We start from the raw sequence: 115,343 nt of genomic DNA, 5'->3' as shown, positions 1-115,343 counted from the left end.
GCGCCTGAGACTTCCACCGGCAGGGCCATCGCCGCCGCCATGGCGTTTGCCGCCTCGGCGTCGTTCAGACCTGATAGCACCACCGTCCGCTCCGTCTTCGGGCGCGGCGGCACACGGAAGGTGACTTCGGTGAGGAAACCCAACGTGCCGTGCGAGCCGGCAATCAGCTTGGCGAGGTCGAGGCCGGTGACATTCTTCATCACTCGGCCGCCGGCCTTGATGATCTCGCCCCTGCCGTTGACGAAGCGCACACCGAGCAGGCTGTCGCGGGCGGCACCGGCGATCAGCCGGCGCGGACCGGAAACATTGGCGGCAAAGACGCCGCCGATGGTCGGCTCGCCCGACGTGCCCATCACAGGGCGATGATCCATAGGCTCGAAGGCGAGCATCTGGCCGCTCTCCGAAAGTGCCGCCTCGACCTCGGCAAGCGGCGTGCCGGATCGGACGGTCATGACCATTTCGCCGGGGTTGTAAGCGACGATGCCGGAGATTTCGCTCGAGCGCAGCTGGTCTTCGGCGGCAACCGCATTGCCGAAGCCCGAGCGGCTGTCGCCGCCGCAAATTGCCAGCGGCCGGCCGGCTTCCGCATGGGCGCGGACGATCACTGATGCCTCTTCCTCGGTCTTCGGCATCAGATCGATCATACGGCGGGACGCCCTTCGAGCGGGAATACCTTCGACGGATTGAGGATCCAGCCGGGATCGAAGGCAGCACGCGCGCCCATCTGCTGGGCGAGGTCCGCCTCGGAATATTGGTGGCGCATCAGGTCGCGCTTCTCGATGCCGACGCCATGTTCGCCGGTGAGGCAGCCGCCGGCATCGACGCAGAGCCTCAGGATATCGTTGCCGGCGGCTTCCGCGCGGGCGGCATCCTCCGGATCATTGGCGTTGAAAAGGATCAGCGGATGCATATTGCCGTCGCCGGCATGGAAGACGTTGGCGACGCGCAGGCCGTAATGATCGACGATCTCGGCGGTCCGCTTCAGCACGTAGGAGAGCTGGCTGAGCGGCACGGTGCCGTCCATGCAGATATAGTCGGCGATGCGGCCGGTGGCGCCGAAGGCGGATTTGCGGCCCTTCCAGATCAATGCCGCCTCGGTCGCTGACTGGCATTCGCGCACGGTCTTGACAGCGTGCCGGCGGGCGATCTCGACGATGTCCTTCAGCGCGGCGTCCATCTCCGCTTCCGATCCCTCGACCTCGACGATCAGCAGCGCCCCGACATCGAGGGGGTATCCGGCATGGGCGAAGGCCTCGCAGATCTCGATCGCCGGCTTGTCCATGAATTCGATCGCAACCGGAATGATGCCGGCGGCAATGACATCGGCAACGCAGGCGCCGGCCTCCTCCGAGCTTTCGAAGCCGAAGAGCACCGGGCGCGCGCCTTCCGGCTTGGCGATCAGCCGCACCGTTGCCTCGGTGACGATGCCAAGCTGGCCTTCGTGGCCGCAGATGAGGCCGAGCAGATCGTAGCCGGCCGCATCCAGCGCCTTGCCGCCAAGCTCGATCACCGTGCCATCGACCAGCACCATCCTGACGCCGAGCAGATTATTGGTGGTGACGCCGTATTTCAGGCAATGGGCGCCGCCGGAATTCATGCCGATATTGCCGCCGATGGTGCAGGCAAGCTGAGAGCTCGGGTCAGGCGCGTAGAAAAAGCCGTCCACGGAGACGGATTCGGAAATGTTGAGATTGGTGACGCCCGCCTGAACCACGGCGACGCGGTTCGGCAGATCGATTTCGAGGATGCTGTTCATCTTCGACAGGCCGAGCACGACGGCATCCTCCTGCGGAATGGCGCCGCCGGAAAGCGAGGTGCCGGCGCCGCGTGGCACGACGGGAATGCTGTAGCGATTGCAATAGCGCATGATGGCCGAAACCTCAGCCGTGGTGCGCGGCAGGGCGACGGCGAGCGGCAGGCGGCGATAGGACACGAAGGCGTCGGTCTCGAACGGCACCAGTTCGCGCGCCTCATGCACCAGGCATTCCGGCGGCAGAAGATCGGTCAGATCGGCGACGATCTGGGCGCGGCGCGCCAGCACGTCGGCGCGCGGCTCGAGAAACGAAATGGCGTCGGACATGGCGTTCTCCCTGGCCCTGACGACGGGGAATGACAGCGGGAAGATGACAGCGGAAACCGGCTGCAAACCTCCCTCCCGCCGATAGATCGGCTTAGCACTTTCCCGAAAGTGGCGCAAATGCTAAGCACTTATGCCAAAAGGGGAAAAAGTCACGAAAACCTTATGACCAATTTGGGTGATCTCGAAATCTTTGCCAAGGTCGTTTCAACCGGAAGCATGTCGCTCGCCGGGCGGGCGCTCGGCTTTTCGCCGGCCGTCGTCTCCAAACGGATCAAACGGCTGGAGGACCGGCTCGGCACCCGGCTTCTGCAGCGCACGACGCGGCAGATCTCGCTGACGGAGGCCGGACAGGGTTTCTACGACCGCGTTCTCGGCATTCTCGCCGGGCTCGAAGAGGCGGAATTCTATATTTCCGGCCGCTCGGCGCAGATGCACGGCACGCTGAAGATCTCGGCCCCGACCTCCTTCGGGCGCATGCACATCGCGCCGCATCTGAAGGATTTCATGGAGGCGCATCCGGAGCTTGCGATCAACCTGGTGCTGACCGACGAATTCAGCGACATCGTCGGCGGCGGCTTCGATCTGGCGATCCGCATCGCCGAACTCACCGATTCGAGCCTCGTTGCCCGAAGGCTGGCGCCGGTGCGCCGGCTGCTCTGCGCGTCGCCGGATTACCTTGCAGCGCATGGCGAACCGAAGCACATCGACGAGCTGAAACACCATCGCTGCCTGCCGGCCCACAATAACGACACCTGGCGGCTGAAGGGGCCGGACGGGGCGCTGAGTCTCAGGCCGGAAGGCTTGCTGATCACCAATTCCAGCGAGGTGATCCGCGAAGCTGTCATCGCCGGTCTCGGGATCGCGCTGCGCTCCACCTGGGATATCGGCGAAGAGCTCAAGAGTGGCCGCCTGGTGCAGGTGCTGCCGGCCTATGAGAGCTCGCACAATGTCGCGCTGTCGGCGGTCTATCCCAGCCGGCAATTCCTGCCGGCCAAGGTGCGGCTGTTCATCGACTATCTGGCGGAACTTTATGGCCCCGTCCCCTATTGGGAGCGCTGATGGCGGCGCCGGATCAGCGCGCCAATCTCTCGATGACGAGGTCCAGCAGGGCGCGCAGCCGCGCCAGGCGTTTCATGTCGCGGTGATAGCCGACCCAGGTGTCGCGGCCGGGCGGCGGTTCACCGAGATCGACCAGTTCGATGGCCGCAAAGGAATCGCCGAGCGGCCGCGGCAGGACGGCGAGCCCGGCTCCATTGGCACAGAGCGCCGCCTGCACGTCGCGGCTGTTGCTGCGCATGACGATGTCGGCCCGCGGCAACAGGCGCTGCAGCCAGCCGACGTCAGGCATGTCGCCGAAAGCTTCGTCCATGGTGACGAGGCGGGTGCCCGCTCCGTCGCCGGCTTCGGGGGGCGGCGCGCCGCGGCTGATGTAAACGCCGTATTCGATATGAATGAGCTTGCGCGATATGACCTCCGCCTCCGTGAAAGGCTGGATACGGAAGACGAGGTCGGCTTCACGTCGCGACAGGCTGAGAAGCCGGCTGTCGGTCAACAATTCGACCTCCACCTTCGGATGGACTTGCGAGAATTCCGCCAGCACCGGCGAAAGCACATGCGCGCCGAACCAGTCGGATGAGGACAGCCTGAGAAAACCATCGAGCTGACGGCTGCCGCCGGCAAGAACACGCTCGACGGCGAGCGCCTCCTCCTCGATCCGTTCGGCGCCGGCGAATACGGCCGCGCCTTCATCGGTCAGGACGAAGCCATCGGTCGTGCGCTGAAAGAGCGTCTGGCCGAGAGAGGTTTCAAGGGCACGCAGCCGCCTGCCCATCGTCGGCTGCGTCAGTCCGAGGCTGCGGGCTGCTGCCCCCAGCGTACCGAACCGCGCGATCGCCAGAAACAGCTTGAGGTCGCTCCATTCCATCGTTCGCATCCGCCAAACAAAAATGCATGGACATCAGTCGTTATCTTTCATTTTCATTCGCGTTTCAATGAACCATCTTTACTCACGCCAATTGCGGTGTCGCTGCAGACGCCGCAGAGCGAACAAAGGAGCGTTCGATGTCTGTACAATCAACGATGAAAGCGTTGCGGGCGGAAGCGCCGAATTCGCCGTTGCGCATCGCCGATATTGCAAAACCGGTGCCCGGCGAAGGCCAGGTTCTGGTGCGCATCAAGGCAAGCGGCGTCAATCCGCTCGACCTTAAGATCCGGGCCGGCAATGCGGCGCATGCCCGCCATCCGCTTCCCGCCATTGTCGGTATCGATATGGCCGGTGTTGTCGAAGAGATCGGAACTGGCGTCAGCGGTTTCCGCCGCGGCGACGCGGTCTACGGCATGACCGGCGGGGTTGGCGGCATTCAGGGATCGCTTGCCGAATTTGCAGCCATCGACGCCGCACTGCTGGCGCCAAAGCCGCACAATCTGTCGATGCGCGAGGCAGCCGCCCTGCCGCTGATCTCGATCACCGCCTGGGAGGGGCTTGTCGACCGCGCCGGGGTCAAGGCCGGCCAGAGGGTTCTGGTGCTTGGCGGCGGCGGTGTCGGCCATATCGTCGCGCAGATCGCCAAGGCTGCCGGAGCCGAGGTCTACGTGGTCGACGGCGCGTCGAAAGCGGACTATCTCGCCGGCCTCGGCGCAACACCGATCGATCGTGACGTGGAAACGGTTGAAGGTTATGTCGCAAGACACACCGGCGGCAGGGGGTTCGATCTGGTCTACGACACGGTCGGCGGCCAGGGGCTCGATACGGCGTTCCGAGCCGTCAGCCAGTTCGGCCATGTCGTGAGCTGCCTTGGCTGGGGAAGCCACGCGCTGGCGCCGCTCTCCTTCAAGGCCGCCACCTATTCCGGCGTCTTCACGCTGCTGCCGCTTCTGACCGGCGATGGACGCGCCCATCACGGTGAGATCATGCGGGAGATGACAAAGCTCGCCGAAGCCGGCAAGGTGATGCCGAAGCTCGACCCGCGCCGCTTCACCCTTGCCGATACAGACGAAGCGCATCGGCTGATCGAAGACCGGCAGGCGGACGGGAAGCTCGTCATCGAGATCGACTGATTTAATCCGTCCGGAATTGCGCAAAAACAAAAGGTTAGAGCGGTTCTGCGCTTCCTTGAAAAGCTGAACCGCTCTAGCGCGCCAGATCGAGGTAGGCGCTCGCCACCATCGCGTCGATATCGAAGGGCACAGGCACGATGCAGGATTGGGCGTCGGCCTCGCCCTTAGCGATGCGTTCCAGGCAGCGGGCCTGAAGGGTGAAGCCGAGATCCATCGACTCGACAGTATTGCCGAGCGGCCGCGGGCCGGCGAGATTGGCCATGTGGCCGCTGCCCAGCACATGGAAGGAGCGGCCGTTGCTCAGATGGAAGGTCTCGACGTGATCGGCCTCATAGCGGTCGATGCCGACGACATCGGGATGGCGGCGGAAAGCCTCGACATCGATCTCATGCGGGAAATGGCCGCCATTCATCAGGATCGCGCCATCCTTGACGAGCGGCAGGTCGGCCGCCGTCACGATGCCGGCAAAACCCGTGACGGTGACGATGATATCGGCCGAGCGGATCGCCGCATCGCGCAGCGGCGTGACGAAACCATCGAGATGAGCTTCGAGCGTCGTCACCGGATCGATATCGACGACGCTGACGGTGGAAAAGGCATTGCGGAAACAGGCGGCCGTGCCCTTGCCGCAGGCGCCGTAGCCAAAGACCGTCACGCGTTTGCCGTTGGTGGAGCGGTTGGTGAAGCGCAGGTAACTTTCGAACAGGCTCTGGCCGACGGCATGCCTGTTTTCGGCGAACTGCTTGATGGGGCTGTCGTTGATGACGAGGATCGGCATGTTCAGGCGCTCGCGCAGCGGCAGCAGCCGGGTGCGGCCGGAGGTGGTTTCCTCGGTGCCGCCGCGGAGATTGGCGTAGGGTTTTTCCGCCGCGATGGCGAAAAGATCGCCGCCATTATCGAGCAGCAGATCCGGCTTTTCGGCGATCACTGCTTCGAGGCTCTGATGATGAGCGGCGGGATCGGTCGTCTGCGTGGCAAAAACCGTGATGTCTTGGGAACGCAGGAACTCGACGGTCGAAGGTTGGGTGCTGTTGAGATTGCCGGTGCAGACGAGACGCGCGCCGCCGGCGCGAAGCGTCATCAGCAGCGCCACCGTCTTCGGCTCCAGATGGATGCCGGTGCCGATCGACAGGCCCTCGAACGGATGCGTCCGCTCGAATTCGGCCGCCGTCGCCTTAAGCAGCCGGCAGCTGTTGCCGATCCAGTCGATGCGGGTTGCGCTCTTTTCCATCATCTCTTTCCTATTGGCGTGTTCGTGCTGTTTTTAGCGGAGCAACAGGCCTGCGAATATGGAAGTAATTCTGGCGAAGGGGCAGAAAATCTGCCCTTTCAGGCCGGTGTCCCGCAACGAAGCAGCCAGCTGGCCAAGGCGGCAAAGGCCGGCCGTTTCGCATCCGGCGTGCGGCAGCAGAGGCTGTAGCCCGATGGCCGGCAGATGAAGCCATAGGGCGCGACCAGATGCCCGCGCTGGAGATCGTCCTCGATCGACGCGCGTGGCGCAAGCGCGATGCCGAGCCCGGAGCGGGCAGCAGCCAGCGCCAGCAGCAGATCCTCGAATTCCTGGGCGCGGGAAAAAACGACCGGCGGCGTGCCGCTTTCGGCAAACCATTCGTCCCAGAGCTTCGGAACGTTGCGGCTGACAAGCATTGTCAGCGCGCCCATCGCCGCCGGGTCGCTCGATAGTGTCGCGGCAAGCGAAGGCGTCGCGACCGGGCCGAACTCGTCCTCCATGAACCGTAGGGCGGTAATGCCTGCGGCCGGCCGGTATTCGCCGCCCATGATCACGGCGTCCAATTCGGGGTGCATCTGCAGCGGTTCGACCACGGTCATCGGCACGATGTCGACGGTATCGCCGAGGCACGCCTGCATGTCTGCTGCGCGCGGCATCAGCCACCAGACTGCGAAGGCGGAGGGCACGCCAAGGCGGATGCGGCCCGGCACCACGCCTTCAAGCTCCGAAGCAGCGCGCTGCAGAATGTCGAAAGCCGCACTCGCGGCGGCTGCAAAAGCGCTGGCCTGCAAGGTCGGGACCAGCCTGCGGCCGTCACGCAGGAAGAGCTTGCGGCCGAAGTGATTCTCCAGCGTGTCGATCTGCTGGCGCACGGCGCCGCGCACCACATTCAGCTCTTCGGCAGCCTTCAGAATACTGCCGTGACGGCAGACGGCTTCGAAGGCGCGGACAGCATTGAGCGGTGGAAGACGCATGAGGACGACATTCACAAAATCATGGTGGATCACTAGATCTCGCCATTGAACGAAAGGCAAGTTCACGCCATATTGTACAGCTGTGCAATGTGACGCATTCGAGACAGGATGTGGCGAATTTCTTGAACCTGTCCGGCCTCGATTTCCCTATGAACGGCGATCAAATCGCGTTTCGAATTGTCCTGTGGCCTTTTGGATTGCGTAAGCTTTCCGTGATATACGTATATGAGTGATTCCTAACGACGACTGCGAAGGTGACCCGACTATTGACTCTTCTCGCCCGACTGGCCTCCGATGTGCAACTGATGTTCCGGCGTCCGCCGCGACAGCAATATGGTGCGCTCTGCTATCGGGTAAAGAAGAAGAGCGGTGAGGTCGAGGTGCTGCTGATGACGAGCCGCGACACAGGCCGCTGGGTCATTCCCAAGGGCTGGCCGATGACGCGCAAATGCGCCCATGAGGTCGCGATGCAGGAAGCCTTCGAGGAAGCCGGCGTCCGCGGCATAGTCGAAACGGAGACGCTCGGCGCCTACACCTATTCGAAGGTGTTGCGCGACGGGGTACAGGTGATCTGCAAGGTGCAGGTCTACGCGCTCGAAGTCACCGACATGGCGAAAAACTTCAAGGAGAAGGGCGAGCGCCGCATTGAATGGGTCTCGTTCGACGAGGCGGCGGCGCGCGTGCGCGAACCGGAGCTCCGCCACCTTTTCCTCGCCTTCAAACAAATGATGGCCGACAGGCTTTCGGCCAAGGCGGCAAAACAAATTCCGGCAGTGAAACAAATTCCGGCAGAATGAATCCTGCCATCTTGCGCTGCTAGGAAAGCAGCGTAGAAGCAGATTCATCCTCAGGAAATAGAATGCCGCCACGTCCCGCAGTCCTCACGAAACGAACGCTCGACAAGGACCTCGACAAGATCACCCATGCCGAGGACGCTGCGAAGCATGTTTTGCGGCGGCTGGTGCCGCCTGGTCTCGGGCTGATCTTCGTTGGTCTGGCCATGCTCTTTGCCGGCGTCTACGTGTTCGACCAGCCGGGAGCGATGCTCGTCATCGCGGCGGCGGCCCTTGCCGGTTACATGGCGATGAACATCGGCGCCAATGACGTGACGAACAATGTGGGTGCTGCCGTCGGCGCGCGCGCCATGACGATGGGCCAAGCACTCATCATCGCCGCGATTTTCGAAGTTCTTGGCGCCACGGTGGGGGGCGGCGAGGTCGTCAAGACGATTTCTGCAAACATCGTCGATGCCGTCCAGGTGCCGCCGGCAATGCTCGGCTGGATCATGATGGCGGCACTGACGGCAGCGGCCCTCTGGATCAACCTCGCAACCTGGATGAACGCACCGGTCTCCACCACCCACGCGATCGTCGGGGCGGTGATCGGCGCCGGCATCTCAGCCGTCGGGCCGGAGCCGGTGAACTGGCGGGTGATGCTGGAGATCACCGCGAGCTGGATCACCTCGCCGCTGATCGGCGGTCTGATCGCCGCCGGGTTGCTTTATCTCGTCAAGACCCTGATCGTCTATCGCGACGACAAGATCGCAGCCGCGCGGCACTGGGTGCCGGTGCTGGTGGCGGTGATGGCCGGCGTTTTCATGTCCTATATGGTGCTGCAGCTGTCGCCTATCGGTCGATTTCAGCCTTCCACCATCATACTCATCGGGATCGGCATCGGGCTGGTAAGCTGGCTTATCGCCCGGCCGCTCGTTCTCGCCCAAGCGCGGGATCTTGAAAACCGCAACAGCTCGCTGCGGACGCTGTTCCGGCTGCCGCTCATCGGCTCGGCGGCGCTGCTGTCCTTCGCGCATGGCGCCAACGACGTTTCCAACGCGGTCGGGCCGCTTTCGGCAATCGTCCATTCGGTCGGTATCGGCGGCAGCGGCGGCGTCGGGCATCCGCCGCTCTGGGTCATGCTGATCGGCGCCTTCGGCATCTCCGTCGGCCTGCTGCTCTTCGGGCCGCGCCTCATCCGCCTGGTCGGCGAGGAGATCACCAAGCTCAATCCGATGCGGGCCTATTGCGTCGCGCTGTCGACAGCCTTTACCGTCATCGTCGCCTCCTGGCTCGGCCTGCCGGTCAGCACCACGCATATCGCCGTCGGCGCCGTCTTCGGCGTCGGGTTCTTCCGCGAATGGTACACGCGCCATTCGAAGGCCCGCATCGCCTATATAAGGCGCAAGGCCGAGAGCTTCGATATCGACGAGCCGGAAGAGCCGAACATCTACGAGACGCGCCGGCGCTATCTTGTGCGCCGCTCGCATTTCATGACGATCATCGCCGCTTGGATCGTCACCGTGCCGGTTTCGGCAGCGCTTGCGGCAATGATTTATTGGGTTATGTTCGCGTTCTTCGTGTGAAACCCCGAGTTTTCGAATGCGCGCCAATTTCCGTATGCAACGGCTTTTCGTCGACGCGCCGCTTACGAGCGCCACGGTCGTGGAGGCGAATGCTGACCAGTTCAACTATCTCGCCAATGTGCTGCGGATGGAGGAAGGTGGAGAGATCCTGCTCTTCAACGGCCGCGATGGCGAGTGGAAGGCGACGCTTACCTTCCCCACGCGCAAACGCATATTTTTGACGGCAACCGAAGAGACGCGGCCACAGCCGCTGCCTTGCGACCTGCACTATCTCTTTGCGCCACTCAAGGTCGGCCGCATGGACTACCTCGTGCAGAAGGCAGTCGAAATGGGAGCCGGCCTGCTGCAGCCGGTCATGACCCAACACGTCCAGGGCAAGATCACCAATCTCGACAAGCTGCGCGCCAATGTGGTCGAAGCGGCGGAGCAATGCGGCATCCTCGGCATTCCCAATGTGGCCGAGCCGGTCAGGCTTCTCGAGCTGCTCGACCGCTGGCCGAGCGAGCGCCGCATCATCTATTGCGACGAGGGCGATGCCGGGCAAAACCCGCTGCCGGTGCTGTCGGCGATCAAGGAGAAACATCTCGCTCTGCTCGTCGGGCCGGAAGGCGGCTTTTCGGAAGAAGAACGGGCGCGGTTGCGAAGCCTTGATTTCGTTACCGCCATTCCGCTCGGACCGCGCATCCTGCGAGCCGATACGGCAGCTGTTGCGGCCCTGGCGGTGGTGCAGGCGGCGATCGGCGACTGGAAGTGACCTCGAAAACGGGTTGACATGGAAATCGGCGCTATTTTTTTGATGCGTCGTTGAAAGAATTTCACTTGCAACATAGGTGGCTTGGGTCCAAATCACCCTTCCAATTGCCCGGCCCCCTGGGCGCATTTCCGAATACAGGTATCCCGCATGGCCCGCGACACTACCGACCAGACACCGCTCTCTTCGGTCCAGGATCTGACCGATTATATCGCCGCGGGCAACAAGCCGCGGGAGCGCTTCCGGATCGGCACCGAACACGAGAAATTCGCCTTCTTTCGCGCCGACAACAGCCCGGTTCCCTATTTTGGCGATGCCAGCATTTCGGCCCTCCTGACCGGCCTGCAGAAGAAAAGCGGCTGGGAGCCGATCACCGACGGCGGCAACATCATCGGCCTTGCCGAGCAGAACGGTATGGGCGCGATCTCGATCGAGCCAGGCGGCCAGTTCGAACTCTCCGGCGCACCGCTCGAGACGATCCATGAGACCTGTCGGGAATCAAACCAGCATCTGGCGACGCTGCGCGAAATCGCCGAGCCGATGGGCATCCGCTTCCTTGGCATCGGCGGCAGTCCGAAATGGACCTATGCGGAAACCCCGCAGATGCCGAAGTCACGCTACGAGATCATGACCCGCTATATGCCGAAGGTCGGTACCCAGGGTCTCGACATGATGTACCGCACCTGCACGATCCAGGTGAATCTCGACTTCTCCTCGGAAGCCGACATGCGCAAGAAGATGCGTGTCTCGATGAAGCTGCAATCGCTGGCGACCGCGCTTTTCGCATCCTCGCCCTTTACCGAGGGCAAGCCGAACGGGCTGCTCTCCTGGCGCGGCGATATCTGGCGCGATGTCGACAACCGGCGCGCCGGCCTGCTCGATTTCACCTTCCGCGACGATTTCGGCTTCCGCGACTATGCCGAATGGGCGCTCGATGCGCCGATGTATTTCATCGTCCGCGACGGCCGCTATCACGACTGTACCCATGTCACCTTCCGCCAGTTCATGAACGGCGCATTGAAGGGCGAGGTCGCCGATCCGGCGCCGACGATGGGCGACTGGACGAACCATCTTTCGACACTCTTCCCCGACGTGCGGCTGAAGCGTTTCCTCGAAATGCGCGGCGCCGACGGCGGCCCGTGGCGGCGCATCTGTGCCTTGCCGGCCTTCTGGGTCGGCCTGCTCTACGACGATGCCGCACTCGAGGCCGCCGACGAACTGACCAAGGATTGGAGCTTTGCCGAGATCGGTGCGCTGCGCAACGCCGTTCCCGCCGAAGGGTTGAAGTCGCAATTCCGCGGACATCCGCTCTTCGACATGGCGCGCGAGGTGATCGGCATATCAAGGGTCGGCCTCAAGGCGCGGGGCAGGCTCAACCGGGAAGGCCAGGACGAGAGCATCTTCCTGGCGCCGCTCGAAGAAGTGCTCGCCAAAAAGGCGACGCTCGCCGAGGATCTGCTGTCGCTCTATCACGGCCGCTGGCAGGGCTCGGTCGAACCGGTGTTCGAGGACTATCAGTACTGAGCCTGAGCCCCTGAATTCCCTGAATCGGAATCGATTCAAGGAATATGCAGTAGCAAGCTGCGATCACGGCGCCATCGCGCGCTTCCTGGCTTCGCGCGATCTGGCCGTGCGGCGGGCGGGCCTCAGTTCCTCGATCGTCGGCAGCCACCACTCGGCGTCTTGAACTGGCGGCGTCTTCGCAGGCCAGGTGCGGACGAGTTCTTCCAACGTAGGGACCCGCCAATATCCCCAGACATGATCCTCGGTCACGCCGGCATAGAAGTCCGTAACGACGTTCGGGTCGACCAGTTCACCTGAGATGTCGGTAAAGACGACGATTCCATAGGTGGTGACCACAGGCCGGCCTATCGGCGGCAAGTCGTCGCTCTGAAGCGGGTAGCGATGACGCTTTCGTTCCGCAGAGCGGAGCTTGCTGCGCACATCCTGTTCGGTCCCCTTCCGCTCCTCGGCTCGACGTCGTCTTTCTTCCGGTTCGTTTCTGCGCGCCGCCGTCTCGATCTCCGGCCACCGGCGTTTGAGTTCCTCATAGGACCGGAAGGGAACGTGCCATAGCTTGAGATCGCCGTCCCACCGAGAGAATGGCACCTCGCGCAACTCGTCGACGACAGCCTTCGAATACGGCGTGCGGATTCGAAAGCCCGTCTTGCCAAGTTCAAGATATGGACTGTCGATGGGATCGAAGGCGAAGGCGTCGCGGCCCTTCGCATCCGCATGGGCGTCGGCTTCGGCCTCCATCTCGGCAAGCCATCGTCCGATGCGGCGGGACGCCGTCCGCCCGGGAACGAACCAGGCCTTGCGGGTATCACTCCAGCGGGCACGGGGGAAGCGTCTTCGGAATTGCTCGACCGTCATCCTGTCGTAGGGAAAGGAAATGTCGGCGCCCGGCTTCGCACCGTCTTCATTCGGTGGCGGCTCGTCGTGACCAGTGGAGGATTTGGTTTCGACCATGGAAGAAGAACGCCGGCGCGCAGGGATCGGTTTCCGGTGAGGATAGCATATAGGCCGACGGAGAGTGACGGCCGGCCGTCGTTATCGCCGCTTTCGCCTCATCAGGCTAAGTTCTTATGGCAAAAAGCCGTTTGCGCATTGCCATTTCCGGTTATAGTGGCGTTACAACGCGCACGACCGGGGGAAAGGGACTTCCATGCTGCCACTCTTCGACATGATGATGCAGGCGCAGAACGGGGCGGCGATGGAGGCGATCGCCCGACAGTTCAACCTTGCGCAGGAACAGGCGACGAAGGCGATGGCGGCGCTGATGCCGGCCTTTTCCGCCGGGTTGAAACGCAGCACCAGCAATCCCTATGATTTCGTCGGGCTGATGCAGGCGGTTTCCTCCGGCAATTACGCGCGATATTTCGAGGATATGAACCGGGCGTTCACGCCGGAGGGTATTTCCGACGGCAACAACATCCTTGCCCAACTCTTCGGCTCGAAGGAGGTTTCGCGCGCGGTCGCTGCCCAGGCGGCGCAGATGACCGGGATCGGCCAGGACATTTACAAGCGGATGCTGCCGGTGCTGGCCGATACGCTGATGGGCGGGCTCTTCAAACAGACGACCGGCCAGATGGCCTCGCCGGTCAACCCCTTCGTCAACACGCCGATGGGCGAGACCATCCAGAAATGGCTTGAGAGTACCGGCTTCGCGCCGAAGCCGGCCCCGGAGCCTAGCGTCTTCGACAATCCCTTTACGCAGGCGATGCAGCAGATGTTTTCCGTGCCGAAGCCTGCCCCAACGCAGACGCCGAACCCCTTCCTCGACAATCCTTTCGCCAAGGCCTTCCAGGAGATGATGGGCGGACTCGGCCAGCAGCCGGCGGCCACGACCAAGGCCAAGACGCCGGAGGGGCCGAAGGAAGAGGCGAAGGTCAATGCCGACAGCTATACCGAGATGCTGAACGCCATGTTCGACAGCGGGCTGGAAGTGCAGAAGAACTACCAGCGGAACCTGGAAGCGATCTTCGAAACCTATCGGCCGAAGCCTTCCTCGGAAAAGAGCGAATAGCGCACTAAAGCGCGTCGCGATCTTTCAGATTCGCTTGCCACGCTTTAGGTCCTTGGTTTCTCGCAGGTCGTTATCGCACAACCGCGACACACTTTTGCGCGACATGCTTTAGATTTTTGCGCATGTCGTTATCGCAAAACCGCGACACACTTTTGCGCGACATGCTTTCGCGCATAAAAAAACCCGGAGATGGCTTGGGAAAGCCGATCACCGGGTCAAGCGGCAGGGCTATTGGCTATCGCCCTGCGGGGAAACTTAACGCTCCTGCTCCTCGTAGGAGCGCAAGAACGACGACAGGCGCCAGCGATTGCGCGCCGAGCGCGTCAGATGTTCCGACGGGTCCTCGAAGAAGGTCGACGCCAGGAACGCGGAGGTCAGGTCGGCCCTGCTAAGGCCGATATCCCTCAGCTGAGCGTCGCTCAGATCGTGCAGCGTGTTGATCTCCATGCGATTGCGGAACCCGCGAAAGAGGGAGGTCAACGGTGCGAGGCCTGCTGCCAGACGTTGGGAAAACGTCGGGGTGAGCTTGCCGCAGTCGAGTTCTATTGTTCTGTCTGTCATCCGCATGGGACTCTCCTTTCTTTCGATTTCTTTCAGGCGCGCAACAACCCACCCCTCCCGCGAGGTCGCACGGGAAGGAGCAAGGCTGAATTGGCTCGGACAGGCACGGTGTCTGTCCTTCACTTTGCTTGATTTGCATCCCGAAGATGCCAAAGACCTATTGATCAGTCCAACGAATGTTTCTAATGATTATCATCAGCTATCTTTATGGGTGAAAACATGTCCGCGCCTCTTGATCTCGACCAATTGCAGACTTTCATCGCCATCGTCGATTCCGGCAGCTTCACCAAGGCCGCCGACAGGGTCTACAAGACCCAATCGGCCGTCTCCATGCAGATGCGCCGTCTTGAGGAGCGCATCGGCAAACAGCTGTTCATCAAAGACGGACGCGGCAATCGGCTGACGGTCGAGGGCGAAAAACTGCTCAACTATGCCCGGCGCATCATTCGCCTCAACAATGAGGCGATTGCTGCTTTCGACGACAACAGGCTGGAGGGGATGCTGCGCATCGGTACGCCGGACGATTATGCCGACCGCTACATGCCCGAAATCATCGGCCGCTTCGCCAAGACGCATCCGAATGTCGAGCTCTATATCGTCTGCGAGCCCTCGGTGGATCTGGCCGAGCGCATGCACAAGGGCGAACTCGACATCGCGCTCGTCACCCACAATCCGCGCGAGCGCATGTCAGATGTGGTGAGAACCGAGCCGCTCTGCTGGGTGGGCTCGGCCAACCATCCGATCCGTGACGACGCCCCGGTGCCGCTTGCCGTCGGCCGGCGCGATTGCCAGTGGCGCCAGCTCGCCTGCTCGGCGCTCGATGCTGTGGGACGCGAGCACCAGATCCTGTTCACCAGCTGGTCCTGCACTGTCGTTGCCGCTGCCGTGCTTGCCGGCATGGCGGTTTCGGTGATGCCGGAATCGGCGCTGCGGACAGGCATGAAGGTGCTGAGCCAGGCAGACGGTTTCCCGGCGCTGCCGCCGGTGCAGATCGGAATCATGAAGCGGCCGGGCGTTTCACTCTCGCTGATGAATGCGATCACGGCACATATCACCGCCTGCCTCGACAATATCACGCCTACTGTCGCCGACGACAGCTTGGAGGCAGACGTCAAATCCGCCCAGGCGCGCCTTTATCCGCGGCTGAAGGCGGCCAATATGGTACCAAGCTGGTAAGAGTTCAGGCGGCGCGGGGCACGATCGTGGCAAAAAGGGAGGCGCGGATGACGCGCTTCCACTGATCGAGCATGCGCCGCGCCAGCGCCTCTTCACTGACGGCGGCAAGTCGAATGACGGCGCCGATCAGGTGGCTGAACAGGTAAGTGCGCGCATACATGTCTTCGTCGCAAAGGTCGGGAGCCAATTGACGCACGGCGTCATGGAAGATGCCGGCGACGTGACCGCTATGCTCGATATTCAGCTGCAGCAGATCCTGATCGGTCTCCGTTCCCATCCAGACGCCGAGATAGACGGGATCGTTGTGGTAGGAATCGTAATACCAGTCGATGGTGGCGCAGACGCGGTCGAGCGCCTGGTCGAGTGAGCGTACGTCGCTAAACATCGCCGCGGTCTTCGCCTGGATCGCCGAGGCATGCTGATCGAAGAGCGCTTTGACGATTGCCGCCTTCTCCGGGAAATACTGGTAGACCGAACCGATCGGTACCTTGGCGGCGATGGCGAGTTCCGTCATCCGCATGGCGCTGACGCCCTTTTCGGCGATGATCTTGGCGGCGGCGGCGAGAATGAGGTCCAGCCTCTGGATGCTGCGCTCCTGCTTCGGCTTCCTGCGCAAGCCGATCCGATCCATGCTTTCCGCGCCCATGTCGTTCCCATTCTTTTTGTTCGCGGCGGAAGGCATGCGCCAAACCACCGCGTCGGGCCGATATGACATGCAGGTCTTCATCCGCAGTAAATGGAAACGTTCGCATTTTAACGGCCGGCAAAAGCGTGTGAAACGGTGCGCTACCGTACAATTCAAAGTGCTACAGCGTCCTGTGTACGCCTGAAAAAGGCACACGGCGCCGTCAAGCATATCGTGTCAGAATTTCACCGACTGCGCCGCTTTGACCCCATTCTGCCGCGCGTTGCCTGCGATCTTGGGGATGGCCCAACGTCCGGCGGCCATCTTGCCGCCGATGCCGACATGTTCCGTCGTCGGCCTGCAGCATTTCAGTTGCTGCAGATCCTGTCCTTAGATCGATCCCGATTTAAGGAATTATGTAGTAGGTGGCGGCAAATGATGGGGCGGTAGCGCGCGCCGCCTCAGCTCATCAGCATCCATCCGGCAAGCCAGATCCACATGGCGACAAGCACCAGGTAACCGGCGGCGAAGATCGGGCTGCGATAACGCAGGTCGTTGCTGGTGACATGGATGGCGGCGTGGGCGTAGCGCAGGACAACGAAAGCCCAGGCGAGGCCGAGGGAGACGAGATTGTCGGCCTCGGTGATATAGAGAAGAACGCAACAGGCGTAGAAGAGCACGGGCAGTTCGAACTGGTTGGCGAGGCAGTTCTTGACAATAAGGCTTTCGGCCGGCTCGCCACGGTTTTCGCGATAATCCGATTTCGCGATGCTGCCGACGCGGACCATCTTGGCGCGCCGCATGCCTAGAAGCGCGTAAAGACCATAGACCAGGGCCACATGGGCAAGCAGTGGCCAGAAGATTTGATAGCCGGTCATATGTTGGTCGTTTCCTTTCGGCTTCCGCTTTCGACGCGAGCATTAGCCGAAAGGGAAGCTGGATACCAGCATAGGGCAACGCCCCATCGGCACCTGCGTCGCTAAGGCACGTCGGCGCAGGTGTCCCGGCTTTTCGACATGGAGCTGGAAGGAAACGGCGCCTCAGTCCTGGCGCGAAGAGAGCCAGCGCATGACGGCGAGCCGGGCGGCGACGATGAAGCAGATGGCGAGGCTTGCGAATTTCAATCGCGTCATCCAGGGCAGCAGGTACGTTGCAAGACCTGCATACGCGCCGTTGCCGAAGGCGATGAGGCTCGAGATATTCTCGCTGTAGTCGGCGATGCCATAGATGAACGGCAGCAGGTAGACCGCCTTGCCAACGAGCGGATGCACCGATTGGCCGAACCACGAACCGACAGGACCGAGCTTGAGGAAGGCGAGGAACAGCAGCGCCGTCAGCAATGCCGGAAAGATCAGCTCCGGCCCGAAATACATGGCGCGCAGCAGCCTGGTCGCCGTCTCGTTCTCATCAAGCAGCTGCTGCATGTGGAAGACCGCCGACTCGTCGTAACCGGCGAAATAGGTATCGAGCACCGCCTGGCCGGTTTCGTGCTTGAACGGAACGACGAAGCCGAAGGTCGTCCAGGCGAGCACGGCAAGGCAGAGGGCTGCGAGCAGCGAGACGACCCAGGGAGGAATCCCGCTGCCCGCCTTCATGATCAGAGGCCGGCGCCCGGATAGTTCGGGCTCTCGCGGGTGATCGTCACGTCATGGGCGTGGCTTTCGCGAAGACCGGCACCGGAGATGCGCACGAACGTGGCCCGTTCCTGGAAATCCTTGAGGTCCTTGCCGCCGACATAACCCATGGCTGCCTTAAGACCGCCGGCGAGCTGATGGATGACGCCCGAGACCGGGCCCTTGTACGGCACCTGACCTTCGATGCCCTCAGGCACGAGCTTCAGCGTGTCGCGCACTTCCGCCTGGAAGTAACGGTCGGCCGAGCCGCGGGCCATGGCGCCGACGGAGCCCATGCCGCGATAGGCCTTGAAGGAGCGACCCTGGTAGAGATAGACCTCGCCCGGGCTCTCATCGGTACCAGCAAGCAACGAGCCGATCATGACGGCGGAAGCGCCTGCGGCGATCGCCTTGGCAAGATCGCCGGAGAACTTGATGCCGCCATCGGCGATAACAGGCACGTCCTGATCATTTGCGGCCTGAACCGCCGACATGATGGCTGCGAGCTGGGGAACGCCGACACCGGCAACGATGCGCGTCGTGCAGATCGAACCCGGACCGATGCCGACCTTGACGGCGTCCGCGCCGGCATCGATCAGCGCCCTGGTGCCGTCATAGGTGGCGACATTGCCGGCCATGATGCGCACCGAGTTGGAAAGCTTCTTGACGCGGGCAACCGCATCGAGGACGCGCTGCGAATGGCCGTGGGCGGTATCGACGACCAGAAGGTCGACGCCGGCCTCGATCAATCGCTCGGCGCGCTCGAAACCGTCGTCACCGACGCTGATCGCGGCGGCAGCGCGAAGCCTGCCCTGCGCATCCTTGGAAGCGTTCGGGTTCAGCTGCGACTTCTCGATGTCCTTGACGGTGATGAGGCCGACACAGCGGCCTTCGGTATCGACCACCAGCAGCTTCTCGATGCGATGCGAATGCAGCAGGCGCTTGGCCTCCTGCTGATCGACGTTTTCCTTGACGGTGACCAGATTGTCCTTGGTCATCAGCTCATGGATCTTCTGTTCCTGATCGGAAGCGAAGCGGACGTCGCGGTTGGTCAGGATGCCGACGAGGCGGCCGGACTTCTCCACGACAGGGATGCCGGAGATGCTGTAGGATTTCATGAGCCCGAATGCATCGGCGAGCGTCGCATCGGGGCCGATCGTCACCGGATTGACGACCATGCCGCTTTCAAACTTCTTCACTTGCCGGACCTGCTCGGCCTGTTCGATCGGCGTCAGGTTGCGATGAATGACGCCGAGGCCGCCGGCCTGGGCCATGGCGATCGCCAGGCGGCTCTCGGTGACGGTATCCATGGCGGATGAGATGATCGGGATGTTGAGTTCGAAATCCCGGGCGATACGGGTGGAGATATTCGTCTGGCCGGGCATGACCTCGGAATGTCCCGGCTGCAGCAACACGTCGTCGAAGGTAAGCGCGTCTGCGCCGGTTGCCGTTTCAATGATGCGTGCCATGGCCAAATTCCTTCGTTTAATAGAAATGCGACCCTGTCCGGAAACGAATCGTCCGCCCCGGCGGTCTGCATTGGGTTGCTTGGAAGTTGGCGAGGGCTGGTAACACGTCTATGACAGGAAGGAAATAGCAAAAAGCCCGGCATGCCCGCGCGGCTCGGCATGGGTGCCATGCGCCAGGAGCATTTCGGGAAAAACGCTAGGCGTTTTTCGTTCAGTAATTCTGTAAAAACAATATATTATAGCGGTTCAGCGCTTCCGTGAAGGCTGAACCGCTTCGGATCAGACGTCGAACTGATAGGTCTTCGGTACGAAGCGATAACCGCCATCCTGCCTCTCGACGAAGCCGACTGCCGGGAATGGCATGTGATAACCAAGGAAGGCGATCTTTTCGGTGGCGATCATCTCGAAAACCTTGCGGCGGGTGGCGGCTGCCTGCGTCTTGTCCATGTCGAAGCGCACCTCCCAATCCGGGCGCAGCAGCGACAGGATATAATGGTTGGCGGTATCGCCTGTGAGCACAAGGCGCTTGCCCTCGGATTCGACGTGGAACACCATATGGCCCGGTGAGTGGCCGGCCGCCAGCATCGCCGTTATGCCGGGTGCGACGCTATCACCGTCCTTAATAAATGTGGCCTTCTCGGCGAGCGGCACGACATTGGCGAGCACCGCCTTGTGGCCGCCCTCGGCAGGTGTGCCCTCACGTGCCTTGTCCGACCAGAAATCATATTCCGCGTGGCCGACGATATAGCGGGCATTCTTGAAGGCAGCCGCGCCGTCTTCCATCAGGCCGCCAATATGATCACCGTGCAGATGGGTGAGCGCCACCAGCGTGACGTCGTCGGCCGAATATCCCGCCGCCTTCAGGCCTTCGGCAAGTTGGCCGGCGCCGCGTGCGCGACCGCTCGCTCCGAAGCCGGTATCGATGAGGATGACATCCGAACCGGTATCGATGAGAGCTGGCGTATAGCCGTTCAGGAACTTGTCAGCGGGCAGGAAATTTGCGGAGAGCAACGCCTTGACCGTTTCGGGATCCTGATTGGTGCCGAAGGTTTCATAGGGTTTTTCTGAGATGTTGATGCCGTCGCGGACGACGGTGAACTTATAGGAACCGAGCTTGAATTGATCGATCTCAGGCAAAGGTGTGCCATCCATATTTCCATTTTCTCCAGTCGCGGCCGCTTCGGCCTTGTCTCTAAAAATTGCCGGAGCCGCAGCCAAGCCAAGGCCTGCGGCAAAAAGCGTGCGCCGCTTCATTCGCGTCGAAATTGCCATGTATCCATTCTCCCATGACGTGCAGTCTGTCGCCGCACGTTCCCGATGACATTTCCGGCCGGATTTGTTGCCCCGGCCGGGTAAACATATGTCAATGTTGATAGGCGACGTTGTCGGGCAAGCCGTCTCACGCAGACGTGAAGCAAACGTGTCATCGACCCGAATTGGAACCCGGATTCGGGGATTGGCAGAACCCGAAACTGGGACTAAACAGCACGGGCCTTCCCACCTCCCATCCGCGCCCCTCAAGGCTCCCGCCTATGAATCGCATCGTCCCGCTGATCCTTGCCGTCGCTCTTTTCATGGAACAGATGGACTCGACCGTGATTGCGACGGCGCTGCCGGCGATCGCGAGGGATCTCAATGTCGGGCCGATCACGCTGAAGCTGGCGCTGACCTCCTACATGGTGGCGCTTGCGGTGTTCATCCCGATCAGCGGCTGGATGGCCGACAGGTTCGGCGCCAAGAAGATCTTCCGCCTTGCCATCTCGGTCTTCGTCATCGGCTCGATTTTCTGCGCGATTTCGTCCAACCTCCTGGAATTCGTTTTTGCCCGCTTCCTGCAGGGCATGGGCGGCGCGATGATGACGCCGGTCGGCCGCCTCGTGCTGGTGCGCACGACGCAGCGCAGCGACCTGGTCTCGGCCATGGCGCTGCTCACCATCCCCGCACTTGTCGGCCCGCTCACCGGCCCGCCGCTCGGAGGCTTCATCACCACCTATTTCAGCTGGCACTGGATCTTTCTGATCAACGTGCCGGTCGGCATCATCGGCATCTGGCTTGCGACGATCTTTCTGCCGGAGGTGGAAGCGACGGCGCCGCCGCGGCTCGATGTCACCGGCTTCGTGCTGACCTCGCTTTCGGCCGCGGGCGTCGTCTTCGGCCTGTCGGTGGTCAGTCTGCCGGCCCTGCCCCCGATCATCGGCGTCACCGCCACCTTGATCGGCCTCATTTGCGGCGTCCTTTACGTGCGCCACGCCAAGCGGCATCCGGCGCCGATCCTCAACCTCAACCTGTTCAAGAACCCAACGTTCCGAGCCTCCACCTTGGGCGGCATGCTCTTTCGCATTTGCGTCGGCGCCATGCCCTTCCTGACGCCGCTGATGCTCCAACTCGGCTTCGGGCTGACGCCGTTTCAATCCGGCCTCATCACCTTTGCCGGCGCGATCGGGGCAATCACCACCAAGTTCATGGCGAAACGCGTCTTCGCAGCCGCCGGCTTCCGCACGACGCTTCTCGGCGCCGCCATGGTGACGACCCTGGTGACTGTCGTCACCGGCCTGTTCACGCCGTCGACGCCGCATCTCGTCATCATCGGTGTGCTGCTGCTCGGCGGCTTCTCCCGCTCCTTCATGTTCACCGGCGTCAATGCTCTTTCCTTCGCCGATATCGAAGATTCGGAAGCCAGCCAGGCGACATCGATGAGCTCGGTGATGCAGCAGGTCAGCCTGGCGCTCGGCGTTGCGGTCGCCGCCGCCATCCTGGAGAGCTCGATCTATTTCCGCGGCGAAGCGCTGCAAGTGGCCGATTTCCACCTAGCCTTCTACATCATTGCCGGACTGACAGTGATTGCGACCATTCCCTTCATCCGGATGGACCGCAATGCCGGCGCGATCGTTTCCGGCCACCGCTCGAAGGCGATGACGGCGGCAACGGTCGAAGCCGAACAGCAGGCGGTGAAATAAAGTATGTCGCGCAAAAGTGTGCAGCGGTTTTGCGACAACGGCATGCGTAAAAACAAAGACCAAAGCGCGAGGAGCAAATCTGAAAGATTGCGACGCGCTTTTGGCAGCCGCTAGTCCGGGCTTTCGCAGACGGCAGAGAGCTTGTTGCCGTCGAGATCACGGATATAGGCGGCATAGAAATGGGCATGGTAGGAGCGCAGGCCGGGCTCGCCCTCATCCACGGCGCCTGCCGCGATCGCCGCCGCATGGAAGGCATCGACATCGGCCCGCGTTTCGGCCGCCAGCGCCACCATGGCGCCATTGCCCGAGGTCGCCCGGCGGTGATTGAACGGCGTCACCACCCAAAAGCGGCAGCGCGTATCGCCCTCGGCGGAATAGCCGATTTCCTCTTCGGAAGAGCGTTGGCGGCGATAGCCGAGGGGAGATAGCACGGCATCGTAAAAATGCCCTGCGCGATAAAGGTCGTTGGTTCCGAGCGTGACGTAAAGAAGCATGGGATTAGCGGTTCAAATCATGAGAGCGCCGCGCGTCCTTTCGGACACGCAAAGGACGCGGCAACGCTTTCCATTGCTGCCTATCTTATCCTTAAATCGATCCCGATTTAAGGAATTATGCAGTCGATCGCCATCATCCGTCAGGACCGGCCCGAAGATCAAGCTTCTTCTGCTTCTGCTTCGCCTTCGGCCTTGCGCCCCTTGAACCCCTTGGCCAGCAGGAACATCTCGACCGATTCGGCGCGCGACGAGTTCGGCTTGACATGGACGACCTGGCGGAAGTTCTGCTTGAGCATGGCAAGCAGCTCACGCTCGGTACCGCCCTGAAAAGTCTTGGTGAGGAAGTGCCCGCCTTCCCCCAGCACTTCGACGGCGAAATGTGCTGCGACTTCGCAGAGATGCATGGTGCGCAGATGGTCGGTGCGGTGGTGACCGGTGGTGGGCGCTGCCATGTCCGATATCACAAGGTCGGGTGTGCCGCCGACGGCCTCCAGCAGCTTTTCCGGCGCACTGGGATCGAGGAAATCGAGCTGCAGGATCTTGACCCCCGGCAGCTGGGTCATTTCAAGGAAATCGATCGCAGCCACACGAATATCATCATCTGTCGAGCCGGTGACTTTGGCTGCGATCTGCGACCAGCTGCCGGGGGCAGCGCCGAGATCGATGATACGCCTGGCGCCGCGCAGGATATGATGTTTCTCGTCGATCTCCAGCAGCTTGAAGGCGGCCCGGGCGCGATAGCCTTCGAGCTGGGCGCGCTGCACATAGGGATCGTTGATATGGCGCTCCAGCCATTGGCGGGAGGAGGCCTTCATCTTCTTGTTTTTGACGCGCTGGCCGAGTTTGCGGCCGGTGCGGTTTCCCGCGATCGGTGCCTTGGTCATGCCTATTCCTTATTTCACGATCTCACGCGCTGGCCGCGGCGGTTGCGGTTGCGCCGCCACACGCCGTCATCGGCCATCATGTCGGTGAGCAAGCCTTCCCTCAAGCCGCGATCGGCAACGCGCATGCGCGGGCTCGGCCAGCGACGGCGGATCGCCTCGAGAATGGCGCAGCCGGCCAGCACCAGATCGGCCCGGTCAGGCCCGATGCAGGGATTGGCGGCACGGCTTGCGAAATCCCAGGAGAGGAGCTTTGCCTGCATGGCGGAGACCTCATCGTCGGACAGCCAGATGCCGTCGACCTTGCGCCGGTCATAACGCGGCAGGTCGAGATGGACGCCGGCAAGCGTCGTCACAGTGCCGGATGTGCCGATCAGGTGAAAGTCGCCGGTCTGGGCAACCTCGATCTCCGGGCAATCGAAGCTTCCAAGCATGCCTTCGACTTCACGCACCATGCCTTCGAAGGCCTCCGGCGTGACGTCGTGCCCGCCATGGCGCTCCGACAGCGTCACGACGCCGACCGGCAACGAGGTCCAGTGGGTGATGTGATTGGCAAGGCGGCTGAAGCGATTGTCGCCGATGCGGATGACAGCGATCTCCGAAGAGCCGCCGCCGATATCGAAGAGCACGACGGAGCGCGTTTCGCGACCGACCAGCGACGAGCAGCCGGAGACCGCAAGCCGCGCCTCTGTCTCCCGATCGATGATCTCGAGCTCGAGGCCGGTTTCGGCAACGACCCGGCCGAGGAAGTCCTCGCCATTGACGGCCTGGCGGCAGGCTTCGGTGGCGATCAGCCGCATGCGGCGGATCTGCCGGTTCCTGAGCTTGGAGGCGCAGATCCTCAGCGCCTCGATCGCCCGCTCCATCGCCTCGTCCGACAGACGGCCGCTTGCAGCAAGGCCTTCGCCGAGGCGCACGATGCGGGAAAAAGCGTCGACGACGCGGAATTGACCCGGACGGGTAGGCTGGGCAATGAGGAGACGGCAATTGTTGGTGCCGAGATCGAGGGCGGCGTAGAGCTCCTCCGGCCACGCATGTTCGCCGGCCGGACGATCCCCCTGATGCCCGGAATGGGAATGGCTTTCCGGGCGGGTCCTGCGGCTGGCGCTTGCGCCATTCAGTGTTTCACGCAGTTCGACCCTGAGCACCGCTTCTTCTGCGCGGCGTTCCTGCTGCGGGGCACCTGATGGCTTTGCCGGTATCAGCGGCCGGCCCTGCAGACCGCGCTTGCCGCGGTGTTTGCGGCGGTTGCGACGGCTCGGCGCTGAATCGCCATCGGCGCGGACGGCATTGCCCGCCGCTGCCGTCTGTTCCATTGCCTGGGGAAGAGGTGAACCGTCCTGCACGGCGCCATGGCCGCCACGACGGCGACGCTTGCGCTTGCGGGCCGGATTCCCGGCTGCATCTTCCATCGGGCGCGCAGGCTGTCCGGCACCGCCGGAAGGCTCATGCGAAGCGGGATGAGCCGCGTTGCGGGATTGCCCGCCACGCTTGCCCTTGCGGCGCCTGGACTTCTTGCCGTCCTTGCGCCCTGCCGCCGACGCCCCGTCAAATTGCGGCTTTGCGCCGCCTTCGGGGTCTTCCACGTTATTTTTCCACCGCGCCGCGCAAGTCCTGGGATATGCAGCAGGCGCTCATTCGATTATTGCGTTGCCGCAAGGATATCAGCGCCCGCCGAAATCGCCAAATTCTTTTTTGGACCAAGGGATTTGCAGCGGTTTCACCTTTCCGCGGCAGCACCGATTTTTTTCAAAACAGCTATTTGCAATTCCCCGGCTTTTGGTTATAAGCGCCGCACACCAGCCGACCGCCCGCCGGTTCGCTTATGCTGGGGAATAGTTCAATGGTAGAACGACGGACTCTGACTCCGTTAATCTTGGTTCGAATCCAGGTTCCCCAGCCAATTCTCTCTAAATCCCCTTAATTCCTTGATTTCCAGTCGTGCCGGATATCGTTTTGGCATCATAGGCGACCTGATGCCCAGAACTGTAGCCCACAGGTGATGCCCACGCGACCCACGTCGCGGCGTCGCCGGTGGCAGGCAAGGGCAAACTCCTTATGGCGGTCCGACACGACGTCGAGAATCTCACCCGCCGCGGCAATATCTTCTATTGGCGTGCGCGCGTCCCAAGCGCCTTCGGGCAATGCCAACCCGGCAGCCGACTTTCACTGAGCCTTCACTGTTCGGATCATAAAAAGGCTCAGGTCATCGGTCGAAAACTCAACACGCTGCTGGCCGAGCTGAAGATGAATTTGAAGGAACCGATGTCCAAGGCGCAACTCCAAAAGCTTTGCGAACACGAACGCGACATGATGCTTGAGCATCTGGAAGACGTCTCGACGGCGGCGCGGCGCTACGGCCGTCCCGCCGACATCGCAGAGCTGGAAATGGATCTCGAAAATGGCTGGGCCTATCGTCTGATGGGGATGTTCGGGCTCCGCCACCACCTGTCGTTAAAGCCCGATTGCCCCGGCTTCGCTTATCTCCGGGGACAAGGGGTGCCCGCGTCCCATATGTTTGGGATCAACTCGAACTATCTCGAAATTCTACAAGAAGCGAACTCCCGCGGTTTTCAGGAGGGCATCCGAAGATTGATGTACCTCTTCGACATCAATCCGCACCCGCTCAATGAAGAAAAGGCTATGAAGGCCTATTTTACCGGCCGGGCAGAAGCGCTCTTCGACGTCGCTGAAAGGCATCCGCTCGCCGATCGCAACCTCAGCGAACTCACTGGCGGTTCGGCTTCGAGGTCACAACCTGTCGCCGCCGAAGGTCCACCCCTAAACACCCCGCCGCTTTCGGTAGTCGAGGCTCCTACCGATGACATCGTGGCGCACCCCACGCTCGAAGCTCCGCCGATCCTGACGCTTGATCTCACTCCTTTGCCGCAAGCCGTCGCCGCCAAGGAGCCGATTGAGGAAAAGACCCGACCCGTGATCCAAGTCGCGGACTTCGAGACCGAGTGCGACCAACTCGTCAAGAACATGAAGGACGCATGGGACGACAGCACGGCACGTGATGCCCACGCTCTGGTTCGCATGTTCAAGAGCGTGCTTGAAGAGTACGGAATCGAGCACAGCGGTCAGATCAGCCAATACCATCTTGGCAAGCTGCGCCAGCACTTCAACGACATTCCGGTACGCTGGGGACAGAGCGCCAAAATGAGGGCCATGTCGGCACCCGAGCTACGGGCCGCAGGGGAGAAGCTGCGCGAGCAGGCCGAGACGGAGGGCAAGGAGCCGGCCGTCGGCTTGAGCGCTGCAACCATCCGCAAGCACTTCGGAAACCTCAACCACTTCCTTAAGCATGTGCGCGGGCACGGTTTTGAACTCGACGATTGGAGCTTCGAGGGACTGAGGCCGAAAAAGCCCAAGCTTGGCGTTATTCGTGGGCAACAGCACAAACCGTCGCCGGAAGAAGTCAAACCAATCTTCTCCTCACCGATCTACACCGGCGCACTTAACCACCAGCGTGGCCGTGGCAAGCCGGGCCCGCACGTCTTCCACGATGCAGCCTACTTCCTGCCGATTTTGCTCACCTATCTCGGCGGACGCAGGAGAGAGTTCGCGGGCCTCGCTCTGGATGACATTGCGGAAGATGATCAGGGGCTGGTCCTCATGGTGAGGACGAACCAGTTTCGACGCCTGAAGAACGAGCAGTCGAACCGCGTGCTGCCTCTTCCTGAGGAGATGATCCGCCTGGGCTTTATGGACTACTGCATCGCACTCAAAGAGTTGGGATATGAGGCTGTGTTCCCGGACCTCATTTCAGACAAGACGATGAACGATCCTGGAGACCGATTCTACGACGTGCTACTCCCGATCATGAAACGGTACCTGGGAGAGAACCTGTGGGATCGCACTCTCCATGCTTTGCGACACGGCATGGCTGATACGCTGAAGCAAGCTGGCGTGTCTCCGGAAGTTATCGACGATATTTCCGGACGCCTCAGCGAGGGAAGTGAAACGAACACCCGCTACACGAACCCCGCAGGTCTGCCATTGATGCGGAATGCTCTCAGCAAATATCCAATCATCACCTCCGGCATTGAGGCAAAGCCTATCAAATTGCTGCCGTGGATCGAGGAGCGGCTGCCGCCGCCGTGGGCGCGCGAGGCCAAGAACGAGGCGAGACGCCGGAAATAATTTCCGGCGTCCCTCTATGACTTATGCGGCCTCCCAGACCTGATTGAGGATGCGGGCTGCTAGCGCTGCCTTGTCCTGGGGAAGGAAACGCCCGTAGTGCTTGGCAACCATGTCGGCTGTGTCTTGGATTGCGTAGCTCGCCTGCTCGTAAGAGCCGGTCTGCTTCAGGATGTGGGTCGCAAGAACGTCGCGCACGTTGTGGGGACCGTGCGGCAACAGACCCTTGATGGCCCCGCGTCCTGTGTACGGGTTATATATCCCGTATCGCTGGATCGTCAGACGCCATGCCTCGTAGAAGGTCGTAACGTCGTAGGCGGCATCCGTGCTGGTCGTCTTGACGGTCTTGACGAAGAACGTACCGGGATCGGCGGCGGAGCGTAGCAGCACAGACCGATGTCGTTCGACGTAGGCGTCTATATATTCGTAAAGATCCAGGAGGTCAGGAAGCACGAGACGAAACGGCTTGTCGCCAAAGAAAGACGAGTGCGCGTTTTTGAACGCGACCGCCGGGATGAATACCTCCCAACCGCCTTCTCTGTCTCTCCAGCGGATCTCGCCCCGCTTCATCTTTTCCAGAACACGCTCCGAACGCGGCATATGGCCTTTGGGGCAGAGCATAAGCTGGCGCAAATTCTTTTGCCGCAGTCCGAGATGCAAGCCTAGCCTCAGCATTAAAAATGCGCGAACGGCTTCCGCGGCAGGCCGAGGATAACGATGTTCATCCGGCATCAGGCGGATGATCTCTTCGGTGATCTTGCGGTACTCGCCGACAGGGCTCGCTGCCTCAAGGACCGGCATGATCGGCTCGAACGGATCCCGGTGGACACGGGCGATCCGCTGGATTTCCTTTACGCGATGAGCCGCATGCTTGTGGAAGTCGTCGCAGGCACCATGCCAATCCGCATGGGCATAGTCGATTTCATTTTGCGAAACGAGACCGGCGATCGGCTGGACCCGAGCGAGAAGTTCAGGATGCTGGCGAAGCCACCCGGTGTCTTCCTTGGTGATCGCCAGAGCAATTCGCAGCATGTCGACTTCCCAAGCCGTGTAGAAGCCGCGCCGCGTTTCGCGCCATTGCAGGTACCAGTCCCAGACGCCCGGAAAGAGCAACAGGCCGAAGGTCAGTTGACGCAGCGGCACGCCATTACCTCGGACCTCCCCATCCTTGGCTGCCGCAAGGGCGCCGAACATCAGCCCGAGATGCTCGATCTTCTGAGAGGCCGTCTCCTCGCCCCAGACACCGTTTCGCTGGAAACCGACCGACGTCAGAGCCGACGTCTTGAAGCGCACCAGGTCGGCCATTTCCATGGCTAGTGCCGGCGGCGCCTCGATGACACCCGACAGCAGGTCGGGATCTTCCATCCAGGTTTCCTCATAGTTGGCGGGAACCAGAATCTTTCCATCCCGCGGCGCCCGGCCGCCATAGGATACGCCTGGAAAGCGGATTGCATATCGCTGCTTGGCGGCTGCCGCCTGAAACTTCCTGTAGTCGGTCGGGCCGCTGATGATAACCCGCCGAACCCAGTCGACGATCTCTTCGCGCTTGTGAAACGGCAGAGCGTTGAAATCCTCCGGCAGATGCCATGCGATCCGGCGCCGCTCCGAGGGTTCGATCCCGGACAGGTTGAAACCCGAAGCGGATCGAGACGGGTGCGGAAGCTTTGCCTTGAAGTAGCCGTCCGGTAGCCGATAGCGCCGCTCAATGCGGGATAGCACGTGGAAACTCTCGGTGCTGCGCGGCACACGGCGGCCTTCGATCCAGCTCAAAAGCGTATTCTTGTCCGTCAGATCGTCAGTGCCGATGATGCCGCGATAAAGCGTCCAGTAAGTTTCTCCGTGGCGCCGAAGATGCAATTGCAGTGCCTCCGCGAAGTCCGCCGGATCCTCCCAGACTTTGAACAGGGCTTCGGGAAACTCGACGTTGACGCGCGCCGACGTCACGCCGGCAGGCTTCGGCTTTGATGGCGGCTCCGGCACTTGCGGCGCCACTCGAGTAACCGCTGGCGCCGCCGCCCTCGCCCTCGACGTCTTCGCGGGTTTACGCACTTCAGGTTTCGCGGCAGCGGGAGCGAGGCGAGTATCCCGGATCCATCGAGCGATCGCATCGAGGGCAGGATCGATCCGGCGCGCGTACGCGGCGAGTTCCTTGGCATCGATGCCTGACGCCGCTGCAACGACGTCCCAGTCGGTCTTGCCGTTCATTCGAGGCGCTGACCGCCTCGCCTGAATGAGGGAGTACAGGTAGTCACTCAGTCGACGTAGCTCATCGACGCTCAGCACCGGCGCGAGGCGAAGCTGGCAAAAGGCCTTGATCTTGCCTTGAAAAGTTTTCGCAGAAAATTCGTTCATTTCCATTCACATAGCTGTTGTTACGTTTCCCGCGGATGCGGGGCACGGGGGCTATGTGATGGCGATTAATCTCTGGTAACCCACCGGGCATGAAAGCGGCGGATTCTGAAAAAATCGATTCCTCTGCAAACGGCGTTTCAAGAAGTAACGGGGGGAAACGAAGTCAATTATCAGAACGCCGTTTGCAAAAGCAGTCATCAGATGAAGCCGCCAAGAAATCATCTGGATCGGAGGTGCACCTTACGGCGGAAGGGTCGATCGTCGCGGGCGTAGCGTTCAACGAGATCGTCGAAGACCTCGTCCGCCGCTTGCTCATCAAAGCCCTGGTCGACCAGAAGCCCGATCACGGCGTCGGCTAGCTCTTCGATCCACTCGAATTGCCGCTGTTCGAGATAGCTGGTGATCGTCCAGACCAGGAGGGCTCGCGCAACGTCGTCGCGATCGGGGCGTCGTTCTGCCCGATGCCGGTCTCGGAGCCGCTGCTGCCGCGCCTTCTGCCTAGCCTTCCGCTCGTCGTCAGTCTGTCGTGCCATGTCTTCCTCCCCTCTTTTTTGGATGGCACTTCCATGGTCAGAGGACCGGCGGACCGGCGCAACCCGTTTGTCGCGGTAACGGAATCATTGTGTTTAGAATCGGCATTTCGGAGCATTGAATCGAATGAGCGCAATTTAACTCGCGTTGAGCGCACGTCGAAACGAATTACCGGCAAACCATCGGACCGAGGCTCAGCGAGCATCTGGCATGTGGCGACGTCGGCGGCCTCCCGCGAAAATTCGTGAATCGGAATATTGCGGCTTGGAATCGTTGGCCTGGGACTATCGAAACGTCAGTCGAGGTTTTGGAATCGTTCGCTCATAGGTCCGAATCGAAAGAGCGTAATTTGTTTCAGGTTGCCGGCAATTGATATCACGTCGTTTCAGTTTACGCGTGGCCGATCCGTTGATCTCATGGCCGCTGGCCGAGTATCCAACCTTCCCAGGTCGCGACGTCATCGTCGTCTGGCACTCCTTCACTGCGGCGCCGCTCGACGACGTCGATCATTCCGAACAGACCAACGACTGCATCGAACCGATCCTCACCAGTCTTGTCTATCCCAAACCCATCAGTGATCGCCGCCTCCAGCGCCGCTCCGCCGATGTGGGGGCGGTCGGCCAACCATCGGAGAAGATGGCCTCCAGCAGTACGGCGGCCAGCCTGCCGTCGCTTGCTCCACAGGGGGCGCCGCGGAATGCCAAGTTGGCTGTAGACATCTCCTGGATACGTTTCAGCAACAACAGTTGCTCCGGGCTTTGTGAGTTCAGCAAGGGTTCCGTCGAAAGGCCATAGAGCTAGCTCCGAAACGTTCGGGATAATGATCTCTCGCCAGCCGCTGATGGCTGCTTTTCCCACCTGATTGCCGCCGAGCGTCCAAAACAGTATGCAGGCATCGCCACGGTCCGCCGTCGCGCGCTCGCAACGGCGCAGAACCTCACGGCCGCTCCCGACTCCCAAGGCATCAAACAGGTGTCGACGCTGTGTCCCACCTGGCCGCATTGGATAGAAGGGACGATCGACGGCGATGTCGTTGCGATGTTCCGCGACGTCGAACCATCGCGCAAATCGCCCGGCGCCAAACGCTCGCAAGGCAGAGCGGAAGTTGGCAAGACCCAATGCTTTGCCATAAGCGGCCGGCAGGCCGATCGGGAAATCAAACCCCATCAGCAGCGCGGCGTCCGTTTCGGCACGGCTTCGAAGCCGAGGGATGATGTCCTTCGTTTCGCCGACAGGCTCTGGCACCGACAAGATCCATTTCGTCGCCTGTCGGATGGCGACGCACATCCACCGCTTTTTGCGGTCGATACTCCAATCGCAGTGAGCAATGACCGCCACAGACATCCTGACCTCCCATGTCCCCACAAGGTCTAGGAGGTGGAGGCTAGGATGTCCATCACAGCATCGCCATCAAGCGCCTGGGCGTCGAACAGCGCCCGGACCAGCCGGTCGAATGCCGCTCGGTGTTCGAAAATCACCTCGGTGGCCCTGGCCTGGGCAAACTCCAGACGCTGGTGAACCCGCTTAGCAAGATCGGCGTCTCGACTGAGGATCGCGGTCGGATCCTTGTGTTCGAGATACAGCAGCGGATAGCGACCGCCGAAACCAAGGGCCTGTTCCATATCGAGGGCGATCCGCGTGGCGCGGGCGAGATCGCTCTGCTCTGCGCCGCCGGAGCCTGCGGATACGATCTTCAGCACCATGAGTTCCGCTGCACGTCCGGCCATGAGCATGGCAAGCAGCCGCCCATACCATTCCACGGTATCGGGTGTGCCAGTCGCGAACGTCACAGCATTGTGGCCGCCGTCCTTGGCGTCGATCGTCAGACCCTTGATGGAGCCAAGACGTAAGGCGTGATGGACGACGGCATGGCCGGATTCATGGATCGCATAGCGCCACCGGACGTCGTAGGGAACAGGCGGCCGATGACCGCGAATACCCGTTTCGATATCGGCATAAGTCAGACGCCGCTGTTCACGGCGCGCCTTCAGCCTTGCCTCTCGTACGACCCGTTCGATGTCGGCGCCCGTCAGACCCATCGCCCGCGTCGCTAGACGTCGAAGCGCCTGAGCAATTGCCCCTTCCTCCTTCTGCACGTCCGGCCCCTCGATGTCGCGCTGATCGTCATCGTCAAGAACAATCTCCAGCTCGTCTGCGGGGCCACTGATCTGGCTAAACCTCGTCATGGCTGACCTCCGTCTTGAGTGTCCGATTTGGCGACGACGTCGAGATCGGCACCAAGATGATGTGCGAGGATGCCGGCGAGCGCCGGGATATCGGGGCGCGGGATGTCGATATGGGTTTCCAGCCTTCCCGACCTACGGATGGCCTCGTCGATTTCGTTCGGCCGGTTGGTCGCACCGAGGACGATGACGCCCTCGCTTTTCACCGCACCGTCGAGCAGCTCCAGGAGCTTGTTGACGCATGCATTCCAGTAGTCGGCATATTGCCGCGACGCAGAGACGCGCGTTCCGATACCGTCGATCTCGTCGATGAAAAGAATGCATGGCGCCTGGGCTCGTGCTTCGGCGAACGTGTTCGCCATCCGGTCAAGCACGGCGTTGAGGTATTCGCCCTGTAGCCAGGTCGAAACCGAGGTCACGACCAGCGGGATCCGAAGGCTGTTGCACATGGCGCGCGCAAACGTCGTCTTGCCCGTTCCCGGCGGTCCGGAGAGAAGAAGTTTGGTGCTCATGTCGGACCAGGCCAGATCGCCCGCGAGGTAATCAGCCAAATCCGTCTTAAGACCAAGCGCCCAATCTGTCGCTGCCCCGTAGCCACTCAGCGTCTCCACCAGCAGCGGCGGCCGGCCCTCTCCTGGCGTCTCACCATCTGCAGGCAAAGGCTGGATCACTTCGGCGCCGGTCGGCTGGGCTTTTGATCTGCGGTTGCCTGCCGAGGACGATGCGCTGTCGCCCTTGGCGCTGCGGTCTTGAGACGACTGCGTTGCCCGTTCACTGGGGCTTTGGGTAATCAGCCGCCGCGAGGAAGCCGTGTGACTTTTGTCCTTCTCGTTGTCCCGCTCTTCGCGATTATGGACCGCAAGCCCCACCAGCGCTTCAATACTGGACAGGATCGGTCGGCCGGGCCGGACGGCAATAGCGAGATCATCGAGCGTCAGGGCGCCCGCATCGATCACCGCGATAAGGCCGTCATGGCGCGACACAGCATCGCTACCATAGACCGCTTCCAGCAAGTCCGCGAGGAATGTGAGATTGATCCCTCCGCCGGTCAGCCGCACATCGCTCGTCAAATCAACTTGATCCGGAACGCCTTGATGGGTTTCAGCCACGGCAAGAACCGGCGAGCCCTGCGCCAAGGCCCATAGCAATTGAGCGCGCATGGCCGAACGGCTCGGGCGATAAGTCTGAGCGACCGGAATCTGCAGGAAGACACGTTTGGCTTGGCCTTCCACATACCTCCAGAGCTCGTCCACGAAGGTAAAATCGGCGGCCATGCCGACATACGGGCCGAACGGCAAGAAGGCCGTTTCTTCGACTAGGTGCGGCAATGCCCGCTCGAACCCTTCGACCGTCACCTGCACTGCGAAGACCCCGGCCGGTTGCCGAAGGAATGCGACCAGATCGCGCAACTCGACGCCGGATTCCTCCATGGCCGACGCGAGCAAAAGGACAGTCGCCATCGTTTTGATGCCAAGCACCTCACCAGCCTCGGCGACAACCCTGACAGCATAGGCGAGCGCGTCGTCGTCAGCGCCGTTCCTGGCCGGTAAGCGTCGCCTGAGCCGCGCCGGCCACACAGGCGCCGCCGACAACAGGGCGGGTCGGCCGCTCGCATCCTGCGGAGCGTCGATCAGGAAGGCAGCGAAACGATCGCGGACCCATTGCCGGTCCCGCTCAACCTCGCCCGCCAGATGGGAGGGATCGAAGGCCGGAACGTAGCGGCCGACGACAAGGCCGTCGATGATGGCGGTTGTCATCATCAGCAGACCGTTGCGGACAGCCAGCCGCCGGATCTCGCGGCGCTGAACATGGCGCAGACGCCGAAGCAGGAAAGAAGACAGACGATCCATCATTTTTCCTCCATGCTGCTTGCCGAAGAAGAGGAAACAACTTCCACAGGACCGACGCGCTGGGCAGTGGCATGACGGTCGCTAGAGACACCCCGATCGTGCCGCCTGTTTGCTTTCTCAGTGAGCCAATCGAGGACCAAGCGGCAAGCTGGATCCCCAGAACATGCGCAGCGGCCCAGCCGATCAAGGAGCATCGGCGGAACGGCTGCGGCGTCGGCATGCCCTTGCCGGGTGAAGGCGAGTGCGAGGCCGACGACCAGCGCCGGGTCATCTTGGCAAACGCGATAACGCCTGCCGGACAACGCAGCGCCAGTTCTGCCAGGACCGCGTAATTTGGGCGGCGATGATGAGGTGGGCAAGATTTCTGCGGACACGCAAGATCTCCTCGCCGGTCCAACTTTGGTCACCGGCATATTCACAGCATGAAGGGAACGGGGAAAGGCGGGCTGCAGGCATCGGCGCCGCAGCCATCACCTCAGCCAGAGCGAAGGGCGGACGCCTTCAGGCGTCGAGCAGACGCCGCGCAAAGCCGACGCGGATATGATGCGGAGGCCATGAGGGTGCGGCGTCATCTTCCGCTTCCGGGTCATCCCGATCGTCGTCGAAGGGATCGTCTTCGCCACAGTGGCATCCGGACGTATGCTCATCGCAGCACGCCGGATCATCATAGATCATGACGCGGCGGGTGGCGCGGAGGATTCCGAGACGCAGGGAAGGCGTCAAATTTGCAGACGCCGATGTCAGCGGCTGCATTGCCGCATCCGGAATACCGAGCGCGCGTCGCGCCTCGGCCTCCAGAAGCTGCTGCACGCGGCGCCCAAACCGGAGACGCAGTTCCGCCATGCAGATGGCCGCGCCATCGATCTCCAACAGGTCGTCGATCGCCGACAGTGCCCAGACGCCCGCCGCATGATCGCTCGGCCGGCTCGCCCCATCAATGATTGCAACGCCCACCGTCTCGACCATGAGCCGCTTCTGGGTCTTGTAGAGCCAGTCGGGCAGGATCATTGCCGAGGCCAACATTCTAAGCTTCAACTCTTCCAGCCTGCTAGTATCGCCGTAAGACGCGAGCGAGCGTTTCAGGTCCAGCACGAAGGCGGCGCGCTTCGCGCGGTTCACAAGGATCAGGTCCGGCGTGTAGCTGCCCTTGGCAGGCGCGTCGCAATCGAGCCGCACGCCCTCAAGATGATGCCAGTCATTGCCGGCAACCGCTTCGATCGCCGCCTTCACCAGTGGCAACTTGATCGACTGCATCAAAACCACGAGGTCTGGATTGGCCTTCGCCAGCCTCTCGACGGCCTGCTCCAGAAGCTTGCCTTCGCGGAAGCTGACCGCCCGCACCAGTGAGGCGACGTTAACGTAGTGCCCAAGAATCTCGTCCTCGACCGGCTCGCCTTCGGCAATAGCGGCGATTGCCTTGTCGATCAAGACGTCGAAGTCCGCCTCGATGTCGGGGTAGCGCACCAGGTGCGCATGACGGCGCAGCGCCGACGGCGTAGAGTGAACAGCGAGGCGCTCAGCAAAGTGCCGGCGCGGAGACGATGCCGTCGATTGGTTGACGGTGGAAGAAGCCGCGCACGCGGCGCGCAGAACTTCCCCCGCAGTGGACGAAGAGTGTAGGTTGGTCAAAGCCCGATTCCTTCTAACGTAAGGCTTGAGGGTCAGGCCCTTGGTAGCGTTGGCGCGCTGCCTTGGGCCGCTTGCTCCGATCACCTCGGAGCCGCCCATACCTGACAGGACCGGAACCAGATCTCAAGGACCCCTCAGGCAAAAAGAGAACGGATCCCGAACGCGGTTAACGAGGGACCTACACGCGAATTCCACCGGCTGCACGGTGGTCAACAGCCCGCAAACGGCCTGCGATCTTCCGGGTGAACCGGACGCCGACCACGACGCTGGAATCAAGAAAGGGGGCCAAAACCCCCTTTCTTATGTTCAGTCCGCCGAGACCTCGGCGGGTTTCGGCTTCAGCAAAGCCGGCTTCCTCAGCCCCGACCGTACTTCAGTGGAGACCATCGAGATGACATTGGAGGCGTCAGCGTCAGCTTTCCTTGCCGAAACCGGACGCGCCAGGAACGCTGGCGGCTGGTAATCATCGACGGAAGCGTCCTCGTCATCCGCAGGATCAAGGCTTGGCGCCTCGATCCGCACAACGCCGCCGAGCGCCTCCAGGCCAGTTCGCATCACCGCGTCCGCCACTGGCCGAGCACCAGCATTCGCCAGCGGCCATTCAGGCTGCTTCGTCCGGGACGCTGCCCAGTCGAGCAGCGGAAGTACCTCGTGGCTCAACCAAACCTCGAGACCCTTGGCCTCGGGCCATTCCTCTCGCTTGCCGAGATGGTCCAAAGTCGCGAAGACTTTGTACCAGTGGCTTGCGGCAGGAAGTTCACTCTCCGAGAGCTTGCGGACATCGACGTCACCGGGCGCATCCAGAAGCAAAACATTGCCCAGGCTGCGTTTCGCCGATCGAGCCAAAGGCTCGAGCACCGGGATGAGGGTCGCTTTCTGCAGACGCTTGCCCTTAGGCTTGCTCTCCAGAATTTTGATCACCGCTGCGGCAAGAGCAGCAGCACTCTCAACGAAGGCGGCGATGCCGGTTTTCGTCTTGAGGTCGATCATCGCTCGCAGACCGGAGAGACCACCGATATCGGCAAGTTCATCGCCGGAACTATTTTCAGAGGCCATCTCAGTGCCGTCCGCAAGCAAGGTCTTCACCTCGCTGACACGGATGCCGTCATGCTCCTCAGCAAAAGACAAGGCAGCCTCGACCTTTTCCTCTGGCGCCGACGCCAGATGAAAAAGAACCGTCGGACTGATGGCAAGTTCGACTGCTCGGTCTCGGTAGTTCGAGAGGTTTCGAGCAACTGCCCGGTAGTTTCGGGCCGTTTTCGAGGAGATGTCGCATCGCTGCGATACCCATTTCTCGAAGGTGCCCGGCTCTACGTGCTCGGACGCCTGCTCCAGAAGCGCACCAAGTTCGAAAGCCTGTCCCGTGGAACGGCGCCCCAGGGCCTGGATGCCAATGGCTGCGGCTTCCAACGCCTTCATGCTCTGCGCGCCGATGTCGAGCGCATCGTAGTCAAAGCGGGCGATCGCCCGTTTTGTTGTCTTGTTCGTCATGTCAAAGATCCTTGCAGGTTGCAAAAGTACCAACCGCATTTGCGCGATTGATATACGTATTATCTCACTACGCGAAAGCAATAACAATGTTTACTGCAGGTTGTCACTGAATTATAATCTTCCGAAATCAAATATTTACTTCGTAAACTGCTTGGTATTTCTTAATCTGCACATCTCAAAATTATTTTTTACATAGGATCACTCAAGTATCATTTCTGCATTCTACGGTTGCATCTCACTCAATAAACGTACCCATTTTCGAGAGCCCGCGGACCTGGTACCAGATCAGCAGATTCATAAAACCTGAAGCTATGTCAAAGGCAGTGCTGAGAACGAAACTCGATCCGACCTACGACGACCTTCCGGAGCAGCGGTATCAATTCCCGCGCACCTATCTGCGGCAGGTCGATGCGGCCCGTGGGGACTGGATCGTCTACTACGAACGTCGGCGTCCGAGCGGCGACTTGATGAAGACCGGCGGCCGGCCGGCGTATTTCGCAACCGCTCGAATTGTCGACATCATTCCGGATCCATCGGAGCCTGACGCGTTGATTGAGGACTTCAGGCCTTTCGGGCATGCCGTTCCTATTCAAAGACACGGACGACTATTATGAGGGCGGCCTGCGCAAGGAGGACGGCTCAACGAACAAAGGCGCATTCGGCCGCGCTGTTTAAACGTCCCTGACGCCGAGAATGGCCTGATCCTTACATGCCTTCCTCGCGCACGTCCTCAGAAGACGAGGCCGCGAACTGCCGGCGCCGGTTCCGGATCTGGCCAACGAACCGTGCATCGGACTTTGGCGACAATCTGAAGACGCCATACGGGACTGACGGTATCGTCGCGAGCAGGTGTTCGAGGGGTAAACGGGCGGAAATGATTTCCGACAACGGAACCTCGTATTAACGCATCCGTGGACAGTAATTTTCTTCGCCTTGCAATCTTTCGACGAGTAATGAATGTATCTCTGCCGGGGGATACGAATGCCTAAATCATGGATAGTTCGCGCTGAGCGCAAGGGACGATTGTTTGACGCTTTCAAAGAGATATTCGTTGAGGCCATCGGCTTGGCCGCACTCTGTGATCTTCCCGGAACGAAGACCATCGGCGCTCTTGCAAAGGTCCATATCCAGACCAACAGCCAATTCGTGGCTACTGGCCAGTTTCATCAATTTATTAACGAGATGAGTATTAGCCACGACATGGCCATAGGCATACAGCCTTACGCAAATGGCCAACATGCCACATCTTGAGCCCGTTATTGAAACCGTTGATCACCAATTGCATGCTACAGCGACGACTGATCATCAAACGGACCCTGACGCAGGACTTGATGAACTGCAGGAGCATCCCATCGTGACAACTGAGAACGATCAACATTACAAAATGTCCTTCGTCGTTGGCGGATTGTTTCTCAACGAAAGCATCGACGTCGTAAACCTTCATAGGACGTCTGCGAACTGGAACCAAACGCGACAAATGGCGCTTGGCGAGAGCATCACATCTTTGCCGAAAGTAGCCTCTCGGCGTCGGACCCTTCGTGAAATTGCGAGTAGGCTCTCCAAGCTGAATGATGCGGAGCTGCGGTTTTTCGGTGAGACGAGAGATCGCACCGATCAACAGGCTTTGCTCTGGCTGGCAGTATGTCGCGAATATCGTATCGTGCATGAATTTGCGACTGAGGTTGTGCGGGAGCGCTTCCTGTCTCTTCAAACTGACTTGTCAGTCGAGAGCTTTGACACTTTCTTCGCTCACAAAGCAGAGTGGAATGACGAGCTAGCGAGCATCAGCGCAACGACACGATCAAAGCTGCGGCAGGTGCTTTTCCGGATCATGCGCGAGGCTGGCATCATCTCAAACGAGAACAAGATCCTGGCGACATACATCTCGCCGCAGCTCTACCGAATAATTGCAGAGCACAGCCCTTCAGATCTCCAGCTATTTCCGGGTTTGAAATCCGAAGGAAGCATCGCATGAACCTGCCGGCCACCCGCAAAGCGCGTTCTGAGCATCTCTTCAAAGTCATCACGAGCCCGCGATTCTTGACCAAACAGGGTCTCGGGAATGAGGTGCCCTTCTTCATCTACCCCTACGACGCCAAGGAAGGGCTTTCGATGGATGAGGACAGGCGCCAACTGGTGGCTCGGGTTGGCCACGCACGTGTGACCGTCCTGGACCTCAGCCTGTACGATCTGTCGCTCGGTATTTTGGAAGAGCGCGGGATCCTCGAGCAGGTACTCAACATCGAATCAGAGACGGATAAAATTGAGCTTCGGGAGTTGCTTCAGTCGGTCTTGGACCCCCAAGCCAATCTGATCCCCAAGATTGGCGAGGCGATTTCATCGACGCCGCACGACGTCATTTTCCTGTCGGGCGTCGGTGAGGTGTATCCCTACATCCGGTCGCACAACGTTTTGAACAATCTGCAAAGCACGGCAAAGGACAAGCCGACGGTTCTTTTCTTTCCCGGAAGCTACACCCATTCGCTCGCGACCGGAGCGTCGCTGGATCTCTTCGGGTGCTTGCACGACGACAAATACTACAGAGCTTTCAATATCCTGAATTACGAGGTCTGATCCATGACGATCGCGATGCGTGACATATTCGAAAAACCTGTCGATCGTTCCATCGATGGCGTCATCAAGGCGGATGATGAGGCAAGCCTGCGGGTGGAGTTGGACGAGTACGTCATCACCGGAGAAATCGGGCTTAGGTTGGGTCAGTTACTGGAGGCCTACAACAACTACAGCACTGCAAACGGCGTCTGGATTTCCGGCTTTTTCGGCTCCGGCAAGTCGCATCTTCTCAAGATGCTCGCCTTGCTGCTGGAAAACCGTGAGGTTGATGGCATCAAGGCCTTCGATATTTTTGCGCAGAAAGATGAATTGAAGAACGATCCGATGCTGGCCGGCGCTTTGCGCAAGGCCGTTTCGATCCCGTCCAAATCGATCCTTTTCAACATCGACCAGAAGGCCGACGTCATCTCAAAGACGGACGTCGATGCGCTGCTGGCTGTGTTCCAGAAAGTGTTCGATGAAATGTGCGGCTATTACGGCAAGCAGCCGCACATCGCCCAGTTCGAGCGGCAACTGGATGAGCGCGGGCAACTCGACAACTTCAAGACGGCCTTCCTGGAACTGTCCGGCAAGCCCTGGGAAACCCGCGGCAGAGAAGAGGCTCTGCTGGAAGCACGCAACATCGCCGCAGCCTTCGCTCGCGCTACCGGAACGGATGCCGCGGATGCAAAGGATATCCTCACGCAGTATCGTAAGGATACGCGGGTCTCGATCGAGGATTTTGCCAACACGGTGAAGGCCTGGATCGACCGGCAGGTGCCCAAGTTTCGGCTGAACTTCTTTGTCGATGAGGTTGGTCAGTACATCGCTGACAACGTCAAGCTGATGACCAACCTGCAGACCATTGCCGAAAGCCTGAACACCAAGTGCAAGGGACAGGCGTGGATCATCGTTACAGCGCAGCAGGCCCTCACAGATGTCGTGGGCGACATGACGGCGCGCCAGGAGAACGACTTCTCCAAAATTCAGGCCCGCTTTTCCAATCGCATGCCGCTGAACTCTGCTGATGTGGCTGAGGTCATCCAGAAACGTCTGCTGGCGAAAACCGATGCTGCTGAAATCACGCTGGGCAATCTGCACGACAAGGAAGTGAGCAATCTGCGAACCCTGTTCGATTTTGCCGATGGTTCGATCCCGCTGAAAAACTATCGCGATCGAAACCATTTCATCGCCAGCTACCCCTTCCCACCGTACCAGTACACGCTCTTCCAGATGGCGATCACCTCGCTTTCGGAGCACAACGCTTTTGAAGGCAAGCACAGTTCTGTTGGGGAACGGTCCATGCTGGCCGTGTTTCAGGAGGTCGCCAAGGCTCTGAAAGATATGCCGGTCGGCGGCCTCGCGACCTTCGATCGCATGTTCGACGGCATACAATCGGTACTGAAGTCCTCCGTCCAGCAATCCATCCATATTGCGAAAGACAATCTCGATGACCCCTATGCCTTTCGTGTTCTAAAGGCGCTGTTCCTCGTCAAATACGTCAAGGGCTTCAGGGCGACCGTCAGGAATATCAGCATCCTGCTGCTATCGGAGTTTGATGTAGACCAAGGCGAACAGCGCCGCAGGATCGAGGAGGCCTTGGCTCGCCTCGAGCGGGAAACTTACATCCAGCGCAATGGCGATGTTTATGAGTTTCTCACCAATGAGGAGAAGGACGTCGAGGCGGAGATCAAGGCGCTTGACGTCGACCCGGCGGAAAGCACCAAGGCGCTGGAAGATCTCGCCTTCGACACCATCCTCCGTCACCGCAAGATCAAGCATCTGACGACGGGCTACGAATATGCCTTCAGCCGGAAGCTCGACGACCATCTCTTGGGCCGCGAATATGAGCTGTCCATCAATATCATCAGCCCGGTCGGAGATGATATCGCAGTCCCGGAGACCGTCCGCATGCGCAACCTCGGTCGCGAGGAGCTGGCTGTCGTCCTGCAGCCAGACGTCCGGTTCGTTCGCGACCTGCGGCTGTTCCGGCAAACCGACAAGTACATCCGGCAGGCTCGTACCGGCTCACCGCAGCCGGGACGCGACCGCATCATTCAGGAAAAGGGCGATCAAAACGCCCGCCGTGCGAAGGATCTGGAAGCCCGGCTTCGAAAACTGATCGCGGACGCACGTCTCTTCGTGCGCGGCGATGAGCTTGATATTAGCGGAGACGAGCCGCAGGAGCGCATCGTCAAGGCATTCCAGTCTCTCGTTGACAAGGTCTATGTCAACCTGCCGATGCTGCGGGGCGTGACCTACCAAGAGGCAGATATTGCCAAGGCGGCAAGCCTTGCGAATGACCTTCTCGGCGATACGGGCCTGAAGGAGGAGGAGCAGGAGGTCCTGAACCATATCCGGGGGCAGGCCCGCAACGGAGTGAAGGTGTCAGTCAAGTATCTGACGGAGCGGTTCGGCGCCAAGCCCTATGGCTGGCCGACGGTCGCCACCCTTTGTCTCACCGCAAGCCTGGTGGCCAAGGGCAAGTGCGAAGCCCGGTCGGATGGCGCGCCGCTGGAGGGCGCCGGGCTGGCGCGTGCGTTGAACAACAGCCATGTGCTGGGCAACATATTGCTCACGCCGCAAGTGGAGTTTCTCCCCTCCCAGATCCGGGCTGCCAAGGATCTGTACCGGGAACTGTTCGGCCAGCCGGCGGATGGCTCGGATGCGCGGGTACTTGGCGGCGAGTGGGCAGATAGCGCACGCAAGCTGGCGGACGAGCTCAATCGGTTGCTGTCTCACAAACGAAACTATCCCTTCCTGGTAGGGCTTGAATCGCTGCGGGATCGGATCGCCGACATGACGGGCAAGCCCCCGGCCTGGTACATCACCGAGCCGGTGAAACAGGAAGACACGCTGCTGAATGCCAAGGAGGACATCCTCGACAAGATCCGCAGCTTCATGGCGGGTGCCCAGAAGGAGATCTACGATGACGTCCGGGATTTCCTTCAGTCACAGGAAGCCAATATCGGCTATGTCGATCCTGGTGCCGGGGAAAGGCTGCGCGCAGCGCTGCACGACCCCGAATGCTACAAGGGCAATGCCGTCCAGTCGCTCAAGGCAGACCTCTACGCCCTGAAGGACAAGGTGGAGCTGGACGTCCTAAAGGAGCGCAAGGCGGTCATCGCGGCGGTGGATGAATGCGCCGAAAAGATCGCTTGGACGACTGAGTTTCAGGCACTGGATACTGAGCATCAGGAGAAGATCCGGCGCAGCATTGAAACCCATAAGACGGGTGTCGAAGCGGTCAGCATGATCCCGATTCTGCGGGACAGGGCGAATGGTGCGCGCACAGGCCTGATGCAGCAGATCCTGGCGGATATTGCCCGGCTTGCTCCTCCCCCTGCAGCCCCCAAACCCACAACGACGGGCATGTCCGAGCGGCCAGCGCCAGTCTTCAAGCCGCCAATCTATATCAACGCTTCGCAAATCAAGGTGGCCTATCCCCGCACCTATCTCGCCGAAGCGGCGGATGTAGAGCAATACGTCAATGAACTGCGCAAGACCCTGCTGGCCGAGATTGCCGCAGGCAAGAAAGTGATCGTCTGATGGATACCAATGGCCTGAAGAAATTTGCGCAAAGCGCCCGCAATCTGCTGATCTATCAGGTCACCGCGAAGCTGACGGTGGTGCTGGATCCGGCCTCTGCGGCACGGCGCGAACAGCCGGCGGCGGTGAAGGCGTTGGAAGTCGCGATCCATGAGGCCAGCGAACGGCAGGTGATCGAACAGGTGGCCTATACGTGGTTCAACCGCTTCACGGCGCTGCGCTTCATGGATGTGAATGGCTATACCAATCCGCGCGTCGTCTCCCCCGCAGAAGGCGCCACGCGGCCGGAAATACTCGCTGAAGCCGTGGCTGGCAATCTGCCGGAAAAGGCGCCGCCCGCCATTGCCGCCCTGCTGGAAGGGCGCACCCCCTCGAACGATCCGCAGGCGGAAGCCTATCGGTTGTTGCTGGTGCATGCCTGCAATGCCTGGAATGGGGCCATGCCCTTCCTGTTCGAAAAGGTGGGCGATTATACCGAATTGCTGATGCCGGAGGATCTGCTGTCGCCCAGCTCCATCCTCGCCCGCCTGCGTGAGGCCATGGCGGAAGATGCCTGCGCCGATGTGGAAATCATCGGCTGGCTCTATCAGTTCTATATCTCGGAAAAGAAGGACCAAGTCTTTGCCGGGCTGAAGAAGAACATCAAGATCACGGCGGAAAACATACCCGCCGCAACGCAGCTCTTCACCCCGCACTGGATCGTCCGCTACCTTGTGGAAAACTCGCTGGGGCGGTTGTGGCTGCTCAACCGGCCCGACTCGAAGCTTGCCGCGCAGATGGATTATTACATCGCTCCGGAAGAGCCCGAAGCGGACTTTCTCAAGATCGGCAGGCCGGAAGAAATCAAGATCTGCGATCCGGCCTGCGGCTCCGGCCATATGCTGACCTATGCCTTCGACCTGCTGCACGCGATCTATGAGGAAGAAGGTTATGACCCCGCCGAGATCCCGGCCCTAATCCTGAAACACAATCTCACCGGCATCGAGATCGATGACCGCGCGGGCGCGCTGGCAGCGTTTGCGTTGGCCATGAAGGCGGCGGCGAAACTGGGCCGTCGCCGCTTCCTGCGCATGGAGGTGAAGCCGGATATCGTCGTGCTGCAAAGCATAGCCTTCACGCCTGTCGAACTGACGGATGTGGCCGCCGTGGTGGGCAGGGATCTGTTCACAGATGAGCTGCGCGAAACCCTGACACAGTTCGAACAGGCGAAGAATTTCGGGTCGTTGATCGCGCCGAAACTTTGCGACCCGGCTGAAACGCTACGGGTGGTGCAGGCTCGGGATTTTAGTTCCGACCTGCTCCTGAAAGAGGTGCAGGCACGTGTCGTGGCCGTGCTACGGATGGCCGACACGCTATCGCCGGTATACCATGTGGTGGTAGCCAATCCACCGTATATGGGTGGCAAGGGAATGAATAGTTTGCTCGGCGAGTTCATCAAAGAGCACTATTATGTCGGAAGGACAGACTTGTTTTCGGCCTTTGCCTTGAGGTGTCTCCTACTGTCCAAACCTCGTGGCGCACTTGGGTTTATGACCCCATTCACTTGGATGTTTTTGAGTTCTTTCGAGGGCCTTCGAGATGAGATCGTGTCTCGCACGAGGATCTTAACTCTCGTTCGACCCGAATATCATGCATTCTTCGACTCTGCCTTTGTCCCAATCTGCGCGTTCGTTTTATCCAATTTTGCGGATCCGGCCTCCGACGGCACCTACATCGACCTGTCTCAGTTCTATGGATCCGAGCAACAGCCAATACGAGCACTTGAGGCTATCAATGACCCAGAGTGCGATTGGAGGTATGCCGCATCCGGACACGATTTCGAGCAGATCCCCGGCAAGCCCATTGCGTATTGGCTTAGCGACGATGTGATCGACGCATTTCATAGCCTTCCGCCGTTGTCGACTGTGGCGCCTACAAAACAAGGATTGGCTACTGGAGAAAATGATCGGTTCCTTCGTTTCTGGCACGAGCCAGAAATCGGAAATGTATGCTTCGATTGTCGATCCTCTGAAGAAACACTTTCCCTCGCGCAGAAGTGGTATCCGTGCAACAAAGGAGGTGAATTCAGGAAATGGTATGGCAACAACACTTTTCTCGTGAACTGGCAAAACTCTGGCGCGGAGATTAAGAATTTTTTCGGCGACAACGGGAAGCTTCGATCGAGGCCGCAAAATGAGAATTACTATTTTCGCCCAGGGCTAACTTGGTCTGCGATTTCAAGTAGTAGTCTGTCGATGCGACTTTCACCACAGGGGGCGATGTTTGAAACCAAGGGGGCCATGTGCTTCCCTGCGGAACCTTCACTGAATGCGGTATTGTCTTTTTCGAATACCAAGGTTGTTAACCGCCTTCTCTTGGCCCTGTCCCCAACACTGGATTTCCACGAGGGTCCTGTTGGGCGCCTGCCCTACCGCTCGGGAAATGGCAGTGCCGAGTTCGCTGATCGCGCGATCAACATTGCTCGCTCGGACTGGGACGCCTACGAAACGTCCTGGGAATTTACCGCACTCCCGCTGCTCTTGCCCGATCACCAGGTTGAGATGCTGGAGGACAGCTACGCACGCATTCGCGCCCACTGGCAGTACATAACCGACGAGATGCAAAGGCTAGAGGAAGAAAATAACCGCATCTTCATTGACGCCTATGGTCTGCAGGATGAGTTGACGCCGGAAGTGCCGCTCGAGGAGATCACGCTGACCTGCAACCCTGCCTATCGCTATGGCGTGAAGGGCACAGCGGAAGAGCGGGAAGCGCGGCTGAAGGCAGACACCATGGCGGAGTTTATTTCCTATGCCGTGGGCTGCATGTTCGGGCGCTACAGCCTGGATGCGCCGGGGCTGATCCTCGCCAATCAGGGTGAGACACTCGCCGAGTATCTCGCCGCCCTGCAAGCGAAGGGCGTGGCGGAGCCGAGCTTTCTGCCGGATGCTGACAATGTGATCCCCGTGCTGGATGGCGACTGGTTCCCGGATGACATTGTGGACCGGTTCCGCAAGTTCCTGCGTGTGACCTTCGGCGAAGAGCACTTCCGCGAAAACCTTGCTTTCATCGAGGCGCAGATCGGCGATATCCGCAAATACTTCACCCGGACCTTCTATGAAGACCATCTGAAGCGCTACAAAAAGCGGCCGATCTACTGGATGCTCTCCAGCCCCAAGGGTACCTTCCAGGCGCTGATCTATATGCATCGCTACCGACCCGAGACGGTGTCCGTGCTGCTAAACGAATATCTGCGCGAGTTCACCCGCAAGCTGGAGGCCGAGCGTGCCCGGCTGGACAAGCTTTCCGACGATCCTTCCGCCAGCCAGTCGCAGAAGACGAAGGCGCTCAAGGACGCCGGGACCGTCGCCAGACAGATCGCCGAGCTCGAAGAATGGGAGCGCGATGTCATCTTCCCGCTGGCGCAGAAGAAGATCGAGATCGATCTGGATAAAGGTGTGAAACACAATTATCCGCTGCTCGGTGCGGCGCTGAGGCCCATCAAGGGGCTGGAGGCGGCGGATGAGTGATCGCATCGCCGCCAGCCTGCGGCGTCTCTTCGAAGAGCACCGGATCGTCTTCTGGTACGACGCCGACCGCGACATGCGGGCGGAATTCGACGCGCTCGATCTGTCGGGCGTGACCAAGCTGGACATCGCCAACGACGAATTCGGCCTGAAATATCGCATCCTGCGACAGGAGCCGGATGGCCGTTTCCTTCTGTTCAAGGACGGGCCTGAGCCGCCGATGCCGGAAAACTGGCTTCTCGATGTGCAACTGGCAACGACGGTGTTTAAGGCGGATCAGGCCGCCATCTGGGTTGCGGAGCTGGGCCTGCCCCTGCAGTTCGAAAATGTCGTCCGCGCGCATATCGGTTTCTTCGGCGCCAAGCCTCGTGTCGAGGTACTAAAAAAGCTGCTACACACGTCCGATACCCAGACCCAGATGCGCCTGAAAATGCTTGCCGTCTGCGCTGGCGCCGAGGGCGGCCTTGATACGGTGATCGAAGCTCTGCTGGGCGATCTTGCCGCCGGCAAGGACGACGGTCTGCGGCTGATCGAGCGCTCCGGCCTGACGGAGTTTTTCTGGACGCAGGTGGGCCAAGCCTTTGACTACAAACCGGGCGAGCCGGATTTCGAGGACTTCGCCATCTCCCTCTTCCAATCCGCCTATGCCCGCGTGCTGGGCGAGGATGGGGCGCTGAATGCCGAGGCACTACTTGTCTTCCGCCGCTGGAAGAACAACAGGCACTGGGCGGACCCCTTCGAGACGCTCTCTGCCCGCTATCAGGATCTACTGGCCATTCCCGCCGACTTGAAGAAGCGCGATTTCCGCACCTTCGTCACCATCGACCATTTCGAGGAAATCGACCGCGAAATCATCCGCCAGATCGTGCAGGCTCTTTCCGCGCAGGCTATTGGCGCGCCGGAGGTGCTAACCTGGGTGCGCGAACGGCGGCAGAGCCATTGGTATTCGAAATACGAGGATATCTATCAGGCCATCGGCTTTGCTACCGAGTTTCAGCAGGCACTGGCGGAAGCCCACCTTGGTATGACGAGTACTTCCGAGGGCGTGCAGCGCTATGTCAGCACCTGGTATCGGCTGGACCAGCTCTATCGCAAATTCATCTATCACATGCAAAAGAGCGGTCAGGCCCAACTGCTGGCGGATCTCTACGAGTCAGTCGAAAACCGCTACACCAACAGCTATGTGCTTGCCGTCAACGACGCCTGGCAGGATCAGGTCGCCCGACTGAATGACTGGAAGATCCCCGGCTACGCATCGCAGGCCGACTTCTACCGGGAACAGGCGGCAGAGTATCGCCGGAAAGACCAGAAAGTTGCGGTAATTATTTCCGATGCGCTGCGTTTTGAGGTCGCCGAGGAATGCCTTCGCCGGATCCGCGCGCTGGACCGTTTCGACGCAGATCTCAAGCCGATGATCAGCTCGCTGCCCAGCTACACCCAACTCGGCATGGCCGCACTCTTGCCGCACAACGGGCTGGCCATGGCTCAGGATGGCAGCGGCGATATTCTCTCCGGTGGTGAAAATACAAGAGGTCTGGCGGCACGGGAGAAGCTGCTGGGCGCCGGTCGCAACGGCGACACGGCCAAGGCGCTGAAATTCGAAGACGTGATGAACATGCGCGTCGATGAAGGAAAGGCGCTTTTCCGCGACAACCACATCATCTACATCTACCACAACCGCATCGACGCGATTGGTGACAAGATGCAGACGGAAGAGCTGCTGCCGGAAGCCGCCGAGGACGCCATCGAGGACCTGACCAAGCTGGTGCGCAAGCTGACATCCGCCAACTTCTCCAATATCCTGATCACCGCCGACCACGGCTTCCTCTATCAGCACCAAGCCCTCGACGAGAGCGACTTTGCCATCGCCGATCCGAAGGGGGAGGAGATCCTGTTCCGCAACCGTCGCTTCGTCATCGGCCGGAGGCTTTCTGCCACTGATGGAATGAAACACTTCACCACCGCCAATCTCGGCCTTTCCGGTGACCTGGATGTTCTGATTCCGAACTCGATTAACCGGATGCGGGTGAAAGGTGCCGGCAGCCGTTTCGTTCACGGCGGCGCCAGCCTGCAGGAGATCGTTATTCCCGTCATCCGGGTCGGCAAGCAGCGAGAGGCTGATGTCGGTCAGGTGGAGGTGCAGATCCTCGTGTCCGGCCGCAGCTTGATCTCTTCCGGTCAGACGGCCGTAACGCTGTATCAGGTGCAGCCTGTGTCGGAAAAAATGCGGCCGCGCGAGGTTCTGGCGGGTATCTATGCGAGCGACGGAACGCTGATTTCCGACGAATACACCCTTGTATTCGACTTCAGCTCCGACAATTCCCGTGAGCGAGAGATGCCGCGCAAGTTCCTGCTGTCACGGGAAGCTGATCGTTTCAACAATCAGGATGTCGTCCTGAAGCTGCGCGAGCGCGTCGGCAAAACACGCCTTTATCAGGATTATGCCACCCACCGCTTTCAGTTGCGTCGCGGCATAACCACTGACTTTGATTTCTGAGGACCGGCCCATGAGCGATCTCGACAGCAAGATCAACGAACACTTCGCAGGCTTCGTCGTCCGGAAAGACCTCGTAAAGGCCGTGAAGGGCAACGCAATCGTGCCCACCTACGTTCTCGAATATCTACTGGGGCAATATTGCGCGACGGACGACGAGGCGTCGATCCAGACGGGCATCGAAACGGTCAAGGACATCTTGCGCAAGCACTATGTCCACCGCAGCGAGGCTGGCCTCATCCAGTCGACGATCCGGGAGCGCGGCCGTTACAAGGTCATCGATCAGATCAGTGTATCGCTCAACGAGAAGACCGACAGCTATGAGGCGGTGTTCGAGAACCTCGGGATCAAGAAGGTCGCCGTCGACAGCAACACGGTCAAGACGCACCCAAAGCTGCTTGTGACCGGCGTCTGGTGCATCGCCGATGTGCAGTATGAATTTTCTGACGAGGCGCGGGTTTCGCCCTGGATCCTGGAAACGATTAAGCCGATCCAGATCGCCAAGGTGGACTATGAGCAGTATAGGGACTTACGTCGGTCCTTCTCTACGAACGAGTGGATCGATCTGCTCATGCAGAGCATCGGCTTCCGCCCTGAGGCCTTCGGGCGTCGGAGCAAGCTGCTGCAATTGCTGCGCCTCATTCCTTTCGTCGAGCGAAACTACAATCTGATTGAACTAGGCCCGAAGGGAACGGGTAAGTCGCACGTCTACTCGGAATTCTCTCCTCACGGCCAGTTGATTTCAGGCGGCGAGATTACGATCCCCAAGCTCTTCGTGAACAACTCGAACGGCCGTATCGGCCTCGTCGGCTACTGGGATGTGGTTGCTTTCGACGAGTTCGCCGGACGCGAAAAGACCGCGAACAAAGCGCTGGTCGACATCATGAAAAACTATATGGCCAACAAGACATTCTCCCGTGGGGTGAACCCAATGGGGGCAGAAGCCAGCTTCTCCTTCGTTGGCAATACAGACCACAACGTGCCCTATATGCTGAAGAACAGCGACCTCTTCGAGGCACTGCCGAGCCAGTTCCATGACTCGGCCTTCATCGACCGCTTGCATGCTTATCTGCCGGGCTGGGAGATCGACGTCATCCGCGGCGAGATGTTCACGACGGGCTACGGCTTCATCGTCGATTACCTCGCCGAAATACTGCGGCATCTGCGATCCGAGGACTTCTCCAACCGGGTTCAGCAGCATTTCAAGATCAGCGAGAAGATCTCAGAACGAGATCGCACGGCGATCTCCAAGACCATGTCAGGGCTCCTCAAGCTGATCTTTCCGGATGGCAGCCAGACAGAGGCTGAAGTCGAGGAGTTGCTCCGTCTTGCTATGGAAAGCCGCAAGCGGGTCAAGGACCAGCTTGCACGTATCGACAGCACGTACCCGGAAGTGGACTTTCACTACGTTGGTATCGACGGCGTCAAGCGCGGTGTGACCACCGTGGAGGAAGAGGAGTATCCGCAGTTCTACCACGCAAAGGGTGCCGATAGTCGGGACGAGCAGAAAGACACCGTGCTCGATATCCATTTGGCAGAGCCTTCAAAGGAGCGAAGAGAAGACACCGCTCGCGTCTCGGCACCGGTTCAGGGTCACTTTGTCTATGCGGAAAATCGCAAGGGCGTGAGCTATGACAAGCTCTTTGGGCCGCATCTTGACGGAGCGTCACTCGTAATCGTGACTGATCCATACATTCGGCTCTTCTATCAGATCCGTAATATGATGGAATTCGTGGAAATGGTGATCCGGCGAAAGCGGCCCGAGGACCAGGTACAGGTTCATCTCGTTACGGCGCCAGACGAGGGAAATTTGATGCGTCAAAGAGAGCTTCTCGACTCCATCACGGCCGCGTGCACCGGCTCCGGGGTGGAATTTAGCTGGGCCTTCGACACGTCCGGCACAGCTCATGCTCGCGATATCGTCACAGATACCGGCTGGAAGATTGTACTGGATCGAGGACTCGACATTTTCCAGCCCCCGATCAAGACAGAGGGCTTCTCACTTGGCGATCGATTGCAGGATCACCGAGTGATCAAGGGCTTTTACCTGACCTATGTGAAGGTACCGGGTGATAATGCGGACACGATCGGCCAGCAGGCGACTGGGGCAGCTCGTAGCGGGTGACAGCTTTGGGGCCGGTTGCGGACAGTCAGCAAGTGGCATCATGAAATCGACAAGCTGACGCTTATGGAGGGGTATGTCACGACGACCGGAAGGCTCGCCTATTCCGTTCTGCAGACAGTGACGCGGAGTCGATCGCCAAGACACAGACCAACGCGAGCAATCGCTAGCCCACGAGGTCGAACTTCTTCGCTAAGGCATGGGTCTCTTAGCGACTAAGCTAAGCGGCCATATTGGCATTCGCGGAGGACATCAGGCGTACCAGTTCCAATTGGCCCCGGGCATAGCGCTCAACGATAAGGATCACCTCGCTGCACGCCTCCTGTAATTCCTCGGGACTTGGTGTCTCGTCGTAGTATGTGCCATGCGACAAGTTGTTTATGAGGACGCTCTTGATGGTGAAATTCTCCTCACCCGCGAGGAACTTGACGAAGTCTGACAAAGACTCCGACTTGTCCGGATGGCAAAAGCGCCCGATAGCTTCGAGGACACAGCGAACGGCGTTGCCAGTTGTGTGGTTCGCCTCGCGGCCACTGTGGACTTCTACGATTTCTTTCAGGTGTTCCTCAAAGGGAGCAACGTATTTTGCACGGTTGGCAAGCTTGTGCACGTTCCCGGCCTTATACAGGAAGAAGGCTGACTCTTTTTCGATGATGCGATTGGTGACGCAGATATTGTAAAAATAGCTACTGTGAGTGAGGACAAGCAGCTCTGGCCTTCTTGCGCCGCCGATATCAGCGGGATTGATTGAAAAATCTCCGGCGTTGCTGATGCTAATATTCTTGAGCGTCTGCGCGATTGAAAACACAAAGTCATAAGACATTGACGTAATCGGATCGTCGAAAACAAAAAACAGCTTTGCGTAATCCGAAGTCTGCTTAACTTTCTTGTGTGCGCATGCGAGGAAATAGCAGAATGCGATGGCGGTCTTTTCACCATCACTCAGAGTGCGGCTCGCGCCTCGTGCCATTTTTTTGCTTTCTCTTCTCAATACGAAAGCGGTGCGATCAAAGGAGTACTTCGTGCCGAAGAAGCTGGAGATCAGAAGCTCAAAAGTCTGCGCCACTCGCTCTTTTACACTAGTTGAGACCTGCGACTTTTTGAGAGCTTTTAGCTCGGCCTCTGCGGCCGCTGCTTCATGATCCAGCAGATGTATAGCCGCGATATCCGCCCAATTTGAATGAGAAAACTCCACCGAAAACGTAAGGCAAGCCTCGCGGTGAAGGCTTTTCCTCTCATCGTCTGATTGCCGCACGGCCGCCGACAATTTTCCGAAGTAAGCATTGTACGCAACGATGTGAAGGTTCAACTTATCCAAAAGCGAGAATATGTCATGTTCAGGAGGAGGTACATTTGCAGATGGTGACGTACCTTTTGTCTGAATTGCTTGGAGGTAACTTTCGAACGATGCATCAAGGGAGCTGGCAGCACCGCTAATGTCTGGGAGAATTACAGACCTCTGCGACGGCACCAGCTTGCGGAGCGCTTCAAATTTCAAACCCTCCTTAGCGACCGAAGCGACGCGGTCACTTACCGTTGATCTTAGCGCTTTTACACTACTCCACGCGGCACGCAGTTGCGCCTTATGCTTTCCCTCAGCGTCAGCGAAGTACGCGAGATAAAGCTCTATGCGATCTTTCGCGGGAGGGTGGGCCACCGACTGTTTGCAGAAGGGGCAATTGTCATCGCCACCATGCCCGAGCATTTCGAGCCCGGTCTCGAAAAATTTCGGGTTGCTTTCTAGGAGGGTCTTAATGTGCTCAGACACAGTCGAAGGAGATGTGATTTGAGACAACAGGGAATCAACCGCACGCAAACTATCCGGATCGACAGCTAGTTGGCTCTGCTCTGACGGGTACTCCGGCTCAGCAGGAATAGCCTTGAGGGCGTCCAAGTCATTCAAAACCGTCTTGAATGAACGCTCTGGAAGGGATGGTTGCTCGCGCAGCGCGATGAGGCGATCAATGCCAACTTCACGGAATTCCCGAAGCTGGCGGTTAATCGACACCTTGCCGACCAACTCTTCGGACTTCTGCTTCTCAAGTAAGCTTTGAAGTTGCAAGCGAGATTTAGCAGAATCCTTTTGCTTAGTTTCGAGCCGTTTCTCTACGTCCTTGGTGTCGATATTGTCCTGATCGAGGGTGATCTCACTCGCGATATTTCCGTCCATATCATAGTCGTTTTGTCGAAGCTCTGCATGAACAAAGTCATCTGAAAAGACATGGAAAATCCGGTCGGTGCATGTGGCCGTGACGCTTGAGTTGCCATTGTCGAGAGTTAGGGACCCAAGGGCTGTTGTCCCTTGGGCCAAGGAGAAACTACCTCGCCCATCTACCGACTCTTCAGATACGAGGCTAAACGCAGCGTCCGATATATCTGATTGTTGCCCGTACATGTCTAGGTAACGCAGAGCCCGCGTAATGAACGATTTTCCTGTCCCGTTCCGCGCATAGATCATATTCCGAGCATTTTTACTTAGCGGCGCATCGAGCTTTGCGACTGGCCCAAGGCAGATTGCTTTTAACTGTAACGGCGGCTTCGGTGGTGTTGACATGCTGCGTTCCCCCTCACTGCCAGAGATACCATCATAGCGGGAGAAGTATAGGGGCAGCACTTTGGGTACCCTCATGCTTATTGCAAGCTTGAAGATTTTACGGTGTTTGGTCGGCTGACCATCCTACTGACGTCTTTCCATCCCGGAGTTGGGTGCCCGTGCGCCTTAGACCTTATGTCCGCCTCCGGGCGCTCGCTCCGGTGGTTCGAACGGCTGCAATGAGGGCGCAAAGCTGCCGGGCGCTTTATCGCTGCAGCACCGCAAACCTGAGGTCCGAAAGCAGAAATTATTGCCGCTCGCCCATCCTGTTGACTGAGGCCCAAAGCCAGGGCACAAAGGCGGCATCCACGGTACAATTTCGAGTCAGAAACTATGTGAAGATTCTCCAGATCCCGAGAACGTCCAGAGCTCAGTAAAACACGGGTGGGGACCGTATTCGGCTGCCTCAAAGAGGGGCCGCCCCCAACGACAGTGTTGGGGCCGACATCAGGCTGACGCTCCCGATGTTACAGAGCGGAAAGCAGACATTAAGTCTGTAACCGCAAAGGTCTCAAACGGGCTCAAAGCTGATCTTTTGTCATTGTCCACGCTGTGCGACGACACCGCATCGCACAGTCAAAATACTGACGTTCGTGACGAGCAAGCTATCAGCAGAACACAAGCTCTGGCACAACTACTTCCCAAACATCTCGGTGAAGGTGCACCCGGAACTCTTCCTGACTGTCGGCCTTGCGCCAGCGCACGATGGCGCCGACCTCGCCGCGGATGAAGTTGAGTCCTTCGGGAGGTGACCAGCTTTTGGCCATGCGTCCGAGAGTTTGCCCACGAGCATCCTGCATTGTCCAAGCGAGGCCATCGCGCACGATCTGAAGTGGGGCTCCTGCCTTTGCCGCCGAGATTGCGACAAGCGAGGGATGACCCGGCCCGAGACGCCCGGCCCACGACAGGTCCACGGTCTTAAGGTTCGGCACTTGGTATAGCACAGCCGGAGAATCGGCGGCATCAGAGACGTCTGGCGCGGCCCGGCGCAGCGCATACTCTTCGCCATCCGGTACGAACAAATGCTGTCCTTCGGCAATGATGGCAAGGCTACGTCGCGCTCTGGTCATGGCAACATAAAAGAGGCGGCGCGGCGCATCAGGATCCTCGCCCTTAGAGGGCCGGTCCCAACCGCCATTCAAAATGACGACATCGTCGAACTCCAAGCCTTTCGATCGATGCGCCGTCAGCAGCAGCAGTGCGCGCTGATCGCTGCGCGCATCATGGGCCCACTCAGCGAACCACTCGACGAGGTCAGGCACGGGCATGGTTTTGTTCGCAAGCTCTTTCGCCAGCGCGGCGACGCCTTCGGCGATCAGGTCCGTCCAGCGGTTGGACGGTATCGCGTTCAGCATGCCCACCAGGTTACGGACGCCCAACAAACGTGTAGTATCTCGGCGCAGAACGTCGATGAACTGCTGCATTTCGCGCAGACGCCAGATGCTGGGCAGGCTCTCATTTGCCATCTCCACCGGAATGCCGAGCGTTTCGGCATAAGCGCGCACCGGAGCCAACCGCCGCCAGTCACGAGCTATGACCGCCGCACGCGACCAACTCCACTCCGGATCGAGGCGCGATAGGCGGACGAGTTCATCAACTGCGGTCATCGCCTGCGCCACATCGCCGGATGAGCAGTCCAGCACTTGCACCCGCCCACGGGCCACAGGATCGAGCGCCGCCATCTCTCCGCCTGGCGGCACCGTGCTGCGTTTGCGATCGATGGCAATGTCATGGCCGGCTTTCATGCGGGCCGCGGCTGGCGCAACGACTGCGTTAGCGGCTGCAATGATATGCTCAGTCGAGCGGTAGTTCTCGACCAGGAACATCGGTCGTGCATTATAGTCGGCCTCGAACTGACGGATGAAGCGGATGGATGCCCCAGCGAAGGCGTAGATGTTCTGATCGTCGTCACCCACTGCAAACAAGCTGAGCCGAAGCTCCTTATCGTCAAGTGAGCGGCCTGCAACGGCGGAAATCAATGCATATTCCTCAGGGCCAATATCCTGATACTCGTCTACCAGAATCCAGCGATAGCCCTGAATCAGCGTATCACGTTGTGCCTCTGCGTCTGGTTTGCTCAGTCCTTCGCCGTTCAACTGGCGCACGGCTTCCATAACGATCCCGTCGAAGTCGTGGGAGGTCTCGCTCGACATTCCGGCAAAGCTCGCGCCCACCAGTCGCATTGCGAGGGCGTGGCAAGTGGATATGGTCACTGCAGCCGCGTCATCGCCGATCAGATGTCGCAGCCGGATGCGTATCTCGGCGGCGGCATGGCGGTTGTAAGTCAGCACCAGGATGCCGCGGGGGTCTTCGCGGCGGACACGGATCAGGTAAGCGATGCGGTGCACCAGAACACGCGTCTTGCCCGAACCCGGCCCCGCCAGCACAAGGACGTTTGTCTGTTCGCGGTCGTCAGCGACGATCTCTTGCTGAACTGGATTCTTCAGCGCCTCAACGATCGCTTTCCAGGAGCTGCCAGTGGTTTGACGCCGGATCTCACCGCCCTTGCCGGGCATCCAGCGACGCAGAAAGGCATCGCGTTCCAGCACGAAGTAATCCTCGGACAGCCGATGCGCCTGATCCATCGCAGCAAGGCCCCTTTCGGCATAGGTCGCCATCACATGGGTCTGGATCGTCTGCTCAACGTAGTGTTCCTCTAGGGGTGTAAAATCCTTCACGGTGAACTGGCCGCCCGAGGTGTTCAAATGGACCGTCATTGCCTGCCGGAAAATCGTTAGCCCTTTGCCCAGCGTTACCACCTCCTGCTCGTGCAGCCACAGAAGTGCGCGCTCCATCAGTTTTGTCATGTCCTGAATCCCGCTGCCGCGTAGCAGCGCGTCTCCTGCCAGGGTGGCGAGCAGATCACCCATCGTGGTTTCGACCTGGATATCCTTGCCGCGGCTGCCCTTTGGCAACCTTCCCAGAAGGTGTGCTAGCAACAGTTCGCCACCCTGCCGCCGCAGGTTTGCCGTCTGTTCCAATGCCTGCCAGGACCGTTGCAGCGTGACCATCAACGTGTTGCGCGAAGCCTTGCGCAGCCGCAAATTGCCCTTACCACCATCCTGATCGCGCCCGTCGCGGCCCATGCTGCGCAGCAGCTTTTCCACGATGTCGGGCCGCACAGCGCTGTGTCCCTGATTTCGGAGCGCCTGACAGGTTTCGGCCAGATGCAGGGGAATGCCTTCGGCACCTTCGGCATCGGGGGCTGCCTCTAGCATCAGGGCAATCAGCGCCGTTTCAAGCCGCGCGGCCTGCGCCAGACGCTGCTGGGAATGACCGTCGACTGCAACATGGACAAAGATCGTGACGACGACGTCGTTGCGGGCGATCCCGAGCGCCTCGAGATCGGCCAACGCCTTGTTCAGCATGCCCCCTGTTAATCCGCTGATCCCGGCCAGCTCGTCGGTGGAAATGCCCTGATCGGGCGGCGCGTTCATCAAGTGGCGCGTAATATCCAGAAGCTGCTTGCGACGGGTGCCGGTGATTGCGGCCTTGGCCAGGATGGCCTCGACTTCCTCCAGGTTGCGGATCCTGAGGGATGAGGGAAAGACCTGAACCCTGTTCTCCTCTCGGCTCAGCAGCGTGGCTTCCTCCAGCCAGGACACCGCGGTCTTCACCCTGGTGTCGTCGGTGTTGATGTCGCGCTCAAACTCCTGATCGCGTTCAGCTCGGACAACTTCGCCTGAGGTGGCCACCACGGTGCCGGTCTTCTTCGTCCGCTCGTCAAGTCGCCGCAGGGCCTTCAGGATCGCGCCGATTTCGTGCCGGGCCAGACGCGAGCGAGCCGAAAGCGAGAACTGGCGCTCGACGTCCTCTTCGGCAAAGAGCAGCACGCAATTGGCATGAGCGCGGTCGCGGCCGGCCCGCCCGGCTTCCTGCAAGTAGTTTTCCAGTGATCCGGGAATGTCGCCATGGACCACCAGTCGGATGTCGGGTTTGTCGATCCCCATGCCGAAGGCGTTGGTCGCAGCGATAATTCGCAGTTCGCCGATGCGAAATCGTTCCTGAATGTCACGCTTCTCCTCGGACGTCAGCCCGGCGTGGAACCGTTCCGCAGACAGACCCTGCTGCTTGAGGAACTCGGCAACGCGCTGCGTCTCGCTACGCGTGGCGCAATAGACCACTGCACCCGAAGCGCCCTCCTGTGGTAGCTTGGTCTCGATCACGTCGAGGATGTCGGCCAGCTTGGTGCCCCGCTGCGTCGGCCGGACCTCGAAACTGAGATTAGTGCGCACTGCGCCACCGTCCAGCAGCAAAAGTTCGCATCCAAGCCGTGACTTGAAATGCTCTCGGATGTCACGCACCACTTCGGGTTTGGCGGTGGCGGTCAAGCAGAGCACTTGCGCGGGCGCTTCATCCCCCGAGGACTCCTTGATGAAGCGGCTTACATAGCGGTAGTCCGGCCGGAAATCGTGGCCCCATTTCGACACGCAATGCGCCTCGTCCAGCACCCACAGCCCGATCGCGCGCTGCGCGAGAACCGATCGGACCGAGTTGCTGCGCAGTTGCTCGGGCGAGATCAGCAGCATTGCCGCCTCTCCCATGCGCACCCGGTCCAGCGCATCCTGCCGCTCAGGCATCGAAAGCATTCCGTTGAGGGTTACGGCAGAGGAGATTCCTGCCCGCGCCATGCCCTGCACCTGATCGGCCATCAACGCGACCAGCGGCGAGATCACTACCGTCAGCGCTCCGGTCTTGTCGAACTTCAACAGGGCGGGGATCTGATAGCAGACCGATTTGCCGGTGCCGGTCGGCAGAATACCGAGGACGCTCGACCCGCGCATCGTCTCATCGACGATCCGCTCCTGCAGGGGGCGGCCCATATCATCCACCGGCTCAGCGCGGAAGGCATCGAACCCGAACCAGCGCGACAACGCGCGGACCGGGTCGTTCTTCTCGCTACACCAGGTGCAATCCGGGCTTTTGCAATTGGCGTCGCGTAGGTGCCCCACGATCAGTGCAGCCTCGCGGAACTGCGCCCGGACCCAAGGTGGCATGACGGAATCCCCGCCCGCGACCAAGATCCAGGACAAAGCATAGGCCATCGGCCAACCAAGCTGCGGGTTCGATAGGCGGTTCAGCGTCTGCTCGACCCGCCTCTCGCAGGCGCGCCCCGCCAGGAGCCGTGAGATCGCTTCTCTTGCCACAAGAGGGTCGGGCGCAGGAGCACCGCGAACCTCCCGAAACACCGCGTCGAACCCGTCTGGGTTCTCCATTCTCGTAGCAAGGAAATGATAGGCTGCGACGGCATCGGGTTGGTCGGCGTTCTGCTGGGTCAGAGCCGCGAGTTGATTGCGCAGTACCTGAAACACCAGTCGCGCATCCAGTTCCGGGTCATTGATATGGCCCGCTTGCAGGCGCCCGTCATGGTAGTGCTTGACCAGGTGGTGGTAGGGATTCCGCGGAAATGCGAGCGGATTGAGCCATAGAGTGTCTATCGGTGATCTAACAATATTCGCCAGCCTGGGCCGCACCGCGAAAAGATGAGGCAAGTCATGCCGAAGTACGTTGTGGCCGAGCAGATGCACGCCGCCAGTTGCTTCGGCTTCCAGGCGATTTAGGGCTGCCAGGAGATCGCGCTTTTTTGCCAGTATTGCGGGCCGAGCATCATCGCGCACCGCCGCAAAAGCGAAGATGCTGGCGGTTGCAGGATCAACTTCTAGGTCGATCGAAACGCAACGCTGTAGGAAGGGTTCTAAAGGTTCAGTCATACGCAACAATTTTATTCACGTGATGAAACGATTTTCGATCATGGTCGTGCGTTTGGCGAAAGGTCAACGTTCAACTTGTGCTACACAAGAACTTTGCCGGATGGCCACCTATCTAGCTCAGTTTTATAACGCAATCCTATAGCGTGGCCACTGTCGCGACCGCCCCTGATATACATCACAGAGGGCATGTGCGCCGGAGTTCTTGGCGCGGCGGTAACCAGTCGCAAAGCAATATCCGCCCAATGCAGCATCTCTCCCCCATAGTACACAGTACTTCGATGCCAAGAGATAACGCGACGGGCTGAGGACTCTAAAGGCGGGCTTGCAACCGGAGGGTTGAGTGGAGATCCGCTTTCGATCCGGCAGACACCATGTGCTCAAGATCTGCGTTGAGGGCGCGAAGCTGCCGGGCGCTATGGCCGCCTGACCGCAAACTTGAGGTGCGCACGCGGAAATTATTACCGCTCCACCGTCCTGTTAACTGATGCCCAAAGCCAGGGCACAAAGGTATGTCTGCGCCTAGCTCTGGAACTAGAAACTTCCATATGATCGAGGCCGTTGCGGAGCGGCTGGAGGGCGCGCCGCGGCAGTTTCGGCGTCGTTGGTCCGATGAGTTTAAAGAGCGGGCAGTGGCTGAGGCGATGGAGCCCGGCGCAAGCGTTTCAGCGATCGCGCATCGCATCGGCATTCATCCATCACAACTATTTGGCTGGCGTCGTGATGCTCGTGTCGGACAAGGACGCTCGTCGTTGTCTGCGGCTGTCGAGGCGGAATCTGGGCCGGTTTGCTGCGCGAGGGCGGTGATCGAGGTGGTTAAGGGACAACCCATAGTCCCGAACCAGTCGGTCCGAGACCTCCCGTGTGTGGGCGTGCCACGGCTGGATGAGGACTACCTGACCCTCTCAACGATCCACTCCGCGAAAGGACAGGAGTGGCGCTCCGTTTTCATGCTGAAAGTTGTCGACTGATGCATCCCCTCCGATCTCGGAACCGGGACGACGGACGACATCGAGAAAGAACGGCGGCTTCTCTACGTCGGCATGACGCGCGCAAAGACAGTCTGACGCTTGTCACCCCTCAGCGGTTCTTCACCGGGGGCCAGAACGCCCAGGGCGACCGCCATGTCTACGCATCAAGAATGCGATATTCCCCCACTGGAAAGTCGCGACCATCGGAAGCTTGGCGAGTTGGTCAGCCAGAGGAAGGGTTCAGGGCATATGGGCCATCTGCAAGCTCGTGACTCAGAACCAAGGAAAAACGACATGGAACCCACAAAGGATGAAATCTCACGAGCCGCAGGCTACTTTCACGAAGCCAATCAACTTCTTGCTCAGCGCTTCAACTACTCGCTTGTTGCCCATTCCATGGCGCTCACCGCCTATGCAACATGCATCGGCTTTGGTTCGGCCAACAACCCGATCGTCGCTGCGCTCGTAGCTTTCTTCGGTGCGTATTACTCAATCGTGCAATTTATCATCACCCATCCTCTTTCTAAGCGCATCGATGCCCTCAGAGCAGCCTATCTGATGAAAGACGACGTGTACCTAGTTTACAAGAATGCCGTCGGCGGTAACCGTCCGCGCGGCGTGCAGAGCGTTCACGTTCCATTCGTCTTGTTTTTCTGCTGGGCGCTGTTGTTCGTTTATGCCCTCGTCGCGTCTTTCCGCCTGGGTTTGCCTTTCTAGGTTAGAGCCCTCTATGGAACAGCCTCGGCCAATCCCACCGAGATCTGTGAGAGGATTTGCCATATCTACGCTGTCTCCAGGCCTCTGAGAGTCGAGCGCGTCATGCCCTCCAACCGTTTCGGTCGCAAGGTCTGTTTTTCGTACGCGGGCACTCGGCTGAGTGTAGTTTGATCGAGGAATCACCACCGGGGGGGGTACTGGCGGACATCAGGTATCCTAAGCAGGATGGAGAGCGTGCAAACCCAAGTGGTATTCCTGTACGGCCTAACTGGCTATCATCGGCAAGCCAATCCGGCCAAAACTCGGGCCCTCAGTCAATACGGGTCTGAAGCGGAGATAATTTCCGCTTTCGGGCTGAAATTCACGTTCCCGCGGTCGCCGAGCGGATGGCCGCTTCGCGCCCTCATCTACGACATTCCGAGCGGTCGGCCCACACCCGAAAAGCGGACGCGAGTCTACCCGAAGCTCCAGTGTTGGGAATAGGGCCCAAAGCCAGGGCACAAAGGTGACATCCACGGTCGCTCGCGATGGGAAAACAGAGGGGATTTCAACGCTTTTCCGCTAAGCTATTGAAATCATGTGAGAAGCCAGATTCCCCAGGCAGGCCGTTTTTTCGGAGCTGTTTCCTCTTTCAGTGATCCTATTCCCCACCAGAAAACGTGGCGTCTTTTCAGCTACTTGGCACGATTTCCCGTCAACTGGAATGTGACGCTCTCGAGATCTCAAAGAAGCTTAGAATTCTCAAAATGACGGCTGGGGACGCTGCTCGAGTGCTTCAAATAGTCTGTGACTAACGACCGCTTTGGGGACTGGCAGCTTTCGGGAGGCCGATTGCGTAGACAGCCATTGGCCTCGCTTCCACTTGTCCAGGTCTATGAATAATTTCGGTCGGCAGGTCCTATGATCGGCGTTAGGGGGCGTAGTCAACCGGAGCGCGGTGGTGCCGACCGCGAAGGGCAAGTGCGCAGCGCGTCTAAGGCCGCAACCGGATCTGAAGATCGTCGAAAGCGCTCGCATCGACCCCTTCGCCAACGAGCCTTACGAGGTGCGCCAAGAGATCGTCCTGTCTTGGTTGACCGAATGCGAGGCGGTAGACCGTCAAGCTCCGCTTGAGCCATTCGAGCCGTTTCTCTTCCCGACTGAAGGGTAGCATGGGCACCCGTCGCTCGACCTTTGCGGTTCCTTCATAGATCCAATATGGAATGAGTTCATCCTGACTTTTCGTCGCGCGCCGCGCCGCAGCGAACATCGTAACCCACGGGTCCTCGATCGGCTTTCTGCTGCGCCGAAGGTCATCGGCATGGGCCGCGGCGACGTTCAAGCGCACGGCGTGTCCCTTGAAGCGATGAACGCGCCCCTCTCGCTGCTCGAGGTCGACCGGATTTCCAGGCAGGTTCCAATGGTATACACGGTGGCAATACGGGTGGAAGTCCAGGCCCTCCTGCCCGATGGAGGTCGTCGCCAGCACGAACGGACGGAACGGCGAGTTGAACGCCTCTCGCACGGTGGACAGTCGGACGGAACCACCCTCGTCATCCTTCACCTCGGCGAGCCGCATGGCGAAGCGGCCGCGCATCTTGATGGGATCGCGGAAAACGATGCGTCCTTGCTCCACGCGGATGTCGTCGGCTTCGATCTGCGACGGCCGAATGGAGAGCGCGTTGACCATCGCCTGCGCCACGCGCGTCGCTCGTACGGCCGGAGGCGAACCGACGAGGCCTAAGCCTTCCAATAGGTAGTGAGCGTACTCGTCGAGGACTGCTTGCAGGTTGTGCGCGGCGCAGTGGGCGAGGACGCTTCGCCAATAATGCTCCTCGCTCTCCTGACGCAGGAGGGCCACAGCCTCATGCTGGTTGAAGAGCGTGCGAAAGCCCCAGGCGACATGAGCCGCGGCTTCGAGCAGGACTGGGTCGTCGAAGGCGAGTTCCGGAGCGATGCGTCGCAGGGCACGCACAGCGCAAACCGCCGGGCTTCCAAGCGCAACATCCACGAGGAGCTCGACGGCAGCGTCATGGAGAGGGGCAGTGTGAGCTGCCGCGGCGCGTCTCAATTCGGCGACGTGCTCGCGAAATCCGGCTTCGTTACTGGTCCAGGCAAAGGCATTGCCTTGCAGCCAATCGAGAGCGCGATTGCCTGCGGAGGCATCCACGCAGGCGACTACGGACCATTCCCAGTCCCGCGTGACCGAAGTATCCCCGACATCGCTTCGGGAGTGGCCGGTGAGTTTCGAAGCTATCCGTTCGCGTACCGCATCGCGCATTTCCTCGAGGCCGAGGCGTTCGGGGCTCGCGGCGAAGATCTGCAATGGATCCCCGGCTTCTGCCAGTAACGGCGAAGGGTAGATGAGATTGACCGAGCGCAGGGCGGTGGGTTTGCCACTCTCCACCGAGAATTGCAGAGGACGCCGCTTGGTGGCACTGCTGTAGTCGAGGTTCATCGCTTCAGCGCCCATTCGGCGCTCGACTTCGTACGAGATGAGAGCCGCCAAGGCGTCGGGCACCATTTGCCACGACGAGAAGACCAGGGCCTTGGTCGAGGCCCGGCCGCTTGGCGCGGACCCATAGTAGGGCAATGACGGTGCAATCCAGAGCTGCTGATCGAGCCCGTCTTCGAACAGGTCCGACATGAGCGCTCGAAGCCGAGCGTTGCCGGGGTCGATGGGCTGGTACTTGTCGATGGCGTCCGGCTTCAGGGAGTGGGCTTCTGCTTTGGCAACGGCCGCGACCAGCGCTGGGTCGGAGGCGTCCACTGCCTTCTTCAGCAGTTTTTTGAGAGCGTAGTCCCGCATGAAATTGAGCAAATAGGGCGCCGACTTCCAATATTCGACGATCTCCGGAGCGCCGGCGACGCGAGCCACCTCTGCCGAGACTGCCGCTTGGTGAAGATCGATGGGTGCGATCTTCGCCTGCATGGCGGGTTCGGTGAGCATCGAATCCTTTTCGCTGGTGCTGTCCACCCGCTCGGTGCGGGTCATCACCCTTTTCAGGCGCCGCTCTATGCCGGCACGCGCCCGCTTGGCCCGTTTGGTCCCCTCTGGGAACTGCTGAAGGAAACGGCGGAACTGCCTCATCTCGACGTCGAGTTCTTTGGCCACGGCAGCAGCGCGGTCATGACCATGAAGGAAGCCGACCGTTTTGAGGAAGTCTTCGTAATGGTCGCCATCGTCCGAAGCGTCGTCCGACAACGTCAGCATCTTATAGGGAGTGGCGGAAAGAAGAAGTGTTCGCGCACCGGATTCCTGGTCGCCGTATTCAAACAATGCGCGTGCAAGCTCCCCGGCATCTCCTATGCCGGACAGCAGCTCTCGAAAGCGTTGGAACTCGTCGAGGATGATCAGGTCCGGTTTCAAGGCGACGATGCAGGCCTGCGACAGCACCTTCCTCAGCTTGCCGACCAGAGCATTCCGGGCCCTAAGCGTCTCGTGCGGGTATTTCGCTCGGCGGCGGGCGAACAAATCGCATGCCGCGTCGAGTTCGGCGCGCAATACCTTGTTCTTCGAAACGATCGATCGGAAACGGCGAACGATGGTCTTGTCGATTCCATCAAGAGACATCCGATCGATCTCGCCCTTCCACTTGTCGGCGCTGGCGCCGACCTGCAGAGCATTCTTGAGCGGCGTGAAGCGAGCAAAAGGCTCGAGCAGTCTGAAGAGGAACGCGCGCTCCTCCATGACGCCAGTCGTCGAGTGGAGGTTGAAGGTGGTATCGGGCGTCAGGCTGATGAAATTGACGTCGTCGCGGGCGATGACGTCCTCCTTGTCCTTGCTGCGCATCCGCAGCGGCATGAGCGTGATGCGCGTTGGCAGAGCCATCGCCTCCTTGCCAAGCACGTTCAGCCGATTGAGGTTCTGCGCGGCTATGGCCTGATTGGAGCAGATGTAGAGGATGTCAATTCGTTTGGCCGAAGGCCAAAGCTTCTCGAACGTCTTTGCGACGATGCCGCGGGCGATCATGGTTTTGCCCAGGCCAACCTCGTCGGCCACGAGGAAGTACCGGATCGAATCTGGTCCATGCAGACGGTCGAAGACGTAATCGACCGTGCGCCGCTGGAATCGCTTGAGCTGGGCGAGCGACGCCGTCGCGTCGAACGGTTCACCGCGCATCGGAAGCCTCCAGGACGGTACGAAACACTTGCCACAGCTCCTTGAATTCGGCCGGCACGCGATCCTCCGCAACGGCCTCGGTTTCGGGCGAGAGCCGCCTGATCAGCCGATCGACTGTCGCCAGACGGCCATCACCTGCGCACAGCGCACGGACCAGGTCTTCGAACAGGGGAGCGTCGGCGGCGCCACTGCCCCAGAATCCTTTGCCCTTCCCGTTTTGGCCCAACGGCGGCAATGGTTGATCGATGAAGGAAGCCAGCAGGAGCCGCAAGTACGCCATGAACGTTTGCCTGCTGTCGATCACGTGGTTGAGGATCGCCAGGTCTCTCTCCTCCGGCATGCCTTCCACGGTCAAACCGGTGCTGAAGAGTTCGGTGCGACCAGTAGCCTGATCGGTGATCTCAAGGGCAATGAAGCTGGTCAGATCGACTAGGGCCATAGTGCCGAGATCGATCGATGACCCGCTGCGAATGCCGGCCAAGGCATCTCGAGCGTGTCCTTCGCCTAAGGTGACGGGCCAGGCACGCACCCGACCGAGCTTGTCGAGTCGCAGACCGCCTTTAGGCGGAACGAGCCACAGCTTCCAACGCTTGGTACCATCCTCCTCCTTGGCTTCGCAGCGAAGGGACAGTGCGCCGCGCGCAAGCGCTCTGCGTGCCTGCAACAGGTTCTGATCTGCCGATACATCGGCCGGATCGGGTGGTTCCACCTCGTCAGGTTGGAATGTCCGCGTCATCCGACCAAAGCCGGTTTCGCCCAGGATCTCGTCGATCCCGCCAAGGTGCTTGCGCAGACCATGGAGCGTGGCGAAGACCTCGACGTTGGACGTCGCGCGGCCTCTGGGAAGAAGTGCCGAATCCGTCGCATTTCCCGAACCCAGGGTGAGCCTTACGTCCCTGCCGTCCTCCTGAATGAAGATCTTCGCATGAAGGCCTTGCTGCTCGTTGCGATAGGGCTCCTCGCCGTCTTCGGTCTCTGCCATTTCGTCGAGCACCGCCACCTCCTTGAATCGGTCAAGGACGTCTGCGGGCAAGCAGACGAGTTGGTCGGGGCGACTGATCAGCTTTGGAGCCTGATCAGCGAGATCCGCCAAGTACTTGAGCGCTCCGGGCTCGACGAATGGCGACATGATCGCGATCCGCTTGCTGAGGGTCGGCTTCCATCCATGCGAGCCGACGCCATTGACATGGAATTCCATGGCGTCGCAACCGGGCGGCCGATCCCAGTTCACGTAACGGAGGTCGTTGGCGATGGCCAAGGTCAGGGCGCGGCGAGCATCTTGGATTTTGCCCACCGCCAGTCCGGGCAAGGCCGCGATGAGGTCGTGCAGCGGCTTGTTGGAGGCAAACGGCTTCGTGCCACGTTCACCATCGAGGCACATGGCTGCATCCCAGGATCTGTCGCGAGTCAGATTGCGGGACAGGATCAGCAGGCGCATGCGTATTGGCAGATCGCGGTCGAGAGGCTTGAAGCGCAGCGCCCACAGCTTGGGGTGGAAGCTGCCTTCGTTCGGCGCCTTCACCTCGACGACCGCCTTCTCGAGCAGGGAGGCGAGCCTCGAGCCTTGACGAACGTCGGCGTGGATCTGACCAGCGTCCACGTAGACGACCAGCTTCTCGGCCGTACGTTCCGCGGATTCGAGAAGCGTCACTGGATCTTCGAGGATCTCGTCGCGGCTCTTGGACGAGAAGAACGCCAGACTGACCGGCACGGCCAGGGCTGTCTCGAAATCCATCGAGAACGTCGTGGCGATCCCGCCATCGAACTCGTAGCCGAATGGGGCCTTGAGGCTGTCGCCGTAGAGGAGCCGGTTTTCAGGATCGAGAGTGCTCTTAGCCACGGGCGAGATCCTCGAGGTGCCGGTTGGCCTGGGACCAACGGAACTGCAGTCGATAGGCGCCGGAGGAGCCCTGCCACCGATCGCGGGCAGCTCGGTTGGTGAACCGCGATTGCGCCTTCTTCAGGCGGCGCTCACGATCCTTCACCAGTGACTGGGCCTTGGCGGCGTCGCGCTTGAGTGCGCCGCTGGTTCGGACCAAGTCCATCCATTCGATGACGAAGCGCCTGGTCGGATCCTGCACGCGGTGGGCCGGGTGGCGGATCTCTTCCCAGAAGTCCTCGATGGGCCAGCCCTTGAGGCGTGCCAGATCGAGGTCCTGCTGCCACTTCTTGATCGCTTTGCTGTAATCCTCGATCCACTGCTCATTTTCGCGCAACTGGCTGAGCAGCAGATTGTATTGCAGGGCGGCCCCGTACATCACGTCAGAGAAGATCGACGCGTGCTCCACCAGCCCACGTGCCCGTTTGGGGAACATGGAAAGGTGCGGGTGCGACCAGATATGCTCTGAATCAGCCTGAAGATCGTTCTTGGCGAGGAAGGCCAACAGACTGTCCGGATTGCTGTCCACCAGGCGGTCGACCACGAAACCTGCCTCTTCGTCGGTCAGCGCGAAGCTCGTCTTTTCGAGCATGTCCTTGGGAGGTTTAGGCAGGCGCGGATGCCAGGGCGTCGGAACGGTTCGCCCCGCACTATGGTCGTCATCGTCATGATCCTTGCCGATATTCGTTGGCCAGGACGGTAGCGACGCCGCATATGCATCGATCGAGCCGGAGAAGCGACGAATGCCCCATGTCTCAAGCCCAGCCCAATAGACGCTTGCTGGCAGCCTCTTCAATTTCGCACCGGCGTTGACGCCGATCACACCGCTTTTTTCTTCGCCGGCGACCAAGGCATCGCGAAGGCGAAGCTGGTCGTTCCTTATCTGATCGGCAATCTCCTTGCTGATCCGCTCTCGCGGAAGGCGCGAAAAGATGTACGGAACGAACAGCATGTAGCGCAGACGGGTCTGCACCGTGCTGGTGCCAGGGAAGAGGTGGTCGGCAATGGAATCGCGTATCGCGCCTAGTCCCAGTTCGTCTCGAGCTTCCTGTTCAGTGAAGAGCTGCATCAGGCGCTGAGCCCGCTCGCGCTCCTGTTCATCGAAGTCGATCCAGCCGATTGATGACAAGTAGATACCCCGCGCCTAGGGGGGCTTCGATTAAATCGTTGTGCCTGAATCGCTTTGGTGCGCCCCCTTCACCAGCAACGCTGAACGTGCCTGAATCGAAAGTCTTGAGCAACCCAGCTTCGCATATTTGTCGAGCCCCAAAGAAGCTGAGTCAGTCAGTCGACGGCTTAATCTCGTTTCGTTGCTTAGCGCGGAATGGTCCGCGGCCGGAACCGTCTGGAGCAGAAGGTCCTTAACCGGATGTAGAAGGACTTCGTCCTCGTCTGCATCTCCGAGAGCGTATGGATGCCGTCGGCCGCCGCTCCTTTCGCCGAGATCTCCGGGTCACGTCGCGCTGGCCCGTGAATCAAACTGTGTCTCTCGAACGTAAACTGAAGACTATGTCGGAGCTCGTACTAGCGGGCTTCTACACGCCGGAGTATTTCTTCATGGACTACCCGCGGACTACAAAGAGCACTCGCGCCGTTGGATGAAAAACGTCGCCAAGGCGAAGTTCCGGGGATCGACGGTCTAGGTTTTCGCGATCGACGAAGAGGAAGGCGGTGTCGCGGCCGACTACATGACCGTGGCGGGCGAGAAAGAAGCGTACGAGCGCGAATTGGCACGGTCCCGACGCCTCGACAGGTCGGTGCTCAAGCGCCCGGCCGTCTAGGCCGTCTTGCCGCTCCATCGTCAGCTTCCTCGGCATCGACTTCCGCATCTTGCGGTGTGGGTAAGATCTGATCTTCTGGATCGTGTCCCCTCTCGTAGTGGCGGATCAATCCCTGCATCGTCTCCTTCGACATGGAGCGGTGCGGCTCGGGCCACTGGTCGACCTTGGCGATCACGGCTTCATAGACCTTCCGGGCCCAAGGGATCTCGGTCATGAGCGGCTCGCCATGCCTCCCATGATGGTAACGGTAAGCCAGAAGTCTCGAGCCCACGTTCAGTGCGGGAACGTCGCTCGCTATCAAGTTTGCCATCCTGTCGACGTCGATGCCGAGTAGTACCGGGTTCCTCGACAGATCGTCGTTCATCATGTTGAGCTTATGGAGTGCGTCAAATTCGCCGGCCTCGGCTTCCTTGACGATCTCGTCGGCGCGATTCTCCAGGTCAACCTTTTCAACATCCGCCTGCTTGTCGGTCAGGTATCGGTAAATTTCCTCGAACTCCGGAGTGTCCTTTGAGTTGAACCCCAGCCCAGCAGCCGACTCGTATTCGATTAGCAGGGGGTCGGTACGGTTTGCTTCAAGTGATCCGTTTGCGACCAAATCATCAATGTAAGATTTGAAGAACGGGACCACCTCCGCACCATTCGTCAGACGAGTGTCCCCCGCCTTGCCGTGTTTGATGGCCAGACCGGCGGCATGAAGGATCTGCCCCCGTTTCGTATGCGTCCGCTTGGCAAGCTCCTCCGTCAGTTCCTCTGCGGCTTCGTCGGTGTGAGCCATTGGTCTCTCGTAGCTGTGCCACAACCGCCGCCAAGAGGGTTCCGACCGTCCTTTGCCGAAGCCGAACTGAGACTTGGTCCACGTCGTGAACTCAGCGTCGTCCAGGATGCCGCTGGCTTCGAAGTCGATGATGCGTCGATATTCCAAGGGCGGTGACTCGACGGCCAGATCGGCGAAGGTTTCCGAGAACTGTTTCGCGACAGTGGTCTCCGGATTCTCTTCCTCCCTCTGATCATGTCGTCCGATCGACCGGACCGCGAGCGTCATGGAAAGGCTTGGCAATCTACCCAAAGCCCCCTTGCTCAGTTTGTTGGATCGATACCATAGCGTCGTCGCTACCACGACGAGCATAGTTCGGGCGACATGGTCTGGATGACCTTCGCGAATCTCCCCGTCCGTCAGTAGGCTGCGGACGAACCGCGCACCGTTGACGATGGCCCAGGACAGATTGCGCAGGTTCTCGACATGAGAGCGGTTGGCCAGATCGATCAGGACGTCAACACGATCCGTCATGAACGACTTCGTAGGGCCGTCAGATACCTCCTCGACCGAACGTCGGACCACGCTTTCGACGTCTGCCTCTATACGGGCCCGTCGACCTACGATCTTCTCGTTCTGTTCGTCCCAGTTCGCATCTTTGTGGATCTCAAGCAGCTTTGCTTCGTCTCCAACTAGGATGACACGGCGTTCTCCCATCGTGATCAGCGAGTTTACGAGACCCATGATCTCGCCTAAAGCACCCTTCTCGACGCGTTCAAGATCGTCGAAGACGAGGATGTAATCGACGTGTCGACGTGCAGCACGCTTCTCGATGGCGTCGAAAGTCGTCTTGGTAGCGTCCTTTATCTTGAGGAATTCCAAACCGCCTGAGATAAGTGTCCCAACAGTCTTGCCGACCGCGACCTCGCCAGGGCTCGCGGCGCGGTGCATCCGCTTCTCGACGTCGGCGGCCGTCTTCACGCCGAAGAGGCTCACGAAGAGAAAGGGCGTCTTATAGAACCGCTTGGCTTTGGCCTTTGCCTGTCGGTCGGGTTCGTAGATCTTCTCGAGGAAGTAGGTCTTGCCGCTTCCCCAGGAACCTTCGACCAGTATCGCATGGGGAACAGGGTGGACATCCGCTTCAAGGTAGGCGTCGATGACTGCGGTTGCGTGTTCGTTCGTCAAGTCGGGGGTCTCCTTCTCCCTCAATCGTTGCTCTGACCAAACGGAAGACAGCCCGCCGCTCGCCCAAAGCCGTCCCGCTAACCCTCGATTCTTTTTCCGTGAACATCTCACCTAGCCTCGGCTCGGATAACTCGCGCAGGCCCGCCTCACTTTTTGCGGTTGGCGTCCGTGATGCGAATCCTGTAGTCACGCTCCAGCATTTCGACAACTTTGACCAGCGCCCGAAAGATGCCCAGCTCGTTGCTGCCGAACTGATAGCGTCCCGTCATTAGCACCTCCGGGGAGATATCCGCAGGGACGTATCGGCGCTTTAAGCTTTCGTCGCCCTTGTCGAATTTCACGGGATAGCGGAACGACCGCCCTTCACCTTCCCAGATGCCTCCCGGTCCGTAGTTCTGGATATTGGCGTTGTAGCATTCGTCTCCGATGATGCCTTCCATGTCGATCAGGAGATTCTTAATCGGCTCGATCCTCGCCCGAAGATCCCTGACGCAAATAAATCGCCGAGCTCCCGCCACGACATGATCGCGCTGCCCCGTGAAGTCATCGGGGAATGACTGCTCGGCTTCCTTTCTCAGTCGGGAGATTTCTTTGGCGGGCACACCGTCGAACTTAGCGGCATGCAGTTCTTGAAAGGCTTCGATTTCGAGTTTGGCCATGGACAGCCGCTCGTCCCAGCCCTCGGAAATTTCAGAAACAGCGGCAATGATGCTTTCACGAAAGCTGGCAGCAGTCCCGAAGTCCAGGGCATCAAGCTCAAGATAGGCGGCTGTTTCGGTTTCGATGGTGTAGGCAACGATATCGGCATCACCGTCCCAGCCATCGATTGCCGACTCCTTGATGGCGGCGGCAATATCGCTGGGTATTTCCTTAGTCTTCATTTGCAACCTCCTCGGCACATTGGCATTTCTGCATACCTACCGCAGAACAAGCCACCGATTTCTTCACGCGTCTTTCCCGAATCGGCATTTGATAGCATTGCAGTTCTGACAGTCCCTACCTTGCCCTCTCGAAATCATCCTACCGCCCACGACGGACCTAACGCTCGCTGCTCCTTTCGGTGACCGCTACGACAGCTGAATGGCGTGTCCGCTTTCCTCACGGTTTGAAAGCGGACATCAATGTGGTTTGTCACCTGCTCGCGAATTCGCCGCTAGAGCGGAAATTATTGCCGCTCGCTCGGTCCTGTTGACTGATGCCCAAAGGCAGGGCACAAAGGTGTCATCCACGGTCGCTCGCGGCGGAAAAACAGAGGGAATTTCACGGCTTTTCCGATAAGCCATTGAAATCATGTGGGAATCCAAGGTCCCCAGGCAAGCCATTTTTGGCCTATTCCCTCCGTTTAATAGCTGCCATTCCCCACCAGAAAAAGTGACGTCTTTCCAGCTACTTGGCGCGATTTGGCCTCAAAAACCATGTGACGTCCTCCAGATCCCGAGGATGCCTTCAGCTCTTTAAAAGACCGCTGCGGGACCTTGTTCGAATGCCTAAACCGTGACCAACAACAGTGTTGGAGCCGCATGTAGACAGCACCAATTGGCAGTGCGGGAATATTTGAGCTGCCATATGTTTGGTTCCGAAACGAGAATATGCTCGAACTCTACATTGGGTCCCTAGAGTTTGGTACGATGGTTTGTGGTAGAAGAGTGGAAGCTAACTTGGTTAGCGAAGGACGCCGGTAAGTAAAGATTGAAGCGCTCCCACGGAGTAAAACCACTCACATTCGAACCCGGCGAAACTTTCCAGTCCGATTGGTCGGAGGACTGCACGATCATCGGCAATGAGCGCTTTGATATTAGACTCGCACCATCCATCAATCATTCGCGCCGTCCGACGGGCTGGCAACTGAGTATCGCCGTTAAAAACGGAGGACTGACTTTGACAATTGCAAGCAAGAATGCTTAATTCAACTTACGCGCGACGAGTGGGGAGTGTCTAGTATGGCAGGCCTTGAAAAGTTTGATGCTGATACTCGTGAAGAAAAAGCGAAACGTGATAAAGTAGCGCTTGTCTATCCCCCTTTCGACGACAAACGGGATCGATCAGCGTACTACGTGGCGCCGCCCCTGGGGCTACTTTATATCGCAAGTTACCTGGAGCATGAGAACTTTTGTGTCGAAGTACACGACCAAATTTATGAGCTCAAGTCCGGAATCCTGAAAGAGGGGCCAGACCTTTATAAGTCCGCTGCGGAACGAATCCTAGCCGGCAGCCCCGATATTGTATGTTTTAGTACGCAATGCACTACCAGCCCTGGCTCAGTGAACATCGCCAAACGGGTGAAGGCGCTCAGCCCGCGCACACCGGTTATCTTAGGTGGGCATGATGTGTCTTTTATTGCAGAAGATTACCTTCACGCGTTTGCTGAGATTGACTATGTGCTAGCCGGCGAAGCAGAGGAGACGCTACCAAAGCTCATCCGTTGCATTCTGGACGGCGGGGACACCTCGAGTATAAGTGGCACCTTCAGCAGAAAGTCTGACGGTTCTGTGCTTGCATCACATGGCACCGCGACGCGGATTAGAGTGCTTGATCATCTGCTTCCGCCTGCCTACCATCTGGTGCCGGATTTAAGCTCGTACTTTGCTCTGAGCAGAAGACCGACCATTCTTATCGATAGTGGACGAGGGTGCGCCTTTGCGTGCGAGTTCTGCCAGACCACTTTATTGAATGGAACGAAAATTCGCTATCGAACGGTTTCGTCCCTGGTCGATGAACTACGCGTTTACAAGGACGTATATGGCAGTTTCGAAGCATATTTTGTCCACGATCTCTTCACCGCCCGTCGCGGATTTGTGGAAGAATTATGCGACGCCTTAATTGAGGCTGATCTCGGCATCTCCTGGCAGTGTCGATGCAGGATCGATCAGGTAGACGAAATCCTACTTGTAAGGATGGCCCAAGCTGGGTGTCGCATGCTGCTCTACGGGATCGAATCTGGATCGGCCGAGACACTCTCTCGGATGAACAAACGTGCGAAGGTCAGCGACCCGCAAACCATCGTCGAGCTTGTCAAGAAAACGGTTGATGCCGGAATCTTTCCTTCATTGTCGATGGTGGTCGGAACGCCGGAAGAAAGCCTCGCCGACCTCAACGCTACGATGGCGTTAGCTTTCCGATTTCAGCAACTCGGTTCTGTCAACGCGTTCATTCAGTTGATGAGCCCACTTCCTGGCACCCCCCTTGCGAAACGGTTGATTGGGCGATTTACCTATCAAGGGCAGGGTGTTCCGACCGCCTTCTCTCAGGGGATAGAATTCGACAACGGCAAAAGGCTGCAGGAAGACGAAGCGCTCATCTCGTCTCATCCGCACATCTTTCAATCGTTCCAGTCAGTCGTACCCGACCATGGAGACTTTGAGCTATGTGTCGACGTCTCGACCACCTATTGCAAACTGCTGGAGATTTATCGCCGCACGTTTGGACGGCTGCGGGAACTACGAGGATTAAGCTATTTGGCAATGTTCTCCGAATGGCGAACGTATAGCATGAAAGCCAAGCATGTTTCAGTGCTTGGTGGCTTGAAAGATTTCGAAATTTGGAACCTATTCGAGCAATACTTGCGAGACGAATGTGGTTCAGCGCTCTCGCGCGATCAAGCGCTGGCTGAATTTTTCAACTTCGAGCATCTCTTGCGCCAGGTCTCGGAAAGCCCCCCGATCAAAGCAAGCCAAGCGATTAGCGCAACTGAAGGGCGAATTGCCCTTGCCGATGGAGCCAAGCTCTATCGTGCCGATTGCGAGATTGAAGGTTTTCCAGACAGCCGCAACGCCCTTATTGTCGCGACGCAAGATCGACTGCATCTGCTTGCACTAACCGAAGAACAAGCGGAAGCGATCGCGCTGTCTCTTGATCAGCAGGTCTATCAGCAGCTTTCTGGACGAGCAAAGGAGGCGATATCGAAGTTGACGCAGCCTCTGTTGGAGAATGGGATCTTGGTCCCCGCGGCGGACAGTTGCTCCCATTCGTCTTCCGAGCTCGTCGCGTAATGTGGAGCGGTCGCGTCGGCCTGGTTAATCCACCATCGGCCGTTATTGGCGGGGCCTACCTTGCGCCTCCGCTTGGCCTCGTGAACCTGGCGTCACATCTCACTTCCAGGCGCTCGGTGGAGACGATAGAGATTTTAGACCTTGCTCTCGAGCTTAACGAGGGTACGCTTCCGTTCGGCGACAACCTAGTGGATGCTGCGACCCAACGGATTCTCGCGTGCAATTTCGATGTTTGCGCAATTTCGGTCCAATGTTTCAATTTTCCGCTTGTGGAAGCCATCGTCGCTCAAGTGAAGCGCGGCAAAAACGCACCCAAGATTATCTATGGCGGCCACCACGTCGCGTTGTTGAGCGACGAACTCAAAGCGCTTTGTCTCGCCGACCACGTGTCTTCGAAAACAGTAGAAGAGGAACTTGAGGTTGAAGGAGACCCTCTCAGATCACCGGAAAGCTGGCTAGCACCGTCACCTCGGCGATATGCTGCCGTTAGCAAAGTTCCGACCGGCTTAATTGAGATTGGTCGAGGATGTCCGTTTGACTGCGCATACTGCTCAATTCCTAGAGTCTTCGGGCGGCGGCTGGCGTTCAAGTCAGCTCAAGATATTTCGAGGGAAGTGCAGTTTTGGCTGTCGCACGGCATTCATAATTTACACCTCGTGGACGACACTTTCACAGCCGACCGACGCCATGCGAACGACGTGCTGGAAATTCTTAGTTCATTTTCTGAGGTCGTGACGTGGAGTGCTATGACCCGCGCCGATCTTGTCGACTCCGAATTGTTGAAGAAGATGGCCGCTGCCGGCTGCGTCAGCATTCTCTACGGCGTCGACGCGGGAAATGTCTCAACGAGACGAAGGATGTCAAAGCGGGCACCAAAATATCCGGACCTGGGTGATTTAGCCCGTTGGAACGTGGAGGCGGGTATCAGTCCCAGTTTCTATTTCATTATAGACTATGTGTCTGACACTGTTGAAGATTTTCACGAGAGTCTTCTCCAAGCGGCTCGTATGTCTCTTGTCGACCCCGGCTCCGTGCGACTAAATTTGACTCGGATTAACCCAGGGACATCTCTTGGCAAGACGACCGAAAAATTGCTCCCGAATTTTGAGGCTCCATATGCTGACACGTTGAAAGCAACGGTTGGGATCGGCTGTGATGAGGTCTGGACGCTGATCCGAGACAAACCCGCACTTTTTTCGACTTACTTCTGTTCTCCGAGCGCCATTCATAGAGCAACTCTGAACGCGCTGGCACGGTATGGAAACTTGCTCATTGCTGAATTTCCCATGACATTTTTGGTGCTCATACAGTCCGAGAACCTCATCGAAGTTTTCTCCGATCTGGCTAACGTGCCTGAACATAAAATGGCGACGGAGGAGCAGGTAAAGTCCGCCTTTTCATCGGCCGTGGACCGCTTTTCAGAATCTGGCCTTGAATTTTTAGAATTCGAGCGTTGGTTGACGGCTGGGGACACGAAGGAAATCCTCACACGTGTTGATGCGGCTTTCGTCCGAGATTGCGGGCAGTCCAAGTATCTCCCATCTCTGAATTCCGCGCTCTTGCGGAAGCCGCGGTATTACCGGCACGCCGCGAACTGAAAGTGCCGATCTTTGAAATGGAGGTATCAATATGGTTACGGATCAGGACAAAAGCGGCCGAGGCTCGGTCGACGAGCGGGTAAAAAAACTTGAAGAGCGCCTCGACAAGCTGCTTTCCGGAAAAATAGACTTGGAGGTTGTTGAGCTCGGAGCATTGCAAGTATCTCCGAAATCCAAACTACGGGTTGCCTGTGAGTAAGAAACAAAGTTTTCTTGATGGCATCCCCAGGTTATGATTGCCCGCGCGTCTACGCGTTGGACATTGTGGTTCCGGCCGTCGAAACTGAACCGTCGGAACCACTCGTCGTAGATGTGAACGGAGGCCGGTCCGGATTGAGCGCCTGCTTTCTCAAAACCGGCGATCGAAGATTAGAGCGAAGAGTGTTGTCGCGGCTCGCGGAAGCGGGTGCCGGGAAAATTTACTCACCTATCCTGCGTGGTATCCCGGAGCTTCGCTCCGAACTATCGCTGGGAGAGATGCTTGGTACAATCACTCACCCAGTAGGGATAAACCGTTTGAATGACGCCTACATGCCCATCGGTGAAAGTTTTGAGCATGGCAACGATCAACGGACACGAGAATTCGCACGCGATCTCGGAATAAACTTCGAGACGGTCATTTTCGACTGGTCGCCGGCACAACGCACTTTCGTTACCGATTTGGGCTCGATCCCCCTCTCGGATTGTTTCGGATGCTCAGCGGTGGTTTGGCCTTACTCTTGGGACTGGCGCGCTGTTTCATTTCCCAGTCGCGCGAAGCTCATTAATCCAACCGTTATTCAGCTTCTCACGTCTAATAAGCTCTACACAGCCGCTGTCGCTGACAGAAGTGCCGGTTTAGCCTCGCCCATCATGCCTCCGACAATTGCCTTCGGCTTCATTGGCCAGGAAGAAAAATACCGCGAGTGGATTGCCTCCCTGGATTGGGGGCCGATAGACAGGTGGGTCGTGAAGCCAGCTCAAGGCAGGCGAGGATATGGCGTCGTAATGCTCAATGACGAAGAACTTCTTGAGTATGCCCAACTGGCGGGGCTAACGGCTGATGGCGTGCAACTGCTTCAGGGTGGGAAGATGCTAGCAGCGGCGTCGCTTATGGGCGATTTGCCGGAAGCGTTCACGATCCTGCAGCCCTTTATCGACCCGTCAGCTAGAAGAAATCCCCATAGCGGTGAGCTTCATAACAGCATGCAGCGCGTAACCGTTATCTCAGATGCGAATGGCGTCGAGGTTCTCGATGTGACAACTGTTTTGATGCGTCAACCCCGTGATGGTCGTCCCGACGGCGATCCACGCGCCCCCTTTATCCTGACGCCGGATAAAAGAGCGATTTGTATTGAGCCTCGTCCAAAAGAGTATGAGGCCATAAAACACGCGGCGCTCGCTTGCATCGAATGTCTCGAGGATTATGCTCTCAGCACACCGCTCGATCATCGGGGAGCCGTGATGTGGGAAGCGTTAGAATGTGCCCATTTCGCCGAGCGGACCTTCGATCGCTCATGTCTTAACGACGTGGCCGCTGCGTGGCGAGATGGCGTTCCGTTGTTGGACGTCTTTGCGGCCGTCCCGTCAAACTTGGTTTGATTCTTGTAATCGCTTTCTCAGCTACGTCGCCAGATCAGAAGATGCGCGCGACGCGAGGAGCGCCAACAGGGCATCATCGCTCAATTGAGTATCGAGGAGATGCCTAAGTTCTGGAGCAGGCGCAAGGTGCGCTACCACATCACCGGAAATAGCGTTGTCGTGAGAGGCTTAACCAACAAGACGGCGCAGCCGCGAACCAACCGTCAAACCGCCGCCGGAAAACTGTCCGGGATTTAGAGCAGATCCTGTGATCGATGAATCGATTGTGAGGTGACGGGGCGCGTCGAAGCTGATTCAACATCCACAGCGAAGAGGTGGATGATGGCACAAGCACTGAGCGACGATCTTCGATTGCGCGTATTGAAGGCGTCTGCGGCGGGCATGTCAGCAAGGCAGGCCGCAGCCCGGTTCGGGGTTGGAATTTCGACGGCAATCCGGTGGATCGCAAGAGCGAAAGCCGGCGAGCCGACCTCCCGGCCGCAAGGTTGGAGACGGCCGTCGGCGCTGGATGCACACGAGGGATTCGTTGTCGAGCTGATCGAAGACCGCAAGGACGTGGCGCTCGATGAGATGGTTGAGCGCTTGTCCGTTGATCGGCAAGTGAGGATCGGCCGGAGTGCTCTTGGTGCCTGGCGCGAGGCCGCGGATGGACCTTTAAAAAAAGTCCGCATATGCACTGGAGCAAGACCGGCCGGATGTTCTAAAGCGGCGACCTGCCTGGTTTGATAATCAACTCGACCTCGATCCGGAGAAGCTGATCTTCATCGATGAGACCGGCCTCTCGACGAAGATGGCACGTCTACGCGGGCGTGCAATTCGGGGCGAGCGTTGCCGAGCCGGCGTGCCGCACGGCCATTGGAAAACAACGACGTTTACCGGCGCGTTGCGCCTCACCAGAATGACCGCACCGTTTGTCTACGATGGAGCGATGAACGGTAACGTCTTCCTGGCCTACGTCGAGCAAGTGTTGCTGCCGACCCTTCGCGTCGGTGACGTTGTGGTTATGGACAACCTGCCGGCCCACAAGACGTCCGGCGTGCGCGATGCTATCGAACGTGCCGGCGCCAAACTCATGTTCCTGCCGCCCTATAGTCCCGACTTCAATCCCATCGAGAACGCATTCTCCAAACTGAAGGCTATGCTGCGCGCTCAAGTGGAGCGAAAGATCGATGCCCTGTGGGACGCAGTCGGTATCTTGATCCCGCGGTTCACTCCGACGGAATGCGCAAACTACTTCAAGGCCGCCGGATATGACCCGGATTGAACAGGATCTGCTCTAGCGGAATCACTGTCCGGGAATTACTGAAAACTGTGTCCGGAGATTGCTGGCGATCAAAGGATTCGAAAGCAATCGCTCGCTGTCCGGAATGGGCAGAGAGCGGAAATAATTACCAGAATAGCCCTCCTGTTGACTGAGGCCCAAAGCCAGGACACAAAGGTGGCATCCACGGTCGCTCGCGATGGGAAAACAGAGGGGATTTCAATGGCTTTCTTCTAAGTCATTGAAATCATGTGAGAATCCAAGGTCCCCAGACAGGCATTTTTTTGGACCTAATCCTTCTTTCATTAGTTTCCATTCCCCACTAGAAAACTTGACGTCTTTTCAGCTACTTGGCGCGATTTTCCGTCAATTGGAATGTGACGTTTCCCAGATCCCAAAGTTGCTTAGGACCCTCAAAAATGACGGCTGGGGACCCTGCTCGAGTTCCTGTACCGCCAGTTAGGCAACTAGACTAGCCGTCTGCGACTTGCAGAAAATCGATCCCGGACTATCAGGCCATCAGGCAACGACCTCATCGGGTTCGAGTGAGCTTTAAGCGGCCGGAGCGCAAACGCCTGTGTCTATCCGCGTTCGCGATCTCGTAGCGGCCGCGCGGTTCTGATAATTAGCTTTGACCACAGGAGGATCGCATGCCGGGCCGCATAGTCGACTACGGACGCAGCTTTTCCGATATCGAAGTTTTCGACGCATCGATGACGACACTTTAGAAGTGCAGCGGCGCGAACTTGCGGCTATCTAGGAAGGTTACATTTGGGCCGCCGCGTACCATCAGATGAACGATCCGATGGAAGGGACTTTCTATGCACGGCGCCAGGGTCCCGGCGACTTCTACTTCCAGACGATTCTCGATAAATTCACGTCGCGAACTTTAATTGTAAGGCCACCCGAACGGATTATAGCGGGGATCCGCGCGCGAATCGTACCTTGTGTCCTCTTTGAAATGTTCAATCTTGGGATCTACCCACCGGCCGAAGGCTTCGCCGGCCTCCCGACCAGGTGTTTCAAACATTCCCACCGCCGTTGAAAGGAGGCCCGCTGAAAGACCTGCCACAGTTGCCCCGCTTGCTGGGGCGAGTTGCCAGCCCGCAGCACCGACAAGAACCGCGCCCACAACCCTGCCCGTTGCAGCGCCTGCCCCTCCGAAGAATACCTCCGCACGACCTTCATTCGGTTTTTGCGTTTGCGCAGTTGCGCCCGCGGCCACGAAGGCTGACAATATCGCTTTTTCTTCACTGGAGAGCCGCGTCGTTGAATTTCTGCTGCCACTGCGTGTTCGCAGCGCGCTACCAAGGGGACTTTCGCTACTCGACGTAAGCTTACGATTAAAGCCGTTGGAAAAATAATTTCCGGCATCGACCTCGCGCCTGTCGGGCTCCTCCGACGTACCAGTTGCATCACGCTGGTGTTTGGTGAGCGTTTGAATACTTGACGATCGGCCTCGAAACTCGCTTCCCAAAAGGCTCTTTATGTCGTTGAATTTGAAGACTTCCTCGCTTTGTTCCGCCTGAGAAGTACTGTCCGTCCTATTAACCGTTTGTTGCTGCCGTTCTGAAGTTGATCTGTCTTCAGACGCTCCGCCGGTGTTCCCGCCCGCGTTCTCCGCAGCCGCTTGCGCCAAGTCATCTAAATTTGCGAGAAAAGCTACTCCTGCCGCCGCGGTGGCGATTATCTGCCGTCGTGTCAGTTCTAAGAAGCGGTTCGATTGAAGCTGATCGAACTCCAACAATTTGGCATCCTCCCTCTTCACACCCTGTCGCTTCGTCATGCGGAAACAACCCAGAGATACATGATGATTTGATCGACCGACCCAGAGCTTGATGTTAGGCTCCCGAGCACCTTCCAATCGCCTTTTGGCGACCCATTCCACAATAGATCCGCCTGTTGGGGTCTCAGTTCTAAGTTTGGAGCTACCGGACAGACACGTCCCAGCCGCAAAGGGGCGGCATTCCCAGCTAGAACCACTCCCGCGGGAGGCGTCACGCTTACCGATATTGGCGCTTTTCCGTCTCCGATGAACTCAATATTCATACCTCGAAGCAAAGCGTTTGAGTTTGGAAGATTTAAGTCATTCACTGTAAAGGTGGCATCGAAAGTCTTGCGATCAGAAGCGATCATTATTTTTTCTGCAATTTGAACTATCGTCAGGCGTTGTGTCCGCTTCCACGTGGCTATTGTATCAGAGGCTTTAACCAACCAAGCCGAGATTTGATCCAGGATACCACCTTTGGCTAGGTCTCCCAATGGAAGGTCGATTCCATAGACTTGCTTTAAGCCATCATTCACGACAGTTGCACGTTCAATAAGAGGTCGAAGATTCTCATCAAAAAGTGATTTCGTTGCCCTTAGCCGCTCGTCGTAATTCAACTCCGATCCAGATCTACAGTGTTCGGAGATCTGCAACCACGCAAGTTGCCTGCTTATAAATGCTCGCTGAAGTTTGAACCCTTCATCCTTGCGTAGGTAATCCTCTTTCCTTCTTGCGACTTTCAGCTTTGTGCTCAACTGGGCCACGGTCGCTTTGGCGGCCGCTAGCGTTTCCTGCCACGTGGCGTATTCCATATTTGCTCTGTATGTAGCAGTAGAATTTGCGAGCGTCTCAACCTTATCTTTCTCGGTATTGGCGACACTTCTCGTTATGAACGCATTTTGCGTAATCTGATCGGACATCATTTGGTCAGATAGTAGTTTCGCAAATTTTTGGCCATTAGCGACATCACCGGTCATCACCTCGGGGATATTTTGCTGTATCGTTGCCTGCGTGAGCGCCAACTCTAAGCCTTCAACCTCGTCAGCCGCTTCCTTCCAAGGCAGTTTGTAAAGTCCTTCGTCAACTTCATGTAGATGCACAGCATCCAGGCGCACAAATTCCTCACCTTTAAACCGCGTATCGTTCCGATGCCTCGCAAGTTCTCCATATTGCAACCGTAGTTGCAGACAAGCTTGGGAATACTTTGCAGCATCGTCTAAATTCGCCTCTATGTGGCGAATGCTCAATCTTGGATCGGGCACTACCTGCGAGGGATCGATCGTTTCGAGATCAGGAATAAAGGCTTGCGTGCCGTTATATGTATAGAAGGTCGCTGCGCCATTATTGTTGATTGGCCCTGCCACGGCCTCCCGAAGGCTAGCGGCATCTTGGCGTATTCCAAGAAGATCTAAGTCGTATTGACGCGCAAAAGCGGTTTCTATCCGCGCGACCTCATCGTTATCTGGCATGCCGCTCCTCCGTGAAAGTCCTCAGAAGTTCAACCGCAATGCGAGACGGTGCGACCCGTTTATTGACAGGTGATCACATAGTGTGCGTAGCCGCATTTGTTGCCGCAAATGCTCCCTGTTTGAACTACCGTTGGAGTGCCGCTCGACCCTTCCTGCCGGCATATTGCTGATGCCTTGACCTTCGGGTCGACATAGCAGTAGTCGTACACTTGGTTTCCTCCAGGCGCCGGACATACAGGTCCACAGCGGCTAGCATTGTTGTGTCTCCCATCCTGCCAATACTCACCCAAGCAAAGGCTATAAGTGCCTGCGGTGGCTGCCGTCACGGATAATATCGCTCCGAGAAATGCGAACAGGAATACTCGATATTTAATCATCGGTTGCCCCCGGTAACTATTGGTAGAGTAATTTCATATTACGCGCATTTTGAGTTGAAGCAATGGGTCACGCCGGGAAGAGCTCATTGGACAACTGGATCGAGCGCTTCTTTGATCTGATAAGCAATTCCATCGGGTGTGCATGTTTCAACAAGCTGACCGTCGATTAACGCCCGCTTGTCCAATTCGCCGCGTTTATCGCCGCAGCCGGCTCCCACGCTGCGCAAGATGAAAGCTTCGCGTTTCGCCGGTTGCTCCCACCACGCCATTTGGCGTATTTAAAGCCGCCGAGACTCTAGTCGCAGCCGGATGAAACCTCCGTGGGGGTTGCCGATAGGCATAAGTGGGCCCAGCATGCGTCCGAGCACCCGATTTTCAGCTTCTTCACCCCAGAATTGCCGATTGCTGAGCCTGAGCGCGCGATAGGATTGGTTCGGCGCAACTCGGTGCCGCCGAGCCGCAGAGGAACGGTCTCCCGCGGCGCATAACTCGATGATCGACGTGAGGCGTCCGCGAACGTCGGCATTCGGCATGCGCGGACGTTGTCGTAAACGCCCGGAATGGTGAAGGCGCAAAGCCGCCGTATGATTAGCGGTCGTGGGACGACGAACCTGAGTCCGAAAACGGAAATAATTGCCGCTAGCTCCTTCCTGTTGACTGATGCCCAAAGCCAGGGCACAAAGGTGGCATCCACGGTCGCTCGCGATGGAGAAACAGAGGGAATTTCAAGGCTTCTCCACTAAGCTATTGAAATCATGTGAGAATCCAAGGCCCCCAGGCAAGCACAATTTGCGCCTGTAGCGCCTCATTCTCCTCTGACGATCGTCTCCAAAAAATCTTCAGGTTTTACAGCCACATGATACCTTTTCCACGCCGGTAACCGCAGCTTCGCGCTACTCCGATGTCGCAACCTACGGTCGCACAAAAAACTGGCTGGGGACCCAATTTGTTAGGGGCAAATTCTTCCGCTTTGAGCCCAAGAGCTGTCGTCTGCAGTCCGGTCGGTGCTGGCTCGTTTCGACCCTTTAAGACCTTCCCGCGTAAAAGTTGACTGGAAAGTTCCGACCCCGATGCGGCCGTTCAGCCGGTCGTCGCATTACGATGTGCATTTTCTCAAAGGCTCGGCACTTGCGCTCAATCTTAATCTGATCGCCGAGATGTGATAGTGTGATATCTGGCTGAAACTCTGGGGACACGCTCTGTGGAACGCCGCTTGACCGCGATTCTGGCCGTCGACATGGCAGGCTATAGCCGCCTCATGGAGCAAAATGAGGAAGATATCCTTACGCGTCAGAAGGTGCACCGCAAGGAGTTGTTCGATCCGCAGATCGCAACTCGTGGAGGCCGCATCGTCAAGACCACGGGCGACGGGATGTTGGTCGAATTCGTTTCAGCACAGGATGCCGTCCGCTGCGCCATCAACATCCAAGTGGCTATGGCGGACCGTGAGGGAGCGTCACCGGAAGAACACCGCATTCTCTACCGCCTCGGGATCAATCTCGGGGATGTCCTCTTCGAGGATGGAGATATCTTCGGCGATGGCGTCAACGTGGCTTCCCGCCTTGAGGGGCTGGCGAAGCCAGGCGGCATCTGCATCTCCGACATTGTACATCAAGCGGTCGCGGATAAGATCAAAGTGCCTTTTCGCGACATGGGCAACCAGCGGGTGAAGAATATCTCCCGCCCCATCCGGGTTTGGCAGTGGACACCCGACGCTTCGCTACCTAGCCCGGAGCTTCCCAAAGCTGCGCAGCAACAACAGGTACAGTTCGCCACTGCCCCAGACGGAGTGCAGATCGCGTGGGCCAGTATTGGCCAAGGGATGCCGGTGCTGAAGGCACCGAATTGGCTGAACCATCTGGAGTATGAATGGCGCAGTCCAATCTGGCACCCATGGCTGGTCAGGTTGGCGGGGCTGTGCCGGCTGGTACGATTCGACCAGCGGGGAAATGGCCTATCGGACTGGGGCGTCGAAGCTGTATCCGCGGGGGCAATGACTGGCGACATGTCGACCGTCGCAGCCGCTGCTGGACTGAGCCGGTTCGCGCTTCTCGGCATTTCGCAAGGATGCTCATTCAGTGTCCGCTACGCCGTGGAGAATCCCGAGCAGGTGACCTGCCTCGTCCTCTTGGGCGGATTTCTTCGGGGTCGGCTCAAGCGGACGCAACCGGACCAAAAGCACCTTTATAAAGTCGGGACGATGATGATCCGCGACGGCTGGGGCTCGACCAATCCAGTCTTCAGGCACTTTTTTACAACAACCTTCATGCCCGACGCTCAGCCGGAGATGGCTGCGAATTTCGACGAACTTCAGCGCATTGCTACGAGTCCGGAAGCGGCGATGCGGATCTGGAAAATGAACAGCACCGTCGATGTGACGGAGTTGGCGAAGCAGGTCAAGGTTCCGACGTTGGTCCTGCATTGCATCGGCGATCGCGTCGCGCCGATAGAGGAAGGGCGTCTCATGGCCACGCTTATTCCTAACGCGACCTTCGTTGAGCTTCCTGGAAACAATCATGTGCTCATGGAGGACACGGCTGCCTTCGAACAGTTCTTTGACGAGTACTCCAGGTTCCTGACAGCGTACAACCAGTGAAATATGGCCGCTATGGGCGCGCAAAGCGGCTTTTCAGCGGTTTCGCTTTGAACTTCTGATGTCCACCCGAACCAGACTTTCCAGTGATCGTTGTTTAAGGGCAGCCAACGCTAAAAAAAGCGGACGTCTGCAAGAACGGAAGGCCGACGCCCGGTGAGTTCGTCGTACGGCCAGACCGCTCAAAAGCGCGCTGACTTAGTTCGTGTGCAGTTTGTGTGAAACGCGCCACGTTCGATGCGTTTTCACACAAACTCGGCGTCAGGAATGCGCCCCCCTGTCCAGATCGGGTTCGATCATCCGGAAGACCGCTGCTGAGCGATGTTGAGCAAGGCTTCGAACCTGGGATCTTCGCGTAGCGACGCGAAATCGTCGTCCTGCCGTGCCCATGCTGCCATGCGCGGGTGCATACTTTGCAGGGCTCGGGCCAGCAAATCGAGGGCCTTATCGTTGGCTCCAAGCCGGGCGTGTACACAGGCGATGTTATACAGGACCTGGGTATCGTCGGGATCAAGCCACAATGCTCGTTCCGCCCATTCTTTTGCGCGTGCCAGCTGACCCAGGAAGATCAGCGCCATGGCTCCGTAGCAAGCAGCGCGCACGTTGTCGGGATGACGCTCCAACTCACGTTCTGCGCACTCAAAGCTGCGGCGTTCCGCCAAAAGCGCGTCGCGTTCACGCCCAAGAGCGTGGTATTCTTGGGCCAGATGGCCCATCGCCTGGAAGTCTTCCGGAGCAACTTCGGCAGCGCGCTCGTAGTGTTTGGCAGCTTCCGCGTGCTTGCCCTGCAACACGCAGCTTCGCGCGTAAAAATAGTGGCCCTCATATAATCCCGGATCAAGGTAAATTGCCCGTTCGAACTCAGATGACGCCAGTTCATACTCTGCACCGAGTGACAGGGCGAGACCACGCGAGGCGTGCGCTTCAGCCAACTCTGGATCGAGATCCAGGGCTTTGCTGCTGGTCGCAATTATATGTTCTAGCGATATCTCGCGGTGCATGAGGCAGCGAAACGCGTCGCAATCGGCGACGCCTGCATAGGCCTGCGCATAGTCGGAATCGAGCTCGATCGCCCTCAGGAACATGCGACGGGCGAGCTCGTACGACTTCGTCGAGTGACGGCTTAAGTACTGACGCCCTCGTAAATAAAACTGATACGCCTCGATGTTGCTGGTCTTGATCTTGCGGATAGCCTGACTTTCCTGCGGCAGCAACCGCACCTTTAGGGCATCTACAATGCTGTGGGCGATTTCGTCCTGGATTGCGAAGATGTCAGTCAGGTCGCGATCATAACGGTCGGCCCAGAGATGCATTCCGTCCTTGGCGTTGATGAGCTGTGCGCTGATGCGGACGCGCTGCCCGGCTTTTCGAACGCTTCCTTCCAGAATCGTCGTGACGTTGAACCGCTTGCCGACCTCTCCGGCCTCGACCGACCTGCCCTTGTAGGTGAAGACCGAGTTTCGGGCGACTACCGAGAGACCCGAAACCTTTGACAGGTCGGTGATAATGTCCTCGGTGATGCCGTCGGCGAAATAGTCCTGCTCAGGATCGCCGCCCAAATAGTTGAAGGGGAGCACAGCGATCGATGGTTTCCCGCGTATGGGACGCCCCGGAACGGTCCCTTCGACTGCCGTAGCACGAGTTGGCTCCGACGGCACAAACGCGACGCGATAGACCCGAACCGGACGCTCGATGTTTCTAAGGGTGTGTTCGCCAACGTCCTCGAAAACGATGTCCAGTCGGTTGCCGATGTGCTCGTGAACTGACGCGGACACGGAGATGCCCCCTGGACTGGCAATGCTTTCGAGGCGTGCAGCCACGTTTACGCCGTCGCCATAGATGTCGTTTTCGTCTACGATGATATCGCCGACGTTGATGCCCATTCGAAACTCGATCCGCAGTTCCTCCGGCACACCAGCATTGCGCTCGCGCATCTGGCTTTGTATCTCGGCAGCGCAGGCGACCGCGTTCACGACGCTCGTAAACTCTACCAGCATGCCGTCGCCGATAAGCTTGACAATGCGGCCTTGGTGCTCGGCGATCTTCAAGTCCACCAATTCCTTGCGATGGGCTTTGAGCGCAGCCAGTGTAGCGGTCTCGTCAGCGCCCATAAGGCGGCTATAACCGACCACATCGACGGCCAGTATGGCGGAAAGCCGGCGTTGGACGCGTTCCTTAGCCATGTGGCCTGATTGCTTTCGCAAAAAATGCTGTACGGCAGATTCTATTAGGGCTCTGCTGAGGAGTCCATCCCTTGGACTTCCGGAGCACGTCGCTTCCAGTCCCTGCTCGCGATTACCAAATGGCCGCTACTGGGCGCACACGTGCCGTCCGGTACCTCCGCATTGAACTTCGGCTCACCACCCGATTCGGACCTTAACACCCTGACGTGCGAGGTCCGCTTTAGGCCCCAAGAGCGGAAATTATTACCGTTTTGCACACCGGTTGACTGAGGCCCAAAGCCAGGGCACAAAGGTGGCATCCACGGTCGCTCACGACGGAAAAATATTGGGAATTCAAAGGCATTTTTGCTAAGCCATTGAAATTATGTGAGAATCCAGGTTCCCCAGCCAATATTTCACACTGAGCGATTGATTTTATGGCAAAAACGGGTTTGCTTTTATCTGCCCTCCCGTCCCTTCCGATGCCTGCTTCCTTTTCGCTGCCCCTGATCGCTTAGATCGACGGGCGCAGGATGTCAGCGAATCCGACATCGTGTCTTGGGTGAGCATCTTGCAGCATCTACGCATTACCCGCGCCATTTCGATTTTTGTTGATTTCGGACGCGCCGTGGCGGGCAGCGATGGTAGGCGCTATTGGCGTCGGACTGACGTCTTCTCGCTTCTGGAACGGCCGATAGACAAAATTAGTCAGCGACTGGGAGAACAAATGAGGGTTCCGGAATGCTGATTTACAACAGCACTGAAAATAAAGACTGAAATCGGCCGCGCCCGCAAATCTTTTATCAGGCCATACTATTCTCCTCCAAGATCTCTGTGTTAGGCAGCCCACAAGCGCCAACCTTGCGCGCGACAACGTTACGCTCTCGATATCGAAGGCAGGCGCTAACATTGAAGGTTTACAGACCAGAGATCGATGGCTTAAGGGCCATCTCGGTGATCGCGGTTATTCTGTATCACGCCGAGTTCACGGTTGCCGGCCACACGTTGCTGCGAGGCGGATACATCGGCGTCGATGTGTTTTTTGTGATCAGTGGCTTTCTGATTTCCCAAATGTTGTTGACAGAAATCGAAGCAACCGGGCGTATTGATTTCCTTAAATTCTACGCTCGGCGTGCGCGAAGAATTCTTCCTGCGTTGTTCACAGTCATTTTCGCGACAATTCCTTTCGCATATTACCTTTTATTACCATCGGAACTACTGGATTACACGAATTCCATAGGTTCGACGCTCCTATTTGGATCGAATATCTATTTTTATTTTACTGCGGCTCAGTACGGGGAGCCCAATACCCTTCTCAAGCCTTTTCTTCACACCTGGTCGTTGAGCGTCGAAGAGCAGTTCTATATTGGGTTTCCGCTCTTATTGTTGATCACACGCCGATACCTGAAATCAAGGTTTTTGCCGTGCGTGTTGCTCGTGGCGTCCCTCAGCTTTGTATTGTGTGTGGTGACGGTACGGTATGATCAGCAGCAGGCGTTCTACTCGCCACTCACCCGGACCTGGGAACTGTTGGCCGGGACACTTCTCGCCTATTACGAGGTGAGGCGTGGACGAACTCGCCCTCGGCCGTTACTCGCGGCGGCCGGGCTTGTCCTCGTTGTTGGTTCGCTCATCTTGTTCAGGAAGGACACGGTTCATCCTGGCGTGTTGACTGTGATCCCAGTCATCGGGACCTGTCTGGTGCTCGCATTTGCCGGTCATCAGGACGCAGTCGGGCGCCTGTTGGCTTCTCGACCGGCGGCGCTCACCGGACTGGTATCCTACTCTTTATATTTGTGGCATTACCCGGTCTTCGCCTTCTTGCGGCTGACAAGCTTGAATCTCAACAACGGCGATAAGCTCCTCGCCATCGCAGCGACGGTCTTGGTCGCGGTCGTGAGCTTTGTCGTTATCGAAAAGCCCCTTCGCCACACCAGGAGAAGCCGCGCTCTCTGGATCACCCTGAGCTCATCAGTTGCAACCATCACGGCTGCAGTTGTGTCAGCAATCTCTATGGCCGGTTTTCCTCACAGGTTGGATCAAATTTATCCACCTCTCGCGCAGGCGAACGAAGCACGGCTCGAAAGCACTTTTCTAAGCTTGAACAACAACATTCAAGCCGGGAAGCCCATTATCTTCATAATTGGGGACTCGCACGCCAGAAACTGGTCGATCGCGCTGAAAAATTACATCGACACCGACCGATATCAAGTCGTGGCAGTCAGCTACTTAAACTGCATGGTAGAGATCAAGAACGATATTGTCAGGGCCCCCTCTCGCGCCAGCATTTACGATAAATACTGCATTCCCTTTGAAAAATTTATCAACGACAAGTCATTGCTCAGCCGAACGAAAGCGATCTTCCTCACGAGCCTTCGGCCTTTTGAGTACACCGTCAACCCCTTCAGGTTTGAGCTTCTTTCCTGGATGAAAAGCCACTCGGATGACGCGCGAATTTTCGTTTTCGGAAATTATTTCCAGCTCGACGAATTACACTCGTGCCTTGGGCTCATGTTTCAGAGAAAATCCGATGCCTCTATATGCCTGCGGGAAGCGACCTATCCGCCGGCCAACCAGCCTTTAGAGCAACTGCCATTTTTCCCATCCAATCTAGCGTTCACCTACCTCGATATCGTCAAGCTTCACTGCGATTACGACAAGGAGAAATGCCTCACGACCAGCAGGGGTGTTCCGTTCATCACAGACTGGAACCATCTGACAGCAGAATTTCTGACGACCCTGATTGGTGACATTCTGGAAAAGAGAACCGCCGATCTACGGGGCGACGGTCTCCTCGATTTCCTGGTACCGCCGCACGCCAGGCAATCCGAACGAACTGCAAATTCTCAGCCGAACGCTGGTCGAACGTCTTCCGCTTCTCCATGAGATTGAGCGGACAGACGCCGGGAACGACGGTGAACTTGGTGTTCAAGTCCGGACTTTCGGCATACCCCATCGTCTCGATCAAGGGTAGCAGCCACGTCGGCTACAGCTGACGGCTCACACGTCACGCCAATCGCCGCCCTTTGGAGTTCTGGATGCCCGACAGCTATTGTCGCGCCACGGCGGCGTTTCCTTCGAACTGCAGAAACCAATCATACACTGCGTGGATACCTTCCTCCAGCGAGATGCGTGGCTTCCAGCCCATATTCTTCAGCTTGTCGGTGCTCATGAGCTTACGCGGCGTCCCGTCAGGCTTGGAGAGGTCGTGGGCAATTTTTCCTTCGTAACCGACAACACGGCAAACCAACCGCGCGAGCTCGATGATTTCAATGTCCTCTCCCGAACCGACATTGACGTGCTGCGCGTCCGAATAGTTCTTCAACAGGAAAACCAGCGCATCCGCGCAATCGTCAACGTGGAGGAATTCCCGTCGTGGCTTTCCGGTTCCCCAGATGGCAATTTCGGATGCCCCCGTCACCTTTGCGAGGTGCGCCTTGTGAATTAGCGCCGGCAGAACGTGACTTGATTGCAGATCGAAATTATCGCCCGGACCATAGAGATTGGTGGGCATGGCAGAAATATAATCGCGTCCGTGCTGCTTGCGGTAGGCGTCGGCCAGCTTGATTCCGGCAATCTTGGCGACAGCATACCACTCGTTGGTCGGCTCAAGCGGTCCGGTCAGAAGCGCATCTTCAGAAATCGGCTGCGGCGCGAATTTAGGATAAATGCAGCTTGAGCCCAGAAACAGAAGCCTGTCGACGCCGTTACGATGCGCGGCTTCGAAAATATTGGCCTCAATAATCAGGTTATCGTAGAGGAAATCGGCCGGGAAGGTATCGTTCGCAAGAATACCGCCAACCTTTGCAGCAGCGAGGATGATCGCATCCGGTCTGTTCGTCTGGACGAATCTCTCGACCTCGTCCTGCCGTTTGAGATCAAGCTCCTGTCGCGTTGCCGTGATGACAGTACAGTTTTCTGAGTGAAGCCTGCGCACAAGCGCGCTGCCGACCATGCCGCGATGACCGGCGACCCAGATTTTCTTGTTGGACAGGTCGGACACTCAGATCTCTCTCCGGCTGTTTTGAGCCTTCCAGTGCTTGACATCCTCCCGCACCATTTCGGCGGCGAGTTCGCGAACCGGGGTCTTGTGGTGCCAGCCCAATTTCTGACGTGCCTTGGTCGGGTCGCCAAGCAAAAGGTCGACTTCCGTCGGGCGGAAATACCGCGGGTCGATTTCCACAAGGCAGGCACCGGACGCGGCGTCATAACCCTTTTCGTCGACGCCGGACCCCTTCCATTCCAAAGCAATGCCCACGTCGGCAAAAGCCCACTCCACAAACTGGCGGACACTCGTCGTCTCACCGGTCGCCAAGACGTAGTCATCCGGCTTGTCCTGCTGCAGCATGCGCCACATGCCCTCGACATATTCACGCGCGTGGCCCCAGTCACGTTTGGCGTCGAGATTGCCGAGGAAAAGCTTATCCTGCCGCCCCAGATGGATGGCAGCCACCGCCATGGTGATCTTGCGCGTGACGAAGGTTTCGCCGCGAAGCGGGCTTTCGTGATTGAAAAGTATGCCGTTCGACGCATGCATGCCGTAGGCCTCGCGATAATTCACGACGATCCAGTAGGCATAGAGCTTGGCTGCGGCATAGGGAGAACGCGGGTAAAAGGGCGTCTTCTCGTTCTGCGGCACTTCCTGCACAAGACCGTAGAGTTCCGAGGTCGATGCCTGGTAGAATCTAGTCTTTTCCTCGAGACGCAGGATCCGGATGGCTTCGAGCAACCTGAGGGTACCGATTCCATCTGCGTCGGCCGTATATTCCGGCGTCTCGAAACTTACGCCGACATGGCTTTGTGCGGCCAGATTGTAGATTTCATCCGGCTGCGTCTGCTGCACGATCCGAAGGAGATTGGTCGCGTCGATCATATCTCCATAATGCAGGATGAAGCGCGGATGCGCTTCATGCGGATCCTGATAGATATGCTCGATACGGCCGGTGTTAAAAGACGAGGATCGCCGCTTGATACCATGCACCGTATAGCCTTTGCTCAGTAGCAATTCGGCCAGATAGGCACCATCCTGACCGGTCACCCCAGTGATAAGCGCGGTTTTCGTCATTTTCTACGTCGTCTTTCGATGCAATCTTCGGGATGTGTTTATGGAAACGGCCGAACTAGCGCAACCCCCATGTAACCGAGCCAGGCAAGCGAAATGGCCATTGCAGATCTCTGCGGTTGACGTGGGGCTGGCACAATGAGACTAGAGTTTTCCAAATTATCAGATCTCCAAGGGGGAAAATATGATCCTGGTGACGGGGGGAGCCGGTTTCATCGGTGCGAATTTCGTACTCGATTGGCTTGCGCTTCATGATGAACCGATCGTCAACCTCGATGTGCTGACCTATGCCGGCAACCTGGAGAACCTCGCCTCCGTCTGGGAGGACCCGCGCCATCTGTTCGTCAAAGGCAGCATCGCGGACTATGATCTTATTGAAGAATTGCTCCGCTCTCATCAGCCTCGCGCGATCCTGAATTTCGCTGCCGAAAGTCATGTCGATCGATCGATCCACGGGCCTGAGGAATTTATCCAGACGAATATCGTCGGCACTTTTCGCCTGTTGGAGGCTATCCGCGGATTTCTTGCCTCACAGGATGAAGCCTTCCGAGAGAGCTTCCGTTTTCTTCACGTGTCGACGGACGAAGTCTACGGTTCGCTTGCCCCGGCGGAGGCGGCTTTCAGCGAACATCGCAAATACGAACCCAACAGCCCTTATTCCGCAAGCAAGGCAGCGAGCGATCATCTGGTTCGCGCCTATCATCACACCTACGGGTTACCGGTTCTGACGACGAACTGTTCGAACAATTATGGTCCCTATCATTTTCCCGAGAAGCTTATTCCCCTGGTCATTCATAATGCTCTCTCGGGAAAGCAGATCCCAATCTACGGCGACGGGATGCAGGTGCGCGACTGGCTGTTCGTCAAGGACCATTGCAGCGCGATCCGGTGCGTTATGGAGAATGGAAAAGTTGGGGAGACCTATAATGTCGGCGGCAGAAACGAGCTGACCAATCTATCGGTGGTCAATACGCTCTGCGAGATCCTCGATGAATTGAGGCCCCTGCCACAAGGGGCGAGCTACAAGGCCCAGATCTCCTTTGTGCGCGATCGGCCTGGTCATGATCGCCGTTACGCCATCGATGCGACCAAGATCGAGCGGGAGCTGGACTGGCGCCCGAGCGAGACCTTCGAGACAGGCATTCGTAAGACCGTCGAATGGTATCTCGCCAACCAAGCATGGGTCGAAAACGTCACAAGCGGCGGCTACCGCCAATGGATCGAGCGCCAGTATCAATAACGGGTCGGAGGAGGAAAGGCTCCTCCTCGCGAGCGTGACGTCAATACCTGATGAAATTGTGCAGGAAGCGTTTGACCGACAGGGGCACATGACGTTGCACCCATCTGCGCGCCATGACCTTGAAAAAGGGGCGAAGGCCGCCGGAAAAGCCTGGGGAAATCGTCCTGATCACCTTCAGGGCTCGCATCAGAGCGCGCTCGTAAGTCTCGTAGACAGCCACCGGCTCTTCGCAAACGGCGGTGTAGAAAGTCGACAACCGATCGAACATGCCATTGGTCAGCAACTGAAACTGGTGAAAGTGATAAAAAATCAGAGGCGAACCATCGACCTCGATCTTGCCTGATGCATCCTGCGTAAAATGCAGCTTTTCGTAATTCCAGGGAGCAACCCCAGCTCCCGGATGCTCGATGATATGGCAATTCGGATAGAGATCCGGCCATTCGTCCAGATATTTCTGGTCACCCATTTTGCCGTCTTCCAGGCGATAGTAGCACCATTCGATGCACTGCTCGCGCCAGCGCGCAAGGCAGCGCATTCCCTCTTCATCGCGTCGGAAACTCACCCATTCCACACAGAAGCGGCCGTTTACTTCCCTGTTTTGCAGCCGCGGGGCAAAGCGGTGTTCGATAATGGCAATGGAACTATTGCCGATCTCATCAAAAATTGGACGAAGCGGTGAATAGAACAGCAGATCGGAGTCGAGATACGTGATGAAATCGATTTCCGGATGCTGCTCCAGCACGAAACTCGGCAGACACGGGGACAAGGTCCAGCAATATTCAGCGACGCCGCGCGATTTCTTAGCTTCGAGGAGTTCCGGCGTCTCGATATCAGCAAGTGCAATGCAAGTGATGTAGGACCTCTTGGAGGCGATCAGAATATCCTGCGTCTGCTGGTCCATGCAAAGCACAAAGACATGCGCGTCGGGGCACCACTGGACGAGGCTCTCCATCATGGCCATCCCCTTGATGAGATAGCCGCTGTCGAAAAGGGTACAAAAGTAGTTCGTCATGACTGGGATTTTTTCCTGCACAAATAAGTGCGGCTTGCAGTGCCCTTGCTACTCTCACGTGGATCGGCGCTCTCGTTCAGCGTGAAGGTCGCCTGGACTTCCAGGCGATGAACGTGAAACATATCCAATAGCTGCGGCTCGGAAAAATGGATCTCTATGGTCTCGACCCCATAGGCTTGCTTGCGGAAATACTTGGTCGGTTCTCCATAGACAACAGGCGTGCGGTGAAAAATCACGTATTTCTTGGCAACGCGGGCGCTCTCTGCGATTGCCGCTTCATAGTCGGGAATATGCAGCAGGCAGCATCCCGAGACCACGACATCGAAAGCTTCATCCTGGTAGCTGAGCCGAGTCGCATCCTCCACGTCGAATGACAGTCCCGGGTAGATGCTGCGCGCCATATCGATGAAAGCGTCGGAATAATCACAGCCCCGATAGCGCAAAGGCAAGCCATTCACCTCAAGCACTTCGGAGTAATATCCGCTGGAACAGCCGATTTCGAGCAGCGAGCCATTCGCAGGCAGGTTTTCGATTCTGCGCAACGCGGCGGTAAAAACATCGAATACATCGATGGAAGCGCCGCTGCGATATTCCTTCAGCTGGCGCTCGACGAGGGTCCTCTGACGTGCTGGTAGATCACTCGCTTTCCAAGATGCAGCAAGCCGCGAACTTTCACTGTCTCTACGAGCCGCGTCTATCTCGACATAGCGTGATGATACGGATGTCGCGGGCAACAGATGTTCACGCAATCGCTTCAACTGGTTCTTCACTCCCGGAAAGCGATTGAGACTCGCGCGCAGAAACGACATCAGCCCTGTCCCCCCAGATACCGCTCAAGGATCGGCACCAGTTCTTCCATTCTCGACTTGTAGGTGTGGTCCTTCAGCGTCCTTGCCTGACCAGCCTTTGCGATCGCGTCGGCCTCGTCGGGGTGGTCTATATAGTGGCGGACAAGTTCAGCCGCTTCCTCAGGGCTGGAATAGGCAACCACCTCCTTGCCGACCTCGAAGATCTCACCGAGATTATCCTTCCTGTCGGTTATGAGCAGCGATCCGACACCGGTCGCCTCGTAGAGCCGCATGTTGTTGGCATTGTTCTCGGCAACGTTGATATGCCGATTGACGGTGATCCGGCTGCGCGCCAGAGCACGATACATATCCGGACCCCAGACTTCGCCATTGTGGCGTTTTCGAATCGGAGAGGAGCGCGGAAGCGTCATGGCACCGTAGCCGAAAAATTGTATCGGCGTCGTGTTGGCAAGATGTTCGAGCAAGGGGATCGCCTTGCCATGATGGCGGCTTATGCCGCCGACAAAGCTCACCGGCACATCGCGCGCGATATCGCCAAGGATATCGAGCACCCGCGTATCAAATCCAATCCTGAAATATTCGGATTTTATCCCCATCTCGCGAAAACGCGGGACGAAATGGGGGAAGGATGTCAGAATGAGGTCATAGGGCCGCAGAAAGCCGTCGGGCGGCAATGGACAAGCGATCTGCCCCACGATCAATGGTACAGTCTTTTTCAGCTCTGTCAGGGCGTGAGGCGGAAAGAAGCTGAGATCCTGGCAATAGAGTACATCCGGCTTGAATGCGCGGACCCGCGCCATCGCGACCTCGAGCAAACCAGGGAGGGCCGCAAGACGCGCGCCGATATAAGGCAGCCTGAAAAACCGATGCGGCAACTTCATCGCCCAAGGGCTGAATGGTTCGCTGTTCTCTCGCGCCCAAGCCGATTGAAGCGGAACACAATTGCCGACGATATCGATGACGTCGCACCCAAGTTGCTTCAGGTGGCGCGAATAAAAATCGGACGTGCCGAACGCTGCCTCAAGCAGAGCGTCGGTCTGCCTTTGGGAAGAGGCCGACCTCAGATCACGATTGCGACGATAATGCATCGTCAGAAATCGGGAATAGTAGGTATCGAATACGGCGATCCGCATGACGCTAAATCCTAGTTCTTTGTCGCGGAGAGTCGCAGTTCTACTAGGAGACTATCGCCCTGCCCCATGGCGTCCAGAGTTCGGTTTCCAAAGCCCATCATCACGCCGGCAAGGCGTGCGCCCCGCGAGACTGCGACGTTGCGGACCTTTTGAATAAAGCTCGGCGGCTTCTGAGAGTCGCCGCTTTCCGACCAGGTATTGGACGCCTTGCCCTCCTGTCGCTGCTCCCGAGACATTCTAAGCTGAAGCACCGACCAAAGATTGGGCGTAATCGTCCTGATGCGCTCGACGTCATAACCGGATTTTCGAGCAAGTAGAGCAAAGGACGTTCGATTGAAATGGTTCTGGTGGTATGGAATGTGCCAGTTTATCCAACGTTCTTTCCAGAGCTTGCGATGAAAGGAACCGGTATTCGGGAAAGCCAGTACGACGCGTCCGCCTCTATTGAGACGATCCTTGAGTGCCACCAGCATTGCAAGCGGATCGGGCACATGTTCGATGACCTGGTTCAGCACGATGAGGTCGAATTTCTGATCGGCGAACGGCACGTCATAGATGTTGCCTATATGAACGCGTAGAGCATATTTCTCGGCGATCGTACGAACGTTCGGATCAGCCTCGACACCCCAGCATTCCACGCCGAGCCTGCGCATCTCCAGAAGGGACAGGCACGAACCGCAGCCGATATCCAGTACCTTCTGTCCCGGCTTGGCCAGATAGTGTCCTTGGTTGTCGGTACCAGCAATCCATCGGCGGAACCCGGCGAGAGGTTTCTCGACGAGAGCAGCCTCTCTTTCCAGCGCACCAAAATCGATCTCTCGGCGGGGATAGTAATTGCTGTAGAGCGCGGGCAGATCCTCTTCCGTCAACCGCGGCGTCGTCGACATGTGACCACAGGAAACGCATCGGTCTATCGCATAGACGCCTGGGCAACCGTATCGATCATCGCTGATGCGCTCGATAAAAGTTTCCATCTTCGATCCGCATGCGATGCACTGCTGATACTGGCCGCCGCTCATATTGTTCCTTCCTTTCGTTTCGCCAATGATCTCCACGTCGAAAACGCGCGGCTGCACGAGAAATACGCCATTCGGATCGGTGCGGTCATGCGTTGCACCGGTGAGCCGACAAGCGAATAGAAAATGAGGCGCTGAAACACGTTGTGAGGCGAACGCCTGCCAAATAACTGCTTCCACCAGGAAAGTCTGGATGTGTCATTTCCATATATCGGAGGCGAATAAACGATTGCATTGCTGCTGACAACCAGGGGCACTCCCGCGCGCGCGAAACGCATGGCGATTTCGTAATCAGCCATGTAGTGCGGCAGAAGGGACGGCCGCATACCGCCATATTTCCTGAACAGGGGTGCAGGATAGAGCGTTCCTCGACCACTCAACGCATCGACGCGATACTGGCTTTTGGGCGATCGTTTTTCCGTTTCGCTCAATTCCGAGAGCAGATCCCAGACGGCAAGCCTGTTGATGTTGACCTTGGCCCCGATACTAACAAGGGGCGGATCCCGGCCCTCTTCGTGGAGGACGCTTCCGACCGCGGCCTCGCCATTTTTCCTGGATGTCTGCACTAAGGTGTCAACATAATGCTCGTCGAACCAGGTATCGTTATTGAGAAACAGGACATAGTCTTCCGCCTGGCAGGCGGGAAGGGCGTGTTTTAGCCCTTCCTCGATGGCCCCACCCCACCAGAGATTGCCATCCCCCTGGATTGCAATCACATCACTCTGCGATTGCAGGTATCCTGCGGTTCCATCGGTCGAACCATCGTTGACGATGACAATCGTCAAGGCATCAAAGATGGTCTGTCTCCTGAGAGCTTCCAACACCTTACGGGTGTGTTCCAGACGATTGAAGACAGGGATAATGACGTTCACGCGCATTCGCTAGATTTCCAGCTTCTCGAGAAACCAGCCAACATACGGCCATTCGTGCTGATGAGGTGCTGGTGTCACGCCAATGCCCCAACTCTTCAATTCTTGCAAGGGCGGCGGCGTCACTAAGCCAAATGTTCCAGCTGGCTGGAAACGGTCCACAACCTCATAGTCATGCCTGGCAAAACTGTCGTGCAGTTCATCCGCATTTAAGAACCATACCGGGTAGCTCGCGCTGTAGATCCACGCCGGCACATGCTGCACAAAGGGTGCGGCTGCGACATCGAATTGCGCTGTTGTCCTGTCGATAAGTATGAACTTGACGCCTCGCGACAGAAGATCCTCGAGATATTCATGAGGATGTTCAAGATATTGAAGAACACCGGAGAGCAGAACGACGTTAGGCCTCACACGATCGACCGCCTCATCCAGGCTTTCGGAAAAGCTCAATCCTCCGTCTTCAAATTCGGCTCGGCCCGCGCTCACAAAATGAGGCTGCTCGACAACGCACCAATTCAGTTCCGCAAGATGCGCCAAGGCCGAACGGTGTTGGAAATAAGAACTTCCCAACGCGCCCCCAAAATCGACCACCCTCAAACGAAGATCGGATCGGGACGCGACATAGAGAAGCCAGGCGAGCAGAGGGTGCGAGTAGCTTCTTTCCGTGAAAACGACGGTGTCTCGCTCGTAGGAGGCACGTCCCTGAGCAACTGCGCGTGTCGCGGCAAGAGCCCTGGCAAGAATAGCAGGCGCATCATATCCCTCTGAAGCAGCCATAGCCGAGTGCCAATCATTGTGCGGCCCGTCGAAAAAGACGTTATGACGCCGAAACTCGCTCCAGATGTCCTGTTGACGGGCCTGCGGCGAATCCCGCGTCACCTCCAGCAAACAGTGAAGGCCCGGTAGCGAAAAACTAATGTGCCTCATTTCTCGAACCAGGCTTCAAACGGCCGTCGCTCAAATTCGTCCAGTGCTCCGCCGGGTGTGGAATTGAAGATGCGGATATCACTCGCTCTCGCGATATTTGCGATGGCTCGATATTGTCGCCACAGCCGCGCCAACTGCTGAAACTCGTCGTGACGGCCCCTCGTCAGGGTGCCGTCCGCATTTACGGTGAAATCTTTTCCCTTTTGCACCTTGAGGTCAAATGCGTATCCGTAGCTTGACGACAGGAAACGATCGTGGTCGACGCCGAGCAGGATAATCTCTTTGAAACCGAGATACATCGCTATCATCAAGGCCATCACTGGCACCGACTCGACACGAGGGACCGGTCGAGAGATATCGACGATTTCCTCTGATGTTCTTTCGTCGAAACTTTCACCGAGCACGAGATACCGAACCGTCCGCCCTGAAAACAGATTGTTTTTTCGAACGAGCTCCGCTTCAGTGGAACTGAGAAACAGTTCCGCGGCGCCCAGGTGCGAATGCATCTCGTCGAACCAGCGGACCACGTCCTCCGATGTCATCGTCACGTAGGTAATCTGCGGGACACAATGATAACGTGACTGGAACTTGCCAAAATCGGAGTGCAAATAGCCGTTGGAAACGGTTATAACGGCTTCGCCTTGAAGTCGCGACAGATCCAAGCCCTTGACGCTCGGGCCGTTTCCTAAAATAAAACAGCGGCCACCCTCGTGCTGACCAGCAAGCTGTCTATTTTCTGCCAGTGATCTCGCGACATCAGCAGAGAATTTGTGGCGAGTACTTAGCCTGCGCCTTAACTCATGCACACCATAGGGGAGCAGCATCGAGCCAAAGGTCAAAATCTTTCTCAAAGCTGCAGCCACTTTACGACCTCAAAAACCTCCGCGTATTTAACACCGATGCGCTGGCCGGCGTTCTCCGCTTCATTGCGGAAGAAGCTCACCCATTTCCGTCCTGTGCGCTCCATCTCGGATTCATGGGCAAGGATCGCTTTTTCCTTCTGGTCCCAATGGGAGGTGATGTCGACGTAGAAATTCCCCCTGAAATCGACCGTCGAATGGTACCAGTTGCTGCGGTACATCAGCAGACGAGGCACATGGCGGCAGCTGTGCAGCGATGCGCGCGATAAGGCCAGATGGTCATGGTGGATGTCTCCGACCCAGTGGGTGTAGACCATATCGATCTTCAGATCCTGCACGAGCTTGAGGATCTCGATATTCAGCGGGTCGACGAATTCGATCTGAAGCGTTTTGAACTCGCCGCAAAACATCTTGTGAACGCCGAGAATGTCCATCGCAGCATCCGCTTCCGCCCTGGCGACCTGGCTGCTGCGCACGGACTGGTCATATTGATTGGAAAAGCCGGATACGGTCGCGACATAGACGTAAACCGTGTCTCCGTTTGCCGCATGGCGCGCCAATGCACCGCCACAGCCCAGTTCCACGTCGTCAAAATGGGCACCGATCGCGAGAATATTCATTTGCAACTCCAGAGCAGGTCACGCGTGCCTGCAATACCACAATTGAGCAGTGTGTCGAGGATACTGAGATAGGGCATGAATTCGCCGAAAGGCTGTGGATAAACGGGATGGACGAAATGCTGCCATTCGATTTCGATTCCGGCTGCCTCAAACACTTCCGGCCGCATATAGTCGCGCGCGCCGAGACCCGAGAGATAATGTGTTGCTCCCACTTTGCGCAGCAGTTCGACAAGCAATTCGTTCCTATGACCCTCCGGGTTTAACGTGCTCGACCACACCGTTGGCATCGTGATTTCTAGCAAATCCAGGATGCCCTCCAGGAAATGCATATTAAAATCGACCAACAGGTCAAACCGCTTGCCGTAGAGGGCCTCGATGTGGGGAGAGACCTCGCTCCAACCGGCAGACTTGCGATAATTTTCGCGAAGCAGGGAAAGGTTTTGGTCTATCCAGCCGGTGCCGGGCGCCAGTTCCACGGCGTTGATCGGGGTGCCGAGCCTCGGCTTTCTAATTCCGATGGTGAGCCACCGATCGCCCTGTGCCGTCTTTATTTTGTCACGGTGCGTCCAGCTCTTGCTTGTACCATGGACAAACTGAACATGATCGAGAACGATATAGAGATTGGCATTCAGAAAACGCTGAAAAAAGCCGAGATATGAGGCGAAATCCGGCTGATGGATAACAGCTGTAATGGTCATGCAGCCAATCTTTCCAGCAAGTCGGCAACGCGGCCGACCCCGCCAAGGTCAACCTTGGCCATGGCAGTCTCGCTCATGCTCTTAATGGGAATCGCCTTTTCCAAGATGCCGAGATCGAATGCCGAGTGATGCCCGGCGAAGAACGCTGCTCCAAGCTCCTCGAGCGCACGCCCGACCGGGATTTCAAAAGGTTCGTTGGCGATCACCACACACGGTAAGCCAGCCGCACAGGCTTCGAATGGGGTGACACCGCCGCCGGTAATCGCCAGATCGTGCCCATGCATCTCTGCCGCAAGCGACGGCACCTGGTTGAGCAGTTTGAACCGATCCGGTGCGGCGGTTGCGACGACCTCTTCAAGCTCCGCCATGTGCTGGAAGCTCGGGCCCGTGACGATCGTGACAGGAAAAGGCTTGTTGCTCAGCCATTTGGCGACGCGGACGGTCACGCCGTAGGTATCGGCGCCGCCGAGCGTGACAAGGATCGATGCAAGGCTTTGCCGAAGTCTGCGAAACGCCGCGATTTCAGGATTGAGGATCATGTACTCCACCCCCAGCCGAACATCTTTGCCCTTCAGATCCTCCGTTTTTTCGAAAAGGAGAGCGCAGATGTTCATGTCGGCAAGTTCCGCGCCATCGCCACGATCATCAAAGGTAACGAGCTTGGCGCCCAAACGCTTGATCGCTTCACTGTGGGATCGCTGCGTATTAAGGCGGTCATTGATCCAGACCGAGGATGTTACATCGGGTTCGATAAAGCCATTCTCCCATCCGGTCACGGCGGCGAGATCATAAAGCGCCACGTCGAAGCCGCGCTCTTGGATGATTCGCAACGAATTCGGATGATCATTCGCCAGGAAACGGATTGAATGACCGCGCGAACGCAGTTCGGTGGCAAGCGTCAACGACCGAAACAGATGCCCCATGCCGCGTGCATGCGAACTCTCTATGCAGAAGACGAACATAGCTTGATCGCTTCTTCCGTCCCGAGCCAGTTCCCACCTCCGCGCGCTGCCAGAGCACAAGCCCGTCTCCAGTCCTCTTCTGTATCTACCGTCAGGCGCAGTTCGGGGGATATTTTGGCCGGCGACACCTCAAGCTGGCCGATCTTGAACAGTTCCGGCCGATCGGTGAAGTATTCATTCACGTGCTCTCGATGGTGCGGCAGCTTTCCCTCGCGATGACTGCGCGCCAAAGCTTCGAACGTAAATATCTCGGCGCCAACGCCGATCGGCAACTGGCCGAACGCATGCGTGTAGTCGAATCCTTGCTTTTGGTGCAGATCGATCAGCCTTTCGAGCTCCTCGATGTCAGTGAAGGGATTATCTGCGGTCAATCGAACAATGTCGGACATCCCGAGCGATTTTGCGCATTGAAAATAACGATCGAGAACATCTGCTTCGTTGCCACGAAAGCAGCTTACGCCGTGCTCAAGACACCAGGCTTCGATCATATCGTTCTCGCCGGCCGATGATGTTGCAACGACAACCCTAGCAGGCCGCCTCAACATTTGAAGCCTACCTAGGACATGTTCGAGAAGCGGCTTGCCGGAAATGTCGCGAAGCACTTTTCCCGGCAATCGGGTCGATCCCATCCGCGCCTGGATAATGATCCCAAGCGTCACGCCAGATCGCTCCACTGGAGAACGGCGTCCGCATCAAGATCCTTTACGAGCCGTCGCCCCGCAAGAGTGTCGAGATGCTTAGGTTCAATCCCTGTCCCAGGTCGCTTCACCGAGACATCGCCGACAGAGATGACATGGCCGGCATTGAGCGGTCGATTGACGACAATGCTCTTGCGGTTGTTCAATCTTGTCGTCGCCTCGCTGGCTGCCGGTTCCTTGCGACCATTGCCTTTCATGACCTCGAACGCACGTATCGCATCCACAAGCCATTTCATTTCTGCCGGATCGGCCGAGAGCATGTGGTCGGGACCGTCGGCGGTTTTGTCATAGGTGAAATGCCGCTCTATAACCCGTGCGCCCATCGCGGCGGCACAAAGGCTGGCGACCGGGGTCAACGTATGGTCGGAATAGCCAACGTCGAGATCCGGAAACGCTTCCATCATCGTTTGCATGGCGCGCAGGTTCACATTTTCCGGATGCGTCGGATAGCTTGTGATGGCGTGCAACAGGATGAGCTTCTGATTACCCGCCTCCTTGATTGAGGCAACGGATTCCCGAACTTCGTCGAGCGTCGACATCCCGGTCGAGAGGATTATCGGCTTACCCGTTTTTGCCAGATAGCGGAGAAAGGGAATGTTCACCGCATCGTCCGAGCCCACCTTGTGGGCACCAACCCCGCACTTCTCCAGCAGATCGACATCCGTCTCGTGTGACGGCGACGAAAACCAGTCCAGCCCGTGCTCCTCGGCATAGCGGAAAACCGCTTCGTGAAGCTCGTGACCGATTTCATACTTACGGAAAAGCTCGAATTGCGAGGTAACGCCGGTGTTTTCCATATCGAACATGGCGTTGCGGCTCGACAGGGTCGCTGCGCGATAAGTCTGGAGCTTGACAGCATCCACGCCGGACACCTTCGCCTCGTCGATCAGCCGTCTTGCCTGGTCAAAAGTGGTAAAATTCCCGCCGATTTCGGCGATGATATAACACCGGTCAGGTCGGTAGTTCCGGAACATCTGCTACTCCTGCAATTCACTATACAGCCGGCGCTCCAATAGCGATAGCACAGCGATGTCATCCCGCACACGACCGGTATACGACGCCGGATGCTTCTCTATTTTCCGATTTCCTGAGCCCGATCCACGTAATTTCGGACAATCACTTTCCGGCCGCAGATTTCGGTCGGCTCATCATCCGTCAGGCGAGGCAGATAGCATCGGCGGCATACTTCGCTTTTCAAGAAGCCCTGCGGTTCTTTGTGCAAGGCGCGGACTGCATTCATTTTTTCACCGTGCCAAATCTGGTGTACCGTCTCCGTCGTCGCGTCACCAATGACTTCGCGATTTTCCTCGTCGTTCGAGCACTTCATCACAAGCCCGTCGGCGCCGATAACCAGGCGCTGGTATTGCTGTGGGCAGGTGAAGTTATCCAGATATTGAACGTCGGAATCGTTTCCGAGATAGTCGATCAGCGGATTGAAGGCGACAAGATCCACGTGAGGCGCAAAGGTTTCATAATAGAGATCCGGATTTTCCCTGATCGCCGGCCAAATGCCTTGCACCTTGATGACCGGACGATGGAGCCCGCGCTCGTCTTTGTACTTCTTGATGTCCTTGATCTTATCGAGTAGCGCCTCGAACTTGATCGGCTTGCGTATCTTCTCGTAGGTCTCACCGGTGCCATCGATCGAAACGGTGATCCAGTCGATGCCGGCATCGACGAGCTGAGCGAAATAGTCTCTGTTGAGCTTGAAGCCGTGCGTGAGGGTCGAGACTTCCTTGATCCCATGGTCCTTGGCATAGCGCACGCAGTCTGCGAAGCGCTTGTGCAGCGTAGCCTCGCCACGCAACGACAGACGGATCGCGGGAACCTTGCCGCCGATCTCATCGATGATGCGGCAGTAGAGATCCCAGTCCATCCGCGTCGTGTTCACACTTTTCTTAAACTCGTCGCTGATCGTATAGCACATCGGGCAGCGCAGATTGCAGATCGATGCCAGCTCGAGATCGACGAGCAGCGGATAATCCGAAACCTGCTGGTTCAGGGCATATTCTGACCACTTGCGACGGTAATCTGCGTATTCGGCTTCCCACCCTTCGCCCCGGAATTTGTCGAACGCGGCTTCGCGCTCGACCGTGTCCATCGAGTAGTTGCCCTTGTTGATCGGAACGTAACGTTCGTTCAATTTACGACTCCTTCATCATCGCGCGGATTCCGGCCGGCAGATCCCATTCCGGTCGCCATCCGAGAACGGCGCGAGCCCGCGTGATATCGGCCCGCACGTCAGGTATTTCATTCCGCCGAACTGTGCAAGATGACACTACAGGTAGAGCAGTGCCGGCAGCTTCTTGCAAGATGTCGATTATTTCCTGCACCGAATACGACATTCCGGAGCCGATATTGATGCAATGGTAGCCTTCCGCGAGGTCCATGGCCTTGGCAAAGGCGCTCAGGACATCTTCAACGAAGATATAGTCACGCCGGGGACTGAGATCCAGGACCTGTATTTCCTGCTTGGTCCGTATCTGGTTCAGAAGCGTCGGTATCAGAAATTCGGGTCGCTGCCCTGCGCCATATATATTGAAAAGACGCAATACCACCACCGGTATCTGCTCGTGCGTGGCGGCGAACTCACAAAGCTGTTCCGCAAGATGTTTGGAAAGAGCATAAGGGTTGTTCGGCCTGACCGGATCGCTTTCATGGATCGGCAGACGCTCGGGCACTCCGTAAACATAGGCGCTTGCGAACCCGAGTTTGGCCTTGTGTCGCTTGCACCAGTTCAAAGCGTGTTGCGTTCCGAGGACGTTGGCGGCCGTGAAACTCGGTCCTTGGCTCCAGCTATCTGGAACGAATGTCCTGCCGGCAAGGTGAAACAGCGTGCGTGCGGCGGGAAGCTCCTGCCAAACCTTTTCTTCACTTATATCACCATGCGTTCGGTCAAGCGCGAGCACGTCAAAACCAGCCTGCTCGAGCCGTCTGACCAGACGCCTCCCAAGAAAACCGCCAGCACCGGTAACGATGGCATCAACCATTCAAGAACCTGGACCGCATGGATTCGAACTGCTCGATCGCCAAGGCGTAATCGTCAGGCCGTCCGATATCGAGCCAATAGCCCGCAAAATCTCGAACTGTGGCCGGCTTGCCGGCCGCAAGAAGATCAAGCATCAACTGATCGAAGCCGTAGGCACCACGCTGCGGTATGTGCTCGACGGCCCTTGAAGACACCATGTAGACACCCATGCTGACTTTGTATTCGGCCGTTGGTTTCTCTCGAAAGCCGGTTAGCAGTCCGGCCTCGCCGGTGTCAAGAACGCCATAGTCTATGCGATGCTGACGCGTCTTGGACGAGATCGTGAATATATTCCCGTCGCGGACGTGAGCATCATGAAAATCGGCATAGTTGAGATCCGTCAGAATGTCGCCGTTCATCACCAAGAAATTCTCCGGCAGATCCTTTATCAGCCGCAGCGGCCCCATGGTGCCAAGAGGCTCGTCCTCGAGCGAATAGTCGATGCGTACACCCCACCTGTCGCCATCCTGGAAAAAAGCCTTGATCAGCTCGGCCTGATGGTTGACGGCAAGCGTTATATGCTGAAATCCGCCCGATATCAGCTGACGAATGATCACCTCAAGAATAGGATAATCGCCGATCGGCATCAGTGGCTTGGGAAGCACGACAGTATAGGGCCGCAACCGCGTTCCCATTCCGCCCGCCAGTATGACTGCACGCCTAGACATTGAAGATATCCGCCTTGTATCTCGCCAGATTCTGCGGCTGACGCAGCCAGTCGATCGTCGCTTTCAGACCATCTTCCAAGCTGTAACGCGGCGAAAATCCTGTCAGAGACTTAATCAGGCTGTTGTCGCAGCACAAACGTTCCACTTCGCTGTTTGCCGGACGCAAACGCTGTTCGTCGCATTCGATCTCCACGCCGACGCCGATGATGTCGGCGATCAGCTGAACGGTATCGCCGATCGATATTTCGCTGCCGGAGCCGATATTGACCGTCTGGCCGATGGCTTCGTCGCAGGCTGCGAGCGCCAGAAAGCCGTCGCATGTATCCTGCACGAAATTGAAATCCCGCGTGGGTGACAGCGCACCAAGTTTCAGCGTCGTCCGTCCGCTCAGAAGCTGCGAAATCACAGTCGGAATAACCGCCCTTGCAGATTGTCGCGGGCCGAAAGTGTTGAAAGGCCGTGCGATCGTCACCGGTAGGTCAAAACTCGAATGATAACTGTATGCCATCGCATCGGCACCGATTTTTGACGCCGAATAGGGCGACTGGGCCTGCAGGGGATGGCTTTCGCTGATCGGCACAAAACGCGCCGTGCCGTAGACTTCGCTCGTCGAGGTCTGGATGACACGGCCAACGCCGGCATCGAGAGCGCCCTGAAGCACATTCAACGTGCCATGCACATTGGTATCAACGTAACTTGACGGTGCCTGATAGGAGTAGGGAATGGCGATAAGCGCGGCCAGGTGAAATATCGTATCCACGTCTTTGGCAACGGTGCGCATCTGAGCTGGATCGCGGACGTCGCCGAGGATTACCTCAAATTTGCCCCGGTATTCAGACTGGTCAAGCCAGCCCCAGCTGGAAAACGAATTGTACTGGCAGAGGGCACGAACTTCAACACCCGACCTGACCAGCGTCTCGACAAGATGAGAGCCGATAAACCCATCCGCCCCGGTGACAAGCGCTTTCTTCATTTCAAAATACCCTCAGAATCGCGCAGGAAGAGCTTCTCCACTTCCCAAGGCAATTGGATCGCCGAAATCGATGGCTTCCGTTGCTGACCAAGCATCTGGATAATTCCTACATTATCCTCCACGTCAAATCGGATGCCCTCGGCGACCGAATAGATCGAGAACCGGCTCGATATGCCAAGTCGCAGGTAGAAGGTTCCCGTGTTGAGGAGATATCCCGGAAATTTGACGCGAGCTCTATAGTAACCGGCTGGCCGGGTATCCAAGCGACCGACGTCGAGTTCGGGATCGGATAGGCTGACGAGCGTGGTGTAGCCGTCTTCCATCTTGATCTGCATCCCGACCGATAAGCCGGAAAGAGGCTCCCTCAATTCGTATTCGACCTCGACCGAGAATCCCTTCGAAAGCTCCAGTGTTCCAGAAACTTCATCCTTGTCGTTCAGTACCGCGACACGGCAGATGATCGCCTTTCCGTCGACGTCCTCGGGATTGACCGAGTAGCTTGCTGTACCACCGAATTCCGGGCGATCGAGATAAGCCTTTATCACATCTGCGGTATCGCCCATCGCGGCGACCTTGCCATCGGCCATTAGAATCGATTTCGGGCAGATGCTGCTGATCGCAGTCATATTGTGGCTGACAAAGAGAATCGTTCGACCGGTCTTCGTGACTTCCTGCATGCGCCCCATGCATTTGTTCTGGAAGTTGACGTCTCCGACCGCCAGCACCTCGTCAACCAGAAGAATCTCCGGCTCAAGATGCGCGGCGACGGAGAAAGCCAGACGCACATACATCCCAGATGAATATCGCTTCACCGGCGTGTCGATAAATTCGCCGATTTCGGCAAATTCGACGATCTCCTCGAATTTAGATCTGACTTCGGCGCGGCTCATGCCAAGGATGGCGCCGTTGAGATAGACGTTCTCTCGACCGGTGAGCTCAGGATGAAATCCGGTGCCGACCTCAAGCAAGCTGGCAATTCTGCCCCGGATACCGATGAAACCCGAATTGGGCATTGTGATACGTGACATTACTTTCAGCAGCGTAGATTTTCCGGCGCCGTTTCTGCCGATAATTCCGACGATCTCGCCGTGCCCGACCTCGAAGGAGACATCATCAAGCGCATGAAAGATGTCGCCCTTCAATCGCGACTGCTTTCTCGTGTCGGAGGCATAGTCGGATACAGAAACATTCGGATCCGGAAGATTGCGCCACCTAGCCCACCAACTCTGAAGGTCGCGATAAAGCGTGCCGTGATTGATCACGCCGAGGCGATACAGCTTGCTGACGTGCTCCGCTCGAATAACAACATCGTTCATCAGACGGTATCCATCGCGTTAGCTTCCGCCCGTGAGAAAAGTGCCAGCCCGCATACCGTGATCGCAACGGTCACCGCTAGATTGGCAAGACAGAGAGTGACGGGCAAAGCTGAAGCGTCAAAGAGCGCCCAACGGAAAATCTGAACCGGTGTCGTCATTGGATTGATGTAGTAGAACCAATGATACCGTTCCGGGATCTGACTGAATGGATACACGATCGGCGTAGCGTACATCCAGAGTTGCGTCATAAATCCGACGGCATAGACGAGATCGCGAAAACGCACCGTCAGAGCGGAAACGACCAGTCCAGCACCAATACCCAGCACTGCAATGTAGAGCAGGACCAATGGCGTCAAAAACAGGAAACGATAGCTCAATGCCAGATCGGGGTTCGCAATCTTGATCCCAAAGGCAACCGTGAGCAGTAGCAGGAATTGGATGGCAAAGGCGACAACACCACTCATCGCAACGGACAGTGGCACCACAAGCCTGGGGAAATAGACTTTTCCGAACAGATTGGCGTTCTTCGAAAAGACTTCGGAGTTATTGGTCAGACACGCAGCAAAATAGCTCCAGACGATCGTACCCGACATGTAAAATAGGAAGGGCGGAAGACCATCCGTGGAAAGATTGGCTATTTTTCCGAACACGACATAATAGGTCATCGCCGTCAGCGACGGTTGGATGATGTACCAGACAGGGCCCAAAATGGTTTGTTTGTAGAATGTCGTGAAATCTCGCTTGAAGAACATCCAGATGAGATTGCGATATCGCCAGACAAGGCCAAGATCCGGCGCACTGCCCTTCGAGGGCCTGATAATGATATCCCAATCTTCCTCGCGTGCGGAGGTCGATTCCTTCAGGTGCTCTGTCATGCGGTCAACTTCAACTTTTCGGGGAGCGCTGCAAACAGGCTGCAGACTCGCTCGATCTCAACGCTGCTATGCCCCGCCGAAATAGGCAGGCTCAGTTCGGTGGCGTGCAGTTCATCGGCGATGGGATAATTGCCGGATAAAATTCCTTGCATTGCCTTCTGCCGATGCGGCGCAATCGGGTAATGGATCTCGGTTTTCACCCCGTTATCGAGCAGCCACTGACGCAATTCGTCACGGTCTGGGTGACGTATTCCGAAGATATGAAATACATCATACTCGGAAGAACGGCGAAGCGGTTGCGTCAGCCATTCAGGCAGATTGGCGAAATAGAGGTTCGCCAGCGCGCGCTTATGTTCAGTGACTTGATCGAGGTGACGCAGTTTAACCCGCAGGAATGCCGCCTGCATCTCATCAAGCCTGGAATTCATGCCGATATAAAGGTTTTCATATTTTTTCTTCGAGCCGTAATTGCGCATATGCCTAAGGCGATCCGCAAACTCATCATCGTCCGTGACGATCGCACCGGCATCTCCCAGAGCACCAAGATTCTTGGTCGGATAAAAGCTGAAGCAGCCGGCGATTCCAAAGGTTCCCGTCAGCCTGCCATCATAGCGCGCGCCATGCGACTGAGCGCAATCCTCGATCACCCGCAAACCATACTCGCTCGCAAACGCGGCGATCTCGGTCATCCGGCAGGCTTTCCCGAAAAGATGCGTCACACATATTGCGCGGGTGTTGTGTGTCAGCGCCGCATGAAGACAGTCTGGATCTATATTGAAAGTATCTCGCTCGGGCTCCACCAGGACCGGAATGTGACCCGCGCGGAGAATTGCCAGGATCGTCGCAATATAGGTATTGGATGCGACCATGATCTCGCTGCCCTTGGGCAGATCGAGCGCTTCGATTGACAGGATCAAAGCATCCAGCCCATTGGCCACGCTAATGCAATGTTTGCTTTCGGCGAAAGTCGCAAATTCGGATTCGAATGAGGAGACCTCGTTCCCAAGAATGTACCATCCGGAACGAATGACACGGGAAGCGACTGCCTCCAACTCTTCCATCAGTGCACGGTTGGCCTGCGCAAGACTTTCATACTCGATCATTTCAAAGCCGCTCATAGGGAGTGTGGATGTAGTCGTCCTTGTCGTATCCGTGAGAGGCAAAAACGAGCAGGATTGAATCCTGACCGAAGGTCATTTCGTGCCAGTCCTTTGGCTCTACCAGCAAGCATTGGTCTGGCGATGACAAGGTGATGTCTTCCCGGGTTTGACCATCGTCCATCGATACCACCACGGATCCCGAAAGCGCCACTAACGCCTGCCGGGTCTCGTGATGACGATGCCCACCCCGCTTATGCCCGTCAGCCCCATAGATCCAGAAACTTCTGATGATCGGAAAGGGCAGTATTCCGTCCATGACGGTCAGCATGCCGCGTGTGTCGGACATCGTCTTTAGCGTAAGCAAGGTAAAAGCAGACAAGATTGGTTTCCAGTTGGCGCCTCAGCCGGTCGGGAAATGCGGAGCTGGCTCCCTGACCAGGCTGATCAGGTATCGACCGTAGGAGCTCTTTTCAAGTGGAGCCGCAAGCCTTTCCAATTGCTCGGCGTCGATATAACCCAAATGATAGGCGATTTCTTCGGGACAGGCGATCTTCAGCCCCTGACGCCTCTCGATGGTGGCAATGAATTGACTGGCTTCCAGCAGGGAATCGTGGGTGCCGGTGTCGAGCCAGGCATGCCCTCTGCCGAGGACAGCGACGTTCAACCGGCCCGCCGATAAATAGTGTCGGTTGATATCGGTAATTTCGGTCTCACCGCGGGGCGAGGGTTTCAAACCCGCCGCAATATCAACAACGTCATTATCGTAGAAATACAATCCGGTCACAGCATAGGCGGAGCGAGGCTTGGATGGCTTTTCTTCCAAGCTCAGCACCTTGCCTTGGCTGTCAAATTCCACCACACCATATCGCTCGGGATCGTGAACCTGATACGCGAAAATGGTTGCTTCGTCTGACCGTTCCGAAGCCGCGGACAAGTCATGCGTCAGGAGATTGCCGTAGAAGATATTGTCTCCGAGCACGAGGGCGGTTGCCTCTCGCCCGATGAATTCCCTGCCGATCGAGAATGCCTGGGGAATTCCTTCCGGCGCGGCCTGAACGGCGTATTGAAGATTCAATCCCCACTGCGCGCCATCACCAAGCAGTTGTTCAAAGCGCGGCGTGTCCTGCGGCGTCGAGATAATCAAGATATCCCGGATTCCCGCAAGCATGAGCGTCGACAGGGGATAATAGATCATCGGTTTGTCAAAAACCGGAAGAAGTTGCTTCGAAATGGCGAGGGTCGCGGGATGGAGCCGAGTGCCTGAGCCCCCCGCGAGCAATATGCCCTTGCGCAGTTTTTTCTTCGAAGACAAGAGACCTCCTGCAACCGGTAAATCCGCGCGCATTCGCGAGGTTGTCGTTATGACGATCGCTATTTGACAGTGCTCACTACAGATAGATTGATGCGCATGCAATGCACTTAGCGAGATGAGGAGCCGCCACCGCTCATCAATCAGGCGTTGATCCAGGATAACTTGCAGTACTCGATTGCGGTACTGCCTTTCCGTCTGATACGGGTCGGCTTACTATCGCCTTTTGAAATATGAGCAAGATACCGTTAGATGGCTGCAGATACTGCCAATCCAAGCTCCCCCCGGATAAGTCTCATCACCGTTTGCTGGAACGCCGAGGGGACCATTGCCGATACGTTGCGGTCCATCGACACGCAAACCTACCGCGATTTCGAACACATCATCATCGACGGCGGCTCACAAGATTCTACGCTCGCCATCATCGCTTCGGCGCCGGCGGAGAACCGCCGTGTGCTTTCGGGACCGGATGGAGGTATCTATGAGGCGATGAACAAAGGAATCGGTCTAGCAACCGGCGATATTATCGGGTTCCTGAATGCGGACGATATTTTCGAGAGCAGCGACTCCCTCGGAACTGTGGCGGCTGCGTTGGAAGATGAAGCATATGACGGCTGCTACGGCGACCTCGTCTATGTCTCCAACCGACATACTGATCGCAAGATCCGCTACTGGAAATCGCGTGCGTTCAGATCCGGTTCTTTCGCCCGTGGCTGGTGTCCACCACATCCGACATTCTATGTTCGCCGTAGCACTTATGATCAGTTCGGGCGGTTTGATCTGCGTTATCGGCTTGCAGCCGACGTCGAGCTTATGATGCGATTTTTGGAAGTCGCGCGGATCAGAACAATCTATATCCCGCGAGTCCTGGTCAGAATGCGCTTAGGGGGCGCCACGAACAAGAACGTTCAAAATATATCGCGTCAGAACAAGGAGGTGCTGTCCGCCCTTGCCGACAACGGCCTGAAGGTCTCAACATCGATGTTCTGGGCCTTTAAGATCGTGAACCGGTTGGGCCAGTTCCTGATGCGCAATCGATCGCAGGATTTATCAGAGTAAATCCACGCGGCCGCCGATAGCCGGTTTCACACCGCCACCCTCCCCGAACCCGTCCGCAATCGCCGTCATCCTCTCCGCCACAGCATTCCCGATCTCCCCCGGGCGTTTACCAGGAGGTCCGATTGGGTTCACGCAAAAAGAAAATCCCCCGAGTCTAGGCTCGTCAAGGCTACGTTCCTCAACACTATGGTGTTGTCGATGTCGGCTGTAACGATTGTATCGTTGCCATACTGACTGGATGCAGCAAAAAGCGATTCCCAGTCGGCGAAAATGTTGTGATCGATTCTGATCGTGTCGTGCGCCGTGCCGGTTGCCATGAAGTCTATGATCGTGTCGTGGCCCCAGTTCAGCAAATAAACGAACAAGTCTGCCGCGTCGCCACCAACGAGGATATCATTGCCGGCGCCACCGGCAATGGTGTCGGCCCCGCTACCGCCGACGATTAGGTTGTCCAGCGA

The 115,343-nt window shown here is 58.0% G+C and carries 84 protein-coding genes, 1 tRNA gene and 4 pseudogenes (1 of these 89 running past the window's edge); 32 read left to right on the top strand and 57 right to left on the bottom strand.

The window, feature by feature from the left end; genetic code table 11:
- Together glcE and RWJ89_RS19870 are read right to left on the bottom strand one after the other, a co-directional pair.
- On the bottom strand, positions 1-644 hold the 5' portion of the coding sequence (glcE, locus tag RWJ89_RS19875; RefSeq protein ID WP_316031314.1) for a glycolate oxidase subunit GlcE. Its footprint begins 556 nt before the window's first position; 644 of the gene's 1,200 nt are visible here — the first part of the coding sequence; its start codon is at positions 642-644; its stop codon lies beyond the left edge, outside the window.
- A complete protein-coding gene (locus RWJ89_RS19870) occupies positions 641-2,080 on the bottom strand; it encodes an FAD-linked oxidase C-terminal domain-containing protein (RefSeq protein ID WP_168284993.1) in 1,440 nt (479 codons plus the stop codon). The genes glcE and RWJ89_RS19870 overlap by 4 nt, the downstream gene beginning before the upstream one ends.
- A gap of 162 nt (positions 2,081-2,242) precedes the next feature.
- Between RWJ89_RS19870 and RWJ89_RS19865 the strand changes: the two genes are divergently transcribed.
- Positions 2,243-3,139 carry a LysR family transcriptional regulator gene (locus tag RWJ89_RS19865; RefSeq protein WP_025393312.1) on the top strand — a complete coding sequence of 299 codons (897 nt, stop codon included), beginning with the start codon at positions 2,243-2,245 and terminating at the stop codon, positions 3,137-3,139.
- Between the two features lie 13 nt (positions 3,140-3,152).
- Here RWJ89_RS19865 and RWJ89_RS19860 read toward each other — a convergent pair whose 3' ends face one another.
- Positions 3,153-4,004, bottom strand: a complete 852-nt coding sequence (locus tag RWJ89_RS19860; RefSeq protein WP_316031313.1) for a LysR family transcriptional regulator — start codon at positions 4,002-4,004, stop codon at positions 3,153-3,155.
- 137 nt (positions 4,005-4,141) lie between these two features.
- Here RWJ89_RS19860 and RWJ89_RS19855 point away from each other — a divergent pair, with 137 nt between their 5' ends.
- On the top strand, positions 4,142-5,137 hold the full coding sequence (locus RWJ89_RS19855) for a zinc-dependent alcohol dehydrogenase family protein (protein ID WP_206990128.1): 996 nt from the start codon (positions 4,142-4,144) through the stop codon (positions 5,135-5,137).
- Between the two features lie 73 nt (positions 5,138-5,210).
- On the opposite strand, the gene RWJ89_RS19850 is transcribed toward RWJ89_RS19855, so the two are convergent.
- Both RWJ89_RS19850 and RWJ89_RS19845 read right to left on the bottom strand, forming a co-directional pair.
- A complete protein-coding gene (locus RWJ89_RS19850; RefSeq protein WP_316031312.1) occupies positions 5,211-6,368 on the bottom strand; it encodes an adenosylhomocysteinase in 1,158 nt (385 codons plus the stop codon).
- Between the two features lie 98 nt (positions 6,369-6,466).
- Positions 6,467-7,375: a LysR substrate-binding domain-containing protein gene (locus RWJ89_RS19845; RefSeq protein WP_132613371.1), complete on the bottom strand. Its 909-nt coding sequence runs from the start codon at positions 7,373-7,375 to the stop codon at positions 6,467-6,469.
- A gap of 233 nt (positions 7,376-7,608) precedes the next feature.
- On the opposite strand from RWJ89_RS19845, the gene RWJ89_RS19840 reads away from it, so the two are divergent.
- The 4 genes from RWJ89_RS19840 (at position 7,609) to RWJ89_RS19825 (ending at position 11,976) form a co-directional block, all read left to right on the top strand.
- Positions 7,609-8,139: an NUDIX hydrolase gene (locus RWJ89_RS19840; RefSeq protein WP_077976647.1), complete on the top strand. Its 531-nt coding sequence runs from the start codon at positions 7,609-7,611 to the stop codon at positions 8,137-8,139.
- A gap of 62 nt (positions 8,140-8,201) precedes the next feature.
- Positions 8,202-9,701 carry an inorganic phosphate transporter gene (locus RWJ89_RS19835; RefSeq protein ID WP_168259806.1) on the top strand — a complete coding sequence of 500 codons (1,500 nt, stop codon included), beginning with the start codon at positions 8,202-8,204 and terminating at the stop codon, positions 9,699-9,701.
- Between the two features lie 16 nt (positions 9,702-9,717).
- Positions 9,718-10,455 (top strand): 16S rRNA (uracil(1498)-N(3))-methyltransferase, encoded by a 738-nt coding sequence (locus tag RWJ89_RS19830; RefSeq protein ID WP_170268240.1) that lies wholly within the window; start codon positions 9,718-9,720, stop codon positions 10,453-10,455.
- 147 nt (positions 10,456-10,602) lie between these two features.
- Positions 10,603-11,976, top strand: a complete 1,374-nt coding sequence (locus RWJ89_RS19825; RefSeq protein WP_170268239.1) for a glutamate--cysteine ligase — start codon at positions 10,603-10,605, stop codon at positions 11,974-11,976.
- Positions 11,977-12,039: 63 nt separating this feature from the next.
- Here RWJ89_RS19825 and RWJ89_RS19820 read toward each other — a convergent pair whose 3' ends face one another.
- Complete coding sequence (locus RWJ89_RS19820; RefSeq protein WP_316031311.1) at positions 12,040-12,924, bottom strand: hypothetical protein; 885 nt, start codon at positions 12,922-12,924, stop codon at positions 12,040-12,042.
- A 196-nt stretch (positions 12,925-13,120) separates the two neighbouring features.
- On the opposite strand from RWJ89_RS19820, the gene RWJ89_RS19815 reads away from it, so the two are divergent.
- The gene (locus tag RWJ89_RS19815; RefSeq protein ID WP_131661459.1) at positions 13,121-13,981 is read left to right on the top strand and encodes a DUF937 domain-containing protein; all 861 of its coding nucleotides are present in this window, start codon (positions 13,121-13,123) and stop codon (positions 13,979-13,981) included.
- Between the two features lie 255 nt (positions 13,982-14,236).
- Here the strand turns inward: RWJ89_RS19815 and RWJ89_RS19810 are convergent, their stop codons facing one another.
- Complete coding sequence (locus tag RWJ89_RS19810; RefSeq protein WP_017959118.1) at positions 14,237-14,548, bottom strand: DUF1127 domain-containing protein; 312 nt, start codon at positions 14,546-14,548, stop codon at positions 14,237-14,239.
- Between the two features lie 213 nt (positions 14,549-14,761).
- Here RWJ89_RS19810 and RWJ89_RS19805 point away from each other — a divergent pair, with 213 nt between their 5' ends.
- Positions 14,762-15,718 (top strand): LysR substrate-binding domain-containing protein, encoded by a 957-nt coding sequence (locus tag RWJ89_RS19805; RefSeq protein ID WP_032999350.1) that lies wholly within the window; start codon positions 14,762-14,764, stop codon positions 15,716-15,718.
- Between the two features lie 4 nt (positions 15,719-15,722).
- Here RWJ89_RS19805 and RWJ89_RS19800 read toward each other — a convergent pair whose 3' ends face one another.
- The 5 genes from RWJ89_RS19800 to RWJ89_RS19780 all read right to left on the bottom strand — a co-directional run bounded on the left by RWJ89_RS19800 (position 15,723) and on the right by RWJ89_RS19780 (position 20,697).
- Positions 15,723-16,364: a TetR family transcriptional regulator gene (locus tag RWJ89_RS19800; protein ID WP_316031310.1), complete on the bottom strand. Its 642-nt coding sequence runs from the start codon at positions 16,362-16,364 to the stop codon at positions 15,723-15,725.
- Positions 16,365-16,804: 440 nt separating this feature from the next.
- Complete coding sequence (locus RWJ89_RS19795) at positions 16,805-17,221, bottom strand: MAPEG family protein (protein WP_221978376.1); 417 nt, start codon at positions 17,219-17,221, stop codon at positions 16,805-16,807.
- Positions 17,222-17,383: 162 nt separating this feature from the next.
- Entirely contained in the window at positions 17,384-17,938 is a 555-nt protein-coding gene (locus RWJ89_RS19790) for a hypothetical protein (RefSeq protein WP_316031309.1), read from the bottom strand.
- Positions 17,939-17,940: 2 nt separating this feature from the next.
- The gene (gene guaB / locus RWJ89_RS19785; RefSeq protein WP_025393298.1) at positions 17,941-19,425 is read right to left on the bottom strand and encodes an IMP dehydrogenase; all 1,485 of its coding nucleotides are present in this window, start codon (positions 19,423-19,425) and stop codon (positions 17,941-17,943) included.
- Positions 19,426-19,704: 279 nt separating this feature from the next.
- Entirely contained in the window at positions 19,705-20,697 is a 993-nt protein-coding gene (locus tag RWJ89_RS19780; protein WP_316031308.1) for an MBL fold metallo-hydrolase, read from the bottom strand.
- 260 nt (positions 20,698-20,957) lie between these two features.
- Here RWJ89_RS19780 and RWJ89_RS19775 point away from each other — a divergent pair, with 260 nt between their 5' ends.
- Complete coding sequence (locus RWJ89_RS19775) at positions 20,958-22,382, top strand: DHA2 family efflux MFS transporter permease subunit (RefSeq protein WP_316031307.1); 1,425 nt, start codon at positions 20,958-20,960, stop codon at positions 22,380-22,382.
- A 110-nt stretch (positions 22,383-22,492) separates the two neighbouring features.
- Here the strand turns inward: RWJ89_RS19775 and RWJ89_RS19770 are convergent, their stop codons facing one another.
- From RWJ89_RS19770 to RWJ89_RS19760, 3 genes are all read right to left on the bottom strand, one after another.
- Positions 22,493-22,876, bottom strand: coding sequence for a VOC family protein (locus RWJ89_RS19770; RefSeq protein ID WP_020048594.1), 384 nt, complete (start codon positions 22,874-22,876; stop codon positions 22,493-22,495).
- Positions 22,877-23,034: 158 nt separating this feature from the next.
- Positions 23,035-23,760: an RlmE family RNA methyltransferase gene (locus RWJ89_RS19765; protein WP_221951930.1), complete on the bottom strand. Its 726-nt coding sequence runs from the start codon at positions 23,758-23,760 to the stop codon at positions 23,035-23,037.
- A 14-nt stretch (positions 23,761-23,774) separates the two neighbouring features.
- Positions 23,775-25,343, bottom strand: coding sequence for a Ppx/GppA phosphatase family protein (locus RWJ89_RS19760; RefSeq protein WP_221941993.1), 1,569 nt, complete (start codon positions 25,341-25,343; stop codon positions 23,775-23,777).
- A gap of 243 nt (positions 25,344-25,586) precedes the next feature.
- Here RWJ89_RS19760 and RWJ89_RS19755 point away from each other — a divergent pair.
- A tRNA-Gln gene (locus RWJ89_RS19755) sits at positions 25,587-25,660 on the top strand.
- A 131-nt stretch (positions 25,661-25,791) separates the two neighbouring features.
- A complete protein-coding gene (locus tag RWJ89_RS19750; protein WP_316031306.1) occupies positions 25,792-27,903 on the top strand; it encodes an integrase in 2,112 nt (703 codons plus the stop codon).
- Positions 27,904-27,924: 21 nt separating this feature from the next.
- On the opposite strand, the gene RWJ89_RS19745 is transcribed toward RWJ89_RS19750, so the two are convergent.
- The 5 genes from RWJ89_RS19745 to RWJ89_RS19725 form a co-directional block, all read right to left on the bottom strand.
- Positions 27,925-30,258 carry a hypothetical protein gene (locus RWJ89_RS19745; protein ID WP_316031305.1) on the bottom strand — a complete coding sequence of 778 codons (2,334 nt, stop codon included), beginning with the start codon at positions 30,256-30,258 and terminating at the stop codon, positions 27,925-27,927.
- A gap of 212 nt (positions 30,259-30,470) precedes the next feature.
- A complete protein-coding gene (locus tag RWJ89_RS19740; protein WP_316031304.1) occupies positions 30,471-30,785 on the bottom strand; it encodes a hypothetical protein in 315 nt (104 codons plus the stop codon).
- 412 nt (positions 30,786-31,197) lie between these two features.
- Complete coding sequence (locus tag RWJ89_RS19735) at positions 31,198-32,127, bottom strand: DUF429 domain-containing protein (protein WP_316031303.1); 930 nt, start codon at positions 32,125-32,127, stop codon at positions 31,198-31,200.
- A gap of 26 nt (positions 32,128-32,153) precedes the next feature.
- Complete coding sequence (locus RWJ89_RS19730) at positions 32,154-32,969, bottom strand: ATP-dependent Zn protease (protein ID WP_316031302.1); 816 nt, start codon at positions 32,967-32,969, stop codon at positions 32,154-32,156.
- Entirely contained in the window at positions 32,966-34,444 is a 1,479-nt protein-coding gene (locus tag RWJ89_RS19725) for an AAA family ATPase (protein ID WP_316031301.1), read from the bottom strand. Before RWJ89_RS19725 ends, RWJ89_RS19730 begins: the two co-directional genes overlap by 4 nt.
- A gap of 183 nt (positions 34,445-34,627) precedes the next feature.
- Here RWJ89_RS19725 and RWJ89_RS19720 point away from each other — a divergent pair, with 183 nt between their 5' ends.
- Positions 34,628-34,891, top strand: a complete 264-nt coding sequence (locus tag RWJ89_RS19720) for a hypothetical protein (RefSeq protein WP_316031300.1) — start codon at positions 34,628-34,630, stop codon at positions 34,889-34,891.
- A gap of 426 nt (positions 34,892-35,317) precedes the next feature.
- Here RWJ89_RS19720 and RWJ89_RS19715 read toward each other — a convergent pair whose 3' ends face one another.
- Together RWJ89_RS19715 and RWJ89_RS19710 are read right to left on the bottom strand one after the other, a co-directional pair.
- Entirely contained in the window at positions 35,318-36,544 is a 1,227-nt protein-coding gene (locus tag RWJ89_RS19715; RefSeq protein ID WP_316031299.1) for a hypothetical protein, read from the bottom strand.
- Between the two features lie 207 nt (positions 36,545-36,751).
- Entirely contained in the window at positions 36,752-38,023 is a 1,272-nt protein-coding gene (locus tag RWJ89_RS19710; RefSeq protein WP_316031298.1) for a hypothetical protein, read from the bottom strand.
- A gap of 894 nt (positions 38,024-38,917) precedes the next feature.
- On the opposite strand from RWJ89_RS19710, the gene RWJ89_RS19705 reads away from it, so the two are divergent.
- The 7 genes from RWJ89_RS19705 (at position 38,918) to brxL (ending at position 52,163) form a co-directional block, all read left to right on the top strand.
- Complete coding sequence (locus tag RWJ89_RS19705) at positions 38,918-39,187, top strand: hypothetical protein (RefSeq protein WP_316031297.1); 270 nt, start codon at positions 38,918-38,920, stop codon at positions 39,185-39,187.
- Complete coding sequence (locus RWJ89_RS19700) at positions 39,174-39,911, top strand: DUF1819 family protein (RefSeq protein ID WP_316031296.1); 738 nt, start codon at positions 39,174-39,176, stop codon at positions 39,909-39,911. Before RWJ89_RS19705 ends, RWJ89_RS19700 begins: the two co-directional genes overlap by 14 nt.
- Before the next feature lie 161 nt (positions 39,912-40,072).
- Positions 40,073-40,510, top strand: a complete 438-nt coding sequence (locus tag RWJ89_RS19695) for a DUF1788 domain-containing protein (protein WP_441005583.1) — start codon at positions 40,073-40,075, stop codon at positions 40,508-40,510.
- Positions 40,511-40,513: 3 nt separating this feature from the next.
- Positions 40,514-44,038 carry a BREX system P-loop protein BrxC gene (gene brxC / locus RWJ89_RS19690; RefSeq protein WP_316031294.1) on the top strand — a complete coding sequence of 1,175 codons (3,525 nt, stop codon included), beginning with the start codon at positions 40,514-40,516 and terminating at the stop codon, positions 44,036-44,038.
- Positions 44,038-47,547 (top strand): BREX-1 system adenine-specific DNA-methyltransferase PglX, encoded by a 3,510-nt coding sequence (pglX, locus tag RWJ89_RS19685; RefSeq protein ID WP_316031293.1) that lies wholly within the window; start codon positions 44,038-44,040, stop codon positions 47,545-47,547. The genes brxC and pglX overlap by 1 nt, the downstream gene beginning before the upstream one ends.
- On the top strand, positions 47,540-50,041 hold the full coding sequence (pglZ, locus tag RWJ89_RS19680; RefSeq protein WP_316031292.1) for a BREX-1 system phosphatase PglZ type A: 2,502 nt from the start codon (positions 47,540-47,542) through the stop codon (positions 50,039-50,041). Before pglX ends, pglZ begins: the two co-directional genes overlap by 8 nt.
- A 10-nt stretch (positions 50,042-50,051) precedes the next feature.
- On the top strand, positions 50,052-52,163 hold the full coding sequence (gene brxL, locus RWJ89_RS19675) for a BREX system Lon protease-like protein BrxL (RefSeq protein WP_316031291.1): 2,112 nt from the start codon (positions 50,052-50,054) through the stop codon (positions 52,161-52,163).
- Between the two features lie 217 nt (positions 52,164-52,380).
- Here brxL and RWJ89_RS19670 read toward each other — a convergent pair whose 3' ends face one another.
- Both RWJ89_RS19670 and RWJ89_RS19665 read right to left on the bottom strand, forming a co-directional pair.
- On the bottom strand, positions 52,381-54,714 hold the full coding sequence (locus RWJ89_RS19670; protein WP_316031290.1) for an AAA family ATPase: 2,334 nt from the start codon (positions 54,712-54,714) through the stop codon (positions 52,381-52,383).
- 647 nt (positions 54,715-55,361) lie between these two features.
- Positions 55,362-60,464, bottom strand: a complete 5,103-nt coding sequence (locus RWJ89_RS19665) for a RecQ family ATP-dependent DNA helicase (protein ID WP_316031371.1) — start codon at positions 60,462-60,464, stop codon at positions 55,362-55,364.
- Positions 60,465-60,973: 509 nt separating this feature from the next.
- Between RWJ89_RS19665 and RWJ89_RS19660 the strand changes: the two are divergent.
- The 3 genes and pseudogenes from RWJ89_RS19660 to RWJ89_RS19650 form a co-directional block, all read left to right on the top strand.
- Positions 60,974-61,225 (top strand): annotated as a pseudogene (locus RWJ89_RS19660) (transposase); the annotation flags it as partial.
- Between the two features lie 105 nt (positions 61,226-61,330).
- A pseudogene (locus RWJ89_RS19655) lies at positions 61,331-61,617 on the top strand (3'-5' exonuclease); the annotation flags it as partial.
- 109 nt (positions 61,618-61,726) lie between these two features.
- Positions 61,727-62,149 (top strand): hypothetical protein, encoded by a 423-nt coding sequence (locus RWJ89_RS19650; RefSeq protein ID WP_316031289.1) that lies wholly within the window; start codon positions 61,727-61,729, stop codon positions 62,147-62,149.
- A gap of 973 nt (positions 62,150-63,122) precedes the next feature.
- Here RWJ89_RS19650 and RWJ89_RS19645 read toward each other — a convergent pair.
- The 5 genes from RWJ89_RS19645 to RWJ89_RS19625 form a co-directional block, all read right to left on the bottom strand.
- On the bottom strand, positions 63,123-66,251 hold the full coding sequence (locus RWJ89_RS19645) for a helicase-related protein (RefSeq protein WP_316031288.1): 3,129 nt from the start codon (positions 66,249-66,251) through the stop codon (positions 63,123-63,125).
- A complete protein-coding gene (locus tag RWJ89_RS19640) occupies positions 66,241-68,091 on the bottom strand; it encodes a phospholipase D family protein (protein ID WP_316031287.1) in 1,851 nt (616 codons plus the stop codon). The genes RWJ89_RS19645 and RWJ89_RS19640 overlap by 11 nt, the downstream gene beginning before the upstream one ends.
- Complete coding sequence (locus RWJ89_RS19635; RefSeq protein ID WP_316031286.1) at positions 68,084-69,259, bottom strand: DUF6361 family protein; 1,176 nt, start codon at positions 69,257-69,259, stop codon at positions 68,084-68,086. The genes RWJ89_RS19640 and RWJ89_RS19635 overlap by 8 nt, the downstream gene beginning before the upstream one ends.
- A gap of 632 nt (positions 69,260-69,891) precedes the next feature.
- A complete protein-coding gene (locus RWJ89_RS19630) occupies positions 69,892-71,853 on the bottom strand; it encodes a P-loop NTPase fold protein (protein WP_316031285.1) in 1,962 nt (653 codons plus the stop codon).
- Positions 71,854-71,999: 146 nt separating this feature from the next.
- Positions 72,000-72,734 (bottom strand): hypothetical protein, encoded by a 735-nt coding sequence (locus RWJ89_RS19625; protein ID WP_316031284.1) that lies wholly within the window; start codon positions 72,732-72,734, stop codon positions 72,000-72,002.
- Between the two features lie 1,059 nt (positions 72,735-73,793).
- Between RWJ89_RS19625 and RWJ89_RS19620 the strand changes: the two genes are divergently transcribed.
- The 5 genes and pseudogenes from RWJ89_RS19620 to RWJ89_RS19600 all read left to right on the top strand — a co-directional run bounded on the left by RWJ89_RS19620 (position 73,794) and on the right by RWJ89_RS19600 (position 80,285).
- On the top strand, positions 73,794-75,842 hold the full coding sequence (locus RWJ89_RS19620) for a B12-binding domain-containing radical SAM protein (protein ID WP_316031283.1): 2,049 nt from the start codon (positions 73,794-73,796) through the stop codon (positions 75,840-75,842).
- 116 nt (positions 75,843-75,958) lie between these two features.
- A complete protein-coding gene (locus RWJ89_RS19615; RefSeq protein WP_316031282.1) occupies positions 75,959-77,440 on the top strand; it encodes a B12-binding domain-containing radical SAM protein in 1,482 nt (493 codons plus the stop codon).
- A gap of 31 nt (positions 77,441-77,471) precedes the next feature.
- Positions 77,472-77,639 (top strand): hypothetical protein, encoded by a 168-nt coding sequence (locus RWJ89_RS19610; RefSeq protein WP_316031281.1) that lies wholly within the window; start codon positions 77,472-77,474, stop codon positions 77,637-77,639.
- 317 nt (positions 77,640-77,956) lie between these two features.
- The gene (locus RWJ89_RS19605) at positions 77,957-79,021 is read left to right on the top strand and encodes a hypothetical protein (RefSeq protein WP_316031280.1); all 1,065 of its coding nucleotides are present in this window, start codon (positions 77,957-77,959) and stop codon (positions 79,019-79,021) included.
- A 321-nt stretch (positions 79,022-79,342) separates the two neighbouring features.
- Positions 79,343-80,285: pseudogene (locus RWJ89_RS19600) on the top strand (IS630 family transposase).
- An 886-nt stretch (positions 80,286-81,171) separates the two neighbouring features.
- Here the strand turns inward: RWJ89_RS19600 and RWJ89_RS19595 are convergent.
- The 3 genes from RWJ89_RS19595 to RWJ89_RS19585 all read right to left on the bottom strand — a co-directional run bounded on the left by RWJ89_RS19595 (position 81,172) and on the right by RWJ89_RS19585 (position 84,165).
- Positions 81,172-82,068, bottom strand: a complete 897-nt coding sequence (locus tag RWJ89_RS19595; protein WP_316031279.1) for a hypothetical protein — start codon at positions 82,066-82,068, stop codon at positions 81,172-81,174.
- The gene (locus RWJ89_RS19590) at positions 82,065-83,519 is read right to left on the bottom strand and encodes a hypothetical protein (protein ID WP_316031278.1); all 1,455 of its coding nucleotides are present in this window, start codon (positions 83,517-83,519) and stop codon (positions 82,065-82,067) included. The genes RWJ89_RS19595 and RWJ89_RS19590 overlap by 4 nt, the downstream gene beginning before the upstream one ends.
- A 460-nt stretch (positions 83,520-83,979) precedes the next feature.
- The gene (locus tag RWJ89_RS19585; RefSeq protein ID WP_316031277.1) at positions 83,980-84,165 is read right to left on the bottom strand and encodes a hypothetical protein; all 186 of its coding nucleotides are present in this window, start codon (positions 84,163-84,165) and stop codon (positions 83,980-83,982) included.
- Between the two features lie 944 nt (positions 84,166-85,109).
- Between RWJ89_RS19585 and RWJ89_RS19580 the strand changes: the two genes are divergently transcribed.
- Positions 85,110-86,492 carry an alpha/beta fold hydrolase gene (locus RWJ89_RS19580; RefSeq protein WP_316031276.1) on the top strand — a complete coding sequence of 461 codons (1,383 nt, stop codon included), beginning with the start codon at positions 85,110-85,112 and terminating at the stop codon, positions 86,490-86,492.
- A 293-nt stretch (positions 86,493-86,785) separates the two neighbouring features.
- On the opposite strand, the gene RWJ89_RS19575 is transcribed toward RWJ89_RS19580, so the two are convergent.
- Positions 86,786-88,672: a TPR end-of-group domain-containing protein gene (locus RWJ89_RS19575; RefSeq protein WP_316031275.1), complete on the bottom strand. Its 1,887-nt coding sequence runs from the start codon at positions 88,670-88,672 to the stop codon at positions 86,786-86,788.
- Between the two features lie 888 nt (positions 88,673-89,560).
- On the opposite strand from RWJ89_RS19575, the gene RWJ89_RS19570 reads away from it, so the two are divergent.
- A complete protein-coding gene (locus RWJ89_RS19570) occupies positions 89,561-91,537 on the top strand; it encodes an acyltransferase family protein (RefSeq protein ID WP_222062586.1) in 1,977 nt (658 codons plus the stop codon).
- Between the two features lie 163 nt (positions 91,538-91,700).
- Here RWJ89_RS19570 and fcl read toward each other — a convergent pair whose 3' ends face one another.
- Positions 91,701-92,654, bottom strand: a complete 954-nt coding sequence (fcl, locus tag RWJ89_RS19565) for a GDP-L-fucose synthase (protein WP_131666743.1) — start codon at positions 92,652-92,654, stop codon at positions 91,701-91,703.
- Positions 92,655-93,716, bottom strand: coding sequence for a GDP-mannose 4,6-dehydratase (gene gmd / locus RWJ89_RS19560; RefSeq protein ID WP_131666744.1), 1,062 nt, complete (start codon positions 93,714-93,716; stop codon positions 92,655-92,657).
- Between the two features lie 181 nt (positions 93,717-93,897).
- Between gmd and rfbB the strand changes: the two genes are divergently transcribed.
- Positions 93,898-94,953 carry a dTDP-glucose 4,6-dehydratase gene (gene rfbB / locus RWJ89_RS19555; protein ID WP_131666745.1) on the top strand — a complete coding sequence of 352 codons (1,056 nt, stop codon included), beginning with the start codon at positions 93,898-93,900 and terminating at the stop codon, positions 94,951-94,953.
- A gap of 40 nt (positions 94,954-94,993) precedes the next feature.
- Here rfbB and RWJ89_RS19550 read toward each other — a convergent pair whose 3' ends face one another.
- From RWJ89_RS19550 to RWJ89_RS19540, 3 genes are read right to left on the bottom strand one after another with little or no spacing between them, the layout of a single operon-like run.
- A complete protein-coding gene (locus RWJ89_RS19550) occupies positions 94,994-95,965 on the bottom strand; it encodes a hypothetical protein (RefSeq protein WP_131666746.1) in 972 nt (323 codons plus the stop codon).
- Entirely contained in the window at positions 95,962-96,774 is an 813-nt protein-coding gene (locus RWJ89_RS19545) for a class I SAM-dependent methyltransferase (protein ID WP_131666747.1), read from the bottom strand. The genes RWJ89_RS19550 and RWJ89_RS19545 overlap by 4 nt, the downstream gene beginning before the upstream one ends.
- Entirely contained in the window at positions 96,774-97,238 is a 465-nt protein-coding gene (locus RWJ89_RS19540) for a glycosyltransferase (RefSeq protein WP_316031274.1), read from the bottom strand. The genes RWJ89_RS19545 and RWJ89_RS19540 overlap by 1 nt, the downstream gene beginning before the upstream one ends.
- A 15-nt stretch (positions 97,239-97,253) precedes the next feature.
- Between RWJ89_RS19540 and RWJ89_RS19535 the strand changes: the two genes are divergently transcribed.
- Positions 97,254-97,922: a hypothetical protein gene (locus RWJ89_RS19535; RefSeq protein WP_245503948.1), complete on the top strand. Its 669-nt coding sequence runs from the start codon at positions 97,254-97,256 to the stop codon at positions 97,920-97,922.
- On the opposite strand, the gene RWJ89_RS19530 is transcribed toward RWJ89_RS19535, so the two are convergent.
- The 18 genes from RWJ89_RS19530 to rfbA form a co-directional block, all read right to left on the bottom strand.
- Positions 97,919-98,926 carry a class I SAM-dependent methyltransferase gene (locus RWJ89_RS19530; protein ID WP_131666749.1) on the bottom strand — a complete coding sequence of 336 codons (1,008 nt, stop codon included), beginning with the start codon at positions 98,924-98,926 and terminating at the stop codon, positions 97,919-97,921. The genes RWJ89_RS19535 and RWJ89_RS19530 overlap by 4 nt on opposite strands.
- Positions 98,923-99,801, bottom strand: a complete 879-nt coding sequence (locus RWJ89_RS19525) for a glycosyltransferase family 2 protein (protein ID WP_131666750.1) — start codon at positions 99,799-99,801, stop codon at positions 98,923-98,925. The genes RWJ89_RS19530 and RWJ89_RS19525 overlap by 4 nt, the downstream gene beginning before the upstream one ends.
- 3 nt (positions 99,802-99,804) lie before the next feature.
- Positions 99,805-100,719: a methyltransferase, TIGR04325 family gene (locus tag RWJ89_RS19520; RefSeq protein WP_131666751.1), complete on the bottom strand. Its 915-nt coding sequence runs from the start codon at positions 100,717-100,719 to the stop codon at positions 99,805-99,807.
- A complete protein-coding gene (locus RWJ89_RS19515; protein WP_168285008.1) occupies positions 100,716-101,582 on the bottom strand; it encodes a hypothetical protein in 867 nt (288 codons plus the stop codon). Before RWJ89_RS19515 ends, RWJ89_RS19520 begins: the two co-directional genes overlap by 4 nt.
- On the bottom strand, positions 101,567-102,199 hold the full coding sequence (locus tag RWJ89_RS19510) for a PIG-L deacetylase family protein (RefSeq protein WP_065282260.1): 633 nt from the start codon (positions 102,197-102,199) through the stop codon (positions 101,567-101,569). The genes RWJ89_RS19515 and RWJ89_RS19510 overlap by 16 nt, the downstream gene beginning before the upstream one ends.
- Positions 102,196-102,897: a WbqC family protein gene (locus tag RWJ89_RS19505; protein ID WP_131666752.1), complete on the bottom strand. Its 702-nt coding sequence runs from the start codon at positions 102,895-102,897 to the stop codon at positions 102,196-102,198. Before RWJ89_RS19505 ends, RWJ89_RS19510 begins: the two co-directional genes overlap by 4 nt.
- Positions 102,894-103,859: a PseG/SpsG family protein gene (locus RWJ89_RS19500; RefSeq protein ID WP_131666753.1), complete on the bottom strand. Its 966-nt coding sequence runs from the start codon at positions 103,857-103,859 to the stop codon at positions 102,894-102,896. Before RWJ89_RS19500 ends, RWJ89_RS19505 begins: the two co-directional genes overlap by 4 nt.
- On the bottom strand, positions 103,841-104,518 hold the full coding sequence (locus RWJ89_RS19495) for a cytidylyltransferase domain-containing protein (protein WP_131666754.1): 678 nt from the start codon (positions 104,516-104,518) through the stop codon (positions 103,841-103,843). The genes RWJ89_RS19500 and RWJ89_RS19495 overlap by 19 nt, the downstream gene beginning before the upstream one ends.
- Positions 104,515-105,531 (bottom strand): N-acetylneuraminate synthase family protein, encoded by a 1,017-nt coding sequence (locus tag RWJ89_RS19490; RefSeq protein WP_131666755.1) that lies wholly within the window; start codon positions 105,529-105,531, stop codon positions 104,515-104,517. Before RWJ89_RS19490 ends, RWJ89_RS19495 begins: the two co-directional genes overlap by 4 nt.
- Positions 105,532-105,629: 98 nt before the next feature.
- Positions 105,630-106,700 carry a radical SAM/SPASM domain-containing protein gene (locus tag RWJ89_RS19485; RefSeq protein ID WP_003545680.1) on the bottom strand — a complete coding sequence of 357 codons (1,071 nt, stop codon included), beginning with the start codon at positions 106,698-106,700 and terminating at the stop codon, positions 105,630-105,632.
- 1 nt (position 106,701) lies between these two features.
- Complete coding sequence (locus RWJ89_RS19480) at positions 106,702-107,547, bottom strand: NAD-dependent epimerase/dehydratase family protein (RefSeq protein ID WP_131666756.1); 846 nt, start codon at positions 107,545-107,547, stop codon at positions 106,702-106,704.
- Positions 107,540-108,253 (bottom strand): nucleotidyltransferase family protein, encoded by a 714-nt coding sequence (locus RWJ89_RS19475; RefSeq protein WP_222010053.1) that lies wholly within the window; start codon positions 108,251-108,253, stop codon positions 107,540-107,542. The genes RWJ89_RS19480 and RWJ89_RS19475 overlap by 8 nt, the downstream gene beginning before the upstream one ends.
- The gene (locus RWJ89_RS19470; protein WP_131666758.1) at positions 108,246-109,226 is read right to left on the bottom strand and encodes an NAD-dependent 4,6-dehydratase LegB; all 981 of its coding nucleotides are present in this window, start codon (positions 109,224-109,226) and stop codon (positions 108,246-108,248) included. The genes RWJ89_RS19475 and RWJ89_RS19470 overlap by 8 nt, the downstream gene beginning before the upstream one ends.
- On the bottom strand, positions 109,223-110,542 hold the full coding sequence (locus tag RWJ89_RS19465) for an ABC transporter ATP-binding protein (RefSeq protein ID WP_131666759.1): 1,320 nt from the start codon (positions 110,540-110,542) through the stop codon (positions 109,223-109,225). The genes RWJ89_RS19470 and RWJ89_RS19465 overlap by 4 nt, the downstream gene beginning before the upstream one ends.
- On the bottom strand, positions 110,542-111,417 hold the full coding sequence (locus RWJ89_RS19460; protein ID WP_168256684.1) for an ABC transporter permease: 876 nt from the start codon (positions 111,415-111,417) through the stop codon (positions 110,542-110,544). Before RWJ89_RS19460 ends, RWJ89_RS19465 begins: the two co-directional genes overlap by 1 nt.
- On the bottom strand, positions 111,414-112,520 hold the full coding sequence (locus tag RWJ89_RS19455; protein WP_168285011.1) for a DegT/DnrJ/EryC1/StrS family aminotransferase: 1,107 nt from the start codon (positions 112,518-112,520) through the stop codon (positions 111,414-111,416). The genes RWJ89_RS19460 and RWJ89_RS19455 overlap by 4 nt, the downstream gene beginning before the upstream one ends.
- Before the next feature lies 1 nt (position 112,521).
- Positions 112,522-112,896: a sugar 3,4-ketoisomerase gene (locus RWJ89_RS19450; RefSeq protein ID WP_020048550.1), complete on the bottom strand. Its 375-nt coding sequence runs from the start codon at positions 112,894-112,896 to the stop codon at positions 112,522-112,524.
- 21 nt (positions 112,897-112,917) lie between these two features.
- A complete protein-coding gene (rfbA, locus tag RWJ89_RS19445; protein ID WP_020048549.1) occupies positions 112,918-113,829 on the bottom strand; it encodes a glucose-1-phosphate thymidylyltransferase RfbA in 912 nt (303 codons plus the stop codon).
- Between the two features lie 249 nt (positions 113,830-114,078).
- Here rfbA and RWJ89_RS19440 point away from each other — a divergent pair, with 249 nt between their 5' ends.
- Positions 114,079-114,885 (top strand): glycosyltransferase family 2 protein, encoded by an 807-nt coding sequence (locus RWJ89_RS19440; protein WP_131666764.1) that lies wholly within the window; start codon positions 114,079-114,081, stop codon positions 114,883-114,885.
- Positions 114,886-115,013: 128 nt separating this feature from the next.
- On the opposite strand, the pseudogene RWJ89_RS19435 reads toward RWJ89_RS19440, so the two are convergent.
- A pseudogene (locus tag RWJ89_RS19435) lies at positions 115,014-115,343 on the bottom strand (hypothetical protein); the annotation flags it as partial.

The organism is Rhizobium sp. 10PS4 (assembly GCF_032464805.1).
GTDB classification, from domain to species: Bacteria; Pseudomonadota; Alphaproteobacteria; order Rhizobiales; family Rhizobiaceae; genus Rhizobium; species Rhizobium laguerreae.
Note: the sequence above shows the minus strand (reverse complement) of the source record. Positions and strands in the feature narration are given on the sequence as shown.

Excerpts from the sequence above, each read along its gene's own strand:
- RWJ89_RS19525 (WP_131666750.1), bottom strand. The coding sequence starts at position 99,801 with ATGCGCGTGAACGTCATTATCCCTGTCTTCAATCGTCTGGAACACACC.
- RWJ89_RS19825 (WP_170268239.1), top strand. The coding sequence starts at position 10,603 with ATGGCCCGCGACACTACCGACCAGACACCGCTCTCTTCGGTCCAGGAT.
- RWJ89_RS19730 (WP_316031302.1), bottom strand. The coding sequence starts at position 32,969 with ATGACGAGGTTTAGCCAGATCAGTGGCCCCGCAGACGAGCTGGAGATT.
- RWJ89_RS19790 (WP_316031309.1), bottom strand. The coding sequence starts at position 17,938 with ATGAAGGCGGGCAGCGGGATTCCTCCCTGGGTCGTCTCGCTGCTCGCA.
- RWJ89_RS19480 (WP_131666756.1), bottom strand. The coding sequence starts at position 107,547 with ATGGTTGATGCCATCGTTACCGGTGCTGGCGGTTTTCTTGGGAGGCGT.
- gmd (WP_131666744.1), bottom strand. The coding sequence starts at position 93,716 with ATGACGAAAACCGCGCTTATCACTGGGGTGACCGGTCAGGATGGTGCC.
- brxL (WP_316031291.1), top strand. The coding sequence starts at position 50,052 with ATGAGCGATCTCGACAGCAAGATCAACGAACACTTCGCAGGCTTCGTC.
- RWJ89_RS19780 (WP_316031308.1), bottom strand. The coding sequence starts at position 20,697 with ATGGCAATTTCGACGCGAATGAAGCGGCGCACGCTTTTTGCCGCAGGC.
- RWJ89_RS19645 (WP_316031288.1), bottom strand. The coding sequence starts at position 66,251 with ATGCGCGGTGAACCGTTCGACGCGACGGCGTCGCTCGCCCAGCTCAAG.
- RWJ89_RS19575 (WP_316031275.1), bottom strand. The coding sequence starts at position 88,672 with ATGGCTAAGGAACGCGTCCAACGCCGGCTTTCCGCCATACTGGCCGTC.
- RWJ89_RS19815 (WP_131661459.1), top strand. The coding sequence starts at position 13,121 with ATGCTGCCACTCTTCGACATGATGATGCAGGCGCAGAACGGGGCGGCG.
- RWJ89_RS19805 (WP_032999350.1), top strand. The coding sequence starts at position 14,762 with ATGTCCGCGCCTCTTGATCTCGACCAATTGCAGACTTTCATCGCCATC.
- RWJ89_RS19865 (WP_025393312.1), top strand. The coding sequence starts at position 2,243 with ATGACCAATTTGGGTGATCTCGAAATCTTTGCCAAGGTCGTTTCAACC.
- RWJ89_RS19465 (WP_131666759.1), bottom strand. The coding sequence starts at position 110,542 with ATGAACGATGTTGTTATTCGAGCGGAGCACGTCAGCAAGCTGTATCGC.
- RWJ89_RS19650 (WP_316031289.1), top strand. The coding sequence starts at position 61,727 with ATGGAACCCACAAAGGATGAAATCTCACGAGCCGCAGGCTACTTTCAC.
- pglX (WP_316031293.1), top strand. The coding sequence starts at position 44,038 with ATGGATACCAATGGCCTGAAGAAATTTGCGCAAAGCGCCCGCAATCTG.
- RWJ89_RS19670 (WP_316031290.1), bottom strand. The coding sequence starts at position 54,714 with ATGTCAACACCACCGAAGCCGCCGTTACAGTTAAAAGCAATCTGCCTT.
- RWJ89_RS19735 (WP_316031303.1), bottom strand. The coding sequence starts at position 32,127 with ATGTCTGTGGCGGTCATTGCTCACTGCGATTGGAGTATCGACCGCAAA.
- RWJ89_RS19500 (WP_131666753.1), bottom strand. The coding sequence starts at position 103,859 with ATGTTCGTCTTCTGCATAGAGAGTTCGCATGCACGCGGCATGGGGCAT.
- RWJ89_RS19860 (WP_316031313.1), bottom strand. The coding sequence starts at position 4,004 with ATGGAATGGAGCGACCTCAAGCTGTTTCTGGCGATCGCGCGGTTCGGT.
- RWJ89_RS19585 (WP_316031277.1), bottom strand. The coding sequence starts at position 84,165 with ATGGCGTGGTGGGAGCAACCGGCGAAACGCGAAGCTTTCATCTTGCGC.
- RWJ89_RS19855 (WP_206990128.1), top strand. The coding sequence starts at position 4,142 with ATGTCTGTACAATCAACGATGAAAGCGTTGCGGGCGGAAGCGCCGAAT.
- RWJ89_RS19625 (WP_316031284.1), bottom strand. The coding sequence starts at position 72,734 with ATGAAGACTAAGGAAATACCCAGCGATATTGCCGCCGCCATCAAGGAG.
- RWJ89_RS19535 (WP_245503948.1), top strand. The coding sequence starts at position 97,254 with ATGATGGCGGCTTATGCCGCCGACAAAGCTCACCGGCACATCGCGCGC.
- RWJ89_RS19795 (WP_221978376.1), bottom strand. The coding sequence starts at position 17,221 with ATGACCGGCTATCAAATCTTCTGGCCACTGCTTGCCCATGTGGCCCTG.
- brxC (WP_316031294.1), top strand. The coding sequence starts at position 40,514 with ATGACGATCGCGATGCGTGACATATTCGAAAAACCTGTCGATCGTTCC.
- RWJ89_RS19705 (WP_316031297.1), top strand. The coding sequence starts at position 38,918 with ATGCCTAAATCATGGATAGTTCGCGCTGAGCGCAAGGGACGATTGTTT.
- RWJ89_RS19870 (WP_168284993.1), bottom strand. The coding sequence starts at position 2,080 with ATGTCCGACGCCATTTCGTTTCTCGAGCCGCGCGCCGACGTGCTGGCG.
- pglZ (WP_316031292.1), top strand. The coding sequence starts at position 47,540 with ATGAGTGATCGCATCGCCGCCAGCCTGCGGCGTCTCTTCGAAGAGCAC.
- RWJ89_RS19820 (WP_316031311.1), bottom strand. The coding sequence starts at position 12,924 with ATGGTCGAAACCAAATCCTCCACTGGTCACGACGAGCCGCCACCGAAT.
- RWJ89_RS19530 (WP_131666749.1), bottom strand. The coding sequence starts at position 98,926 with ATGAGCGGCGGCCAGTATCAGCAGTGCATCGCATGCGGATCGAAGATG.
- RWJ89_RS19800 (WP_316031310.1), bottom strand. The coding sequence starts at position 16,364 with ATGGGCGCGGAAAGCATGGATCGGATCGGCTTGCGCAGGAAGCCGAAG.
- RWJ89_RS19475 (WP_222010053.1), bottom strand. The coding sequence starts at position 108,253 with ATGTCTAGGCGTGCAGTCATACTGGCGGGCGGAATGGGAACGCGGTTG.
- RWJ89_RS19700 (WP_316031296.1), top strand. The coding sequence starts at position 39,174 with ATGCCACATCTTGAGCCCGTTATTGAAACCGTTGATCACCAATTGCAT.
- RWJ89_RS19470 (WP_131666758.1), bottom strand. The coding sequence starts at position 109,226 with ATGAAGAAAGCGCTTGTCACCGGGGCGGATGGGTTTATCGGCTCTCAT.
- RWJ89_RS19590 (WP_316031278.1), bottom strand. The coding sequence starts at position 83,519 with ATGCCAGATAACGATGAGGTCGCGCGGATAGAAACCGCTTTTGCGCGT.
- RWJ89_RS19505 (WP_131666752.1), bottom strand. The coding sequence starts at position 102,897 with ATGACCATTACAGCTGTTATCCATCAGCCGGATTTCGCCTCATATCTC.
- RWJ89_RS19715 (WP_316031299.1), bottom strand. The coding sequence starts at position 36,544 with ATGGGCGGCTCCGAGGTGATCGGAGCAAGCGGCCCAAGGCAGCGCGCC.
- RWJ89_RS19830 (WP_170268240.1), top strand. The coding sequence starts at position 9,718 with ATGCGCGCCAATTTCCGTATGCAACGGCTTTTCGTCGACGCGCCGCTT.
- RWJ89_RS19455 (WP_168285011.1), bottom strand. The coding sequence starts at position 112,520 with ATGATCGAGTATGAAAGTCTTGCGCAGGCCAACCGTGCACTGATGGAA.
- RWJ89_RS19745 (WP_316031305.1), bottom strand. The coding sequence starts at position 30,258 with ATGGAAATGAACGAATTTTCTGCGAAAACTTTTCAAGGCAAGATCAAG.
- RWJ89_RS19595 (WP_316031279.1), bottom strand. The coding sequence starts at position 82,068 with ATGACGAAGCGACAGGGTGTGAAGAGGGAGGATGCCAAATTGTTGGAG.
- RWJ89_RS19550 (WP_131666746.1), bottom strand. The coding sequence starts at position 95,965 with ATGACGAACTACTTTTGTACCCTTTTCGACAGCGGCTATCTCATCAAG.
- RWJ89_RS19770 (WP_020048594.1), bottom strand. The coding sequence starts at position 22,876 with ATGCTTCTTTACGTCACGCTCGGAACCAACGACCTTTATCGCGCAGGG.
- RWJ89_RS19665 (WP_316031371.1), bottom strand. The coding sequence starts at position 60,464 with ATGACTGAACCTTTAGAACCCTTCCTACAGCGTTGCGTTTCGATCGAC.
- RWJ89_RS19610 (WP_316031281.1), top strand. The coding sequence starts at position 77,472 with ATGGTTACGGATCAGGACAAAAGCGGCCGAGGCTCGGTCGACGAGCGG.
- rfbB (WP_131666745.1), top strand. The coding sequence starts at position 93,898 with ATGATCCTGGTGACGGGGGGAGCCGGTTTCATCGGTGCGAATTTCGTA.
- RWJ89_RS19460 (WP_168256684.1), bottom strand. The coding sequence starts at position 111,417 with ATGACAGAGCACCTGAAGGAATCGACCTCCGCACGCGAGGAAGATTGG.
- RWJ89_RS19520 (WP_131666751.1), bottom strand. The coding sequence starts at position 100,719 with ATGAGGCACATTAGTTTTTCGCTACCGGGCCTTCACTGTTTGCTGGAG.
- RWJ89_RS19835 (WP_168259806.1), top strand. The coding sequence starts at position 8,202 with ATGCCGCCACGTCCCGCAGTCCTCACGAAACGAACGCTCGACAAGGAC.
- RWJ89_RS19775 (WP_316031307.1), top strand. The coding sequence starts at position 20,958 with ATGAATCGCATCGTCCCGCTGATCCTTGCCGTCGCTCTTTTCATGGAA.
- RWJ89_RS19510 (WP_065282260.1), bottom strand. The coding sequence starts at position 102,199 with ATGAATATTCTCGCGATCGGTGCCCATTTTGACGACGTGGAACTGGGC.
- RWJ89_RS19440 (WP_131666764.1), top strand. The coding sequence starts at position 114,079 with ATGGCTGCAGATACTGCCAATCCAAGCTCCCCCCGGATAAGTCTCATC.
- guaB (WP_025393298.1), bottom strand. The coding sequence starts at position 19,425 with ATGGCACGCATCATTGAAACGGCAACCGGCGCAGACGCGCTTACCTTC.
- RWJ89_RS19620 (WP_316031283.1), top strand. The coding sequence starts at position 73,794 with ATGGCAGGCCTTGAAAAGTTTGATGCTGATACTCGTGAAGAAAAAGCG.
- RWJ89_RS19850 (WP_316031312.1), bottom strand. The coding sequence starts at position 6,368 with ATGGAAAAGAGCGCAACCCGCATCGACTGGATCGGCAACAGCTGCCGG.
- RWJ89_RS19740 (WP_316031304.1), bottom strand. The coding sequence starts at position 30,785 with ATGGCACGACAGACTGACGACGAGCGGAAGGCTAGGCAGAAGGCGCGG.
- RWJ89_RS19765 (WP_221951930.1), bottom strand. The coding sequence starts at position 23,760 with ATGACCAAGGCACCGATCGCGGGAAACCGCACCGGCCGCAAACTCGGC.
- RWJ89_RS19810 (WP_017959118.1), bottom strand. The coding sequence starts at position 14,548 with ATGCGGATGACAGACAGAACAATAGAACTCGACTGCGGCAAGCTCACC.
- RWJ89_RS19545 (WP_131666747.1), bottom strand. The coding sequence starts at position 96,774 with ATGTCGTTTCTGCGCGCGAGTCTCAATCGCTTTCCGGGAGTGAAGAAC.
- RWJ89_RS19490 (WP_131666755.1), bottom strand. The coding sequence starts at position 105,531 with ATGTTCCGGAACTACCGACCTGACCGGTGTTATATCATCGCCGAAATC.